This is a genomic window from Paractinoplanes pyxinae (assembly GCF_026626335.1).
In the GTDB taxonomy this organism is placed as follows: domain Bacteria; phylum Actinomycetota; class Actinomycetes; order Mycobacteriales; family Micromonosporaceae; genus Actinoplanes; species Actinoplanes pyxinae.
Map to the genome: position 1 here is coordinate 110,210 of NZ_JAPNTZ010000001.1, position 113,473 is coordinate 223,682.

Below are 113,473 nucleotides of genomic sequence, written 5' to 3' on the forward strand. Positions count from 1 at the left end.
TCGAGCACCGGGGTGCCGTCGTCGTCGGCGGTCAGGTGCAGGTAGTACCAGTTGCGCGAGTTGTAGTACGCGGTGACCCCGGCCAGCTGACGGGTGTTGCGGGGCTCGAACTCGCACGTCGCCTCGAAGGTGGCCCGGCGCGCGGTCACCCGGCGGGCCACGAGGCTCGGCCGGTGCCGGGCCATCGGCGACCGGCCGCCGTGGATCCGCAGATGGGAGGGGCGGGCCGACAGGTCGGCCCAGTCGGGGGTGGCCGGGCGGCGCAGCGTCGACCAGTTGGGGCCGAGCACCGGGGCGTCGAAGTCGTCGTCCTCCACCTGTTCGGAGGAGGGCGGCCGGTCCCTCACGGCGATGCCGGCCGGGGCCGGAACCAGCTCCGCCGGTACGCCGTCGTGGATGCGGGGCCAGGCGCCGGCCGCCCAGTCCACCTTCTGCAGGGCGGCCTCCCGGCCCAGCACACAGCGACCGGCCGGGGCGTGCGGCCGGGCGACCAGGTGGGCCAGGTACCACTCGCCGCCCGGAGTCTGCGCGAGGCTGCCGTGACCGGCCTTCTGCAGCGCCAGCTCCGGGCGGCCGGCCGAGGTCAGCAACGGGCCGCCGGGGTCGACCTCGTACGGGCCGAGCAGCCGCCGCGACCGGGCGACGGTGACCTGGTGGGTCCAGCTGGTGCCGCCCTCGGCGGTGATCAGGTAGTACCAGCCGTCCTTGCGGTAGACGTTGGGCGCCTCGGTGAGGCCGGCGCCGGTGCCGGTGAAGACGAGGCGGGCCGGGCCGGTGAGGCGGCGCTCGTCCGGGTCGTACCGCTGGATCTCGATGCCGGCGAACCGGTTGCGCCCGGGCCGCCAGTCGGCGCGCATCGACAGCATCCAGGTGGCGCCGTCGTCGTCGTGGAACAGCGACGCGTCGAACCCGCGGCCGTGCAGCACGACCGGGTCGGACCACGGGCCGGTGACGCTCGGGGCGGTGATCAGATAGTTCTGCGGGTCCCAGTAGCCGCCCGCGAACGTGGCGACGTCGGTGTAGAGCAAGTGGAACAACCCGTTGGCGTACGTCAGGTTCGGGGCCCAGACGCCGCACGAGTCGGCCGTGCCGGTCAGGTCGAGAAGCCGGCGCTCGGTCAGCGCGCCGCCCAGGGGTTCCCAGTGGACGAGGTCGGTCGAGTGGTGCAGCCGGACGCCGGGGTACCACTCGAAGGTCGAGGTGGCTATGTAGTAGTCGGCGCCGGCCCGCACGATCGACGGGTCCGGGTGGAATCCGGGCAGGATCGGGTTCCGGATCATCCGAGGGCCGGTGCCGTCGTCGCCGACGGGGGACAGGGCGGGCCGGGCGATCGTCATGAAGAGCCCTTTCGCGAGGGTGACGCCGGGGCTCTCGCCACGACGCCACGAGATTCAGCCGGTACGGCGCCGGGGCTGCCGGGGAAAGCAGCCGCCCGGGCACGACAGCCACGCGGGGACGGTGTGGCGGGACGACGGACATCGGGCTCCGTCACTGCGGATCGTGGCCCGCCGGCAGCAACGTTGTCAACAACTTCCGGAAACCTGGCGGAAATATCGAACGTCGAATTCGTTGCCTCGTCGCGGCATGCACAACGCTGGGGGCAGAGTGAGACGGGTAACGTCAGCCGAAAGTTCCGACTGTCCAAACTGTGGACACAGCGAGGCGGTGCGGAGGCAGGATCTGCCTCCGCACCGCTCGCCGGATCGCCGGTCAGCTCAGGCTGAACCGCTGGTTGGCCTGTCCGTTGCAGTCGTAGAGCTGCACCTGCTGGCCGTTGCCGGTGCCCCACACGTCCAGGCAGCGTCCGGACTGGACGCCGGTGATGGTGCCGTTGGAGTTGACGTTCCACTGCTGGTTCGTCTGCCCGTTGCAGCTGTAGATCTGCACCGCCGAGCCGTTGGCGGAGCCGGCCGCGTCCAGGCACCGTGAGCCGTACACGGTCAGCTGCTTGCTCGAGGTGAGCGTCCACGACTGGTTGGACTGTCCGTTGCAGTCGTAGAGCTGTACCCGGGTGCCGTTGTTCTGCGTGGCGCCGGGCACGTCGATGCAGCGGCCCGACTGGGCCCCCACGATCCGGGTCCCGTTGCCGGAGGGCGGCGGGGTGGTGGTCGGCGGGGGCGTCGTCGGGTTGCTCGGGCCGGCCGAGTTGAGCGCGTTGAGCACCGAGGTGTACGCGGCCTTCTTGTTGCCGTTGCCGTCGAACAGCAGCGGGCTCTCGCTGGAACGCCACGAGTCGCTGTCACGCACGCCCCACACCGTGATGCCGATGCAGCGGGGCACGTTGAGGCAGGCCTGGGTCAGCCCGGCGTACTGCGAGGTCGACGAGTTGGTGACGTCGACCTCGGTCAGCGCCACGTCCACCCCGAGGGCGGCGAAGCTCGACAGGGTGGTCTGGAAGTTGCCGGGCAGCGAGCTGCCCCCGGTGAAGTGGGTCTGCAGGCCCACACAGTCGATCGGCACGCCACGCGACTTGAAGTCCCGGATCATGTTGTAGACGCCCTGCGTCTTCGCGTACGACCAGTTCTCGATGTTGTAGTCGTTGTAGCAGAGCTTGACCGACGGGTCGGCGGTGCGCGCGGCGCGGAAAGCGGCCTCGATCCAGTCGTTGCCGGTGCGCTGCAGGTTGGAGTTGCGCCGGCTGCCGTTCTCCTCGAACGCCTCGTTGACCACGTCCCAGGCGGCGAGCTTGCCCTTGTAGTGCGCCATCACGCCGTTGATGTGGTCGATCATCGCCTGGCGCAGCGTGCTTCCGCTCAGGTTCTGCATCCAGCCCGGCTGCTGGGCGTGCCAGGCCAGGGTGTGGCCGCGCACCTTCAGGCCCCGCTGCGTGGCCCAGTTGTAGATTTGGTCGCCCGCGCTGAAGGTGAACTGGCCCCGGTTGGGTTCGGTCGCGTCCGGCTTCATCTCGTTCTCGGCCGTGATCATGTTGAACTCACGGGCGGCGATGGTGCTGTACGTCGAGTTGCTGAGCCGGCTCGCCGCAATGGCCGTGCCGAAGTACCGGCCCGACTGCGCGGCCGCCGCGCCCAGGGTGCTCTCGGCCGCGCTCGCAGCCGGCATCACCACGGCCACGCCCGCGGCCGTGACTGCCGCGACGGCACCGCTGATCAGCAGCCGGACCCGCAGCGATCTGCGTCGCGCGGCGCCGGGTGGGGAAAGAACTGCCACGAGGGGTATCCCTTCTTCTCATCCCCGTCCCGGGCATGCGTCATCACGCACGACACAATCCGATTCCCGTGGGGGCGGGACGGTCGGTGAATCGCGCGGCCGGAACGAAGAACGACGGGCTTCGATTTCGCGTCATGGTGGCACGGGTAACACTGCTGAAACAACTACTTCCGGAAGTTTTGCGGAAGTTGTGGAGAGCCGGCCTCGCCGGTTCTTGGATCCTCGGGGCTACTAGCAGGCATAACTGCCGTCATCCTCAGCTTCGGGACAGCCTGCACCCTTCTCTCCGGTTTGACGGGGAAGGGCTGAACGAAAGTTCCGGGCGATCTGATTGACGCGGAAATTAGTTACTGAAAATCTGTTATGAGCGACGACCTCTTCTTTCCCGAACCGAATCCATTTACATTCTTGAAACTCTGGGAGCGCTCCCGTAACGTCGCTGGCACTTTCTTCGTGCGTCCCCCGGAATCGAGGAATGCGATGTCGATCCGAAGATTCGCCGGCGCCGTCTCGGCGGTGCTGGTGGCCACGGCGGCGGCGCTCGCCGTGGTGACGGCGGCCCCGGCCGGCGCCGCGGTCACCGCCGGCTGCGGCAAGGCGCCGACGCTGACCAGCGGCACCCGGAGCATCTCGAGCGGCGGTCAGAACCGCACGTACATCCTGCGGGTCCCCGACAACTACGACCGCAACCAGCCGTACAAGCTGATCTTCGCCTTCCACTGGCTGAACGGAACCGCCGGCAACGTGTCCGGCGCCGGCTACTACGGGCTCCAGGGCCTGTCGAACAATTCGGCGATCCTGGTCGCGCCGCAGGGCATCGACAACGGCTGGGCCAACACCGGTAACCGCGACCTCACGCTCGTCGACAACCTGACCGCTCTCATCCAGGGCGACCTGTGCGTCGACACCACTCAGGTGTTCGCGCTGGGCTGGAGCTACGGCGGCTCGATGAGCTACGCCGTCGCGTGCGCCCGGCCGGCGGTCTTCCGTGCGGTCGCCGTCATCTCCGGGGCCAACCTCAGCGGCTGCAGTCCCGGTAACCAGCCGGTCGCGTACCTCGGGATCCACGGCACCCACGACAGCGTCCTGAACATCTCGCAGGGCCGGTCCATCCGGGACACCTTCGTGCGCAACAACGGCTGCACCGCGCAGAACCCGCCCGAGCCGGCCCGGGGCAGCCTGACCCACATCGTCACGACCTACGCGGGCTGCCGGGCCGGCTATCCGGTGGCCTGGGCCGCCTTCGACGGCGACCACACCCCCGAGCCGGTCGACGGATCCACCTCGACCAGCGGCGCCCGCACCTGGGTCGGCGGCGAGATCTGGAAGTTCTTCACCCAGCTGCCCGGCACCACGACCCCGCCGGTCACGACCCCACCGACCACCACGCCGCCGCAGCCCGGCGCCTGCGCCGCCACCTACCGGATCACCGGTCAGTGGCAGAGCGGCTTCCAGGCCGAGGTCACGGTGACCGCCGGCGCCGCCCCGCTCTCCGGATGGCGGGTCGCCTGGACCTTCGCCGACGGCCAGACCGTCAGCCAGGTCTGGGGTGGCCGGGCCACCTCGAGCGGCAGCGCGCAGACGGTCGCGAACGAGAGCTGGAACGGCAACCTGGGCGCGGCCGCCTCCACCACCTTCGGGTTCCTCGGCACGTGGAACGGCGCCAACAGCGTGCCCGCGGTCAGCTGCACGGCGGCCTGAGCTGCCCGAGGCCCGTCTCTCAGATTCACGTGGGAGCGAAGCGAGAGACGGGCCCCGGGCTCGGGGCCACGGCCGGCGAAGTCGCCAGGTCGGCTTACGGCGTTGGCCGGTTCTGCGGAACGCCGGTGCGGCCGGTGAGCCTCGCGGGGTTCGGGTGCGGCCCGGGGGAGAAAGAAGCGTCCCGTTGGTCGGTTCTGCGGGAGCGCCGGTGCGGCCGGTGAGCTTCGCGGGGTTTCGGGTGCGGCCCGCGGGAGAAAGAAGCGTCCCGTGGATCGAGGGGAACTGATCGCCGGGCGCTACCGGCTCCGGGAAGAGCTGGGGCGCGGGGGCATGTCGGTGGTCTGGCGGGCCGACGACGACGTGCTGGGCCGTGAGGTGGCGGTCAAGGTGCTGTCGGCCGTCCTGGCCGACGACCCCGATCAGCGGCGCCTCATCCGCGACGAGGCGCGGGCGGCCGCCCGGCTGCGGCACGCGAATGTCGTCGCCGTCTACGACTACGGCGACTTCGCCCACGGCGGCCGGACACTCTCGTACGTCGTGATGGAACTGGCCGACGGGCGGACCCTGGCCCAGATGCTGAGCGGCGGCCGGCTGCCGTGGAAGGTCGCGACGCTGGTCGGCGCGCAGGTGGCGGCGGCCCTGGCCGCGGCCCACGCCGACGGCATCGTGCACCGCGACGTCAAACCGGCCAACGTCATGGTGACCAGCGGGGGAGTGAAGCTGGTCGACTTCGGCATCTCGGCCGCGGTCGGGGCGTTCGACGGCGGCGACGGCCAGCTCGTGGGCACGCCGGCCTACCTGGCCCCGGAACGCATCAAGGGCGGCCCGGTGCGCCCGGCCACCGATGTGTACGCCCTCGGCGTGCTGATGTACCTGGCGCTGGCCGGGAAGATGCCGTGGGACGCGTCCACCGTGACCGGAATGGTCAAGGCGCACGTCTACGCCAAGCCGGCGCCGCTGCCGCTGATTCCCGGCCTTCCCCTCGTGGTGACCCGGCTGGTGTCGCGCTGCCTGGCCAAGCGGCCCGCCGACCGGCCCAGCGCCGTCGAGGTCGCCGACGTGCTCGGCGAAGTCGCGGGCCTGCCGTCCGCCGCCCTGCTGCGCAGCGTGTCCGCTCCCACCGTCACGTTGCCGCCGGTTCGCACCCGGCGTCCCGGCCGGGCGGTGCTGATCGCGGCCGGCGCGGTCACCGGACTTCTGGCCGCGGGCGGCTTCTGGTGGACCGATGACGGCCCGGCCCGCCCGGCCCAGGCCGACGCGGTCACCGTGCCGTCCACCTCGGCGACGACCCCGGCGCAGAAGCCGAGCACGTCGAGGGTCACTCCGCGGCGGACGGTCCGGTCGGTCGCCGTGTCGCAGCAGCGGGTGCGGGCGGTCGTCCAGCCCGCGCCGAAAGCCAAGCAGGCCGCGAAAGCCAACCAGGCCGCGAAAGCCAAGCAGGCCGCGAAACCCAAGCAGGCCGCGAAACACAAGCCGCCCAAGGCCCCCAAGCCGCCGAAGGCGGGCAAGCCGCCCAAGCACCCCAAGAAGGCGGGCCCGGAACACCGCCAGCCGTAGGGTCGCTCAGCCAGGGACTGATCGGTGCCGGGGCCGGGGCTTACGGCCTGCCGGCCTGGGAACGCCAGGTCGCGACCGGGGTGAGCGGCACCAGGCCGGGCCGTTCGGCCGTCGTGCTCAGGTCGACGCGGCGGCCCTCGTCGGCCGAGCGCAGCAGGGCGGTCATGGCGTCCAGGACGTGCAGGGCCAGAGCGCCGGTGGCCCGCGGCGACGGTGCGGCCAGCATGTCGAGCAGGCCGACGCCGCGGGCCGCGTCCACGTAGCCGGCCGACGGCGGCACGACGCGCCACTCGGTGCCGCCGAGCTCGAAGAGCCGCACCTCGCCGGCGAAGTAGTTGGGGTCGGGCACCGCGAGGCTGCCGGTCTCGCCGTGCACCTCGATCGGCGCGGCCGTGGTGCGCACCGCGTCGAAGCTGGTGGTGATGGTGGACAGGGCGCCGCTCGCGTGGTGCAGCACCCCGGTCACGTGTGTGTCCACTTCGACCGGGACGCGCTCGCCGGCCCGCGGCCCGGTGCCGATGACGCGGGTGAGCCGCGGCCGCGAGGCCGCACCGGTGACGGCGACGATCGGACCGAGCAGATGGACGAGCGCGGTCAGGTAGTACGGGCCCATGTCGAGCAGTGGGCCGCCGCCGGGCCGGTAGTAGAAGTCGGGGTTGTGGTGCCAGCGTTCGTGACCCGGAGTCGCCATCACCGCCACGGCGGACAGCGGCCGGCCGATCAGCCCGGCGTCGATGGTGGCCCGGGCCGTCTGCACGCCGGTGCCGAGCACGGTGTCGGGAGCGCAGCCCACCGTCACGCCGGCGTCGACGGCCCTTTCCAGCACGGTTCGAGCCGCCGGCATGTCAGCCGCCAGTGGTTTCTCGCCGTACACCTGCTTGCGGTGGGCGATGGCGTCCAGCGCCACCGACGCGTGCGCCGACGGAACCGTGAGGTTGAGAACCGTACCGAGGGAATTGTCGTCAAGGAGATCGCCGACCGGTAGCGGACGGCAGCCGGGGATGCCCTCCGCGACCGTCACGGCCCTCGCCTCGTCGAGGTCGGCCACGGCCGCCACGGCGACCGCCGGGTGGTCGCGCAGGGTCTTCAGGTAGGCGCCGGAGATCCAGCCGGCGCCTACGATGCCGATGCGGTGCGGCTCGCCCACAGCATTCCTCTCTCGATCACGGTCCGTACGCTCGGATGGCCCAGGACGTCGAGGCTGTGCCCCGGTGTGGTGACGACGATCCGGCCCGCACCCCATTGCCTGGTCCAGATGGCGGGTGAGGTGATCGGCCGCCGCCACGGATGCCACGGCTGGACCGGGTGGGTGGTGGTGGCCAGCACGTCGATCAGGTCGTCGTGCAGCACCCAGTACTGCTCGGTGGTCAGCTCGAAATCCTCGAGCCCGGCCGTGACCGGGTGCTCGCGGCCGAGCGGGGTGAGGTCGACCGTGTGGGGCAGAAAATTGTCGGTCTCGTCGCCGCAGCGGGCGCCCGGTTCCTTGCCGGGGTGGGTGGCGAACTGGCCGCCCACCAGCTGCAGATAGTCCGACGAGGCGCGGAACGAGTCGGCGATGCCGCCGTGCCAGCCGGTGAACCCGGTGCCGGCCGCCACCGCCGCCCGCAAGCCGTCCAGCGCCTCGCGCTCGATCTCGGACATGGTCACGCATTGCACGATCAGGTCGATCCCGGCCATGAGCCGCGCGTCGCCGTAGACCGTTGTCGATTCGCTGATCCGTACGTCGAATCCGTGGCCGGCCAGGAAGGGCAGGAACAGGTCGGTCGCCTCGACCGGCCGATGCCCTTCCCAGCCGCCACGCACCACCAGAGCGTTGGGCATACCCAACGCCTATCATCGACTCACACGAGCCGCCAGTTGTTGTCCGCGCTGCCGTTGTCGGCGTCCTGCACCACCTGGGCGCCCCACGTGCTCGAGCCGTTGAGTATGCCCAGCAGCTTGCCGCTGTTGACGTTGCGGATCTTGTAGGTGCCGTTGCCGTTGTCGACCAGGGTCCAGCGGTGGTCGGCGGTGCCGTTGTCCGACCACTGCAGCACCCGTGCGTTGTCGGCCGTCGACATGTTCTCGACGCCCAGGACCTTGCCGCTGTTGGCGTTGCGGAACCTCACGGCGCTGCCGTCGGCGACCCGCACCCACTGATGGTCGGCGGTGCCGGTGTCGCCCCAGACCACGGCCAGGCCGCCGTCGGCCGTGGACATGTCCTGCACGCCCAGCACCAGGCCCGTACCGGCGTTGACCAGCTTGACCGTCGTGCCGGTGCCGCCGCCGGTGTTCCAGTAGACGGCGTAGTTGAAGCCGTGCGCGTCGTGGAACGGGCCCAGGTTCACCGTCGAGCCGTTGGCCGTGGCCGTGAAGGTCAGGGCCGACGTGCTGGTACGGGTGATGGACGAGGCGGTCAGGGCCGGCGGCGCGGACAACGCCGTGCTGCCGTAGTTGCCGCACAGCACGGCCGGCCCGTACGTGACCGCCTGGATGCTGGGGTTGTCGTTGGCGGCCTGCAGGATCACGCGCATGGGCAGCTTGACCGTGAGGGTGTCGCCGGCCGCCCAGGTCCGCGTCACGGTCGCGTAGCTGCCCGGGGTGGCGGTGACGTTCTGCGGTACGCCGTTGACGCTGATCACCGGGTTCTGGGTCCAGCCGGGGATGCGTACGCGAATGCCCCAGGAACCACTCGGCGAGCCGGACAGCGTCAGGGTGGTGGTGTCGCCGGCCGGATAGGTCGTGGACTGGGTGACGGTGATGCCGCGCTGCGACCAGGTGAGCGTCGACGGCACGAACAAGTTCACGGTCAGCGTGGTGCCGGCGTAGAAGTAGATCGAGTCCATCAGCTTCGTGTTGGTCTCGAGGCCGGTGCCCTGGCAGCACCAGAACGAGTTGTAGTCGGTCGACCAGGTGCCGCCGCCCCAGGCCGGCCCGACCCCGCGGCGCCCGCCGGGCCGCAGCGGCGTGAAATACGTGACGCCGCCGTGGCTGTCGGCCGAATTCTGGGCCCCGACCAGATGGTTGAGCAACGCCCGCTCGTAGAAGTCGAAGTAGCCGGCGTTGTTGGGGTCGAGCGCCCACAGCTCGCGCGTCAGCTTGAGCATGTTGTGCGTGTTGCAGTGCTCGCAGGTGTCGTCGGTCAGGTAGCCGGCGATCGCGTTCGGGGCCCGGAAGTGCTCGGCCTGGCTGTTGCCGCCGATGGCGTACGTGTGGGCGCGGGTGGTGATGGTCCAGGCGTTGGTGGCGATGTCGCGGTAGCGGGTGGCGCCGGTCGCCTTGTACTCGCGGGCGGCGCCGATCCACTTGGGCACCTGAGTGTTGGCGTGCAGCCCGTTGAGCTGGTCGGCGTTGGCGGCCAGCGGGGTGAACACGGCGGCGTGGTCGAAGCGCTGCGCCGCGGTCAGCCAGCGCGCGTCGCCGGTCTGCTGGTAGATGTCGGTGAGCACCTCGTTCATGCCGCCGAACTCGGTGCCCAGCATCGCCTGCATCTGGGACGAGCTCAATCGCGCCGTACGCGTGTCGACCCACCCGGCCAGCGCCAGCAGCACAGTCCGCGCCTGCGTGTTGCCGGTCCAGCGCCACACGTCGAGCAGGCCGGCCAGTGTCTTGTGGACGCAGTAGTACGGCACGTTGCCGTTGGACAGGGTCCGCGCCTCGAGGGCGGTGAAGTCCGATTCCGGAAAGCCCGACAGGTAGCCCGTACCGAAGCCCGCGGCCGCATTGTTGGCCTGGCACTCGGCCAGTTCGGCGACCATCTGGTTCGCCTTGTCCCGGCACGTCGTGTCACCGAGCACGGCGTAGGCCTGGGCCCAGGCCGTCAGGAAATGGCCCTGCACATGGGACCGGAACGGGAAGCTGGGCGCGTCCCAGCCCCCGTTGGCCGTGGCGCCGTTGGTGGAAAGCCGGTGGTTGGCCCGGAACACGTAGAGCAGCCGGTCGACGTCGACGAACCGCAGGTAGCTCAGGGTCCGGTTCTGGTTCTCGAGGAACCGGCCCGAGGCCAGGCGCACCTGGCCCAGCTCGAACGGGAACGCCGCCGCGCCGATGTCGGTGCGGGCCGGGGGGACGACGGCGGCGGCCGCCGGTTGCGGGTCGAGCGCGGTGACCACGGCCGCCGCGCCTCCCGCTTGCAGAAGGCGGCGGCGGCTCATAGCGGGGAACGGCATGGCGGAACTCCTCAGGGGGCGGTCATGGTGAAGCGTTTGACGGTCACGGATCCACCCAGGGCCTGGGTGGCGTAGTTGAACATCGCGAACCGGTAGCCGGGGAAGAACTGCCAGGCGTTGTTGAGCGTGAAGGCCGGGCCGAGCCGGGTGAAGGTCACCCCGTCCGTGCTGTACGAGAAGGTGGCCTGCCGTCCCGACCCGGGCCGCACGTCGGCCTGCGCCCGCAACCAGATCCGCCCGCCGGAGACGGCCGCGCTCGCCTGTTCCGAGCCGGTGCCGGTGGTGCCCCAGCTGCTGTTCATGGTCAGCCCGGTGGTCATCACGACCCGGGTCTGGCCGTTGTCGCGCCGGACCCCGACCCAGGCCGACGAGTCACGCAGCATGGCCAGCCCGGAGCGGTCGCCGTCGCGCATCGTGCTGTGGTCCAGCTCGACGGTGGCGGTCGAGGCCGGACCCTGCACGCGATGGGTCAGCGTGTTGCGGGCGTTGTAGAGGTCGTTGGTGACGGTCGCCGTCTGCAGCTGCAACCCGTTGTTGAGCGACCATCGGGAGTTGTCCGGGTTGTGGTTCCACTCCCAGCGCGGCCCCAGCGTGGAACCGCCGAACGTCTCGTCGGACAGCATCGATTGCACGGTCCGCGAGGTGGTGATGTTCGGTTTCGGGTAGGTCGTGCCCCAAGCGCCGTTGACGGTCTGCAGCACCGGCCAGCCGTCCGAGCTCCAGCTGATCGGGGCCAGGGCCGGCACCCGTCCGCCGGGGAAGGCGTCGACGAACGACATGTAGTACCAGTCGCCGTTCTGGGTCTGCACCAGCCCGCCCTGGTGCGGCACGCCGCCGCCCGAGATGGGACCCGGCAGATTGAGCAACACCTGCTTCATCTCGTACGGGCCGAAGGGGCTGCTCGAACGCAATACGTACTGGCCGTTGGCCGGGCGGGTCAGCCAGATGTAGTAGTAGCCGTTGCGCTTGTAGAACCGGGCGCCCTCGAGCGTGCCCACGCCGGCCGGGGTCTGGAACACCTGCTGGGAGCGGACCTGGCTGAGCCCGTCGGCGGAGAGCTGGGCGACGCTGATGCTGGTGTTGCCGTACGCGACGTACATCGTGTCGTTGTCGTCGATCAGCAGCCCGGCGTCGTAGTAGCAGCCGTTGATCCGGGCCCGCTTCGTCCAGGTGCCGTCGACTGCTGAGGCGGTGTAGACGTAGGTGCGGTTGTACTCGATGCAGCCGATCCAGTAGTACGTGCTGTTGCTGCGGCGATACTGCATGGTCGAGGCGAAGACGCCCTTGACGTACGCCCGGGAGCCGTTCAGGTCGTAGGCCACGGAGTCGAAGTCGAGCCGGGGCACCGAGTGGCCCGCGTACTCCCAGTTGACCAGGTCGTACGAGCGCAGGATGGGCGCGCCGGGGGAGTAGTGCATGGTCGACGCCGACCAGTAGTACGCGTCCCCGACCCGGATGATGTCGCCGTCGGCGAAGTCCTGCCACACCACGGGGTTGGTGAAGGTGCCCGACGGCGGGTTGGTCGTGCCGCCACCGACCCGCACGAGCTGCCACTGCTGGTTGGCGCCGCCCCAGTCGTCGTACTGCACGATGTTCGCGCCGTCGGTGGTGGCGGCGTTCTGCACCTCGACCGCCTTGCTGCTGTGCCGCGCGATCAGGCGGACGTAGCCGCCGTCGGAGTCGGCCAGGCGGAACTGCTGGTTGGCCGAGTTGTTGTCGGTCCACTGGTTGACGGCGGCGCCGTTGGCGGTGTAGGCGCCGGCCACGTCGAGCACCTTGCCGGAGTGGCGCGACTTGAGGCGGTAGAAGCCGCTCCCGGAGTCGACGAACTGCCACTGCTGCTGTTTGCCGTCGTTGCGGGCCCACTGGGTGATCCGGGCGCCGTCGGTGGTAGCCAGGTTGTAGACGTCGAGGGCCTTGCCGCTGGTCCGGTTGACCAGCACGTACCAGGCCGAGGTGTCCACCGTCGCCGCTTCGGCGCCGGGCGCACTCAGCAGCACGGCGGCGCCGGTGAGCAGGACCGCGAAGAGGGCGGTCAGTCGTAGTCGCATGAGGACTCCCGCAACGATATGTGATCGTTCACAAACTGGGAAGCCTGATGTTGCCAGAATGTTGCGGCCGACTCAAGGCATCGAACTTCTCAGATATAACGACGCCTTGGAGCGTCAAGCCGTAACAGTTTTTCGCGCCCGTCTTTCGCAGTTGCCGCCAGCGAGTTCGTCGTGCCAGCTGCCTGTTAACGTTCACTGATTCGTCGCGTCGTCGGCCGGTCCAGGCGCGTCCCGGAACTCAGGACCCATATCGGCGATCAGCCAGCGGCTACGGCCATCTGCTCAACCTCGACCGGTGACAGTTCGCCGCCTGATCGTCTTATTTGTTCGGCCCGTTGGGATCGCTCCCAGCACGGGCGGATCGCCCTAGGGTGGTGGCCATGCGGCATCGAACTCAGGGTCCCGGTTAACCGGCATGCAGGATGCCAGCTGCGACGAGGGCGACGGATCGTTCTCGTCGTCCAGCCTCGCCGACATCGTGAACCGGTATGCTCGGTACCCGAGGATCAGGCTGACGACCCCCGGTCACTCCAGCCACCACCCGCCCGGTCTGGCGGTCGACTACCGGCGTCTCGGTCAGGTCGGCGTCGCTCGTTCCCGGGTGTCGGACGACATGACCGTCACCACCGACAGCGCCGACGTCTACGCGCTGGCGCTCGTCGGCTCCGGCGGGCTGCGGGTCGACGAGGGACGCCGCCAGTGGTCGCTCACCCCGGCGACCGCCGGGCTCTACCGGCCACCGGCGGCCGTCCGGCGCAACCGGATCGCCGCCGGCACCGAGCTGATGTACCTGCAGATCGAGCGCCGTGATCTGGAGCGGCATCTGGAGGCGCTGATCGGCCAGTACGTCGAGGGTCCGGTCGACTTTCGCCCCGAGCTCCCGACGCACGGGGAGCCGACGTGGTTGCGGCTGTTCCGGGTCTACGCGGGAGTCTTCGACGGCTCGGACACCGCGCTGCACCGGCCGATCGTCGGTGATCCTCTGCGCGAGGCGATGATCAACGCCGTTCTGTACGCCGCCGACCACCGCTATCGGGGCCTGCTGCACCGTCCGGCCGGCCCCGCCCGCCCCCGGCACATCCGGCAGGTCATCGAGGCCATCCACGCCGAACCGGAAAGGGCGTACACCGTCGCCCTGCTCGCCCGGATCGGCGGCACGAGCGTGCGCTCGTTGCAGCAGGGCTTCCGCGACCACGTCGGCCTGGCGCCGACCGCCTACCTGCGACGCGTACGGCTGGAACGAGCCCACAGCGACCTGCTGAGCGACGGCGGCGACACGGTCGCCCGGGTGGCGCACCGGTGGGGCTTCACCCACCTCGGCCGGTTCGCCGCCGCCTACGCCTCGGTGTACGGCGTCGCGCCGTCGGCCGCCCGGGAACGACGACCGGCGGCCGCGCGACCGTGAACCCCGGACGGCCGTCGCACCCACGAGCGCGACGGCCGTTGCGCACCACCGGGGATCAGGTGACGGTGCAGGCCGGGGTGGCGGTGGGGCCGGCGCCCGTGCCCTGGAAGCCGAACTCGGTGTGGCCACCGGCCGGGATCTGCCCGTTGTACGTCACGTTGCGGAAGCTCACCGTGCCCGGCGAGCCGGTCGCCGTCGCGTTCCAGGTGCTGGTGACGGCGCTGCCCGAGGGCAGGGCGACGGCGACGGTCCAGCCGTTGACCGGGGCGGACCCGGCGTTGACGCGCACGGTCGCGACGTAGCCGCCGTTCCACGAGTTGAGCGACACGGTTGCGGCGCAGGCGCCCCCGCCGCTCGGGGGCGGCGAGGTGGTCACCGGCGGGGAGCTGGGCGGTGTGGTCGTGCCGCCGGCGTTGAGGGCGTTCAGCACCGAGGTGTACGCGGCCTTCTTGTTGCCGCCCCCGTCGAACAGCAACGGGTTGTCGTCGCGCCACGAGTCGCTGTCCCGGATGCCCCAGACGGTGATGCCGGTGCAGCGGGCGACGGCCAGGCAGGCCCGGGTCACGGTGGCGTAGATGTTCGCCTGGTTGCCGCCCTGCTGGACGTCCAGTTCGGTGATCTGCACGTCGACCCCGAGGTCGGCGAAGCGCTGCAGGTTGGCCTGGTAGCTCGAGTCGATGCCGGTGCCCAGGTGCGACTGGAAGCCGACGCAGTCGATCGGGACGCCGCGGGCCTTGAAGTCGCGGACCATGGTGTAGATCCCGGTCGACTTCGCGTTGATGCCGTCGGTGTTGTAGTCGTTGTAGCAGAGCTTGGCGGCCGGGTCGGCGGCCCGCGCGGCGCGGAAGGCCGCCTCGATCCAGTCGTTGCCGGTGCGCTGCAGGTTGGAGTCGCGCCGGCCGCCGCTGCCGCCGTCGGCGAACGCCTCGTTGACCACGTCCCAGGCGTAGATCTTGCCCTTGTAGTGGCCGGCGACCTGGGTGACGTGGTTGATGGCGGCGTTGCGCAGCGCGCTGCCGGACAGTGACTGCGCCCAACCCGGCTGCTGAGCGTGCCAGAGCAGCGCGTGCCCGCGAACCTTGGACCCGTTGGACAGGCCCTGGTTGAGGATGCGGTCGCCGTTGGTGAAGGAGAACCGGCCCTGCTGCGGCTCGGTGGCGTCCCACTTCATCTCGTTCTCGGGCGTGACCGAGGTGAACTCGGTGGTGAGCAGTCGGGTGTAGGTGCTGTCGCCGAGCCGGCCGGCGGCGATGGCGGCTCCGAAGTAGCGGCCCTTCTCGGCGGCCGAGGCGCCGAGCGTGGTGGCCGCGTCGGCCGTGCTCGCGAACACGAGGCCGGTCGCCGCCGTCGCGGCGGCCGACACCATCGCCAGCAACGCTGTCCGGCGTGGGCGTTTCCGGATCTGCATGAGATCTCCAGGGGAACGGCGGAATGGGCTGCGGGAGCGCTCCCATAGACAATGGCAAATGGTGCCGGAGCATTTCAAGCCCACAATCACAAATGCGGTGGCTGCGCCGAGGGGCCGGGCGTAACAGAAACTGCCGGCGAAATTGAGGCGAGGCGCCACCTTTTTTACGAGAATGTTGCGGCTATCATCGGCCGTCATCGGCAAGTGGGCCGCACGGAGGTGTGAGTGGCGTTGCACAGCGGCGGGGCGGGCGGCCACGCCGGTATGGAAGGCGCCCGGCGCGGCGACGGCGTGACAGAGAACGACGAGACGAATCCGATCGGCCTGGTGACCGCCGCCCGCGACGGGGATCGCGACGCCGCCGACGCGCTCATCGCGGCCCACCTCCCGTTGCTCTACCGGGTCGTCGGGCGGGCGCTGGACGGACACGCCGACGTGGACGACGTGGTGCAGGAGACGGTGCTGCGGGCGTACCGGGACCTGCCGACGCTGCGCACTCCGGCCAGCTTCCGGTCCTGGCTCGTCGCCATCGCCAACCACCAGATCAGCACCCGGCTGCGGTCGTGGCGCCAGGACCAGGACCGGACGGTTCCGCTGGACGACGCCGGGCGCGTCCCCGACCCCGAAGCCGAGTTCGCCGACCTCACCCTGCTGCGGATGGGCCTGTCCGACCAGCGCCGGCAGGTCGTCGCGGCGACCGCCTGGCTCGACCCCGACGACCGCGAGCCGGCGGCGCTGTGGTGGCGCGAGGTGGCCGGTGAACTCACCCGGGCCGAGGTGGTGGCCGCGCTGGGCTTGCGCTCGGCGCACGCCCGGGTACGCCTGCGGCGCATGCGAAACCAGCTCGACCTGAGCCGGTTCGTGGTGGCTGCCCTGGAACAGAGCCCACGCTGCCCCCAGCTGGACGAACTGGCCCGGGACTGGGACGGCACGCCGGGTCCCCGCCGGCGCAAGCGCTTCGCCCGCCACGTGCGCGACTGCCGCGTCTGCGGGGCCGCCCGGTCCGGCTTCGTGCCGCTGGAGCGGCTGGTGCTCGGCGCCTCCCTGGTTCCTCTGCCGGCTGCGGCCGGGGGTCTCGCGGCGGGCGCGGTCAGCGGTGTCGCGGCCGGGGCGGGAGCAGCCGGTGGTGCTGGGGCCGGCGTCGCCGCCGGCTCCGGCTGGTTCGGGCCGGTCATCGGGGTGAAGGTGGCCGCGGCCGTGCTGGCCGGCGCCACCATCTCCGGCAGTGTCTATCTCGCGCTGCCCGATCCGTCCGGGACGCCGCAAGGCGTGACATCGGTGGCGCCGCCGGCCGTGGCGGAGCCGTCCGAAGAGGTGACCCCACCGCGGCGGACCCGCCCGCCGGCGACGACGTCACCGGTGACGCCGTCACGACCTGCCGCCACGCCGAGCGCGACCGGCCTGGTGCCGGCCGGGCCGGTCGTCCTCCATCCGGCCGCCGATCCCGGCGTCGTCATCGTCCTGGACGGCGAGCAGATGGTCGAAGGGACCGGAGCCGAGGGCATCGTGGTGACGGCGCAGCCCGGCATCGCCGACCAGAAGTGCCTGTCCCTGCGCTCGGCCGACGGCCGGTACGTCCGGCACGCGTCCTTCCGCATCGTGCTCAACACCGAGGAGGACCGCGACCTCTATCGCCGGGACGCCACGTTCTGTCCCGAGCGCGGCGCGGAGGCCGGCACCGTGCGTTTTCGCTCGTCCAACTACCCGGACCGGCTCGTGCGCATCCTCGACGGCCGCCTGCGCCTGGACCCGGAGGAAAAGACCGCCGCCTACGTCCAGCAGTCCACCTTCCGCCTCACCACAGCGTAATTGGCAGATGCGAGAAAAAGACGGTCCCGGATAAGCGTTACGAGGAAGGCAGTTCGGAAGTCGCCGGCGGTGTGCGTGTCATTTGCTTCGCTATCTGGAAAAGGGCCACTCGTAAATGTGATACGGCGGCACCGGGCGTGGCAGCGGCCGGAAAGCCGCACTTGGAACGCGTGGGAGCGCTCCCGTAATCTCCGGGCACCGTTGTCCCCTGAAGGAGAATCCCCATGCGAAAACCCCGGAGATCTGCGGCCGCGATGTGGTCGGCCGGCGGGCTCGTGCTGGCCTCGGCCGCCGTCGTCCTTGCCCAACCCGCTGGAGCGGCGGCGGCCGGCTGCTCGGTCCGGTACGCCGTCACGTCGCAGTGGCAGGGCGGGTTCGGCGCCGAGGTGGCGATCACCAACCTCGGTGACCCGTTGACCGCGTGGACGCTGGGCTGGTCGTTCGGAGCGGGACAGGCTGTCACGCAGGCCTGGAACGCCACGGTGACCCAGAGCGGGGCGGCTGTGTCTGCCCGGAACGTCAGCTACAACGGGTCGGTCGCCACCGGCGCCACCGTGTCGTTCGGCTTCAACGGGTCGTCGGGGGCCACCAACCCGGTGCCGACCGGCTTCACCGTCAACGGGATGGCCTGCAACGGCGGCACCACGCCGCCGACGACACCGCCCACCACGCCGCCGACGACACCCCCGACGACACCGCCCACCACGCCGCCAGTGGGGACGCCGGACATCAGCGTCAACAGCGCCACCCGGTACCAGACGATCGACGGGTTCGGGGCCGCCGTCTCGATCTGGGGTGGAGCCTGGTCGACCGCCGAGACGCAGACTCTGGTCGGGCTCGGCCCCGATCAGCTCGGCCTGTCGATCGTACGGACGGGAATCTCGCCTGTATCCGGCGAATGGCCGACCCAGGTGAACGCGTTGCGCACCGCCAAGTCGTACGGCTCGGGTGTGAAGATCCTCGCCTCGCCGTGGACGGCGCCGGCGGCGTGGAAGACCAACAACAGCCGGGTCAACGGCGGCAAACTGAAGACCGACTTCTACGACGACTACGCCAACCATCTCAACAGCTATGTGCAGTACATGCGTGCGCAGGGCGTCCCGGTCGACGTCACCTCGGTGCAGAACGAGCCGGACTGGCACTCCGACTACGACTCGATGGACTGGAGCGGCGCCGAACTGCGCAACTTCGTGCGGGACCAGGGCGCCAAGGTGCAGAACACCAAGCTGATGGTGGCCGAGGCGGTCAACCTGAACTACGGCTACACCGATCCCACCCTCAACGACGCGGCCGCGCGCAACAACATCGGCTACATCGGCGGCCACCTCTACGGCACCGAGGATTCGGGGCGGCTCAAGCCGTACGCACTGGCCGAGCAGAACAACAAGCCGGTGTGGATGACCGAATGGAACTTCCACGAGGCCGACGGCAACGGCTCGAACATCTGGGGCAACCCGGGCAATCAGGCGGTCTGGAACGAGACGCTCGACGACATCATGCGCACCGTGCACAAGTCGATGGAGTCGAACTGGAACGCCTACATCTGGTGGTACGGCAAGCGGTACTACTCGTTCATCGGTGACGGCGAGGCCGCCTACGGCACCACGGCGGGGGCTCCGCTCAAGCGTGGGTACGCCTTCTCGCAGTACGCGAAGTTCGTCCGCCCCGGCTATCAGCGAGTGGCCCTGACCAAGAGTGCCAAGGCGTCGCCGCTCGAGGTGACCGCCTATCAGGGCGGCGGGAAGATCACGCTGGTCGTGCTCAACCGCTCGAACAGCGCGGTCGGCAACGCGGTGGTGCAAGCGCCCCAGAACGTGGCCAGGGCCGAGTACTTCGTGACCTCGCAGAACGTCAACGCGGCCGCGCAGCCGGTTGCTGTGAACGGTGGCCAGGCCACGGTCACGGTGCCCGCCCGCAGCATCTCGACCGTCGTTTTCACCCTGTGACACCAACTGCTGCCCGTCTCAGTGGAGGGCGGGCAGCAGGTGGGTCGGTGGATCAGCGCTGGCGGGTCAGCAGGCCGGGACGGTAGGGCAGCAGGCCGTAGTCTCCGCCTGAGCTGGGGGAGCGGCCCTGGTAGAGCAGTTGCAGGTGGCAGGGGTCGATCGTGTTCGTCTGGTCCGCGCTCGTGCGCAGCAGCTCGCCGTGGCTGATGTCGTTGGTCCAGGTGGCTCCGCTGTTGGCCTTGCCCGCGAACGGGTTGTTGTAGGTCGTCGCGTTCGGGGTCCAGGCGCCGCCGAGGCTGGTTGCCGTGAACGAGCGGAAGTAGCGTTCCCAGGAGCTGGTCCTGGCCTCGATGATCATCAGGTACTGGTTCTGGCCCTGCACCTTGTAGACCTGCGGCGCCTCGAAGATGTTCTCCGAGGTGTCGCTCATGATGGTCGTGTAGCTGGAGCCGAAGCTGCCCGGGAAGTTCCCGATCGGCATGATCTGGCGGTAGATCTTGCCGTTGTCGCCGGCGAAGAACAGGTACATGTTCTGGTCGTCGCCGATGATCGTCTGGTCGATCACGCCGGTGCTGGAGCCGGTGATCGACGCGGTCGACAGTGGTTGCGGGGCCGACCAGCCGTTGGCGTTGGCCGGGTTGGTGGACGTGCGGTACGAGAACGCGGTCGGGCCCCACTGGTGGGCCAGGATCCAGATGTTCTTCGGCGCGAAATAGAACAGCGACGGTGCGACGGCGCCCTGGCTCATGGTGTTCTGACTGGCCGAGCCGAGCTGGTCGAGGTTGTCGACCAGGCCGAAGTTCATCGAGCCCCAGCCGCCGGTGGCGCTGCTGCTGTGGGTGGTGGCGTACACCAGTTGCCGGCCCTGGTAGGGGGCGATGGTGAAGTCCTTGAGGGACGCCCAGCCGGACTTCGGCTGCGCCAGGGGGCCCGTCGACGACCAGCGGTACGACGAGGGCAGGGCGCACGTGGCCGGCGGCGTGGTGGGCGGAGTCGTCGGCGTAGTGGTCGGTGGGGTGGCCGGCGGCGGTGTCGTGGTGCCACCCGTGCAGGCCACGCCATTGACGGCGAAACCGGTGGGCACGGGATTGGTGTTTCCGGACGAGCCGTTGAAACCGAACGACACCGTTCCATCGGTGCCGACCGAGCCGTTGTAACTCGCATTCCGTGCGCTTACCGCCGACCCGTTCTGGGTCACCGTGGCGTTCCAGGCCTGGGTCACGCTCTGGCCTGCTTCGAACGACCACGTCAACGTCCAGGCCGTCAGCGGATCGCCCAGGTTGGTGATCGACACGTTGGCGCCGAAACCGCCCTGCCACTGCGAGGACACGGCGTAGGTGACCGAGCAGCCCGCGGCCGCGGCGCCGGCCGGCCCCGCCACGGCGACCGCCGCCGAGGCCAGGGCCACGGCGCCGATCGCGACCAGGCCGACGCCGGTCGTCCGAGATCTGATCATGGTAACGCTCCCTAGAAATAGGCGTTCGTAAATGTTACGGGAGCGCTCCCACAGTCAGTCGGAAAGGTGCGACGAAAAAAGCCAGCTCAGGGGTGGGGCGAAAAGACGTAACAGTTTTCCGGCAGGCACTTGTCGCGGATGAAGGGAATCAAGGGCAGAGGGACTTCGGCTCCGTGCCCGGGAAGTAGCGGGCCCAGTCCACAGTGACCGGCCCGGCGCAGATCTCGCGGACGACCCGCGGCACGTCGCTGTCCAGCTGCCACAGCGCCCCGCGCGGACCCAGCACCGCGACCCGCCCGCCGTCGGCCCGGGGCGAACCCAGGTGCAGTCCCTGCGCGTCCAGGGAGAGCAGCGCCGTGGCCGACGCGGCGTCCCACAGCTGGACCCGGTCCGGGTCGGTCAGGGCCACGGCCGGTGCGCCCGGGTCGAACGCCGTGATCGTCGGGTGCTCGAGACCCTCGACGCGGGCCACCGTGCGGACGGCCCAGGAGTCGCGGGCGTCCAGCACCATCGCCTCCCCGGCCTCGGAGGCCACGGCGACCAGCCCACCGGGTCCGGCCGACGGATACATGCGGTACGGCTCGCGCGCGAGTGTCGCCGTCCGGGCGCCTTCGAGCGTCCACTGCTCCAGGGTGTACTCGCCGTCGCCGACGCGCCGGCACAGCAGGAGCCCGGAGCCGTCGGGCAGCAGGGCGGTGCTTTCGACGTCGGATGCGGGGAACCGGCGTACGGCATCGTCACCGACCCGCCACAGGACGGCGGTGCCGTTGCCGCCCATGGCGGAGATGAGGGTGCCCGTCGCGTCCATGCTGTCGGCCGGCGGCAGCTCGTCCGGAACGGGGATCCGGCGGGGCCGGTCGAGATCGGACAGGTCCCACAACGTCGAGGAGGATCCCTCCTGGTAGAGCGCCCGGTGCTCGTCCGCGCTCAGCAGACGCAGAAAGCTGTCGCCGGTCGGCAGGGCTCCCGCGGGGAGCCATGAGGCGCCGTCGGGCCGCCACAACTGCTCGCCGGTGGTCACGCCCGGCTCCATCGTGATCGCCACCTTGCGGCCCGGCGTGGTCACGAAGCCTCCGCCGAGCGAGGTGGCGGTGGCGGCGGCGTGGGCCAGCACCAGCATGTCGTGGGACTGCTCGCTCGGGGCGACGCGGTGGGCGGCCAGGGCCAGCACCTCGGCGTCGTGCGGGCGGGCGGCCAGCAGGCCGCGGGCGGCGTCCACGGCTCGCAGCGACATCGCGTCGTTGCGCTGGCGGGTGGCCGAGCGCTGCGCCGTGACCGCGACGGCCGCCGTGCCGGCCAGCAGGACGGCGAGAGCGGCCAGCACGGCGACGAGCCGGCGCAGCCGGCGGGTGGCGCGCTGCTCCGCCGCGATCCGGGCCTGTTCGGCGGCCGACGCGGCGTCGATGAAGGACCGCTCGCGCGGGTTGAGCCGGTCGCGCAGCCGGGCCGCCTGTTCGAGACGCACGCCCCGGTACAGCGTGTCGGGGTCGCGGCCGTGCGCCTCCCACACGGCCGTGGCCTCGCTGATCCTAAGGTGCGTGCGCAGGTCGTCGCGGTTGGCGGCGATCCAGCCGACCAGCCGCGGCCAGGCGTGCAGCAGCGCCTCGTGGGCCAGTTCCACGCTGTCCCGGTCGAGGCTGATCAGGCGGGCGGCGGCGAGCCGCTCGATCAGAGCGTCCGGCACGTCCAGGTCGGCCCGCCGGACGCGTCGTTTGGTGTCCTCGGTGCCGTCGCCCGGCACCACCAGCCGCAGGAACAGCCGCTGGGCGGCCGCCCGGTCCGGTTCGCCCAGCCCGTCGAAGGTCTGTTCGGCGGTACGGGCCAGCGCGTGCCGGATGCCCCCGGCGTCCTCGTAGCCGGTGAGCGTGAGGACCATGCCGCGCCGCCGGCGCCACGTCTCGGCCAGGGTGTGCGAGACGAGCGGCAGCGCGGCCGACTGGCCGGCGACGTCCGAGACGAGCCGGGCCACCAGCGCCGTCTCCAGCGACGCCCCGGCCCGCGTGGCCGGCTCGGTGATCGCCGACCGGAACTCCTCGGCCGACATAGGGCCGACCAGCACCTGCGCGCGGTGCAGGGCGGCCACCAGCTCGGGATGGCGCGCGCAGTGCCCGTAGAAATCGGCCCGTACGCCCACCACCACCCGGCTGTGCGGGCCGGCGGCCGAGGTCAGCGCCCGGACCAGCCAGTGCCGGGCGTCGTTGTCGCACAGCGTGAAGCACTCCTCGAACTGGTCGACCACCAGCAGCGAGTCGTCGGCGGCCTTGGTCAGCCAGCCCCGCAGCGCCTGCGGATCGGCCGCCAGGTCGTCGCGGACCCGGTCGACCGGCTCGTCGGCGAGACCGGCCACGGCCACCGCCAGCTCGGCGACAGGGTCGGCGCCCGGCGTGACGACCAGCGGGGTCCGCCGGGTGCGGGCGGCCAGCCCGGCCCGCAGCAGCGACGACTTGCCCGCGCCGGAGGCTCCGAAGACCCCGGTGAACGGCCGCTCGTCGACCAGGGTCAGCAGCGTGTCGGTCAGCGCCTCGCGGCCGAAGAAGCGGTCGGCGTCCTCGACCTGGTAGGCGGCCAGTCCGACGTACGGCGGCGGTGTCTCCTGAGGTGCGCCGGGTTGCCCGGCGGCCAGGTCCCGCCACCGGTCGGTCCACTCGTCGGCGTCCCCCGCGCAGGCCCGGACGAACGCGACGGTGACCGCGAGACTGGGCAGCCGGCGCCCGGCCACCGCCTCGGACAGCGCCGCGGCCGAATAGTTGGTCCGCCGGCCGAGCTCGCGGTACGTCGGCCCACCGGCGCGGCGGCGCAGCCGCCGCAGATCGCCGGCGAACCGCAGCAACGGCGAGTCCTCGGATTCCAGCGGTCTTTCCCGTCTAGGCACCGTTCCTCCCATCGTGGTTGACCAATGTGCTGTATATACGACGCGTTCCAGCCCGGTTACCCCGCGCGCCCGCGCGGGGTCATGTTCGGCGTCTGTTGTTCAGCCTCAGTCATCGATCCTGAACAATCCCCGAGCTCCTACGGTCCTGGTCATCCGGCCTGTGCCGTGGACTCAAGGAGCGAACATGAACACGAACCTCTCCCGCCGGGCCTTCCTCGGCCTGGGCGCCGCCGTCGGCGGCGGAATGCTGCTGTCGGCCTGCGGCGGCGGATCGGCGTCCGGCGGCGGTGACGGCGGCCGCCTGAAGTTCTGGGACATGCCGTGGGGGCAGGCGAACTACACCGCGGCGGCCAAGAAGCTGACCGAGGCGTACCAGCCGGCGGGCAGCCTGCCCAAGGCGACCTACCAGGGCCTGCAGTGGGCCAACTTCAGCCAGACCTTCTCGTCGGCCATCGCCTCCAAGACCGGCCCGGCCGTCAGCACCGGCGGCGGCTTCCAGGCGTTCCAGTTCGCCGACCAGGGCGCGATCGCGTACGCCGACAACGTGGTCAGCCAGTTCCGGAAGGACGGCACGTACGACGACTTCCTGCCCGGCCAGCTGGACGCGATGAAGACCGCCAAGGGCTACGCGGCGGTGCCGTGGCAGCTCGACTTCCGGGTCTGGTGGTACCGCAAGTCCCTGCTCGACGCGGCCGGCGTCCAAGTGCCCACCACGTGGGACGAGCTGCTGACCGCGTGCCGCACGCTGGCCGGGCGGAAGCTGTTCGGCTTCGGCACCGGTGCGGGCGCCGGCAACAACCTGGGCAGCCAGGGCCTGCACCTGATGATGCTGAACAACGGCGGCGGCCTGTTCAACGCCGACGGCAAGGTCGACGTGGTCACCGAGGCCAACCTCGAGGCGATGCGCTTCGTCCAGGAAATGGTGAAGGCCAAGGCGGTCGACCCGGCATCGGTCAGCTACACCACTGACAACCTCATCACGCAGTGGCGGAACAAGAAGGTCGCGATGGGCATCCACACCGCGGGGCTGGACACCGACACCGGTGAGACCGACGGCGACCTGCAGGTGATGAGCCCGCTGACCGGTCCCGGCGGCGCCAAGGCCGGCCTCGTCTTCCAGAACAACATCATGATGTACGCCGACACCCCGTCACAAGAGGGCTCGGAGGCCTTCCTGTCGTACTACATCCGCAGCATGAAGACGCTGTGGCAGCAGAACGTGGTCGCGGGCCTGCCGGTGCTCAAGTCGATCGTCGCCCTGCCCGAGTTCCAGGCGCAGAAGGCCAAGGCGAAGATCATCGCCGAGTGGGCGCCCGTGGCCAAGACGTTCGCGGCCAACTCGCCGACCCTGTTCGGCGGGCTCGCCTCGGTCGACTCCAGCCAGCCGATCACCCAGTTCGCGCAGACCGTGCTGGCCGGCCAGGACCCGAAGCCGGCGCTGGAGACGCTGCAGAAGGCGCTGGAGGGAATCGTCAAGTGACGATCACCGCCGCCTATCCGAAGACCGAGGCCACCCGTGCGCGAAAACCGCGGCGGGCCCGGCGGATGCTGCTCTGGCTGGTGGCGCCCTCGCTGGTCCTGCTGCTGCTGATCAATGCGTACCCGCTGGTCTATGCCGCGCTGCAGTCGGTGCGGGACGGCTCGCTGATCAATGCGGGCGACTACGTCGGGCTCGAGAACTACCGGGCCACGCTGACCAGCCCCGCCTTCTGGCGTTCGGTGCAGTTCACGCTGATCTTCACCGTGGTCGGGGTGTTCGGCAGCTGGCTGGGCGGCCTGGGGCTGGCGCTCCTGCTCCGCACCCGCATCCCCGGCCGTACGGTGTTCAAGACGTTGCTTCTGCTGCCGTGGGTGGTTCCGGTCGTGGTCTCGTCGACGGCGTGGAACTGGCTGGTCGCCACCCCGCAGAGCCCGCTGCCGAGCCTTGCGGAAGCCCTCGGGCTGGGCTCACCGCTCTTCCTGGCCGACCCCGTGCTCGCCAAGATCACGGTCTGCGTGTTCAAGGTGTGGATCAGCGTGCCGTTCATGATGATGCTGGTCGGCGCCGCCCTGGCCGGGGTCGACGGCGCTGTCTACGAGGCCGCCGAGGTGGACGGCGCGACCCGCTGGCAGCAGTTCCGGCACATCACGCTGCCGATGATCAGCCGGTCCACGTACATCTCGTGGATCCTCATGACGATCTTCTGCGTCAACGACTTCCCGACCATTTTCCTGCTCACCGGGGGCGGGCCGGTCGACGCCACCACCTCGCTGGTGGTGCTCTCGTACCGCACCGTCTTCCAGAACTTCCAGGTCGGGCCGGGTGTGGCCATCGCCTTCCTGATGACCGCGAGCCTGGTCGTCGTGTCCGTGGCCCTGTACCGGCAGATCAGAAAGGCGCACGTATGACGACCGACCGCGGCCGGTGGTGGCGCTTCACGGCGATCCTGCTCATCACCGCAGTCGTGCTGGTGCCGGTGGCGGCCGTGCTGATCCTGTCGCTGCGCCCCGGCGTGGCCTCGGGCAGCACCGCCGCGTTCGGCCTGGCCAACTTCACCCACATCTTCGCCGACATCCCGACGCTGACCTGGTTGGGCAACAGCCTGGGCGTGACCCTGGCGACGGTGGCCGTCTCGGTCGCGGTGGCCGCGCCCGCCGGGTACGTGCTCTCCCGCGGTCGCAGCCGGTCGGTCTCGGCGTACTCGTTGTTGTTGTTCGTCGTTCAGTCGCTGCCGGTGATCACCGCGGTGATCCCGCTGTTCATCCTGTTCGCCCGGGCCGGGCTGGTCGACAACCTGGTCGGCCTGGGCATCGTCTATGTCGGCGCGTCGATGTCGGTGGCGATCTGGATGATGGCCGCCTACATCGACTCGATCCCGGTGTCGCTGGAGGAGGCGGCCTGGATCGACGGGGCGTCGCTGTTCACCGGCTTCACCCGGATCGTGCTGCGCAACTCGCTGCCCGGCCTGCTGTCCACCGCGATCTTCACGTTCCTCGTCTCGTGGAACGACTACCTGGTCGCCATCGTGTTCCTGCGCTCGCAGGAGCGGTTCACCCTGCCGATCGGCGTCCAGACGTTCTTCCAGCAGAACGGCACCGACTGGGGGTCGGTGATGGCTTTGGCGGTGGTGATGATGCTGCCCCCGGTCATCGTCTTCGCGACGCTCAACCGGTACTTCAGTGTCGGCGGTATCGGCGGTTCGCTGGCCGGCACCTGAGGCGCACCGGCGTCAGGGCCCGGGGTCCTGACGCCGGGACGCCCTCAGTCGCCGTCGTTGATGGTCTTGCGCAGGGTGGCCAGGCTCTGGGCGATCAGCCGGGAGACGTGCATCTGCGAGATGCCGAGCTTGGCAGCGATCTGCGTCTGGGTGAGGTTGCCGTAGAAGCGCAGGCTCAGGATCTGCTGCTCACGCCGGGGCAGGGCGGCCATCGCCGGTTCCAGGGCCAGCCGCATCTCGGTCAGCTCGTAGCCGTCGTCCTCGCCGCCCAGCGTCTCGCCCAGCTCGGGCGAGCCCTCGTCGCCGGTGGGCGCGGAGAGGCTGTCGGTCTGGTAGGCGCGTGCGCCCTCCAGGCCCTCGATGACCTCTTCCTCGCTGACGCCCAGGTGGACCGCGACCTCGGCGACGGTCGGCGCCCGGTTCAGGGTCTGGGTCAGGTCGTTGTTGGCGCTGGTGATCCGCATCCGCAGTTCCTGCAGGCGGCGGGGCACCCGGACCGACCAGGTGCGGTCCCGGAAGTGCCGCTTGAGCTCGCCCAGGATGGTGGGGATGGCGAAACCCGCGAACTCGACCCCGCGGGACGGCTCGAACCGGTCGACGGACTTGATCAGGCCGACCACGGCCACCTGCAGCAGGTCGTCGAACGGCTCGCCGCGGCCGTGGTAGCGCCGGGCCAGGTGCTGGGCGAGCGGCAGCCAGGCCTCGATGGCCTGGTCGCGGACGCGCCGGCGGCGCGGGTCGTCCGCCGGCAGGGTGGCGAACTCGGCGATCAGGGTGCTCGCCGCCTCGTCCTGGCGTGCGTAGGCAGTCGATGACATGGACCACTCCGATCGTTGCGGTGCTTCGCTGAAGAAGCTAGCGCAAAGTTGCGTCGTTTGCTGCGTCGTTTCCATCGTCGCCGCACCGACGCAAGATCGCAAGGCGACACGTCAAGGCGGGCTCGGCCGCGCAGGGGCCGGATCGCGCGGCGCTCGGTTCCGGGCAGGCGCCTGAATCCAGGCTGAAAGACGCGGGGTGGCGTCGGCGACGCACGCGTGCAAGGGTGCGGCAAAGCTTGGCGGCGCGATCGAGAGAGTCGGATGAACCTGGAGCGCGGGGGAGTGGCGCGGAAAGCCGGCGCGGCGACGGCCGTGCTGGCGGCGGTGGCCGCGATGGTGGTGGCCAGTCTGGCCAACCTGAACGGCGACGTGCGTTACGCCCTGGGCACGCTCGAGACGGCCACCCGGGGCGGCGTGAACTTCTGGGACATCTTCGTCTCGCGGCCGCTCGGCTACAAGATCTTCATGGCCGCGCTCGACGAGGGGCGCGTCCTGGTCGTCGGCGAGACCGCCTCGGACACGACGAATTACGTGATCCGCGCCGAGACATACCTTCTGGTGCTGGCTGTCGTCGCTGTGCTGTTCGTCGGGATCCGGCGGGTGTCCGGGCTGCCCGGCGCGGCCGGAATAGCCGGGGCCACCGGGCTGGCGCTGATCGTCGCCCCGCCCTGGCACTTCCTCGAGCCGGACTGGGTGGCCGCGCTGGCCGGCGCCCTGGCGGTCGGCGCCGCCTGCGCGCCCCGGCGGTGGTGGGTCGGCGCGCTGCTGGCCGGCCCGGTCGCGATGCTGGTGGTGGCGGTCAAGGCGTCCACCTTCCCGATCGCGCTGATCGCCCTGCTCATCATCGCCGTGTACGACCGGCGCCGGGCCGCCTGGACGCTGCTGTCCACCGCGGTCCTGACCGGAATCTGGTTCTACCTGGTCCGGCACTTCGAGCCGTGGGAGTGGATCTGGCTCGGCGACCTGGCCAACCTCGTGCACAGCGCGCCGCAGCGGATCTACAAGGACGAGCTGATCAAGCTGCGCGACGCGATCGGGGACGCCGCCGTGCTCACGCCCGTCCTGGTGCTGGGGCCGGCCGCCGCGGTGGCGCTCATCCGGCGCGAAACGGGCGGCCGGCGGTGGTTCGGCGCGGTGATCGCGGTGCTCGCGGCCGGGTTCTCGCTGGCTCCCGCGTACGGGCAGGGCGAGTTCTTCAACTACCACTTCGCGTCCAGCGTCGTGCTGGCCGCGGGAGCGTGCGGCGCCGCCTTCGCGCTGTGCCCCGGGTTTCGCATGCCGCTGGTCGTGGCCGCGCTGATCGCCACCGGAGCCAGCCTCGTGCTGCTGCGCCAGCCCGCCCCCTGGCGGCTGGAGCACGCCACGACGGTGGTCTGGGCGTACGAGGGGGCCGCGGTCGTGCTGGCCGTCGCCGCCTGGTTCTTCGCCGGCCGTACGGGGCTGGCCCTGCCGTGGTTCGCCGGGGTGGTCGTGCTCAGTGCCGCCTTGCTTCCGCCCGTGCTGCCCGGGCACCCGTACTCGTTCAGCAATTACAACTACACCGTGCCGGTCGGCCGCTCGTCCGACGCGCCGCTGACCGAGTTCGGCCGGCAGCTCGGCCCGGACACCCCGGTGCTGTATCTGACGTACGGCACCATCAACCACGCCATGGGCAACCCGACGAGTTGCCGCTACCCGTCACCCCTGTGGCTGCAGCGCGGGGCCGTCCTGCCGCGGATGCGTGAGCGGCAGAGTTACGCCGACAACCTGCGCTGCCTCACCGAGGACAGCGACGCCCGATACCTGATCATCCAGAACGGCTGGTTCAATCTGCCGCGGTCGGCGCCCGACGTGCGAGCGCTGATCGACCAGCGCTTCGACTGTTCCGCGGCGGCCCGGATTCCCGCCCCGCCGCCGCTGGTGGTCTGCCCGGCCCGGCCGTGAATGCATTTGCCGGACCAGCCGATCGGACCATTCCTGACCCCCGGAGCGCGCGTTACGTTCGCGAATGGAGAGTCGCGATTGTCAATTGATCACAATGATTCGGGGGAATCATGCGCATCCACCTTCGAAAGGGGGCGGCCGGCGCTGTTGCCGCGGTGACAGCCCTGGCCCTGATCGTCGCCCAGCCGGCGCCGGCCAACGCCACCTCACCCGACGAATTGTTCGCCAAAATCCTGGTCAAGCAGGTGACCGGCGCCCACGCCAAGCAGCACCTCGACGCCCTGCAAGCCATCGCCGACGCCAACGGCGGCAACCGTGCGGCCGGGACGCCCGGCTACCGCGCCTCCCGCGACTACGTCGCCGGCAAGCTGCGCCGGGCCGGTTACAAGGTCACCCTCGACCCGATCAACTTCGTGCAGAGCTGGACCGAGAACAGCCCGCCCATGCTGAACCGGACGGCCCCCACCGCCAAGGCCTACGTCCCGAACGAGGATTTCTACACGTTCCAGCCCTCGCCCGCGGGCGACGTGACGGCCCAGGTGCAGGGCGTCGACCTCACGCTGCCGCCGAGCCCGGCGCCCGCGTCGACCAGCGGCTGCGAGGCCGCCGATTTCAACGGTTTCGTCGCGGGCCGGATAGCGCTGATTCAGCGGGGCACGTGCGCATTCGCGACGAAGGTGCGGAACGCGGGATTCGCCGGCGCCTCCGGAATCATCATTTTCAACGAGGGGCAACCCGGGCGTACCGACGCTTTCCCGATCGACATCGGGGAATGGCGGGCGAATATCCCGATGGTCTTCGCCGATTTCGCCGTCGGGAACGAGCTGGCCGCCATTCCAGGCGCCACCGTCCGGCTCAAGGTCGATGCCACCCTGACGCTGGGCACCGACCACAACGTCATCGCCGAGACGCGGCTGGGCAACCCGAAGAACGTCGTGATGGTCGGCGCCCACCTCGACAGCGTGCCGGCCGGTCCGGGCATCAACGACAACGGCTCGGGCACCGCCGCGATCCTGGAGACCGCTTTGCAGATGCGGTATTTCCCCGTACGCAACAAGGTCCGCTTCGCCTTCTGGGCCGCCGAAGAGATCGGGTTGCTCGGCTCCGACCAGTACGTCGAGGGCCTGACCGCCGCCCAGCGGGACAGGATCCGGCTCTACCTCAACTTCGACATGGTGGCCTCGCCCAACTACGCCTACAAGATCTACGACGGTGACGACTCCGACGCGGTGGGCTCGCCGGCCGGACCGCCCGGTTCGGCGCAGATCGAGCGGCAGCTCGCGGCCTTCTTCGACCGCCGCGGCCTCGGCCACGTCGGCACCGACTTCGACGGCCGCTCCGACTACGGCCTGTTCATCGCGACCGGCATCCCCGCCGGCGGCATCTTCACCGGCGCCGAGGGCATCAAGACACCGGAAGAGGCGGCCCTGTTCGGCGGCACCGCCGGCGTCGCCTACGACATCTGTTACCACCAGGCCTGCGACACCGTGGCCAACCCGAACATGACCGCGCTGGACGTCAACGCCGACGCCATCGCCGACTCGACGGCCCGGTTCGCCTTCAACACGAGCGCTATCCCGTGACCGCGGTGGCCGTCCGGCTCAGCAGCCGGGCGGCCTCCCGGCCCCAAGCCGGCAGGCCCTTGACGTCGACCAGGGCCAGCGCCGCCGCGGCCTCGGCCCGGCCCTCGGCCCGCTCGCCCCGCGCGAGCAGCAGTTCCGCGAGCGCGGTGCGAGCCGGGATCAGCGGCCACGCCGCACCGACCCGATCGGCCTCGGCGATCACCTCGCGCAGGCCCTGCTCGGCGACCTCGACGTCGCCCTGCCGGTACCGCAGGCGGGCGAGGTACAGCCGGGCGTCCGCCATGGCCAGCGGCAGCCGGTACGGCCGGGCCAGGAAGCGCAGCAGCCGCTGTTCCAGCCCGGCCCGCCGGTCGACCGCCAGGTCCAGCCCGAAGCTGGTCAGCTCGACCACGGGCCGCAGCCGTTCGTAGTCGGCGTCGTCGACCAGCCGGCTCCCGGTCGCCAGCATCGTGGCGGCCAGCGTGGTGTCGCCGACGTGCAGCGCGCCCTGGGCCCAGTTCAGGCAGGCGCGGGCCCGCTCGCGGGGGTGGCCGGCGAGGCCGGCGGCGGCCGCGGTGACGGCGTGGCCGGCCGTGGGGTCGCCGCTCTCCAGCAACAGGGACAGCCGGGCGATCTCGACCGCGAGGACGGCCGACGGGTCGCCCGACCGGGCCGCGGCGGCGGCCGCCTCGGTCCAGCGGGCCTGATGCTCGGCCAGGTGCCGGTCGGCCACGGTGTCCGGGGCGGACAGCACGGCCAGCGCCCGGGCCCGCGTCCCGTGGTGCCGCAGGTACGGCACCGCCCGTTCGATCTCCTCGTAGCCGGCCCGGGCCTCGCCCTGCTGGCGCAGCATCCGGCCGAGGGCCAGCCCCAGCTCGCCGCGGGCGCCCGGGGGCAGGCGGCGGTCGGCGATCAGCTCGCGCAGCACCGGGATGGCGGAGGCCTGCGCGACGCTCTCGATGGCCGAGCGGCCCAGCTTGACGGCGAGGCGGGCGCGGACCCGGCGCGGCACGTCCGGGCTCTCGACGGCGCCGAGCAGGAAGCGGGCGGCCGTGCCGTCGTCGCCGCGGGCGGTGGCCAGCCCGGCGGCGGCCTCGGCGTTGCGGACGTGGTCGGCCTGGCTGCCGGCCTCGCGGTAGTGGTGGGCGAGCCGGGCGTACGGGCGGGGTTGCTGGTCCTCGAGCAGGCGGGCCGTGCGCAGATGCAGCAGGCGGCGGGTGACCGGGGGCAGCAGTTCGTGCACGACCTGGCGGGCGAGGGTGTGCCGGAACCACAGGCGTCCCTCGCGCTGGTGCAGAAGCCCGGCCGCACGGGCCTGCTGCAGGGCGGCGGTGATCGTGTCCTCTTCGGCCTGGACGATCGCCGCCAACGGCCACGGATCGGCGGCCTGACCCAGCACGGCGGCCGCGCCGAGAATCTCGCGGGCGGCCTCGTCGAGGCCCTGCAGGCGGGCGACCAGGACGTCGCGCAGCAGGGCCGGGACGGCGAGGTCGGCCAGGCGGTCGGGGTGCGGGCGGTCGGCGCCGGCGCCGCCGTCGGTCAGCAGCGACCGCACGACCTCCTCGACGAGGAACGGGATGCCGGCGGTGCGCTCGTACAGGTGGCCGGCGAGCGCGCCCGCGTCGGACCCTTCCAGCAGAGCGGAGCCGAGCCGGCGGACCTCGGGGCGGGTCAGCGGCGGCACCCGCAACCGCCGCAGCGCCGGACCCGGGTGCCAGCCGGGCGGAAGCTCACCCTCGCGCACGGTGATCAGGATCGTCAGCCCGGGCACGGCAAAGGCGCCGAGATGGTCGAGCAGTTGCAGGGTGGCCGGATCGGCCATCTGCAGGTCCTCCAGCGCGAGGACCATCGGCGCCAGCGCCGCCAGCAGGGCGGCTGCCGCTCGCAGCAGCCGGGCGCGTTCGGCGTCGAGATCGAGCAGTGGCGCCGGGGCGGGCGGAAGCCGGTCGGCCAGGGACGGCAGCAGCCGGGCCAGGACACCCGCCTCCGCGTCCGGCGTCCGCATCGGCGGCAGGGTGCCGGTGGTGTGCGCGACCCGCAGTCCATCCAGGAGCGGCCCGAGCGGCTGCGGCTCGCGCAGGTCGTCGCAGTGGGCCACCACCACGGGCCGCCCGCTGTCCTCGAGCGACTCGGCCACCAGCCGGCTCTTGCCGACGCCGGGCTCGCCACTCAGCAGCACGAGGGCCGAGGGCCGGGCCAGTTCGGCGCGCAGAGCGGCGAGCAGGCGGCGCCGCCCGACGAAGGGGCCCGGCGTGGGCAGCGCGAAGAACGAGGTCAGCTGAGACACCGGAAGGGACGATAGTCCGGCCTGTTTCGGGCAGCTACTCATTCGGTTTCCATCTTGTTAACGACCAAGATCGACACCGGATGGATCGATCGCGGTGCTTATAGCGTCACCGGCACTTCAGGCCTCTGATCGAGTCGAGGTGTTCCGTTGTCGCCCATCCCATTCGGCCGGTCCGTGCCGCTCATCGTCGCGGCCGTGACCGCGCTGGCCGTGACCCCGCCGGCGCCCGCCCAGGCCCACGCTCCCGCCCCTGGTGCTCCCGCCGCGAAGAGCTCCGGTTCTCCCGCCGCCAAGAGCTCCAGCACGACGATCACCCTGATCACCGGCGATCAGGTCACCGTCCGCCCCGGCGCCGTCGTGGTGCGCGGCCCGGACGGCGAACCCGTCGGCGCCCACATCACCACCGTCGGCCCCGACACGTACGTCTACCCGGACAGCGCCCTGCCCTACGTCGGCGCCGGCCGGCTCGACAAGCGGCTGTTCAACGTCACCTACCTGCTGCGCGAGGGGTACGGCGACAGCGCGACCGGTCAGTTGCCGGTCATCCTCGGCTACCAGGACGCCGCCACCGGCCGCCGCGCCGACAGCGTTCCCGAGGCCGGCACCGAGCTCCGGGCTCTGCCCAGCATCCGGGGCCGCGTCGTGGGCGCGGACCGCGACCGGGCCGACGAGTTCTGGGCGTCGCTGACCGGCACGTCGATGCGCGGCACCTCCATGCGCGGCACGTCGATGCGGTCCACCTTCGCCCACGGCATCAGCCGGGTGTGGCTGGACGGCAAGGTGCACGCCGATCTCGCCGACAGCGTGACCCAGATCGGCGCCCCGTCGGTGTGGGCCGGCGGCAACGTCGGCGACGGCGTCGATGTCGCCGTGCTGGACACCGGCGTCGACGCCGGGCACCCCGACCTGGCCGGCCAGATCGAGGCCGGCGCCAGCTTCGTGCCGGGCGAGGACGTCACCGACGGGCACGGGCACGGCACCCACGTGGCCTCGACCATCGCCGGCACCGGGGCCGGATCCGGCGGCCGCGAGCGCGGGGTCGCCCCCGGCGCCGACCTTGAGATCGGCAAGGTGCTGGACAACGGCGGCTCCGGCCAGGACTCCTGGATCATCGCCGGCATGGAGTGGGCGGCCCGGGAGCGCAAGGCCAAGGTCGTCAGCCTGAGCCTCGGCGGCGACCCGACCGACGGCACCGACCCGATGAGCCTGGCCGTCAACCAGCTCAGCGCCGAGACCGGCGCCCTGTTCGTCATCGCGGCCGGCAACAGCGGCCCCACCGAGACCACCGTGGGGTCGCCCGGCGCGGCCGACGCCGCCCTCACCGTGGGCGCGGTCGACGGCGACGACCACCTGGCCGAGTTCTCCAGCCGCGGTCCGCGCTTCGTCGACGGCGCGCTCAAGCCGGAGATCACCGCACCCGGGGTGGACATCGTCGCCGCCCGCGCGGCCGGCACCACGATGGGCCAGCCCGTCGACGAGCTCTACACCACGGCCTCCGGCACCTCGATGGCCACGCCGCACGTGGCCGGCGCGGCCGCCCTGCTCGCCGCGCAGCACCCGGACTGGACCGGCGGGCAGCTCAAGGACGCCCTGGTGAGCACGGCCAAGCAGACGCCCGACTACGACGCGTACGAGGCCGGCAGCGGCCGCCTCGACATCGCGGCCACCACCAAGGCCACCGTCTTCGCCTCGGCCACCGCCTACCTCGGCATCCACCCGCTCGAGGACGAGCCGACCGGCACCGTCGAGCGGACGATCACGTACACCAACACGGGCACCGCCGCTGTCGACCTGCAGCTGACGGTCGAGGGCATCGACTTCCTGAAGCTCTCGGCATCGCACGTGACCGTGCCCGCCGCCGGCAACGCCACCGTCACCGCCACGGTGGACTTGAGCCGTACGGGGGAGAAGGGCCGGCACACCGGAAGCGTCGTCGCCACCGCCACCGGCGGCGTGCGCGTGGCCGACACGGTCGTCGGGATCAGCACCGAGGACCAGCCCCGGCACCTGACCATCACCCCGACCGGCCGCAACGGCGAGCCCATGCCCGGCGAGATCCTGATGCTGCGCGAGGGCGACCCGGCCGGCGCCTACTACAACTTCCTCACCCTCGACGGCCGTCCGATCGACGTGCTCGTGCCGGACGGCCGGTACGCGGTGTGGATGTGGGGCGACGTCGAGGGCAGCCACGGACCCAACTCCCGCGGCATGGCCCTGGTCACCGCGCCCACCGTGGTCGTCGAGAAGAACACCGCGGTCGCGCTGAAGGCCTCGGCCACCCGAGAAGTGCAGGCCATCACGCCCAAGGCCTCGGCCACTTCCGAGGTCCGGCTCGACTACCACCGCGAGCTGGGCGACACGGCCGAGGCCACCGACGCGTACATCATTCCCCGCTACTACGACAGCATCTGGGTCACGCCCGGTCAGAAGGTTCGCGACGGCAAGATGTCGATCACGGCTCGCTGGCGCAAGACCGAGCCGTTGCTGACGATCGGCGACTCGTTCGACGATCTGACGCTCATGTCCGGCTCGACCGTGCCGGCCGAGGGCGATCGGAAGCTGCCGGCCGTGTTCGCCGGCCAGGGCGCCACCGCCGACTTCGCCCGGGTCGACGTCAAAGACAAAATTGCGGTAGTACGCCGGGACGACCTCGACGGTCAGGTCGAGGCGGCCGAGAAGGCGGGGGCGGCGGTGCTCGCGGTCGTCAACAACGAGCCCGGCCGCTACTTCGACGCCACCCGCAAGACGAAGCTGGCCGTGGTCTCGCTGACCCAGGACAACGGCGAGCGCCTGATCGCCCAGCTCGGCCGGGGCCCGCTCAGCCTGCGCGTCACCTCCGACCCGACCACCGACTACCTGTACGACCTGGTCCGCTACTGGCCGGCCGGGACGCCCAAGTCGCTCACCTACCGCCCGTCCGAGCGCGAGCTGGCCCGGGTCGACGTCGACTTCCGGAGCACCTCCGACCGGGAGATCTCCGAGAAGCGGTTCGACAAGAACCCGGACATGCCGGTGAAGGTCGGCTCGACCACGATCATGCGGTCCGACCGGTTCCGCACCGACTGGGTCACCGCCCAGAACGACGTCCGCTGGTCGACCGACATGGACGACTGGTACTCGTTCCAGCTCGGCGGCGACACCACCTACCAGGCGGGCAGCCGGACGAGCGAGACGTGGCTGGGCGCGATCCAGCGTCCGCGCATCAACGAGGCGGTCACCCTGCCCCGCCGGGACGGCGACCGGATCGTGGCCGAGATCCCCGGCTGGGGCGACTCCGGCGCCAACCATGCCGGAGTCGCCTTCCCGGACGGCGGCGAGATGACGGCGACCCTGTCGCAGGGCCGGAAGGTGATCGAGCAGAACACGTACAACTGGATCGACACCAATTCCGGCCTGAGCCCTCAGCGTCTTCCGTACGGCCTGGTCGTCACGACCAAGCGGGACTCCACGAAGTACCCGTACTCGGCCACGACACGGACGGCCTGGAACTTCTCCTCGGACGCCAGGACGGCCCGCCTGCCGCTGATCCAGCTCGACTACCGGGTCGCCACGGACATCGCGCACCGGGCCGCCCGCTCGACCGCGATCACGGTCGTCCCGTCCCACCTGACCGGCGCCCCCAGCACCAAGGCCATCACGTCGGTCACGCTCGAGGTCTCGTACGACGGTGGCGCCACCTGGATCCGCCAGCGCTCACAGAGGTCGAAGGACGGCTGGACGACGGATCTGCGGGCCCCGAAGCCGGCCCAGCACGTCTCGCTGCGGACCACGGCCCGCGACGCGTACGGCAACAGCGTCGAACAGACCATCACCAAGGCCTTCGGCCTGAAGTGACCGACCGGCCGGGCCGTGACATCCCCCCGTCGCGGCCCGGCCCTCTGTCAGCGCTTCGCGAGAACCGCGTCCAGGGTGCGTCCGGCCGTGTCGGCCTGGTTCGGGCCGACCTCCGTACGCAGAACCTCTACCAGCTCGCGCAGGTCGGCCTCGGTCAGGCCGGTGTTCAGACCGATGTTGAGATGGGACGCCAGCTGCGACCCGGTGCCGGTCAGGGTGGCCAGCGCCGAGATGGTGGCGATCTCACGGCTCTTCCAGTCCAGGTTGTCGCGGGCGAAGATGTCGCCGAACAGGTGGGCCTTGAGGAACTGGTCGACGGCCGGGGCGAAGTCGAACAGCGGGCCGGCGACCGGCGCTCCGGACAGCTGTGTCTGGTTGCGGGTGCCCAGTTCGAGCAGGTCGGTGCCCTCGGGCAGCGGGGTGGGCTCGGGCCCGGTCTCGTCGGTGACACCGCGCTTCCGGCGCTTCCCGAGCACGGCCATGAACGTGCCGAGCGCGTTCAAGGCCCGGGGAAAGCCGGCGTACGCGTACATCTGGACCAGCACTTCTTTGATCTGGTTGATCGTGAGGCCGGCGTCGAGGCCCCGGTTCAGCGCCTCGTCCAGGCGCTCGAGGTCGCCGGCGGCGGTGAAGGCGCCGATGGCGACGATCGCTTTGTTGTCCACGAGCCCACGCTACGGCCGCCGCGAGCCCCGAAGGGTGCTCTGTCGGTACCCGTTTCACCAGCCCCTCGCACCGGCCCGGCATCTGGTGTTGTCTGGAGGCCATGGAACTCAGGACCGTCAAGCCGACCGTCAAGCAGCCCGGCGCCAACTTCACCGGCGACGTCTACATGACGCCGATCCAGGTCGGGGCCGCCCCGTCGCGGATGACCGTGGCGCTGGTGCGATTCACCCCCGGGGCGCGGACGAACTGGCACCGGCACGACGTCGGGCAGACCCTGCACGTCACCGAGGGGGTCGCCCTGGTCGGCACCCGCAACGGCGATGTCGTCCGGGCCCGGGCCGGCGACACGGTCGTCTGCCCGCCCGGCGAGGAGCACTGGCACGGCGCGACCGCCGACACGTTCATGAGCCACCTGGCCATGCTCGAGGTCAACACCGACGGCAGCGACCCCACCACCTGGCTCGAGCCCGTGCCCGGCGACGCGTACGAGGTCGCGAACAAGCAGTGAGGGGCAGCCGTGGCACGCGTCTTCATCACCGGGTCGGCTGACGGGCTCGGCCGCCTGACCGCCACCACGCTGCTCGCCGAGGGGCACGAGGTGGTTCTGCACGCCCGCAGTGCCGAGCGCTTGACTGCCGTACGGGACCTGCTCGACCGCGGCGCCGCCGGCGTCACCGGCGATCTGGCCGACCTCGGCGAGACGCGCGGGGTGGCCGAGCAGGTCAACCGGCTGGGCCCGGTCGACGCGGTGATCCACAACGCCGGCGTCTACGGCGGCCCGCAGGTCATGCGGGTCAACGTCGTGGCGCCGTACGTGCTCACCGCGCTCATCGAGCGGCCGCGCCGGCTGGTGTACCTGACCAGTGGCATGCACAGCGGCGGCCACGCCGACGTGTCCCGCCTGACCCGCCGCGGCTCCTACTCCGACAGCAAGCTGTTCGTCACGACGCTGGCTCTCGCTGTGGCGCGACTGTGGCCCGGGGTGCCCAGCAACGCGGTGGACCCGGGTTGGGTGCCGACCCGGATGGGCGGCCCGGGCGCCCCCGACGACCTGAGGCTGGGCCACCTCACCCAGGAGTGGCTGGTCACGAGCGACGACCCGCGAGCCGTCAGCACCGGCGGTTGCTGGTTCCACCAGCGGCGACGGGAGCCGCCGCCGGCCGCTGCCGACGAGCAGTTCCAGCAGCGGTTGCTGGCCGGGCTGGCCGAGCTCACCGGTTTCCGGGTGTGACGAAGGGTAGAACGTTCGGTATTGCCAATCCTGGCGGCGCGGTCTAGCGTTCGGGTGAACAGAACGATCGTTTCACTCGAGGAGCAGAGCCATGCCCACCAAGATCACGCTGGTCATCGACAACCCGGAGAACCCGGACGAGTTCGAGAAGGTCTACGCCGAGGTGCGGTCGGCCGCGGCGACCTTCCCGGACGTGCGGCGGGTCGAGTCGGCCAAGGTGTGGCCGAAGGAGGACGGCACCGCCACGCCGGCGTACCGGACGCTCGACCTTTACTTCGACAGCTACGAGGACGCCTCGGCCGCGGTGGCCACGCCGGTCGCGGGCGCCGTGTTCGGTGGGCTCATCGGGACGGCGGTGCCGTTCAAGGGCTTGTTCTCGGACATCGAGGAGTAATCGGTGGAGCGGGACAGCTCCGCCCAGGCGGTGAGGTCCCGGTCGACGGCGTCACGGCCGGCCCGGATGATCCGCAGCGCGTCCGAGCCGAGAACGAGGTGGCTCGGCGGCTGCGGGACATCGAGGATGTGCAGGACGGCGGAGGCCGCGCGGGCCGGGTCGCCGAGCTGCCGGCCGCTGGCCTCTTGGCGGGCCCGGCGGATGGGGCCGAACAGGTCGTCGTAGTCGGCGATCGTGCGCGGGGCCCGGGTCATCGAGCGGCCGGCCCAGTCGGTGCGGAACGACCCGGGCTCGACCGCGGTGACGTGGATGCCGAAGCCGGCGACTTCCCTGCCCAGCGATTCGAGGATGCCTTCGAGCGCGTACTTGCTGCCGCAGTAGCCCGAGACGCCGGGGAAGCCGGCCAGGCCGCCCATCGAGGTGACGCCGACAATGTGGCCGCGGCGGCGTTCACGCATGGACGGCAGGACGGCCTGGATGGTGGCGGCCGCGCCGAAGACGTTGACGTCGAACTGCGCCCGCAGCGCCGCCAGGGGCGTCTCCTCGAAGGTGCCCTCCAGCCCGTACCCGGCGTTGGCGATCAGCACGTCGATCGGGCCGACGGTCCGCTCGACCTCGGCCACCGTGGCGAACACGGCGCGCTCGTCGGTGACGTCGAGAACCCGGGCGTGGGCGCGCCCGCCCCGGAAGGCGGCCGCGTCGGCATCCTTGCGGACGGTGCCGACGACGGTGTGCCCTGCCTCCAGTGCGGCGAGCGCGAACGCCCGGCCGAGTCCGCTGCTGACGCCGGTGATCAGGAAAGTCTTGGTGGTCATGCCGCAATCGTCGGTGCCGGCGCCGCCCGCAACCAGGACAAGCCGCACCCAGGCACGAACACGGCCGTCGGCCTAGCGTGGAACGGTGACCAGCAATCTGGGCGAGTTCCTCCGCGCGCGCCGAGCCCGTCTGCAGCCGGAGGACGTCGGGCTTCCCTCGTACGGGCCACGGCGGGTCGTGGGGCTGCGGCGTGAAGAGGTGGCCGTGCTGGCCGGCATGAACACCGACTACTACGCCCGTCTCGAGCAGGGCCGCGAGCGCAGCCCGTCGCCGCAGGTCCTCGAGGCGATCGGCAACGCCCTGCGCCTGGACGACCCGGCCCGCGAGCACCTGTTCCGGCTGGCCGGGGCAGCACCCGGCACGCGCCGATCGCCCCGCGAGACGGTCGGTGCGCCGCTGCGCCACCTGCTCGACGGCTACGCGAGCGTCCCGGCTTTCGTGCTGAACCCGGCCAAGGACTTCCTGGCCGCGAACGCCCTGGCCGAGGCGCTGTTCTCGCCGTTCCGCGCCCTGGACAACCTCGCCTTCATGGCTTTTCTCGACCCGGCGGCGCGCACCTTCTTCGCCGACTGGGACCGCTTCGCCGAGTCGGTCGTGGCCGGCCTGCGCCACGCCGATGGCCTCGATCCCCGCTATCCCCGCCTGCGAGAAGTAGTGGGCTTGCTGACCGCGAAGAGCCGGGAGTTCGCCGATCTGTGGTCGTCGCAAGCCGTCTACGGCAAGAGCCAGGACCCGACTGAGCTCGTCCACCCGGACGTCGGGCCGCTCGCGCTGGTGTCCCAGTCCTTCGACGTACGCGGGGCCGCCGGCCAGCTGCTCGTCGTCTATCAGCCCGAGCCCGGCAGCCCCAGCGCTCAGGGCCTCACCTTGCTCGGCGCCCTGCACGCCACCCGCCGCGCCTGAGCGGGCAGCCGGGACCGCGCTTCCGACGGCCGTTCTCGCTGACCTTCTTGTGACGAACCTAGCGAATAGAACGTTCGGTCTTGACATCTTCCTCGGCGCGCAGTCATCGTGGTAGGCGACAGAACGTTCGTTCTCCCTTGACCGGGAAACTGAGAGGGCTCGACCATGACCACTGTTGCCGCCACCGGCATCTCGACCACCGCGGCCGCCCTGCGGCGGCTGTACTTCGCGCGGGCCGCCTTCGCCGTCGTCTGGGCCGGCGTGACGTTCGCGGTCGCCGACGAGCTGACCGCGCTCACCACCACGCTGCTCGTCATCTACCCGCTGGTCGACGTGGCCGCCGCCGTCATCGACGCCCGCGCGTCACGCGCCTCCGGGTCGCCGGTCCTGCTCTACGTGAACGTCGTGGTCAGCCTGCTCGCCGCGGCCGGTCTGGCCGTCGCCGGCTCGTCCGGCATCCCGGCCGTGCTGCGGGTGTGGGGCGCCTGGGCCGTCGTGGCCGGTCTGGTCCAGCTCTTCGTCGGCGTGACCCGCCGGAGGATGGGCGGCCAGTGGCCCATGATCATCAGCGGCGGCCTCTCCGTGCTCGCCGGTGGATCGTTCATCGCCGGCGCCTCGGCGGCCGACCCCGCGGTCACCAACGCGGTCGGCTACGCCATCCCCGGCGCCATCTTCTTCCTCATCGCCGCCATCCGGCTCGGCCGCACCGCGAAAGGCAACTGACCATGAGCGAGACCACGTACGACGTCATCGTGATCGGCGCCGGCCCGGTCGGGGAGAACATCGCCGACCGCCTGGTGCAAGGCGGCCTCACCGCGGCCATCGTCGAGCGGGAACTGGTCGGGGGCGAATGCTCCTACTGGGCCTGCATGCCGACGAAGGCGCTGCTGCGCAGCGGAAGCGCGTTGCGGGCGGCCCGGCAGGTGGCCGGCGCGCGCGAGGCGGCCACCGGCAACCTGGATGCGGCGGCGGTGCTCGCCCGCCGTGACGGCTTCGCCTCCAACTGGAAGGACGACGGTCAGGTGTCCTGGCTCGAATCGGCCGGGATCAAGCTGTACCGGGGTCAGGGCCGGATCGTTGCGGAGCGCGTCGTCGAGGTGGCCGGGACCTCCCTCACCGCCCGGCACGCGGTGGTCGTGGCGACCGGTTCCGGCGCGCTGGTACCTGACATCGAGGGTCTGCGCGAGGCGAAGCCGTGGACCAGTCGGGAGGCGGCCGCGGCGAGCGCGGTTCCCGGCCGGCTGGCCATCATCGGGGGTGGCGTGGTGGCCTCCGAGATGGCGACCGCGTACAACAGCCTCGGCGCGAAGGTCACGATGCTCGCCCGCGACGGCGTGCTGCACCAGGCCGAGCCGTTCGCGGGGGAGCGGGTCACCCAGGCGCTGCGCGAGTCCGGAGTGGACGTCCGGGTCGGGGCCGAGGCGGTGTCGGTGTCGCGCGACGAGGCCGGGACCGTGCACCTCACGCTGGCCGACGGCGCGCGGGTCGAGGCCGACGAACTGCTGGTCGCGATCGGGCGTACGCCCAACACGCAGGACATCGGTCTCGAGACCATCGGATTGAAGCCGGGCTCGTGGCTGACGGTCGACGAGGCGCTGCGCGTCGACGGGGCCGGCGACTGGCTCTACGCCGCGGGGGACGTGAACCGGCGGGTGCTGCTGACCCACCAGGGCAAGTACCAGGCACGGGCGCTGGGCGACGCAATCGTGGCCCGGGCCAAGGGCGAGAAGGCTGATACCGGTCCGTGGGGCCGGCACGCGGTGACGGCCGACGAGCGGGCGGTGCCGCAGGTCGTGTTCACCGACCCCGAGGTGGCGTCGGTCGGGCTGACCGCCGCCGCGGCCGAGGAAGCCGGGCTGCGTACGCGGGTCATCGACTACGACCTGGGCGCGGTCTCCGGCTCGGTGCTGCACGCCGAGGGCTACCAGGGCCACGCGCGCATGGTCGTCGACGAGGACCGCCGGGTGATCGTCGGCTTCACGCTGGTCGGCCCGGACGTGGCCGAGCTGGTCCACGCGGCCACGATCGCCATCGTCGGCGAGGTGCCGATCGACCGGCTGTGGCACGCCGTCCCCTCGTTCCCCACGGTCAGCGAGGTCTGGCTGCGCCTGCTCGAAACGTACGGCCGATGACTTTCGCGATCGGACGTGCCTTGAGCCCCACGTCCTGAGCGCGAAGGAGACGGCGGTCCGCTCGGTTCCCCCCGGAGCGGGCCGCCGTCGTCGTCATGCGCGGCGCGCGTCCTCGCTCGGCGGGACGCCGAAGAGCCGGCGGTACTCGCGGCTGAACTGCGACAGGCTCTCGTAGCCGACCGCGTGCCCGACCCCGGCCACGTCGCCGGGTGCGGCCGACAACCGGATCCGGGCCTCCTGCAGGCGCAGCTGCTTCTGGTACTGCACCGGGCTCATCATGGTGGCCGCCCGGAAGTGCCGGTTCAGGGTGGCGACGCTGACACCGACGTGCCGGGCGAGGTCGTCGGCCCGTACGGCGTGGTCGAAATGGTCCTCGAGCCACCGGGCGGCACGACGGGCGATCGTGAACCGCTCGTCGGCCCGCCCGACCTGACGGACCAGCCCGCCCAGCGGTCCGGTGAGCAGCAGCCAGTGGATCTCGCGCTCGACGCCGGGGGAGAGGATGGCGAAGTCCCGCGGCCGTTCGACCAGACGCAGCAGCCGCAAGATCGCGCCCAGCAACTCGTCGTCGGCCGGGGCGACCCCGGCGCCGGGCCCGGCAGCCTCGCGCGCGGCCAGATCGGGCGCTTCGAGCAGCAGCTCGGCGATCAGCTCGGGTCGCAGACGCACCCCGGCCGCCAGGAACGGGTCGGCCCGCGTGATCCGGGCCGTGACCGCCAGCTCGAGCGAGAAGATCAGGTATTCGCCGGCGCCGTAGCGGAACTCGTGCCCGGCCAGCGCCATCCGCTTCTCGCCGGCCACCACGACGGCGACCATCGGCTCGACATGCGAGCAGTACGGCTCGGAGCTGGTGGTCGCCACCGACACCAGCGAACCGGGCAACCAACTGCCCCGGGCGACCGTGCCGTGCAGCCGGGGGATCAGCTCGCGCAGCTCAGCCAGGACATCCACGCCGGGAGTATGGCAGCCGCGGCTGTGAGCGGATCAGGCATCGGCCTGCGCGCAACGGTCTAGGGTTCAGCCGCGGCCGAGCCGACGATTGATCCATGACGCAGACAGTCCTTATCACCGGAACCTCCAGCGGCCTGGGCCGGGCCACCGCCGAACTCTTCCAGGCCAAGGGCTGGAACGTCGTGGCCACGATGCGCCGCCCTGAGGCGGAGACCGAGCTGACCCGGCTCGACAACACTCTGGTGACCCGGCTCGACGTCGAGGACCCGGCCTCGATCACCGCGGCCGTGCAAGCCGGCCTCGACCGCTTCGGGCGCCTCGACGCGCTAGTCAACAACGCGGGGTACGGCGCGTACGGCCCGCTGGAGTCGACGCCGATGGCCAAGATCCGCCGCCAGTTCGAGGTCAACGTGTTCGGGCTGCTGGCGACGACCCAGGCCGTGCTGCCTCACTTCCGTTCACAGCGCGCCGGCGTGATCGTCAACATCTCGTCGATCGGCGGCCGCATGGCGTTCCCGCTCGGCACGCTCTATCACGGCGCGAAGTTCGCGGTCGAGGGCCTGTCCGAGTCGCTGGCCTACGAGCTGGCCCCATTCGGCGTACGCGTGAAAATCGTCGAACCCGGCGGCATCCGCACCGACTTCGGCGGCCGCTCGCTCGACTTCAGCAACGACCCGCCGATCGCCGACTACCAGCCGACCGTCGGCAAGGTGCTCGACGTGCTGGGCCCGCTGACCGCCGAGGGCTCCGAGCCGTCGGCCATCGCCGAGACGGTGTTCGCCGCGGTCACCGACGAGTCCGGCCGCCTGCGCCACGAGGCGGGCGCCGACGCCGTCCAGATGCTCGATTCCCGGCGCACGACCGACGACGCGACCTTCCTGGCCGGCATCAGGGACCAGTTCGGCCTTCGCTAGCCGGCGGTGGCGGGCCGGCGCTCGCCGTGGATGCGGACCAGGCCCTCGACGCCGCGGAGGAACGTGTCGACGACCAGGGCGGGGTCGAAGAGGCAGCCGGCGGCCATGGCGCCGTCGCGCAGCATCACGAAGTGGCGGGCGGCGGCGTCGGACGAATCTTGGGCGACCTGGGCCATCAGCGTGGTCAGCGTGTCCAGGAACCACTGGCGGTGGGCGATGATCTGCTGGTGCACGGGGTGGGCCGGGTCGGGGAACTCCGCGGCGGCGTTGAGGAACGCGCAACCGCGGAAACCGGGACGGCGGATCATGCCGGCGATGGTGTCGGCCACCGCCAGCAGCGAGTCGGCCGCCGTCGAGTGGGCGGCGATGGCGGCGGTGATGGCGCCCCGTTCCATCTGGTGCACCTCTTGCAGATAGGTGACCACCAGGTCGTCCTTGCTGGGGAAGTGCCGGTAGAAGGTGGCCCGGGTCACCTTGGCCTCGGCGATGATGCGGTCGACGCCGACCGAGTGGATGCCGTCGGCGTAGAAGACTGCCGTGGCCGTACTGAGAAGCCTCTGCCGAGCCTCGGAGGGTGCGCCGCGCATCATGACCCCATCTTAGCGAATAGAACGTTCGGTCTGCAGTTCAGCGAACCCGGCGGACGCGGGTCACACCGAGCGCGCCGAGGATGCCGAACAAGGCCCCGCCGAGGAACAACCCGGGATAGCCGAAGGCGGCGATGACCCCGGGCGCCGCGATGGGGATGAGCGACTGCGGCAGCGACTGGGCGAGGTTGGCCACGCCGAGATCCTTGCCCGCGTCCTGTTCGCTGGGCAGCACGTCGGCGATGAGCGCGAGCTCGACGGCGAAGAAGGCGCCCACGCCCGCTCCGAGGATGAACTGGCCCAGCAGCATGACCGGGATCGTCGACGAGATTGCGATGACGGTGAGGCCGACGGTGGCGATCAGCGAGGAGAGGATGACGAACGGCTTGCGCCGGCCGAGCTTGTCCGAGAGCCAGCCCAGCACGGGAGTGACCAGCAGCAGGCCGACCGCGTTGACCAGCACGGCCTGGAACACCATGGTCGGCGCCTCGTCGTCGCTGACACCGAACTCCGCGATCAGGAAGTACGTCAGGTAGCTGGTCGCGGTGAACTGGGTGGTGTTGAGGAAGAACCGGGTCAGCCAGGCCCAGCCCAGGTCGGGGTAGCGGCGGGGGTTGAACACGAACGACCCGAACAGCGTCTTCACGTCGAGCCGGTCGACGGGCTGCTCGGTGCGGACCTTGTCCCTGATCGGCGCGACCACCGCGAGCATCAACACGACGCCGAACAGGCTGGGCACGAGGCTCTGCAGGGGGCCGATGGGGAACAGCTGCACGAGGAAGGTGGCGCCGACGCCGCCGACGTTCTGGGCCAGGCTGATGAACGAGGCGACGCGTCCGCGCCGGCCGGGTTCCACCTGGTCGGGCAGCAGGGCGATCAGGGCGGCGAGCGAGAAGTTGAGCCCGATCTGGGCCACGCTCCAGCCGAGCAGGACGACAGGCACGTTCGGCGCGTACGCGATGACGGCGATCCCGGCGTAGCCGATGACCGCGCCGCTGAAGATCCACGGCTTGCGCATGCCGAACCGGCTCATGGTGCGGTCGGACAGCCGCCCCGCGAGGGGGTTGGTGACGAACGAGAAGAAGGCGCCCACGCCGAGCACGAGGCCGAGGTTGGCCGCCGCGCCGTCCACGTCGAGTTCGCGCAGGCGCAGGGCGATCGTGACGGCCAGCGGCGGCACCAGGGCGATCGACCAGCCGAGCAGGGCAAGGGGGATGGCGGCGACGGCGTACCGGGATCGTGCGGGTGCTTCGGCGCGCGCCAGAACAGACTGTTCGTCCACGTCAGAGTCCTCTGAGCTGAGGGAATGCGGCGATGACGGCCGCGTGAGCGAACCGTAACACCGAATTGTTCCGAGTGGAACTTTTTGTTTACGAGGCCGGCGCGAGCAGGCTTTCGAGCAGGGCCATGCCGGCCCGCATGTCCGCCTCGGGGTCGAGCAGCCACTGCGTGGACAGGCCGTCCAGCGCGGCGATCAGCAGGGCGGCCGCCGTCTCGAGCGGGATGTCGGCGCGCACCGTGCCCTGCTCCCGCGCGAACTCCAGCAGGGTCAGCGCCTGCTTGCGCAGCGACCGGTAGCGCTCGCGGAAGAACTCGCGCGAGTGCTCGTTGCCCGGCTCGAGGGCACGGGCGACCATGCTGTGCCGCAGCGCCATGAGCCCGGGCGCCTGCTGCGCGTAGTGGACGGCCATGGCCGCGAAGCCGGGCGCCCGATCGTGGCCGGCCTCGTGCGCCTCTTCCAGGGCTTGGCGGTCCTTCTCGCGCAGCACTTCGAGGAAAAGCTCCTCTCGGGTCTCGAAGTAGCGCCGGAGCGCGGCGTGGCTGACCCCGATGGCCTCCCCGATCGCCCGCAGCGAGGTGCCCTCGAAGCCGAGGTCGGCGTAGACCTCGACGGCGCGGTCGAGGATCTGCTGACGGCGCTGGATCCCCTTGGGGTAGCGCCCCCGCGAACCCGTGCCCGACACCGGCGAAGTCATGGTCACAGCCTAGTGAAACGCAAAAGTTCCATGTGGAACTTTTCGTGTTACCGTTCCGGCCATGCATGACAACGACGGCCAGGCGCTGCTGCGCATCGGCAATGTTCTGAGCAACCAGCTGGGGCCGCGCCTGTACCGGCGGATCTCGCCGCTGACGGTGACGGCGTGGGAGGCGCCCGGCGAGCCGGTCCCGTTCGCCGAGGCGGTGGCCCAGTCCTTCGAGCCGTTCGCGGCCGGGCAGGGGTGGAGCAAACCCTGGGGTACGACGTGGTTCCACATCACCGGCGAGGTGCCCCCGGGTTGGGGCAGCCCCGGCACGGCCGTCCAGCTGCTGGTCGATCTGGGGTTCAGCGGGCTGCTGCCGGCCTTCCAGGCGGAGGGGCTGGCGTACCGGCCCGACGGTTCGATCGTCAAGGGCATCGAGCCGTTCAACCACGTGGTCGACCTCGACCCGGCCGGCGACGCGGAGGTCGACTTCTACGTCGAGGCGGCGTCGAACCCGAACATGCTCGAGCACTTCTTCGCGACGACCCTGGCCCCGGCGGCCGGCGGCGCGCCGCTGCCGTCCGGCTTCGCCTCGCCCCGTCGTGCGGACGTGACCCACCTGGGCGACAAGGCGACCGCGGGCACCGAACCTATCTACACGCTGCGCCGGATCGCCTTGGTCGAGCGCGATCTCGCGGTGGACGGGCTGTTGCGCGACGCCGCAGCCCTGATGGGACTGATGCGCGAGCTCGACGCCGCCTCGCCCCGGCGGGCCGCGATCCGGCACGCGCTCGAGCGGATGTGTGACGTCCTCGATCCCGACGACATCGGGAACACGGTCGCGGCTGCCGCCGGTGAGCTGCGTACGGTGCTGGCCTCGCCCGCCCATCCCAGTGCGCACTCGATCGTCGCCGTCGGGCACGCACACCTCGACTCGGCCTGGCTGTGGCCGACCCGCGAGACGGTCCGCAAGGCCGCGCGGACGTTCTCGAACGTTCTGACCCTGATGGACGCCGACCCCGGCTTTGTCTTCGCGGCCTCCAGCGCTCAGCAGTTCGACTGGGTCAAGCAGTTCTATCCGGCGCTGTTCGAGCGGATCCGGGCCCGGGTCCAGGAAGGACGGTTCATCCCGGTCGGCGGCATGTGGGTCGAGAGCGACACCAACATGCCCGGCGGGGAAGCTCTCGTCCGGCAGTTCCTGCTCGGGCAGAACTTCTTCTACCGCGAGTTCGGCGTCGTCTCGCGCGAGGCCTGGCTGCCCGACTCGTTCGGCTTCACCGCGGCGCTGCCGCAGATCGCCCGGGGCGCCGGCGCGAACAGCTTCCTGACCCAGAAGCTCTCGTGGAACGACACCAACCGGATGCCGCACCACACCTTCCTGTGGGAAGGGCTCGACGGCAGCCGCATCTTCACGCACTTCCCGCCCAACGACACGTACGGCTCCGACCTCGGCCCCGGCGATCTGGCCAAGGCCGAGCGGCAGTACGCCGAGCGCGGCGCCTCGAACGTGTCGCTGACCCTGTTCGGGTGGTCGGACGGCGGCGGCGGCCCCACCCCGGAGATGCTGGCGGCGGCCCACCGCAACCGCGACCTGGAGGGTGCTCCCCGCGTCACGCTGGGCTCCCCGGCGCAATTCTTCGACGAGGCCAAGCGGACCCTGCCCGAGCCGGCCGTCTGGTACGGCGAGATGTATCTCGAGGGCCACCGCGGCACGTACACCAGCCAGGCCCGCACCAAACAGGGCAACCGGCGCAGCGAGCATCTGCTGCGCGAGGCCGAGCTGTGGAACGCGACCGCGGCCGTGCGGGGGCTGATCGATTATCCGTACGAGGAACTGGAATCGATCTGGCAGACGGTCCTCCTGCTGCAGTTCCACGACATCCTGCCCGGCTCGGCCATCGCCTGGGTGCACGACGAGGCCGAGGAGGACTACCGGCGGATCGCGACCCGGCTCGAGGAGCTCATCGGGGCCGCGCAACGGGCTCTGGCCGGGCACGGCAGCAAGCGGATCGTGTTCAACGCGGCTCCGGTGCCGGCCGGCTCGGTTGCGGCGCTGGGTGCAGGTTCGGCGGTGGTGAGCCCGGCGGTGGCGCCCGTCCGGTCCGGCGACGGGTACGAGCTGAGCAACGAGCACGTTGTCGCGGGCTTTGATGCGTACGGCGCAATTAGCTCTTTTGTCGATCGGCGGACCGGGCGGCAGCTGATCGCACCGGGTGCGGCGGCCTCGGTGCTGCAGATCTTCCGTGACACGCCGGCCATGTTCGAGGCCTGGGACATCGACCGTTCCTACCGGCGGTCGATGACCGAACTGCGCACCCCGGAGGCGGTCGAGATCGCCGGCGACTCGCTGGTGGTGAACCACACTTACGGCAAGTCGTCGATCGTCCAGCGGTACTGGCTGGCCGGCGACGACAGCGAGCTGCAGATCGAGACGACCGTCGACTGGCACGAGCAGGAGAAGCTCCTCAAGCTGGCCTTCCCCCTCGACCTGCGGGCCGACCAGGCCGCCTCGGAGATCCAGTTCGGGCACGTCCGGCGCCCGACCTACGTCAACACCTCGTGGGACCACGCCCGCTTCGAGACTGTGGCCCACCGCTGGGTGCACGTGGGGGAGGGGGACTTCGGCGCGGTGGTGGCCAACGGGTCCACCTACGGCCACGACATCACCCGGGCCGTCCGGGCCGACGGCGGAACCACCACGCTGGTCCGCGAGTCGCTGCTGCGCGGCCCGAAGTATCCCGACCCGCAGGCCGACCAGGGCCTGCACGTGCTGCGGACCGCCCTCGGCGTCGCGCCCGGCGTCCTCGATGCGGTCGCGGCCGGCTACCGGATCAACCTGCCGGCCCGCACGCTCGACGACGCCGGGCACAGCGTGGAACCCGTGGTCGCCGTCTCGGCTGAATCGGTGCTGGTGGAGGCGGTCAAGCTGGCCGAGGACCGCTCGGGCGACCTGATCGTCCGGCTGTACGAGGCGGCCGGCGCCCGCACCCGGACGACCGTCGAGCCGGGCTTCGGCTTCACCACCGCGCGGGCGACCGACCTGCTCGAGCGTGATCTCGGCGGGCGTACCTGGCAGTCCCGGGACAGCATCGAGCTCGACCTGCGTCCCTTCGAGATCGTCACGCTGCGGATCAGCCCGTTCTGATCAGGTGTCGCCGGCGGGCGCGGCGGGAACATGAGGTGGGACACACACGACGAGCTGCGAGGTGTCCCGATGACCGAAGCCGTCCGCCACTCGATCGGCCGGATCCCCGTGGTCGGGGTCGGGCCGGTTGTCGAGCACCGGGAACGGCCGGCCAAGTCGGTCACCGGCGAGGAGTTCGACGTCACGGCCACCGTGTTCCGCGAGGGGCACGACGCAGTCAACGCGACGGTTGTGCTCACCGACCCCGACGGGAACGAGCACCCCGTGGCGATGACCCGGGTCAATGCCGGGCTGGACGCCTGGGTCGCCACGGTCAGCGCCGACCGGCCCGGCGCCTGGTCGTACCGGGTGGAGGGGTGGTCCGACCCGTACGGCACCTGGTTCCACGACGCCGTCATCAAGGTCGGCGCGGGCGTCGACGTCGACCTGATGCTCGAGGAGGGGGCCCGGCTCTTCGAACGGGCGGTGGCCGAGGCGCCGCGGGGCAAGGAACAGACCGAGGTGCTGACCGGCGCCATCGACGGGCTGCGGAACACCGGTCTGCCGCCGGAGGCCCGGCTGAGCGCCGGCGTGAGCGCCGAGGTGCGGGCCGAGATGGGCGCCCGGCCGCTGCGCGACTTCGTCAGCGCGTCGCCTGAACATCCCTGGCTGGTCGAGCGGGAAAGGGCGCTCTACGGGGCGTGGTACGAGATCTTCCCGCGCTCCGAGGGTGCCTGGTACGACGAGAACGCCGGCCGCTGGCACAGCGGCACCCTGGCCACCGCGGCCGAACGGCTGGACGCTGTCGCCGCGATGGGCTTCGACGTCGTCTATCTGACCCCGATCCACCCGATCGGCCGGGTCAACCGCAAGGGCCGCAACAACTCGCTGGTCGCCGAGCCGGCCGACCCCGGTTCCCCGTACGCGATCGGGTCGGCCGACGGGGGCCACGACGCCATCCATCCCGACCTCGGCACGTTCGACGACTTCGACGCCTTCGTGGGCCACGCCCGCGGGCTCGGGCTGGAGGTGGCGCTCGACCTGGCCCTCAACTGCGCGCCCGACCACCCGTGGGTGGCCGCCCACCCGGAATGGTTCATCACCCGGGCCGACGGTTCCATCGCGTACGCCGAGAACCCGCCCAAGAAGTACCAGGACATCTATCCGCTGAACTTCGACATCGACCCCGAGGGCCTGTACGCCGAGATTCTGCGGATCGTGCGGGTCTGGCTGGACCACGGTGTGACCATCTTCCGCGTCGACAACCCGCACACCAAGCCGCTGTGGCTGTGGGAACGCCTGATCGCCGACGTGGCCGCCGACCACCCGGACGTCGTGTGGCTCGCCGAGGCGTTCACCCGGCCGCCGATGATGCACACGCTGGCCAAGGTGGGCTTCCAGCAGTCGTACACGTACTACGCCTGGCGTCACACCAAGCACGAGCTCACCGAGTACTGCGCGGAGCTGGCCGGCCCGGCCGCCGCGTACATGCGGCCCAATTTCTGGCCGACCACGCACGACATCCTCACGCCGTTCATGCAGCGCGGCGGGCCCGAGGCGTGGAAGATGCGGGCGGCCCTGTCGGCGACGCTGACCCCCAGCTACGGCATCTACGCCGGGTACGAGCTGATGGAACACGTGGCCCGGCCCGGCGCCGAGGAGCAGATCGACAACGAGAAGTACGAGTACAAGAACCGGCGCTGGGCCGAGCTGGACGAAGGCGCCACGCTGACGCCGTACCTCCGAAAGCTCAACGAGATCCGGCGCGCCCACCCCGCCCTGCACTGGCTGCGCAACCTGCGCTTCCACCACGCCGACGACGACAACGTGCTGGTCTTCTCGAAACTGCGCCGCGTGTACGACCGTGACGACGTCATCGTCGTGGTGGCCAACCTCGAACCCGACCACACGCGGGACACGTGGATCCACCTGAACCTGCCGGACCTGGGCCTGGGCTGGGACAGCGGTTTCGTGGCCCACGACCTGGTCACCGGCGAGCACTGGAACTGGGGGCAGCACAACTTCGTACGGCTGGGACCGGCCACCGAGCCGGTCCACATCATCCACGTGGTGTCGGACGCGCCGGTCAGTCCTTGATCGAGTCCCGGCCGCGCTGAACGATCAGCGGATCGGCCGGGTAGACCACCGACGTGTCCTTGTCGTCGTAGTCGAACTGGTTCAGGAAGAACCGCATCGCGTTGATGCGGGCCCGCTTCTTGTCGTTGCTCTTGATCGACGTCCACTGGGCGTAGTCGGTGTCGGTGTGCTCGATCATGGCCTCTTTGGCCGTGGTGTAGTCGTCCCAGCGGTCCAGCGATTCCAGGTCCATGGGCGACAGCTTCCATCGGCGCACCGGGTCGATCTGCCGGATCGCGAACCGGGTCCGCTGCTCCGACTGGGCGACCGAGAACCACAGCTTGGTCACCGAGAAACCGCTCTCGATCAGCATCTTCTCGAACACCGGGGTCTGCCGCAGGAAGACGTCGTAGTCGTGGTCGTCGACGAAGCCCATGACCCGCTCGACGCCGGCCCGGTTGTACCAGGACCGGTCGAACAGCACGATCTCGCCCGCGGTGGGCAGCCGTTCGACGTACCGGTGGAAATACCACTGGCCCAGCTCGGTGTGGGTCGGCTTGGTCAGGGCGACCACCCGGGCCGCCCGCGGGTTGAGATGTTCCATGAACCGCTTGATCGTGCCGCCCTTGCCCGCGGCGTCCCGGCCCTCGAACAGGATGACGTGCTTGGAGCCCGTCTCTTGCGCGCAGTTCTGGAACTTCAGCAGCTCGATCTGCAGCTGATACTTCTCTTCCTCATAGACGTCGCGGTCGAGGCGTTCGTCGTACGGGTAGTCCTCGCGCCACGTCTCGACCGGGTTGCCACCCGGATCGATCAGGTCAGGGTCGGACAGGTGAGCGTCGTGCCGCACGCTGTAGCCGTCCCGCAGCAACTGGTCCAGATACTCCCGGAAATTCTCACGCACCACGCCCCCAGTATGCGGCTGGAGGGTGGGGTCGGCTCCTCAGGCGGCCGGGTTGAGGGCGACCTTGATCCAGCCGGGCTCGCGCCGGTCGAACTCGCGGTAGGCGGCCATCACGTCGGTCATCGGCTCGTGCTCGGTCAGCAGCAGGGCCGGGTCGACGCCGCCCTCGGCGACCAGGCGCAGCAGGTCGGGCATGTAGTGGCGGTGGTTGCAGTTGCCGGCCTTGACGGTGAGGTTCTTGTTCATCACCACGCCGATCGGATAGGTGCTGATCGTCTGCGGATAGACGCCGATGATCCCGATCGTGCCCGCCTTGGCGACGGCCGCGGCGGCCCACTGCGACACCTGGCTCGGCGCGTCGCCGGGCACCCACTGGCTTCCGGCGGGGTTGCCCTCGGGCGCGGCCTCGCGCTGCTCGGTGTCGAACTCGCGGGCCTGCTCGGCCGGGACGCCGGTGGCCGGGCGCTCGGCGTCCACCCCGACCGCGTCGATCACCCGGTCCACGCCGATGCCGCCGGTCAGCTCCTGGATCGCGGCCACCGGCTCCTCGGTGTCGAAGTTGACGATCTCGGCGTGCTGGGCCTGGGCCAGGGCGAGCCGGTCGGCGTTGTGGTCGACGGCGATCACCCGGCCCGCGCCCTGCAGGTAGGCCGACAGGACGGCCAGCTGCCCGACCGGCCCGGCCCCGAAGACGGCGACGCTGTCACCGGTGCCGACCTCGGCCAGCTTGGCGCCGAACCAGGCCGTGGGAAAGATGTCGGAGACCATGATGGCCTGGGCGTCGCTGACGCCGGGCGGGATCGGCACGAGGCTGGTGCTCGAGTACGGGATCCGGGCGTACTCGGCCTGCAGCCCGTCGAAGCCGCCGGCCGCCTCGGGCCCGCCGAAGAACGCGGTGCCGGCCAGCTTGCCGCCCGGGTTGGCGTTGTCGCACTGCGCCTGGTAGCCGGCCCGGCAGTAGGAGCAGTACCCGCACGAGATGGTCGACGGGACGACGACCCGGTCGCCGGGGGCGAAGTTACGCACGCCCGAGCCGGCCTCGACGACCACGCCCACCGCCTCGTGGCCGATGATCGTGCCCTCCTTCATGCCGGGCATCGTGCCGCGGATGAGGTGCAGGTTTTCTCAAGAAGCGGGCCGCCCCGCCCTTGGGGGCGAGGCGGCCGCGGTGGTTACTTGCGGGTGGCGGCCAGGGCCGGAGCCGGGGCCGGGGTGCCGACCGGCAGGACGGTCCAGTCCGGGTGGCCGGGCATGGCTGGGGTCTTGACCCCGTACAGCCAATCGTTGAGGAAGCCGCGCAGGTCGCGGCCCGAGACGCGGGAGGCCAGGGCGACGAAGTCGGCCGTCGAGGCGGACTTGCCCTCGTACTTGGCCACCCACGCGCGCTCGATCTGCTGGAACTTCGCGGCGCCGACCTTCTGCCGCAGGGCGAACAGCACCAGCGCGCCACCGTCGTAGACGTTCGGGTTGAAGACGTCCCAGATGGAGTCCGACCGCAGCGGGCGGGCCACCGGGCCGTACCGGGAGCGGTACTGGTCGCCGCGGGCGTACACGTTCTTGAAGTACGCGTCCAGGTCGGCCACGCCGGCGTACTGCTGCAGCTGACCGGTCTCGTACGCGTAGACGACCTCGTACCAGGTGGCGTGGCCCTCGTTCTGCCAGACGTCGCTCCACTCGTACGGGGCCACGCTGTCGCCGAACCACTGGTGGGCCAGCTCGTGGTTCATGATCGGATCGAGGACGTACGACGGCAGGCTGAACAGGCCGGTGTCGTACAGGGAAAGGGTCTGGGTCTCGAGGGCGAAGCCGAGGTCGGCGTCGATGATCAGGGAGCCGTAGTTCTCGAGCGGGTACTTCCCGACCTTGCGCTCCATCCAGGCCAGCTGGGCCCGCTCCACCTCGGCCTTGGGCAGCAGCGTGGCGGCGAGCCGGCGGGGCACGACGTCGCGGATCGGCACGCCGTTGACCGGCGCGCGGCGGTGCACGAGGAAGTCACCCACCGCGACCTGCACGAGCTCGCTGGCCATGGGCTCCGACTCGCGGTAGGTCGACGACACGTACCCGCCGCGGACCTTGTCCCGCAGGTGGCGCCCGTTGGCGACGGCGGTCCAGCCGACCGGCGCGGTCAGCGTGATCGTATAGGTGGCCTTGTCGCGCGGGTGGTCGTTGCTCGGGAAGAGCAGGTGCGACGTGTCGGGCTGCCCGGCCAGCACGGTGCCGTCGGGCGTGCTCACGAAGCCGACCGGCGAGTCGGCGTTGGCCGCGACCGGGGTGGCGGTGAAGCCGCTGACCGTGACGCGGAACTTCTTGTTCTTGGCCAGCGCGCGCTTGGGCGTGATGACGAGCTCTTCCCCCGTACGGGTGAAAGCCGCCCGATGACCGTCGACGCTCACGGCGGCCACCGCTCCGCCGCCGAAGTCCAGGTCGAACCGGGACAGCGCCTGCGTGGCCCGGGCCGTGATCGTGACGTCGCCGGTGATGGTCTGCTTCGGATCCTTGGCCGGATACTTGAGGCTCAGGTCGTAGTTCTGGACGTCGTAGCCGCCGTTGCCCAGCAACGGGTACAGACGGTCGCCGATCCCGGCCGCGCCGGGAGAGGGTGCGCCGCCGCCGCTCGCGTAGGCGGGGGTCATGGTCCCCGCGACCATGACCAGCGCCGTGCCGGCGGCCGCGACCCATTGACGCTTACCTGTCAAAGCTGTCATGGGGCGGACGCTACGCCCGCGGCGCGAAGATCGATATCGGTTAAAGCGCGGCGACCCCGAAGACGGGCCAACCTATTTCCGTACGCCATCGGGCCGGGTCGGGTGTGTCGCGGGGCCCGACCAGGTAGTGCTCGCGGACCGGCCCGACCACCGCCAGCGCGTTGGCCACCACCCAGGCGCCGAGCTCGCCGTAGGTGACCTCGATGTCGTCGTGCTCTCCGGCGTGCGTGGTGGTGGCCAGTTCCACCGCGGGCAGGGTCACCGGACGAACCCGGCCGCCGCGCGGTGGCTCCGGGGCCGGCCGGTAGACGAGCACGTGCCCGCGGCCCTGCTCGAACAGCGCGTTGTCGTACAGCCCGCCCGGGGCGCCGGGCGCCTCGCCGACCAGGGCGTCCAGCTCGGCCATGGCCCCGGCGTACCAGGCGATCACGTGGTCGACGTCGACGTCGTCCTCGATCGCGGCCACCGTGGTGGCCGGCACCGCCCGCAGCTCGACGGCGAGCGGGGCCGGTTCCGGCTGCAGCAGCCGGCGCAGCGACGCCACGGCGGCCCGGGTGCGGTCCAGCTCCGCCTCGAGCCGGCGCAGGTGGTTGGCCACGAGCGCGCCCCTCGCGCCGGGATCGGGCGAACCCAGGATGCGCTTGACCTCGGGCAGCGGCACGTCGAGCTCGCGCAGCCGGTGGATGATCTGGGCGGCCGGTATCTGCTCGGCGCTGTAGTAGCGGTAGCCGGTCGCGGGGTCGACGGTCGCCGGTTCGAGCAGCCCGGCCTCGTGGTAGCGGCGCAGCGTACGCACGCTCAGGTGGGTCATCCGGGAGAACTCGCCGATCGCCAGCATGCCTGAAGTGTGCACCCTCCCCCCGGGGGAGAGTCCCGTGGTTGACCTGGTCGTCGAGGGAGCCCGCACGCTCCAGGCATGACATCGATTCCGATCGCGCAGCTGCCCACCGTCATCCGCGACTACCTCACCGCGCACACGGCCGGCGACACCGAGGCCGCCCTGCGGGCGTTCGCCCCGGACGCCGTGGTCGTCGACGAGGGCTACACCTTCCGCGGCGCCGACGAGATCCACGGCTTCCTGGGCAAAGCCGGTACGCAATACACATACACGACCGAACTGACCGGCGCCCAGCGCGTCGACGACAGCCACTGGGTGGCCACCAACCACCTGGAGGGCAACTTCCCGGGCGGTGTCGTCGACCTGAACTACCGCTTCACCCTCGCCGGCGACCTCATCACCGAGCTGGTCATCGCCCCCTGACCCGGCGCGCACGTCGCCCAGCCTCGAGGGCGGGACCGGAGGCTGGATCAGCGCCCCGCTGATCCAGCCACCGCAGGATCGCCTCGGTCGTTTCCTCCGGTTTCTCCTGTTGGATCCAGTGACCGCAGTCCAGATCGACCACCTCCGCGTTCGGCACGAAGGCCGTCAGCCTTTCCGCCCTCGCGACCGTGTCGCGGTCGCCGTAGATCATGAGGGTGGGCTGCCGGATGATCGGGTCCACGTCCGCCAGCAGGTGCCAGTTGCGGTCCAGGTTCCGGTACCAGTTGATGCCGCCTGTGAACCCTGACGATGCGAAGGCGGCGACGAAGACGGCCAGCTCGCTGTCGCTCATGACGGGGTCACCGGGCGGGGTTTCCGCCCGGGCGAGGTTGATCAACGCATTGCCCGGCTGAGGCACGTTCCTCCGGTACAGGTTCCGAAGGAACCGGAAGGTGTTCTCCTCGAACACGGCGTCCGCGACGCCGGGCTGCCGGTTGAAGTGGACGAAGTAGAAGTCGCGGCCGAGCACGGCCTCCATGAACTCGATCCAGGGCATCTCTCCGCGCTCCTGGTAGGGCACGCTCAGCGCCACCACGCCGTTGACCCGGTCCGGGTGCAGCAGGGTCAGGCCCCAGACGACGAACGCGCCCCAGTCATGGCCGACGAAGGTGGCATCGTCGTATCCGAAGTGGTCGAGCAGCGCGACGAGGTCCCCCGACAGGTGGGCGATGTCGTAGTCGGTTACTGCGGCCGGGCGGGACGAGCCGCCGTAGCCCCGCTGGTTCGGCACGATGACGTGGTAGCCCGCGGCCGCGAGGGCCGGCATCTGGTGACGCCACGAGAAGGCGTGCTCCGGCCAGCCGTGACAGAGCACGACGGGGTTCCCCGCGTTCTGCCGGCCGGCTTCGAAGACTTCGAGTTCCACCCCGTTGACCGGAATGCGGGTGGGCTCGGGAAAATCGATCGTCATGCCGGCATCGTGCCGACCGGAACCGGTCACCTCCTGACCTGTTTCCGGAGAAGAGTGGCCGGAGTGCGAGCTGACCGGTTGATGGCCGTCCTCCTGCTGCTGCAACGTCGCGAGCAGGTGACCGCGGCGGAGGTCGCCCGGGAGCTGGAGATCTCCGAGCGCACCGCGCGCCGCGACCTCGATGCCCTGGGCATGGCCGGGGTGCCGGTGTACTCCCGGCAGGGCCGGGGCGGCGGCTGGCGCCTCATGGGCGGCGCCCGCACCGACCTGTCCGGGTTGACCGCGGGGGAGGTGCGCGCCCTGTTCCTGGTGGCCGGTCCGGCCTCGGCCGCGACGCCGGCCGTGAGAACGGCGCTGCGCAAGCTCGTCCACGCCCTGCCGGAACCCTTCCGGGCGCAGGCCGAGGCGGCGGCGGCATCGCTCGTCACGGACCCGCAACGATGGGGGTCGAGCCGGGTCGAGCCCCGGCCTCCCCGCTTCCTCGACGAACTCCAGGACGCGGTGATCCGCGGCGTCCAGGTCCGGCTCGGCTACGTCGACCGCGACCGCCACGAGACCGAGCGGACCGTCCACCCGCTCGGCATCGTCGCCAAGGGCCCGTCGTGGTACCTCGTCTCCCACACCGAGGCCGGTCGGCGCACCTTCCGGATCGACCGCGTGTCGTCAGCCGACCCGACCGGCGACCCCGTGCACCGCCCCGGGGACTTCGACCTCGCCGAGAGCTGGCGCGCCATCGCGGACGAGGTCGAACGAAGGCGGACACCCGTCGAGGCCCGGGCGGTGTGCGCGCCCCAGGGGATAGGCGTGCTCCGGATGGGTTTCGGCGATCGGCTCGTGGTCGGAGGGTCCACCACCGACGGCCGCATCGAGGTCGTGATCCGCGGCAACGACGAAGCCATCCTCGCCGGCGAGCTGGCCGGCCTGGTCGAGTGGATCGACGTGACGGGCCCGCCGGCCGTACGGGACCACCTGACCTCGATCGGCAAAATGCTCGTCGAGCGGTACGCCACCTGAACCACGACCGCCGAAGTCGTCACCCCGCGAGGGCGGTGAGTTCGTCCACCCCGATCCAAGTCAAAGTCAGCTCGGCGGCGGCGGTGTTCCCCCGCAGATGCGCCAACGAGCTGGAGCTCGGGATGAGGAGGATGGCCGGGTAAAGGCCCGGCAGCCTGCGGGAAGTAGGGAGCGCACCGAACCTAAAGCTGGCGTTCAAGCGGGTCGCGCAACATGCGGCGGCGCTACGCCGAATCCTTCCGCGGCTCCTGACCGACGACTCTGTGGTGCTTGTCTGTCGCTGCCACGGTCGACAGCTTCCTCGGCAGATCAAATTCGACCGAGCTGCACGCCGCGCACCATCAGCGGCATGAGAGCGCACGTCCAGAACGCTCCCGGGCAGCGGCGCTGGCCGGCATGTAATCTGGCGCGGCGCGCTGGGCAAAGGCGGGTGGGAAATTCCGTGCCAGCACTTCTGTGCTGCCGACCGCGAGGTATGAGCCGGTTCGAGTCCGGTAGCCCGGCGCGCGCCTTGTATGCGGCAGATCAGGATGTGCAGGAACTTCATCCGGCAATCTCACCGCGGCAGATTCTTTGCCCAATCGAGGACTTCATCGACATTCGCCCGTGTCCATCCCGTCGCCGGGTCAATCGGCACCAGTAGCGTCGGCGCAGTGCGGTCGGCCGACCAGCGCCGACCCGCCTCCGTGTGATTGTCATCTCCACGGTTCCACACTGCGAACCACGCCCGACCTGAGCGAGGGAAATACCCAGCGGCGACTTCCGCTCTGAGAGGTTACGAGATCTCGGCAGATCCGTGCCCCTGGGCCGGCTGCGGCAGGGGCCGGCTTCAGCTGCTGGCGATGCGTTCCAGCGCCGGGTCGGCCGCCAGCCACCGCCCGTTCACGATCTCCGGTGCTGACACAGGTGAACGACCTGACCACCGACCCGGTGTCGGTGACCGTCCGCTATCTGGTCGCGGCGCAGCACGAGCGCGTTGTCCCAGGAGGGGACCTCGCGGGCGGCCGGCGCCTAGCTGATCGGGGCAGCGGGAGTTCCCGCACGCCGGTAACCTCCGGTGCTCGAAGTCGATCTAAGGAGCCGTTCCACCGTGACAACCGTTCGCCGCCTTCTTGGCCTGGCCTCGGCTGCCGCCATCGGCGCCGCGTTCGTGCCGGCGCCCGCCTCCGCCGCCGAGCCCGACAATCCCAGCGCTTTCCTGGTGGCCGGGCCGCCTCAGCAGATCTTCCAGGGCGTGCCGGACGAGCGGATCCACGAGACGATGGAGGTCCGCAACGACAGCGACAAGCCGCTGCGTGTGGTCCTCTACGTCAAGACGGAGGGTCTCTGGTTCGCCGGGGCCTATCACACCTGCCGGTACACCGATAACATTCCCCCCGACCGGCCTCCGGCCAGCGGCGAGCAGGCCATTTGCGAGCCGCCGAACGAGATTGAACCGGGCGGTACGTACAAGTTCGGCGGCGAGATGATCCGGGTGCACCCGAAGGCCCAGCCCGGCGCCACGTACTCGTACACCTTCACCTGGTTCACCAAGGAGTACTTCGACGCGCAGGGCCCGACGTTCCTCGATCGCGACAAGATGACCCCGGGCTTCAAAGGCCTGCCCCTGATGGTCAAAGTGAATCCGGAGAGACCGCACAACGGCCCGAGCTCCAGCTCGGGCCGGGTCGTCATGCCCGCCGCGTCCACCCCGCCCACGACGCCGCCGGTCACCCCGACCATGACGCCGCCGGTCACCCCGCCCGCGACGCCGCCGGCCACCCCGACCATTCCGCCCGGCGGGGGCGAGGAGGAGCCCACGGGCCCCGCCCCGACGAGCAACTCCCCGGCCACCCCGACGGTTGCCCCGACCACCGAGGCCCCGGGCGGCGCAGGCGGCGGTGACAACGATGGTGGCCTTCCCATGACCGGCACGAACGTGGCCGTCGTGGGCGGCCTCGGCGCGGTGCTGCTGCTCGGCGGAGCCGGGGTGTTCCTGCTGGCCCGCCGCCGCACGTCGTTCACAGCCTGACGTCGCTGAGATCGCCGGTCATGCGTCCTGAGCAGATCATGGCCGGCGTGGCGGCCGTTCCCGGGTTGGCGGCGGTGGCACTGCCTGCGGGGGCGGAGACCGCCGCCGACCCGTAAGTCTTCACGAGGGCCGACGTCGGGCTTTCCGGGACATCCGGGTGCTGCTGATTCTCGGGTACGCGCCGCCGTGGGCCAACGGCGGGCACGCCGACGACAACTGGTTCCCGGTCGTCGACTCGACGTGGCGGGCGATCGTCGACGCCACGAACAAGGGCAACTACGGCGACGGAAGCACCGCGACCCGGCGGCTGCGGTACTGGCAGCTGGCGAAGATCGCGCACGAGATGGTGGATTTATCGTGCGGTGATCGTTCTGGTACTGGTCAAACGGTCCGCCAGGCTCTGCCGACGATTTCGCTGGCTCAAGTCCAGAGGCGCCAAGGATGGTGGTTTCCGGACTCATCTCGGCAGATCCGGGCACTCGCGCTCCCCGGGTCTCTTGGCGCTTGCACGTAGCGTGTGCGAATTGCCGGGCCCCGGCGCCGTCGCCCCGCTCGATGTGGATGTGAACGGATCCCTCAAGAGTTGACGGCGGTTGAGCTGCAGGACCTTGCCGGACGGTGGACCTGGAGGCGAGCGAGCGGGGAGAGTTTCGGTCGAAAGCCGAGAGAGCGCCGCTCAGCGGCGTCTCGCTTCGCGGCGCCAGACGGCGGGGGAGTAGCGGGCCGGGGTCAGGGCCTGCTCGGTTGGGGCGAAGCCCTCCGGGAGGCCCGGGCGGCGCCACGTTTCTGGCGGGTGGTTCTTCGGCAGCCACTCGCGGCGCCAGATGCCCAGGGCGGTGTCGAGGTCGGCCAGGGCCGGTTCGAGCTGGTCGGTCACGGGGGTGCGCAGGTGCTCGGCCCACAGCTTGACGCGCAGGTCGCGTACGAGGGAACCGGTTGTGACGAACGTCGAGGTGATCTCGCTGTCGGTGCCGACCATCGAGCGGCTGAAGAAGTTGGCTGAGCCGATGCTGGCGAAGACGTCGTCGACCAGCATCAGCTTGGTGTGGACGGTCAGGTTGTCGATGCGGTACATGACCACGTTGCGGCGGGCGGCGACCGGGAGCCGGGCCAGGACCCGCCACCGCAGGTCGTGCGTGATCACCGGGTGGACGGTGCTGTCGCCGCCGTCGGCCGGGTCGCGGCGGCCGGAGCCGACCAGGATTATCTTGACGCCCCGGCGGGCGGCTGCGCGCAGTTGGCCGTACAGCTGGAACCTGGGGTCGCCGCCCGGCGACTCGTGGAAATACTGGTCCTCGAGGTAGATGTAGCGTTCGGCGGCGCCGATCGCGGTGGTCATCGAGTGGTAGATCTCCTGAATTCCCGCCCGTACGACGTTGGCCCGGCGCATCCGGCGCAGGGCCCGGTGGCGATAGAGCGACCACGGCCGGTAGGAGCGCACGACCTGCACCGCGGTTCCCTCGGCCGGGTGCTCGGGCTGCTCGGGCGCCGGCGGCACCTCCCGCGGTGGATCCTGCGGGTTGAGCCAGGTGAACCCGCCGCTGGGCAGGTGGAAGTACTCCGGCGGCAGGTTGCGCGCGATGGGCCGCGGTGGCAGGGCGGCCGTGTTCTGCCAGCGGAACTGGAACGTCTCACGCACCCGGACGGCGGCCGGGCCGTGCAGGCGGGCCGCCGCGTCGTGCCAGCCCCACCGGTGTTCGCCCAGCTTGAGCCGGTGGTGCGGCGAGTGGTCGAACCGGCTCGGCGAAAGGTCAAGACCGCCGACGTACGCGGTGAGGACCCCGCCGTGGCTGAACACCACGAGTTTCTGGTGGTTGGAGCCCAGCAGCGGGCCCGACCAGTCGAGCAGCACCCGGTCTTCCAGCGGCGGCGTGGCCACGTCGACGGTCGACGGCTTCCAGGCCCGGATCACCCGCGCGGCCAGGGTGTTGGCCCGGAACGGCCCGACCGGCAGCCACGGCACCCCGCCCGAGAACTCGGCCGCGCTGAGCACGATCCGCACGTCGGTGCCGGCCGCGGCCTTCTCGGCGAGCACGTCGGTGAACGGGCGGTAGCCGGCCTCCCCGGCGACCCGACCGGTCAGGTCGAGCTGGGGGTCGGCCTGATAGCTGGCGATGTAGACGGCGTCGTCCGGGCCGAGGGCGGCCATGTGATCGGCCAGCTCGGTGAAGTAGGTGACGCCGTCGATGATCGGCTCGTACCGCGAGTTCTCGGCGAAGATCGGGCAGGCGTCGGTGGCCGGTGGCAGGTACCGGCTGATCAGCTCGGTCAGCGGCGAGGCGGGCGGCATGCCGTGATTGAACCGGAAACCGCCCGCGACGGCAACGACCACTGAACCGTTTCAGGCGGCCTCGGAGCGCGGGCTGTCCGGGCCGCCGACGTGTCGTCCGGGATGCCCGTCGAACAGCGTGCACTCCCGTTCCTCGACGGGCGGCGTGCTCTTCGCCGGGCACCAGGTGTAGGGGTTGATCTCGGACGCGCTCAGCGTCCACTGGATCCACCACATCGTGGCCTCCACTTGCTGGCCCAGCGCGGCGTGCGAGCCTTCGTGGCCGAGTTCGAGTTCGCACCCCAGCTCGGTCTGCACGCTGGGCGCCTCCGCGGGCAGCCCGTCGAAGAAGGCGAGCTGGGCGGCGTCGAGCGTGATCCGGGCCGGGCACGGGCGCAGGTCCTCTTGAGCGATCGACATGAATGTATGAGTGCCCACGACGGGTCAGTTCTTAACCGGTTAACAATGTTTTGATGACCGGCATGAATGCTCTGGTGCTCGGCGGCGGTGGCGTCACGGGAGTCGCGTGGGAGATCGGGCTGCTGCACGGCCTGGCCGAACACGGCGTGGACCTGACCGATGCCGGCCTGCTCGTGGGGACCTCGGCCGGGTCCTCGGTGGCCGCTCAGGTGCTCTCCGGGAAGCCGCTGTCCCATCTTTACGAGGCACAGGTCGCCGGCGCGAGCAGCGAACTGGCCGCCCGGCTGGGTCCGGGCGTCCTGCTCAGCTTCGTGGTCGCCGGTCTCTGGCCGGGCGATCCGGCCCGGGGCCGGGCCTGGCTGGGCCGCCGGGCGTTGCGCGCCCGCACCGTGCCGGAAGAGGAGCGCCGCGCGGTGATCGCCCGCCGCATCGGCGACGGCGACTGGCCGGCGACCCGCCTGCTCATTCCGGCCGTGGAGGCCGAGACGGGCCGCGTGCGAGTTTTCGACTCGGCCAGTGGCGTGCCGCTGGCCGACGCGGTCGCCGCCAGCTGCGCGGTGCCGCTGGTCTGGCCGCCGGTGACGATCGACGGGGTGCGGTACGTCGACGGCGGCGTCCGCTCGGTCGCCAACGCCGACCTGGCCGAGGGCAGCGAGCGGGTGGTCGTGCTCGCCCCGACGACCCAATCGGCGCGACGGGCCGGTCGGCCGGCCGCGCAGATCGCGGCACTCGGCCCCGAGGTGCGGGGTGCCGTGGTGTCCCCGGACGCCGCCGCGCGGGCCGCGATCGGCGGCAACATGCTCGACCCGGCCCGCCGCCGCCCGGCCGCCGAGGCCGGCCGGGCTCAGGCCGCGGCCGAGGCCGACCGGATCCGCGCCGTCTGGGCAGTCTGAGGTCGCGTACTCAGAAGGGTTGAGTAGCCGCGGGGAAGTGACGGGCGGCGGGAACTCATAGCGTCTTATCCGTGATCTCGACCTTGCGGCAAGGGACGCTCCGGCTCGTCAGTTACGCGCTGAGCGGCATCTACGACCTCTATCGGCGGCACCCGGCGGTGTGGCGTTTCATGGCCCGGCACTACCGGCCGCGAATGGGTGGTTTCGCCCGGCTGCACGCGTGGATGACGTGTCAGTTCGCGGCTCTGGACGTGCCCGCGTACGCCGATTTCCTGCGCCGCCACGGGTGGGAGTTCCGCTGGTTCGACCTCGAGAGCTACCCGCCCACCGGAAAGGCCTCGTACGTGCGGGCCTATCCGGAGCACGAGCGCTGCCGCAACGGGCGGTTCGAAATCGCGGGCAGTGTGGTCGACGAGTCGTCGGGGTCGTCGGGGCAGCCGTTCAACTGGGTCCGCAGCCGGGCCGAACTGCAGTCGGTGCACCGCAATCTGGCCGCGTACGCGACGATGATTTTCCCGGCCAAGCGACGGTTCGTCATCAACGCCTATTCGATGGGCGCGTGGGCGACCGGCACCAACACCGGCATCGCCATGTCGCGGATCGCCATGGTGAAGAACACCGGGCCCGACATCCGCAAGATCGTCGACACCCTGCGGCACTTCGGGCCCGATTTCGAGTACGTGGTGACCGCGTACCCGCCCTTTCTGAAACGCCTGCTCGACGAGCTCGACGCCGAGCGGTTCCCGTGGGCCGACTATCGCATCTCCGGTCTCGTCGGGGGCGAGGGCATGACCGAGGCTTTGCGCGACTACCTCGAGAAGCGCTTCCTCAAGGTGCGCTCGGGCTACGGCGCGAGCGACCTCACCATCGGCATGGCCGGCGAGACCGACCTGACCGTCTGGGTGCGCCGCCGGCTACGCATCGATCCCGACCTGCGGGCCAAGCTCCTCGGGCCGGGCGAGGAGCGGCTGCCCATGGTCTTCCAGTACAACCCGCTCGAGACGTACCTGGAAACCAACGCCGATTCGGAGATCCTCTGCACGATCAATTCGACCTCGGTGGTGAACCCGAAGGTGCGCTACAACATCGGCGACGAGGGCCGGTTGGCCACGCTGCCCGAGGTGCTGGCGGCCATTGCCGACCCTCAGGTGCGGGCCGAGGCCGAGGCGGCGATGCGGGTCGACGGAATGCGCCTGCCGTTGCTGTTCCTGTTCGGCCGCAAGGACAGCACCATCTCGTACATGGGGGCGAACATCTATCCCCAGGACATCGAATACGGCCTGTACGACGGAAATCCGTACGCCAATGCGCTTGAGGGTTTCTGCCTGGAACTGGTGCAGGGCGCCGATCTGGAGAGCCGCCCGACCGTCCACATTCAACTGCGATCCGGCGTACGTCTCGAGCCCGCGAAACAGGAATTGCTGGCCGACGCCTGCCGGGCCGGCGTCCTGGCCCATCTGACCCGGTCGAGCCGCGACTTCGCCGAATCGGTGGCCGAGGATCCGTCCGCCGCCGATCTGCGCATCACCGTCCACGAGCACGGCGCCGGCCCGTTCGCCGGCGCTTCCGGCAAGCTCAAGAACGTCTACCTCATCAAGGGGACAGCCGCATGAGGACCACCGATTTCACCGCCGCCCCGCCGCAGGGCCAGGCGACCGCCATGTTCATCGGGGCCACTCGCTATTCGGGTCCGCTGGCCATGCTGCACACCATCCGAACCTGGTTCCCGATGGTTCGGCAGATGAAGCGGATGGCCGGTTATCGCTGGCACACCGTGTACTACCAATTCCCGTACACGATCGGCACCATCGCCTTTTTCAGCGACCAGGACGCCATGCTCAAGTTCGCGCGCAGCCGCCACCACCGCGAATTGATGTGCTGGCTGACCGACGAGGGCGCGAACAATGCGACCGCCGGCTTCATCCGCCTGTTCACCGCCGAGCCGCATGGTTACAGCAATGGCTCGTGGCGCGCCGAGGACGGCAGCATGGCGCACATGCCGACCTGGACGCCGCTGTCCACCGAAGCGGCCGGCCCGACGGTGCATCGGCGATGAAAGCCTTTCCCGTACGCACGAAAGCCGACCTGCGCGAGTTCTGTGAACTGCCGTTGCGGCTGCACCCGCGCGACAAATACGTGCCCCTGCCGGCCCCGGTGATCCGGAGGCACGCGCGCACCGCGAAGCTGTACGTGGTGCGCGACCGCCAGGGACGGGTGGCCGGGCGCACGAGCACCCACCGCGACGCCGCGTTCGGCCCGGGCCAGCTGTTCGGGCATACAGAGTTCACCGACGACGACGCGGTTTTCGGTGCGCTGATGGACGTCGTGACCCGCGACGCCGAGGGCCGCGCGCTGTTCGGGCCGGTGGCGTTGCTGCCCAACCAGACCGGCGGCGTGATCACGAGCGGCTTCGAGGAACGCGGGTTCGTCGACTCGGCCTGGAACCCTTCGTACTACCCCGGAATGTACGAGCGGCACGGTTTCACCCGCCGGTTCGAGGCCGACACCTGGGCGGTCGACGTGGCCGGATCGGCCGCCGCCTACCAGTTCGACGACAGCCGCCTGGCCACTGAGCGCCTGGTCATCCGGCACGGTTCCCGCCGCGGCCTGCGCCACCAACTGCCGATCCTGCGCGAGATGCTGAACGCGAGCTTCGCCCGGCTCGGCTACTACACCGAGATCTCGGCCGGGCAACTGGCCGAGCAGACCGACGGCCTGGCCTTCCTGCTCGACGAGGGCCTGCTGGTGTGGCTCGAGAAGGCGGGCCGCCCGGTGGCGTTCGTGGTGGCCGTCCCCGACATCTCCGAGTTCCTGATGCGAACCGGCGGCCGCCTCGGCCCGCTCGAACAGCTGCGGCTGCTGGCCACGCGGTCGCGCTACCGCCGGGACGCCGTCCTGGTCGTCAAGGGTGTCGTGCCCGGCGAGCAGGGCCGGGGCTACATGACGCTGCTCAGCCGCGAGGTGCACCGCCACCTGGAGGCGGGCGGCTACCGGACGCTGCGCAGCACCTTCGTGGAACGCGACAACGCCGCGTCGGCCGCCTCCTACCTGCGGGCCGGCGGCAAACCCCGGCACGGATACACCTTCTACGAGCGAGGTGCGGCATGACCTGGGTACAGGCGCTGCGGGAGCGCGAGGCGCTGTTCCGCCGGGCGCCGAGCGCGCACAACACCCAGCCCTGGACCATCGACTACCGCGCCGACGAGATCGTCATCGGCGTGGACCCGGCCCGGTCGCTCCCCGACTCCGACCCGACCGGCCGCGACCTGGCGCTCGGCCTGGGCGCGTTCGCCGAGACGTGCCTGATCGTGGCGGCCGACGCGGGTCTGTCGGTCGGGTGCGACCTCAGCGACCCGCGGGTGATCCGGCTCGTTCCGGCGGCGGACCGCTACGACACGATCTTCCACCGGGTTGATGTCGAGGCGCGGCGGGTCGCTCGGGGACCGTACGCGGAAGGCCTTTTGGATCTGGTGATTCTGGCCGCGCTCGAGGGCGGGATCGTGCATGTGCGCAGCCGTGCCCTGGCCGAGGACCTGGCCGTGGCCGACCGCTGGATGTACGGCACCCCGCCGGTGGCCCGCGAACTGCGCGCCTGGCTGCGGCTGAACCCGCGCGACCCCCGCTACGACCGCGACGGGCTGACCGACCGCGCCCTCGGCCTGAGCCGTATCGAGGCGCGCGTGCTGTCGGCCGCGCTGCGGGGCTACGGACTGACCCGGCGGCTCGGGCTTCCAGCGCTGCTGGCGGCCAGTGGCAAGAGCTTATTGCGGTACGACGGAAGCGTCCTGGTGCTGACCGGGCAGCACGCCGACCCCCGCGAGGACGGCCGCCGCCTGCTGCGCATCTGGCTGCTGCTGGCCCGGTTCGGCTTGGCCGTCCACCCGCTCAGCCAGCTGCTGGACTGCCCGGAAACGGCGGCCCGTCTGGCCGACCGGGTGCACGCGACGCCGCTGGCGGTCTTCCGGGTCGGCTACCGGTTGGCCGAGCCGGCGCGCTCGGCCCGCCTGCCGGTCACCACCGCGGTCGCGGCCAGGGTCAGGTCCTCGGGGTAGAGGCGGCCGAGCAGGGCGAGCACCACCAGGTCATCCAGTCCGGTGCTGTCCACTACGGTCGCGCCCTCAGGACTCCACACCAGACCGGGCGCGCGCAGAATCGACCAGGGATCGGCGGTCACCTCGCGGCCGTCGGACAGGTCGCCGCGCAGGGCGAAACGGTGACCGCGCAGGGCCTGGCCCAGATCGACGCGGGCGGCGACCCCGTCGTGGGTCACCTCGATCGCGGAGTCGCCTTTCACCACGCGGGCAGTAAGCGAGCCGGTCCGGGCCGCGGTGGGCGGCAGATCGCCGACCGGTGTCCGCGGCGCAGCGTAGTAGTCCGACAGCTCGTATTCGTAGGTGGCCACGGTGTGAACGGCCGGGTCGGGACGCCAGGTGAGCAGATACCGCGGAGCCGTGTGGAGCGGCTGGTCCAGCACCGCGGGCAGGGCAGTGCCGCCGGGCGCGTCGAAGCCGTACCCGGCCGGGCCGCCGGCGCCGGTGACCACCTGCCGGGCGTAGCCGACGATGCTGGAGTGCCGGATCCGGCGGACCAGCAGCTCGGTGAGGAACGCGTCGCGGGCCGGTTCGAGGTGCCGCAGGCCGGTGCCGGTCACGAACACCGGCACGTCCGGCCAGTCGGTGAACGGCAGCAGCGCGTCCCGCAGCAGGACCACCTGGTGCAGCCACTCGTTGTAGAGCTGCATCGTCACCGGGCCGCCCCGGCGGCGGAGCAGCAGGTCGGCCGCGCCCGGGGTGAGCAGGTGGCCGTAGCAGTGGCTGCGCACGACCAGCGGCCCGGCCGGCAGCTCGATCCGGTCGGTGAGCAGGCGGCGCACGGCCTCGGTGGCCAGGCCGGCGATCTGCTCGCCGATCACGGTGGCCCGCTCGGCCAGTTCGCGGGCCGCCCGGGAGCTGTCCGGCCCGGCGGTCAGCGGCAGGGCCGACTCCCTGGCGCCCAGGGCCAGCGTGGCCCGGATCTGCTCCTCCAGCACCGGGAGGTCGGCGGCGGTGAGAGCGTTGTCGTCGATGACGCCCTGCAGCAGCGGCTCGGCGGCGGTCAGGAACTCGCGCGCGGTCATGGTGGCGCCGTCGGCCGGAAAGGTGTGCCAGCGGCTTCCGCCGAGCGTGACGGTTGATTCTGCGGTGTGCATGGGGGCCTCCGGATCGGAAGTCAGTCGAGCGCGGTCAGCGCGATGTCGACGAGCGGTTCCAGGGCGCGGACGTCGGGGGAGATCTTGGCCGAGACCAGCAGGCCGTTGAGGAAGGTGACCAGGAAGCCGGCGAGGGCGTCCGGGTCGTGCCGCGGCGCGAGCTCGCCCCGCTCCTGAGCCGCGCGCAGCACGTCGGCCAGGGCTTGGCGGCTGGCGTTCTGCATGTCCTGCACGACCGTGCGGGTCGCCGCGTCGTGCGGCAGGCGCTCGCAGGCCGCGTTGACGGCCAGGCAGCCCCGGCCGTCCGCCCCGGCCGCGATCCGGATCCGCTCGATCAGCATCGACCGGATCGCCGAGCGGGCGTCGCCCTCGCGCTGCAGGTCGCGCAGGGCGTCGGCGGCCAGGGTGGTGCGGTAGTGATCGAGGGCGGCCCGATAGAGACCGTCCTTGTCGCCGAAGGCCGCGTACAGCGAGCCCTGACCGATGCCCAGGCGCTGGGTCAGGTCGCGGACCGACGTCGCCTCGTAGCCGCGCGACCAGAAAAGCGTCATTGCCTCGGCCACGGCGGCCTGGGTGTCGAACTCGCGCGTCCTCGCCATGAGGACGACGCTAGCTTATCTGGATCGCGCGTTCAAGAATCAGATCGCCTCGGCGGCAATGGCTGCGTACTTGCGGTCGGGGCGTTCGGGGAACTGCTGGCGGCGGCGGTCGCGTTCGGTGAAGCCGGCCTTGGTCAGGTGGGCCGCGAATTCGTCGACCGGCCAGCGGTAGGCGGTGATGACCTTGTGGTCGAAGGGGGCCACCTCGTCGTCGCTGTCGAAGAAGCCGATCACCAGGCGGCCGGACGGGCGGAGCAGGCGGCGGAACTCGGCGAGCACCCGGTCCAGCTCCGGCGGGGGCAGGTGGATCGTCGAGTACCACGAGAGGATGCCGGCCACCGAGTGCTCCGGGACGTCCACTTCGGTCATCGAGCCGAGCCGGAACGCCGGCCCGGGGAAGTGCTCGCGGGCGTACGCGATGAACTCGGGGACCATGTCGATGCCGGTCACGTCGGCGCCGTGGGCGTGCAGGTCGGCCGTCCAGTGGCCGGGGCCGCAGCCGAGGTCGAGCACCGGGCCGTCCAGGCCGTTCAGGTGACCGCGAACGAGGGAGATGTCGTCCTCGGGGGGCTGCCACTCGCCGTCGAAGAGGCCGATGTACTGCTCGGACTTGGACGAGTAAGCATCACGCACCGGCTGCCAGGTCACCGCGACACTGTAGACCCGGCGGCCCAGCTGGCGATCAGGCTGAGGGCCTGCTGGTCGGGGGAGCCGGGTTCGGCGCTGTAGGCGTTGAGGCGCAGATTCTGGTCGGCGGTGAGCTCCATCGACTCGTACGCGAGGGAAAGGTTGCCGACCAGCGGGTGGTGCAGGCGCTTGACGCCGCTGCGGTGCAGGCGCACGTTGTGGGCGGCCCACCAGGTGCGGAAGCGCTCGCTCCGGGTGGCGAGCTCGCCGATGAGGTCGGTCAGGTCCCGGTCGTACGGGCTGCGACCCGCCTCCCCGCGCAGGAGCGCGACCACGTCCTCGGCCAGTTGCTCCCAGTCGCGGTAGAACTCCTGGGCGGCCGGGTTCAGGAAGACGAACCGGGCCAGGTTGGGCGGCCCCTCGAACACGGGCGCAAACACGGCCCGGCCCAGGGAGTTCGCGGCCAGGATGTCGAGCCGGCCGTTGCGGACGTAGGCCGGCGCATCCGTCATGGCGTCCAGCAGATGCTGCACGACCGGACGGACGGCCGGGGTGGTGCGGCGCCGGGCCGGGCGGGCGCTCTTGTTGGCCTGGCGGGCCAGGTCGTACAGGTGCTCGCGTTCGGCGTCGTCGAGGCGCAGGCCGCGGGCCAGGGACTCGAGCACGCTCTCGGAGACGCCGGACAGGTTGCCGCGTTCGAGGCGGGTGTAGTAGTCGACGCTGACCCCGGCGAGCATCGCGGCCTCCTCGCGGCGCAGGCCCGGCACACGGCGGGTGGTGCCGTAGGCGGGCAGCCCGGCCTGCTCGGGCGTGATGCGGGCCCGGCGGGTGGTGAGGAAGTCGCGGATCTCGCTGCGGTGGTCCATGGTCGCCTCTCAGCGGTTGGTCAGGCGTTCCAGGTGCTCGGGGTAGCGGGCGCCGCGCACGTCGATCTGGGCGGCGGCCGTCTCGATCTCGGCCAGGTCGCCGGCGGTGAGCTCGACGTCGGCGGCGCCCATGTTCTCCTCCAGCCGCTCCAGCCGGCGGGTGCCTGGGATCGGCACGATCCACGGCCGCTGGGCCAGCAGCCAGGCCAGCGCGATCTGGGCGACGGTGGCGTTCTTGCGGGCGGCCACCGTGGCCAGCAGGTCGACCAGCGCCTGGTTGGCCTGGCGGGCCTCGGCGTCGAAGCGGGGGATCGTGCCGCGGATGTCGCCCTCGCCGAACTGGGTTTCCGTGCTGATCTTGCCGGTGAGGAAACCCTTGCCGAGCGGGCTGTACGGGACCAGGCCGATGCCGAGCTCGTCGCACATGGGCAGGATCTCGTCCTCGGGCCGGCGCCACCACAGCGAGTACTCGTTCTGCAGGGCGGTCACCGGCTGCACGGCGTGGGCCCGGCGCACGGTCGCGGCGGCCGCCTCGGACATGCCGAAGTGCTTGACCTTGCCCGCCTCGATGAGCTCCTTGACCGCGCCCGCCACGTCCTCGATCGGCACCTCGGGGTTGACCCGGTGCTGGTAGAACAGGTCGATCCGGTCGGTGCGCAGCCGCTGGAGCGAGGCGTCGGCGACCTGCTTGATGTGCTCGGGCCGGCTCGACAGTCCGGTCTGCCGGCCGTCGGCGTCGAACGCGAACCCGAACTTGGTGGCGATGACGACCTGGTCGCGCACGGGCTGCAGGGCCTCGCCGACCAGCTCCTCGTTGACGAACGGCCCGTACACCTCGGCCGTGTCGAAGAAAGTGACGCCGCGCTCGACGGCCGCGCGCAGCAGCGCGATGTTCTCGTCGCGGCCGGGACCGGGCCCGTAGCTCTGACTCATCCCCATCGCGCCGAAGCCGATGGCGGAAACTTCCAGATCGCGACCGAGAGTGCGGGTGACAGCCATGCCTGAACGGTATAGCCGCCCCCGCCCATGTGGGAGGTAACACCAGACCCTCCCTGCGCCCCCGGGCGCGTGCCTACTGTCGGGAGGTGCTGGTTTCGGCGTCGGCCCTGTTCTGGGGACTGCAGTTCGCGTTCCTCAGCCCGGCGCTGGCATTGTTGCTGGTCACGGTGTTCGGCGCGAGCGCGGGCGAGGTCGGCTGGGCGCTCGCGATCTACAACGCCGGCGGGTTCGTGGCTTCGCTTCTGGTTCCCGCGTACGCCGATCGAGCGCGCAATTACGCCGGGCCCATGATGGCCTGTGGGGGACTGACGCTCGCGCTGGCCGGCGCCCTCGCCGCGACGACCTCGTTGCCGCTCGCGGTGGTGGCCCTGGTGGTGCTCGGCGGCCCGGCCGGGGTCGGCAGTTCGCTGCTGTTCGCCCACCTCAAGCACACCGGCGCAGCTCCGGGAGACGTGGTGCGTACGCGGGCGTTGGTGTCTTTCGCCTGGGTGGCCGGCCCGCCGCTGGCGACGTTCCTGATCGGCGGGTTCGGCCCGCGCTCGATCCTGGCCGCCATCGCGGTGGTAGCGGTGCTCAACATCGCCACCACCGCGGCCCTTCGCGCCCCGGCTGTCCAGGCGAGCGACTCACCAGCGGAAGAGGGACGGGTGCCACGCGGGCGGGTCGCGGTCGTGGTCGTGGTGTTCATCGCGCTGCAGGCCACCAACAGCGCCACCGTCTCGGTGATGAGCCTGTTCGTGACCGACCGACTCGGCCTCGACGTGGCCTGGGCCGGCATCGCCCTCGGGGTGGCGGCCGGGCTGGAGATTCCGGCCCTGCTGCTGGTCGGCAAGCTCACCGGTCGCGTCTCCGGCCGGTTGCTGCTGCTCACGGGGTGTGTGGCCGGGATCGCCTACTACGCCGCCATGGCGTTCGCCCGCGGCCCGGTGCTGCTGCTGGGCCTGCAGGTGCTCAACGCCTGGTTCTTCGCCACGGTGGCCGGCGTCGGGCTGACGCTGTTCCAAGAGATCATCCCGCGTCCCGGGCTGGCCGCCGGCCTGTACGCCAACACCCGCCGCCTGGGCGCCGTGGTGGCCGGCCCGCTGATCGCCCTCGGCTCCGTGACCAGGCTCGGCTACGGCACGGTGTTCGCGGCCTGTGCCGCCATCACCGTCGTCGCCCTGGCCGGTCTGCGTGGGGGTGTCTCGCAGTACCGGGAAGAGCCGTCACTGCCCGCCGGCCGGATTTCGCGGTGATCTGAACAGGTGAACACCGCCCGACGACAGCACCCGACGATGATCCTCGCGATCATCTGCCTCAGCTACTTCATGGTCATCCTCGACAACTCGATCATCTTCACCGGCCTGCCCCGGATCGAGGCGGCCATGGACTTCAGTCCCACCGGCCTGGTCTGGGTGCAGGACGCCTACACGCTGGTGTTCGGCGGCCTGCTGCTGCTCGGCGCCCGCTCGGGCGACATCGTGGGCCGGCGGCGCATGTTCATCGCCGGGCTGGTGCTGTTCAGTTCGGCGTCGCTGCTGGTCGGGCTGGCGACCGACCAGTGGTGGCTGATCGCCGCCCGCGCCTTCCAGGGCATCGGCGCGGCAATCCTGGCGCCGTCGTCGCTGTCGCTGCTGACCGCGAGCTTCGCCGAGGGCCGCGAGCGGGCCAAGGCGGTGGCCGCGTACAGCGCGGTGGCCGGCATCGGGGCCAGCGCGGGCCTGGTCGTCGGGGGTGTGCTGGCCGATCTGGTGTCGTGGCGGGCCGGGTTCTTCCTCAACGTGCCCCTCGGCCTCGCCATGATCGTCGCGGCCCGCCGGTTCATCGGCGAGACCGAGCGCCGCCGGGGCCGCTTCGACCTGGCCGGGGCGCTGCTGGCCACGCTGGGGATGACCGCGCTGGTCCTCGGGATCATCGAGTCGTCGCTCGTGGCGGTGGCGCTCGGGGTGGTGCTGCTGATCGGGCTGGTGGCGACCGAGGCCCGGGCCGGGCAGCCGATCATGCCGCTGCGGTTGTTCGCCGACCGGCGGCGGACCGGCGCCTATCTCGTACGGATGCTCTACCTCGGCGCGATGATCGGGTTCTTCTTCTTCACGTCGCAGTACCTGCAGGGGGTCCTCGGCTTCAGCCCGCTGGCCGCCGGGCTCGCCTTCCTGCCCATGTCGGCCGTCAACTTCGGGGTGGCGGTGCTGGTCAACCGGGTCATCGGGCGCTTCGGCGCGGTCCCGGTGCTGATCGCCGGCGTCGCCGTCACGCTGGCCGGCATGGTCTGGCTCAGCCGGGCCGGGGCCGGCAGCGAGTACGTCACCGCGGTCGCCTTGCCGATGGTGCTCATCGGGGCCGGGCAGGGGCTCGCCTTCGCGCCGATGACTTCGGCCGGGCTGGCCGGGGCCGACCCGGCCGACGCGGGCGCCGCCTCCGGGCTCGTCAACACGTTCCACCAGCTCGGCAGCGCTCTGGGCCTGGCCGTGCTGGCCGCCGTCGCCGGGGGAGGGGCGCTGGCCGATCGGGTCGGCGCGGCCCTGACCGGCAGCAGCGTCCTGCTGGCCGTCGCCCTGGCGCTGGTCGTCACATTGATCGCCCTGCGGCCCCGGCGGCGTCCCGCCGTGGTTGCGCCGACAACTGAGGGGTACTTGGTGAAGCCGTGACAACCTGGACCGAAGACGAGCTGAGGCGCGTCGGTCAGGCCGAGGAGCTGCAGATCAGCTCGACCCGGGCCGACGGGAGCCGGCGACCGTACGTGACCATCTGGGTCGTCCGCGACGGTGACGACATCTACGTGCGCAGCGCGTACGGCGCCAACAACGGCTGGTTCCGGCGGGCCAAGGCGTCCGGGACCGGGCGCATCCGGGCCGGTGGGGTCGAGCGTGATGTCGAGTTCGCCGACGCCGCCCCCGATGCGTACGCGGGAATTGATCAGGCCTATCACAGCAAGTACGACCGGTACGGACCGAAGATCGTCGGCTCCGTCGTCGGCGCGCAGGTCGCGCCGCTCACCATCCGCTTATTGCCCCGCGACTGAAGGACAATCATGAGCACTGTCCCGAGCTTGAAGCTCAACAACGGCGTCGAGATGCCAGCGCTGGGCTTCGGCGTCTTCCAGACCCCGCCCGACGAGACGACCGCCGCGGTCGAGGCGGCCCTGTCCACCGGCTACCGGCACGTCGACACCGCCGCCGCGTACGGCAACGAACGCGAGGTCGGCCAGGCCGTGGCCAAGTCCGGTCAGCCGGTCTTCCTCGAGACCAAGATCTGGATCAGCGACTACGGGTACGACGAGACCCTGCACGGCTTCGAGAAGAGCGCCGCCAAGCTGGGCGTCGACCGCATCGACCTGCTGATCCTGCACCAGGCGCTGCCGTCCGAGTTCGGCCGTACGCTCGACGCGTACCGGGCCCTGGAGAAGTTGCTGGCCGACGGCAAGGTCCGGGCCATCGGCGTCAGCAACTTCATGGTCGAGCACCTGACCGAGCTGCTCGAGAAGACCACTGTGGTGCCCGCGGTCAACCAGATCGAGGTGCACCCGTACTTCCAGCAGCGCGAGGTGCAGCAGTTCGGCGCCGAGCACGGCATCCTGACCCAGGCCTGGGCGCCGATCGGCGGCATCACGTTCTACCGCGACAGCGGCCACCGCAGCACCCTTGAAGACCCGGTCATCGGCGAGATTGCTTCGGCCTACGGCAAGAGCCCGGCCCAGGTGATGCTGCGCTGGCACCTGCAGCAGGGCCGTCAGGTGATCCCCAAGTCGACCAACGCGAAGCGCATCGCCGAGAACTTCGACGTGTTCGACTTCGAGCTCACCGCGGACCAGCTGACCGCCATCGACAACCTGGAGACCGGCAAGCGCGGCGGCCCCGAACCGTCCGACGTCACGATGGAGACCTTCGGCCGGCCCATCCCCGAGGCCTGATCGATCCCGCCTGACGTCTTGACATCGGTCGATGGCGAGCCTGGAATGTTACCGGGAGGTAACGCCATGCTCCGGGGTCGTGCCGCAGTCGTCCTTGCTCTGCTCGTCTCGTTCGCCGCAGCGCCGGCGCCCGCGATGGCCGCCGCGCCGGCCTGTGCGGCGCCGGCGCCGAGCACGACCCAGCCGGGTTACCTCGTCGCCGATCCGGCGTGCAATGTGGACGGCACGCCGTTCGTGGCGCTGCCGGGCGCCCGGGTGCACGTCGGGATCGAGGCCGGGGCGGCCTATCGCATCGAGGTGCCGGACGCGTGGAACGGGCGGCTCGTCGTCTGGGCCCACGGCTACCGGGGGACAGGCACGACCGTCTACGTCGACAATCCCGGGCTGCGCGAGCACTACGTGAAGCGCGGCTACGCGTGGGCCGCCTCGAGTTACGCGACCAACGGGTACGACGTCGGGCAGGGGGTCCGCGACTCGGTCGCCCTGATCGACGTGTTCCGGCGGGTCGCCGACGTCCGGGCCCGGTCGGTGATCATGTCGGGGGCGTCGATGGGCGGGCACGTCACCGCCGTCGCCATCGAGGAACACCCGCGGGCGTTCGCCGGCGCCATGCCGTACTGCGGTGTGCTCGGTGACACGGCGCTCTACGACTACTTCCTGGACGCGAACGTCACGGCGGCCGCGCTGGCCGGGGTGGACATCGAGTTCCCGCTGAAGCCGGACGCCGGCTATCAGCAGCGCTGGCGCGAGCAGGTGGGGCGGATCGTCCCGGCGCTCGGCCTGCCGGCCGCGTCCACGCCGGCCGGGCGCACCTGGTCGGCGGTGGTGGAGCGGCGCAGCGGCGGGGACCGGCCCGGGTTCGACAGCGCCTTCGCGTACTGGAACGCGGCGCCCTCATTGCCGCCGCTGGCCGACCTGCCGTTCCTGTTCGGGCTGTATCCCGGCCTGCAGGGTGGCACGGCGGGCATCGCGCCCGGCAACGTCGCCGACAACCGCCGCACGATCTATCGCAGCACCGACCGCCTGTGGCCGACCACAGCCGAGTGGCGTCTGAATCAAAAAGTGCTTCGGGTACGCCGTACGGCCGCGGCCGACCCGGGCCTGGCCGGCATTCCCCGCGTCGACGGCAACCCCCGGATCCCGGTCCTCAGCCTGCACGACATCGGCGACCTGTTCGTGCCGTTCTCGATGGAGCAGGCGTACGCGACCCGGGCCGCCCGCCACGGCAAGTCCCGCCTGTTCGTGTCCCGGGCCATCCGCGGGGTCGGCCACTGCGACTTCACCCAGCCCGAACTGACCGAGGCCTTCGACGACCTGACCAGCTGGATCGCCACCGGCCACCGCCCCGCCGGCGACGCCGTCCTCAACCGCCGGGCGGTCGCCGACCCGGCCTTCGGCTGCCGCTTCACCCGAGGCGCCCACCGCACCTTCGTCGCGCCGGCCTGCCCCGCTGCTCCGTAGCCCGTGCAACCATTCGGGCCCTTCGCTCGTCTTGGTGCGCATGAAACGGAGAGAGGCCACACATGGCCCGCGGTGACGACGAGTTCATCGCGTTCGCCCAGGCCAGTTCGTCGCGGCTGCAACGGGCGGCGTACCTGCTCACGGGCGACCAGCACGCCGCCGAGGAAGCGGCCCAGGCGACGTTGGTCAGGGTGTACGCGGCCTGGGGGCGGGTCAGCCGCAAGGACCCCTACGCGTACGCCCGCACGGTGCTCACCAACCTGGTCACCGACCAGTGGCGGCGACCCATGCGCGAGTACGCGACCGAGACCATGCCGGAACCGCCGGCCGCCCAGGACGTCGCCGACGTCGTGTCGAAGCGGCGCTGGCTGATCACCGCTCTGCGGGCGTTGTCACCGCGGGAACGGGCGGTGATCGTGCTGCGGCACTTCTTCGACGCCAGCGAGGCCGAGGTGGCCCGCGAACTAGACCTGTCCGCGGGCACGGTGAAAAGCCTCAACTCCCGGGCCCTGGCGAAACTGCGCATCACGGCCGGCCTGGTGCCGCCGCTACGAACCGAGACCGAGGCAGGGGTAGGACAGTGACGCAGCTCGAAGAACTGAAGGACGCCATGCACTCACCACCCGACTTCCGCCCCGCGCCGATGGATCTGCAGCAGGTGATGGCGTCCGGAGGCCGCATGCGCCGCCGCCGTCGACTCTTGGTCGGCGGTGCGTCCGCGCTGACGGTGGCCGCCCTGCTGATCGGCGGCAACCAACTGGCCGGCGGCTCAACCTTCCCGACCCCGGCCGCCGGCCCGTCGGCGCCGCTGCCGTCAGCCGTCAACTCGTCGGCGCCCGGCGTGCTCGGCGCGGTCATCGAGACGGGCAGGCAGGCCGAAGGCCGCCGATGGATCCTCTACGTCGAGACGGTCGACCCCGACAACCTCGACGAAACGCTGACCCTGATTCTCGGGCGCACCAAGACCGGCACGATTGACGACTTCCGCCCAGAGATCGAAAGCAACGACCCCGGAGCCGGACGCATGGCCCCGGGCTTCCACGCGGTCAAGGCCGGCCGGCTTCTCAACGGCCGCACCACCCCGACCTTCGGCTACTACGTCGGCGACGCCACCAGAATCACCGCCCGCGACGCCACCACCGGCAAGACGGTCGAAGCGAAACGGGCGGCGTGGAGCGGGTTCGCCCCAACGGAAAAGGCCCAGATCTTCTGGTTCGACTTCACGGAGGGCCGGCCGCCGGCCACCTTGACCGACCTCACCGCGTACGACGCCAACGGATCCGAACTGCACGTCGCCGGCTGAGACGCGCTTTCTCACTCCGCGCAGAGGTTGGTGCGGCACGGGGTGTCGTTTGTTTAGTAGCTGCCGGCCGGCCGGCTCGGTTGGGATGCCGAGCCGGCCGGCCAGTGGTCAGCGGCAGGCGCCGTAGCGGGCGCTGCGGAAGCGCTTGATGACGTCGGCCGGGACGCCGGGGCAGATGTCGGCGGTGCCGCTGCTGAGGACGGTCCAGGCGCCGGCGGCGTGCTTGAAGACGACGTAGGACTCGTCGGAGTTGGAGCGCTCGGGGACCGTGGTGGCCGCGTAGCTCTTGTAGCAGACGATTTTCGTGAACGTGGAGTCCGGGAAGACGCCGTCGTCGGGGTTCGCCTTCAAAGCCTTCTGCAGTTGAGCGTTGGTCACGGGGCAGGCCGCCGTGGGCGCCTTGGTCGGAGACGTCGAGGTGCGGGTCGGGCGGGCGCCCGTGGTGGCCGCGCCGGTCGTGGGGGCGGCCTCCGTGGTCGGTGCAGGCGGCGGCGTCGTCGTCGTGGCCGAGGAAGTCGGCGCGGCGGCCGGCGCCGCAGCGCCGTCGACCCGCTCGACGCCGCCCGCGCACCCGGACAGCAGAAGGGCGGCGGCGGTGGTGGTGGTGACAACGGCCAGGAGGGACTTGCGCATCTCGGTAACCCCGTTCGTTCATCGCATGACTCTGTTGTCTGGTGCGATGCGGTCCCGGACCACTTAGTTCTCATGATCAGGTAACGGGATCATAACGGCTGCGTCGTCGCCGATCAGCGGGCCGGACTGAGCTTCCGATCAGGCAACGGAAGCACGGCGGCCACGCAGTCGCGATCAGCCGCCACCCGCACGGGGCCTTGAGGCGGTGACGCGGCGGCGGGTCGAGCGCAGGACGCCCGTATCGACAGGGCTCGCCGTCAACATGTTGATGCCGTACATATTGACGTCAATGTTGATTCAGTCAATATGAACCCCGTCCACATCCGTGTGATCGGGCGGCAGTCAACCGAGCCGGTTCCTCACCCGCGCGTCTGTTGGCGGTCGGTCGGCAGCGGGCGTGGCCACTTGCTCGCCCTGCGCGGTCGGCCGGCGAACTACTTAGTCGCTCTCGTCCGCGTGGTCGGCTGGCAGCCAACGCTGGCCGCTTGCTCGACTGCGCGGTCGTCCGGCGGCCGTCCCAGGGGCTTTCTCGTCCGCGCGGTCGGTCGGCAGTCTCGGTTGTTGGCGTGGCCGATTCCTTGCCTGCGCGGTCGGTGGGCCGCCAACGTAGCCGCTCGCTCCGTGCGATCGGCCGGCGGTCAACCTGGCCGCATTTCGCCGGCGCGGTCGGTCAGCAGTCGGCCAGCGGGGAATGTGGCCGCTTCGTCACCCGCGCGGTCGGCTGGCACCCAACGTGGCGCTTCCTTGACCGCGGTCGGCTGGCGTCCACCATGGCGCTTCTTGCCCGCGCGATTGGCCGGTAGTTAACCCGGCCGCTTCCTTGCTCGCACGTGGGGTAGGCGTCGGCTGGCTGCCAACCGGCTGGATGCTCGTCCCGCGCGTTCGGCCGGCGGTCAACCTGACCGCTTTCCTCCGCGCGGTCGGGCGGTGGCCGAGCTGGCTGCTTGCTCGTCCGCGCCGGAGGCCTCGCATCGAGCGCGAGGCGGTGCGCGTCGGGCTTTGGCTGCGCTTTGTGGGCGGCCTTCGCGTGGGGCGACATCGTCGGCGGGTGGGGGAATCGCTGTTGATCTGGTCGGGGACCGGTGGCCGGGGTGGTGCGTTCGGGGCGGTGTGGGCGGCATTAAGGGCAACCGGCGGGGCGGGAGGACGCAGATAAGAGAAAATCTCACATCTACATCTATGAATGGGGTGTGACATTTTTTACACTCGCCCCCACTGATCAAGGAGGGGGTTTCCGGTGACGAGACTGCGCAAACTGGCTGCGGGCTTACTGGTGTTCGGGCTCGTCGGGGGGCTGCCCGCGCCCGCCGTCGCGGCTGCGGCCTGGGCGCCCGCGTACACCCTGGAGGGCGCCTGCATGACGCTTCAGGTGTTCGACGGGGCCACCTCCAAGGGGTTCGTCCGCCGGGATTCCGTGGGGTACGGCTTCACGGGCACGGCGGCGGGCGCTGAGCCGTTCCGGTTCGAGGCGACCCAGCTGGGCCGGTATCTGCTGCGTGACTCGACCGGCAAGCCGCCCTATCAGAGCGTGCTGAACTGGGTGTGGGCCGGTGACTCGTACGGGGAAAGGGCCGACTGGACGGTGAGCGCCGCCGACGGCCGCTACCGGTTCGTGTCGACCGCTACCGGGCAGCAGATGGGCGTCTACCTCGGCGGGCTGGGCGCGGGCAACGCGAACTCGACCGTTGCGCTGGCGCCGGCCAGTGGGTGCGCGGCCGCGCCGGACATCGCCACCGGGGTCAGCGGCACCCCGGCGCCCGGTGTCGACGCCAACGGCAAGCTGGTCGGGTGGATCGACGCGCACGCGCACATCACGGCGTCCGAGGCGTTCGGTGGCTCGCTGCACTGCGGTGACCCGTACGCGCCGGGTGGCGTGACGGTTGCGCTCAAGGGGTGCCCGTCGCACGCGACTCTCGGCTGGGGTGCGCTGCTCGAGGCGATCATCGCCGGCACCGACCCGATCGACTCGGCCGAGGACGGCTGGCCCACGTTCGGCGACTGGCCGCAGTACGACACGATGCTGCACGAGGCCTCGTACTTCCGCAGCCTGGAACGCGCCTGGCAGTCGGGGCAGCGGGTGCTCAACGTGCTGCTGGTGGCCAACCGGGTCATCTGCGGGCTGACGCTGCAGCACACGTCGTGCGACGAGATGGACCAGATCCGCGCGCAGTCGGACTTCCTGCGCAAGATGCAGGACTATGTGGACGCCCGCAGCGGCGGCCCCGGTAAGGGCTGGTTCCGGCTGGCCACCACCCCGGCCCAGGTGCGTCAGATCGCCGCCCAGGGCAAGCTGGCCGTCACCATCGGCGTCGAGAACTCCGAGATCTTCGGGTGCCGCGAGGTCAACGACGTGCCGCAGTGCACCAAGGCCCAGATCGACGCCGGCCTCGACGAGCTGGCCGGCATGGGCGTCAGCGGCATCTACCCGGTGCACAAGTTCGACAACGCGTTCGGCGGCACCCGCTTCGACGAGGGGGTCACCGGCGCCGCGGTCAACGTGGGCAACCTGATCTCGACCGGGCACTGGTGGCAGGCGACCTCGTGCACCGGGCCCTCCGACAACGAGCAGCCGCTGGTCAGCGACGACTTCGCCCGGTTGCTGCAGCTCGGTGTGGGGCTGCCCGCCGGGGCGATCCTGCCGGTCTACCCGAGTGGCAAGATCTGCAACGTACGGGGTCTGACCGAGCTCGGCCGTTATCTGGTTGAGCGGATGATGGACCGCGGCATGATCATCCACATCGACCACATGAGCGTGAAGGCCGCCTCGGCTGTGCTCGACCTGGCCGAGCAGGCCAAGTACCCGGGCGTCGCCTCGGTGCACAGCTGGTCCGACCCGTCGATGGTCAACCGGATGCTCGGGGTCGGCGGTTTCGTGGCCGGCTACGCGTTCTCGGCCACCCCGGACGGTCAGGACACGCCCACCTTCCTCGAGGAGTGGCGGCGGAACACGTCGCTGGCCAACGGCTCGAAGATCACCGGGTACGGGGTCGGGACCGACGTGAACGGCCTGGGCACGCAGGCGGCCCCGCGCCAGGACGCCGCCGCCCGCCCGCTGACCTATCCGTTCACCGCGACCAACGGCACCCGGGTGGACAGGCAGGTCTACGGCACCCGCACGTTCGACCTCAACACCGACGGCGTGGCCCAGTACGGCCTGTACGCGGACTGGCTGACCGACCTGCTCAACCAGGCCGGCCCGGACGCCCCGGCGCTGCGCCGGCAGTTGCTCAGCGGCGCCGAGGCGTACGTCTCGATGTGGGAGAAGGCCCGCTGAGTCAGCTGATGAGCTTCCCCGCCAGGGCACGGAACGCCTCGGCGGGGAAGCTGGTGGCGTCGCCGCCGTTGAGAACCTGGATCGCGACCTCGTCGGCGCCGGCCTGGAAGTGCTTCTCGAGGCCGGCGGCGACCTGTTCGGCCGTGCCCCACGGGATGACGGCGTCGACGAGGCGGTCGCTGCCGCCGCCGGCCAGGTCGTCGTCGGTGAAGCCGAAGCGGCGCAGGTTGTTGGTGTAGTTGGGCAGCGTGAGGTAGCCGGCGGTGTACTGCCGGGCGACGGCGCGAGCCTTCTGCGGGTCGGGCTCGAGGACCACGGCGACCTCGGGGGCGAGCAGCCGGTCGGGGCCGATGGTGGAGCGGGCCTCGGCGGTGTGCTCGGCGGTGGTGAAGTACGGGTGGGCGCCGGCCGAACGGTCACGGGAGAGTTCGAGCATGCGCGGGCCGAGGGCGGCCAGCACGCGCCGCTCGGGGGCCAGCCCGGCAGCGTCGAGAGCATCCAGGTATTCGACCGTCTTCGAGTACGGCTTGCGGTAGTCGGTGCCGTCGTTCTCGACCAGGACGGCGTGACTGGCTCCGAGGCCGAGCAGGAACCGCCCGGGGTGGTCCCGCTCCGCGTCCTCGGTGAAGGCGGCCACCTCGGCCGGCGAGGTGTGCCAGACGGTCGCGATGCCCGAGGCGACGCCGATGCGCTCGGTGCCGTCCAGCAGCTCACGGAAGCGGGGCGGCAGTTTCTCGTCGAAGCCGGCCGAGAACCAGATCCGGTGATAACCGAGCTGTTCCAGCTCGGCCGCGGCGTCGATGGCGGCCGGCGTGCTCTCGCTGGCGAGGAAGAACGGCTGCCACACGCTGACGAGTCGTTGTGTCATGCCTGAACACTACGACTCGCCGCGCGGGCGCCCCGCGACGTCAGAGGTCGCCGGGTGCGATCGTTGTCGTGGCCGCGCCCTTGGGGCGACGCCGCGGCGGGGTCCTCGGCGCGTCGGTGACCACAACGGTCTCCTGGACGTCGGTCACTACGAGGGCGGCGCTCGCCGCCGGTTCGTCCGCGCCGGCGGCGGGTGCCGTTCCGGGCTCGTCCTGGGCCGGCGTCGAGGCGGATCGCCGCGCCTTGCGGGCGGTGGCGACGATCTGGTCGTACTTCTCGCGTCCGGCCCGGCTGCCGAGCACGTAGCCGATGGCCAGCCCGGTGGCCAGCTTGATGACCCTCATGATGGTCCTCTCTTGTCTGTTGCCTGGATGACGCTGTCAGCGCCTGGAGCGCGCTGCGATGACGATGGCGACGATCACGGCGGTTGCCGCGGCGCCGATGACGGCCAACGGCAACGGCTGCCGCAGCCGGGCGGGCAGGTCCGAGTCGGCCAGTTGGTGTCTCGCTGTCGACGTTCGCCGGGCCACTACGCCGGCGGCCTGCGCGGCTTGGTCCTTCACGCCGGCCAGCTTCTGCCGTACCTGGTTGCCGGCATCACCGGCGGCCTGCTTGGCGCGAGCCTTCACGTCGGCCTTGGCCGCGAGCTCCTGCACTGTCTGCCCGAGGTCGGCGCGGGTCTGCTCGATCTCCGCCCGGAGCTGGTCGGCGTCAGCGGGGGTGTCCGGGTTGCTCATGAGCGTCCCTCTCGTACGGCGTCCTTCACGGTTCGTACATCGGCTTGCGTGCCGGCTATCGCGTCCTGAGGCAACGGGGGCGCGGCCGACTGCAGCTTCTTGCGGCCCAGCAACGCCGCGATGCCGGCGGCGGCGAGCACGACGACCAGCACGACCAGGATCGCCACCCACAACGGCCAGATCAGGTCGAGCAGGACCACGGCCAGGGCCAGCAGGAGGCCCAGCCCGTACAGTCCGAGCACTGCGGCGCCGCCGAAGAGCCCGCCGCCGACACCGGCCCGCTTGCCCTTCTCGGCCAGCTCGAGCTTGGCCAGCGCGAGTTCGTCCCGGACCAGCGTGGAGATCTGCGCGGCGGCCTGACCGACCAGATCCGAGGTGGATGCCGCCGAGGGCGACGAGTTGCCCGCCATATTTTCCGACATGATGACCACTCCTCACCGTCCCGGCGGCAGGTTGCGACCGGAACGCGTCCGCCCACTTTCCCTCGAACCACATTTTTCAACCTCGTCACGCCGGAATTCGGCGATGGATTCCGGCGCGGTGTTTATGTACTAAACCAATTAACCGAATGGGTTTCACGTCCACGCCCGGGGTGCGGCGGGCGAACCCCTGACCGCCGTGCTGTGCCCTGTGGGAGGCTTGTGCGGTACGTGACGGCCCGCAGCCGGCCCTGGAGGCGTGATGGTGGACCCCGACACTCCCGGCGAAGCCCCGGCGGCCGTCCCGGCAGGCGCGCCCCAACCCGGCCGGAGCGGTCTGGACCGGCAGCGCATCATCGAGGCCGCGGTCCGTTTCATCGACGAGAACGGCCTGCGCATGCTGACCATGCAGCGGCTGGGCGCCTATCTCGGGGTCGAGGGCATGGCCCTGTACCGGTACGTCCCGGGCCGGGAGGCGCTGCTGGACGGTGTCGTCGAGTCCGTCGTGGACGAGTTGTTCGGGGATCCGCACGTGCACCTCGAGGCCCACGCCGGCTGGGTGGACTATCTGCAGCGCCTGGCGCACGGCCTGCGCCGCATCGCCCTGGCCCACCCGGAGGCGTTTCCGCTGGTGGCGACCCGTCCGCCGGCGGCGCCGTGGGTTCGTCCCCCGCTGCGCAGCCTGCGCTGGATCGAGTCGCTGCTCGAGGTGATGACCGAGGCCGGGTTCTCCGACGAGAACGCCGCCGCCGTGTACCGGGCCTTCAGCAGCTTCCTGCTCGGCTACCTGCTGCTCGAGGTGTCGGCCCGCGGCGTGGAGACCGGCCCGGTCGAGGAGCCCGACGTGTCGCCGATCGAGGATCTCAGCGGCTATCCGCTGTTGCAGCGACTCGAGCCGCATCTGTCCGTCGACGTGGCCGCCGAGGACTTCGAGGAGGCCCTCGAGGCTCTGCTCGACCGGGTCGCGCTGCTTCTTCCGCGGCGCCGCCGGCCGCCTCGCCTGACCGCCGACAAGTGAGGATGATCATCGACGCGGGTCGCCTGTTTATGTCGTAAACGGGAGGGCAATCCCAGGGCGTCAAGCGATCGGAGGAACGCGCGGAAGTCGATCGGATTTCCGCGCCGCTGTTCCCTGATCGCCATTTCCCCCGGAAGGATCAGCCATGATCACGCAGAATGACATCAGCCGCCTCGACGACGCCGACGTGTACGACACCGACGGTGAGAAGATCGGCTCGGTCGGTCAGGTCTACCTGGACGCCGAGAGCGGCGACCCCGAGTGGGTGACGGTCAGGACAGGCCTGTTCGGCGCCAAAGAGACCTTCATCCCGTTGCGCGGAGCCGACGTCACCGGGGACAGGGTGGTCGTCGCGTACGCCAAGGAGCGGGTCAAGGACGCTCCCCGGGTCGACGCCGACGGGCCGTTGTCGCAGGCCGAGGAGGGCGAGCTCTACTCGTTCTACAACCTGACCTCGTCCGGCGACGACTACCGGTCCGACTCGTACGCGGAGGCGGACGGCGCGCAGGGCCGCCACGCCACGACCTCCGGCGACGACGCCATGACGCGCTCCGAGGAACACCTGGTCGCCGGCACCCGTACCGAGCAGGCCGGCAAGGCGCGGCTGCGCAAGTACGTGGTCACCGAGGAGCAGCAGGTCCGCGTGCCGGTGACCCGCGAAGAGGTGCGCCTGGAGCGGGAGCCGATCACCGACGCCAACGTGGGCGGCGCCTACGACGGCCCGGCGATGACCGAGTCCGAGCACGAGGTGACCCTGCACGCCGAGCGGCCGGTCGTGGAGACCGAGACCGTGCCGGTCGAGCGGGTGCGCCTGGGCAAGGAGACGGTCCGCGACGAGGAGACGATCAGCGGCGAGGTCCGCAAGGAGCAGATCGAGTTCGAGGGCCCCGAGGGCCGCGACCGTCGATGACTCCGTCCTGTGGCAATGTTCAGCGTCGCCGGTTGAGCCGCGGCGCTGAACACGCCGCGGCCGAGCCGGCATCCGCAGCGGAGAGGTGGACGTGGAGATGACAGCGAGACCAGGCCCGGAGCCGGCCGCTGCCGGTCCGGCGGTCGCCGAGCAGCCGGCCGAGGACGATCTGCGGGCGCTGTTCGGCCGGTCCGCGGCCGTATTCGCTCTGCTGTCGGGGCCGGCCCACGTGGTGGAGTCGGCTAATGCGGCGTTCTTCGCCACGATCGGCGAGGACCGGGCCCGCACCGGTGTCGCCCTCGAGGAACTGATGCCCGAACTGGCCGGCCAAGGTTTCACCGCTCTGCTGGATCAGGTCTACCGGACCGGTGAGCCTTATGCCGGCCGTGACGTCGAGGTCCGGCTGGGCACCGGCCGGTCCGCGCGGCAGGCGTTCTTCGACTTCACGTACGAGCCGAGGCGAGCCGCCGGCGGCGCCGTGACCGGCGTCCGGGTCATCGGCGTGGAGACGACCCAGGCCAAGCAGGCCCAGCGGTTGATGGCCGAGCACCGTGCCCTGCTGGAGCAGATCATCCGGCAGGCGCCGCTGGCCGAGGTGCTCGACGGCATGGCCCGCTGCATCGAGCACCTGGTGCCGCAGGAGGTGCTCGTCTCGGTGCTGCTGGCCGACGCCGACGGCCGGCATCTGCGGCACGGGGCCGCGCCGAGTCTGCCGGAGTTCTACAACGAGGCGATCGACGGGATAGCCACCGGTGAAGGTGTCGGCTCCTGCGGCACGGCCGCCCACCGCCGGGAGCCGGTCATCGTCACCGACATCGCCACCGACCCGTTCTGGGCCGACTTCCGCGACCTCGCCGGGCGGGCCGGCGTGGCGGCGTGCTGGTCCACGCCGATCCTGGCCCGCGACGGCAGCCTGCTGGGCACGTTCGCCGTGTACCACCGCACTCCCAGCGTCCCGCAGGACGCCGACCTCGCCCTGACCCGGGTCTTCGCCGGCGTGGCGGCGCTGGCCATCGAACGTCACCACATCGAGCAGGCGCGGGCCGCCGCCGAAGCCCGGGCCCAGGAAGCCAACGACGCCCTGGCCGCGGCGGTCCGGGCCGAGCGCAAGCTACGCGCCGAAGCCGAGCAACGGGCTGCCGCCTCGGCCGAGCTGACCGCCCGGGTGCGCGCCGCCGCGGCCGCCCAGGCCGCCGCTCCGCGCCCGTACCTCTGCCAGCTCGGCGGACAGGCCGGATGTGCCGAACCGGCCGAACTCAAGATCGCCGATTCGTGGGGCGACGCCGCCTGGGGCTGCCCGGCCCACGTCGAGGAAGCCATCATCACCGTGCGGTCGGTGTTCATCGCCAGCGAGGAGCTTGGCGGTCTGGCCGCCTACGTCAACCGCTGACGCCGGCCCAGCCGATCGAGCAAGCCGGTGAAGTGGGCCTGCCACTGCGACTGACCTCGGATGGGCGGGACGAGCAGGATTCCGGTCAACGTGGCCGGTGGTCGTCGCCGCCATTGTGCTCGCCGTCCTGTTCCAGCTCGATCCGTTCCTTGCGGACCTCGCCGCTGACGGTCTCCGTTCCCGCGACGGTCTCTTTCCGCAGGCGCACCCGCTCCACGGGCACAGCCTCGGTGGTGACGACAGGTTGTTCCGCCCACAACGTCGTCTCGGCCTCGGGGGCGTCACCGCGGACGGCCGTGCCCTCCTCGGCGCGGTGGGCGGGCACGGCGGCGCCGGTGGCGGGCTCCTGCTCCAGCCGCACCTCTTCGCGGGTGACCGGCACGCTCACCTGTCGTTCCTCGGTGACGGTGTACTTGCGGAGTCGCGCCTTGCCCGTCTGCTCGGTGCGGGTGCCGGGAACGAGTCGTTCCTCCGACCGGGTCATGGCGTCGTCGCCTTCGCCGCCGGGCGTGTCCCGGCCCGCGGCTTCGTCGCTGTCCTGGCGTTCGGCGTGGTCCGGCCCGGAATCGTAGTAGCGGTACAGCTCGTCCTCGTCGTCCGGGCTGAGCTCACGGTCGTGGTCGACGCGGGGGGCGTGCTTGACCTTGTCCTTGCTGAAGGGCACCTCGAGGCGGTCGCCGTCGAGTGTGGCGTCCTGGATCGGCACGAAGGACTCCTTCTTGCCGAACAGGCCGGTGCGCACCGCCACCCAGGCGGCTTCGCCGGTGTCGTTGTCGAGGTACACCTGGCCGGCCGAGCCGATTTTGTCGCCGTCGGTGCTGTAGACGTCGGTGCCGTACACGTCGCGCACAGAGTCGCGATTGATCATGAAATCCTCCTCGGGCGGGTGCGGCGGTCAGCGTCCGAGACCGGCCTCGTCGACCTTGCGGTGGTACCGCATGCCGGCCAGGCCGCCGAGAACGGCACCGATCAGGGCGGCGACCAGGGCGATGACGACGGCGACGATGCTGCCGGTGGTGACGTTGTCACCGCCGATCGGCAGGCGCGGGAAGCCACCCACCCGGTCGAGAAGGTCGTACTTGTCGCCCAGGGCGGCGCCCGCGGCGGCGACGGCCGCGACGATCACGATCGCCCAGATCCACACGGCGATGCCCTGCTTGACGCCGCTGAACCGGGCCATGCGGCCGGCGACGTAGCCGCCGCAGAAGTAGGCCACCAGGATCACGGCCAGCAGGGTGAGGCCGCCGGCGAGTCCGATCGTCGCCGCGTTGTCCCGCGCGTCGCCGGCGTCGGCGTCGGTGGCGATGCCCACTGTGGCGCCGGCCGCGACTAGCAGGGCGGTGAGGATGACGGCGGTGCCGGTCGCGGTCAGCCAGCCGAAGAACGCCGAGCCCCATTTGATGCCGCCGTAGCGGTCCTTCTGGCGGGCCACGACCTCACGCCGATCGGTCGGGGCGACGGTCGCGCCGCTCCGCTGCGACGGGGCGGAGGTGCCGGCCGCGTGCGCGCCGGCCGGCCGGGCGCCGGAACCGTCCGAGGTGGAGGTCGGCGAAATTGCGTCTTTTCGATCAGGCGATGAACTCATGGCAATCTCCGACTCGGTCGCTGCATCGACTTCGGTCAGCCGCGTAGCCCGGGGATGCCCGCCCGTTTAACCGATAAACGCCGGTTGCCCATCCATATCGACGGCCGCGCCGAAAGCGCGGGCCGGGGCGGGCAGCGGATGTGCCGTCCGGGGGAGTTCCCGTTTCAACGACCTGTCGACGGGCACTGCACGGCCGGTAGGAGCGACTGTTGCCGTCGACGCGGACGTCCGCGAATACGGCAGTTCCCGCGAGCGCTTTCCGGGCACTCGGATCCGATTCCGTGCCTTTGATCAGCCCTTCGTCATCCGGCCGAACAGCCGGACGATCTCCCCTGCGGAAGGAATTCCATGATCACCCAGAATGAGATTCAGCGAGTCGTCGGCGCCGACGTCTATTCGAGCGACGGCGACAAGATCGGCTCGGCCGGACAGGTGTATCTCGACAACGAGAGCGGGGCTCCCGAGTGGGTCTCCGTCAAGACCGGCCTGTTCGGGTTGAAGGAGTCCCTCGTGCCGCTGGAAGGGGCTGCCGTCAGTGGTGACCGCGTCGAGGTGCAGTACGGCAAGGACCAGATCAAGGACGCTCCGCGGATCGACAGCGACGGCGAGCTGAGCCCGTCTGAGGAGCAGGAGCTCTATCACTACTACGGTGTGTCCCCCTCCGGCGGCGGGGTCGCCGGCCGGGACAGCGGCCGCGAGGGTGTGCGCGGCACGTCGTCCGACGACCGGGGCGACACCTCGGGCCCGGACACGGACGAGGCGATGACACGCTCCGAGGAGCGTCTGGTCGCCGGCACCCGTACCGAGCGGGCGGGTCAGGCTCGGCTGCGCAAGTACGTCGTCACGGAGCAGCAGCAGGTCGACGTGCCCGTCGCCCGGGAGGAGGCGACCCTGCACCGCGAGCCGATCACCGACGCCACCATCGGCCGGGCGATGGACGGTCCCACCATCTCCGAGGAGGAGCACGAGGTCACGCTGCACGCCGAGCGTCCCGTGGTGGAGACCGAAGCCGTCCCGGTCGAGCGGGTGCGGCTCGACAAGCACACCGTGACCGACCAGCAGACCGTCAGCGGTGAGGTGCGCAAGGAGGAGATCGAGTTCGAGGGCACGGACGGCACCGACCGCCGGGCCCGCTGACCGGCGCACGACGTTCCGGCGCCCCGGCGGGGGGCGCCGGCCGTTCGACGGCGCAGCTGGAAGAGGATCCGGGTCGCCGTCGTCCGACGGCCGGTGAGCGGTGTCCGCTCACGTGATGTGGGGGACGTCCAGGTGGCGGTGAGTCACTGCGTAGGGGAAGTACATGCGCACGGCGGTACGGCCGCCGCCCGTGCCGGTGAGCAGCACGTCGGCGAGCTGGCGGGCCACCCACAGGCCGGTGGGGCCGGCGGGCGTGGCCGGTGGGCGGTACCCGGCTTCGGGCGGGATCGGCCGGCCGCCGTGGTCGTCGACGTGCAGGACCAGCGTGGTGTCGTGGTTCCAGGCGCGGATCCGGACCGGCGGCCGGCCGTGCCGCACGCCGTTGGTGATCACTTCGCCGGCGGCCGCGACGATCTGCCCGACGGCGGTCGGGACGAAGTGGTGCCCGGCCGCCCACCGGGCGACGGCGGCGCGGCCGGCGGCGATCTCGTGGACGTGCCGCACGGTGATGTCGATGTCGGTGACCGGGGGAGCGGCCGTCATGGGGCGCTGGGCCGACCGTTCGAGGAATTCGTCCGGCCGGACGAACCCGGGATTGCCGGCGGCGCCGGCCGCGGTCCATTCCCGTGGGTGAACCTCGCGGATCTGGTCGGTGACCGGGGCCCTCAGCCGGCCGCTGTGCCAGATGCAGGTGATCGGGCAGCCGTAGCCGGCGAAGACACGGTTGGCCATTGCTTCGTAGCTCAGGTAGGCGGCGGCCCGGTCGACCGGTGTCCCGGGGGCCTGCACCAGGTCGGGTTCGGTGACGAGATGGACTCGTCGCAGCCCTGAGTGCTGGTCCCGCAAGTACCTCAGGAATCGGGCGTAGGTGAAGCCGAGCCGCTGGTAGAAGCGGTCGGTCGGGGCCCAGAGCAGTCCGTCGGCGGCATGGCCCAGGCCGGCGCGGACGACCGCGGCGGTCTGCTCGCCGACGACCATCAGGATGGTCTCGCGGGCGGCGATCGTCCGCCGCAGCTGCGGTACGAGGACGCGCTCGATGGTGTGTTCGTCGTCGACGACGAGGGCGTAGTGCTCGGGCGGACTGCCGGCCGGCGGCCGCACCACCTCACCGCAGTTCATGACCCGACCGCCGATCCACGCCGATCCAGCCAGGATCGGCGTGTGTGTCCCCGTCCGCAACTTCCTGCCCCGAAAGAGGGACGGCGACGGGTCTCTTGACCGGGGAAGGCGGGGCGGCTAGCTTGTCTTTCAACCACATAGTTGAAAGGCTGGCGATGACCGCCGACACTTTGTCGCGCACGTTCGCGGCGCTCGCCGATCCGACCCGGCGCGACATCGTGGCCCGGCTGTCGGTGGGGGACGCGACGGTCAACCAGCTGGCCGAGCCGTACGCGATGAGCCTGCAGGCCGTCTACAAACATCTGCGGGTGCTGGAGGAGGCGGGTGTCGTGAGCCGTCCGCCCGGGCCGCAACCGCGTTCGGTGCGGCTCGAGACCGGCCCGCTGAACGTGATGGACGAGTGGATCGAGCAGTACCGGCGCCGGGCCGAACAGCGGTACCAGCGCCTCGACCGGGTGCTGGCCGAGTTGGACGACGAGGAGCCCGAGGCATGACGCACGTCGAGGCGGATCCGGACCTGCCGATCATCCGGATCACGCGCGAGTTCCGGGCCAGCCCGGCCAAGCTGCTGCGGGCGCACACCGATCCGGAGCTGTTCGCCCGGTGGATCGGCCCGGACAGCCTGCAGACGAAGATCGAGCACTGGGACGCCCGTACCGGGGGAAGTTTCCGCTATCTCTCGGTCCGGGGCGACGAGGTGTACGCCTTCTACGGCTCGTTCCACTCGATCCGGCCCGATCGGCTGGTCCAGACCTTCACGTACGAGGGTGACCCCGACCAGGTGGGGCTGAGCACCCTGTGGTTCGACGACCTCGGCGACGGGCGCACCCGGCTGCGGACGCAGTCATTGGTGGACAGCTTCGAGACCCGCGACGGCTGGCTGAAGAGCGGCATGGAAGTGGGTCTGCGGGACGGGTACAACAAGCTGGAGAGGATGCTGAGCAATGACGCTGGCTGAACTGAGCGCCGCCGACCGGCACCGCGCCATCGCGGGCACGTTCACCGACCGGGTCCGCGCGGCCAAGGCGTGGGACGCCCCGGCCCCGGTGGACGGCTGGACGGCCCGGGACGTGGTGCGCCACCTCGTGGAGTGGTTCCCCGGGTTCCTGGCCGGCGGCTCGGGCATCGACCTGCCGCGCGGGCCGGGCGTGGACGACGACCCGGTCGCCGCCTGGCAGGCCCAGGCCGACGGCGTGCAGGCCGTGCTGGACGACCCGGCCACCGCCGGGCGGACGTTCTCGAACCCGCACACCGGCGACCTGCCGCTGGACCGGGCGATCGACCAGTTCTACACGACCGACGTCTTCATGCACACGTGGGACCTGGCCCGCGCCACCGGCCAGGACGACCGGCTCGACGCCGACTACTCGGCGCTGCTCATCACCGGCATGGAACCCATGGAGGAGCTGATTCGCAATTCCGGCCAGTACGGTCCCCGGGTGCCCGTGCCGGCCGGCGCCGACGCCCAGACCCGCCTGCTGGGCTTCATCGGCCGCGACCCGTTCTGGACCGCCTGAAACCCGCGACCCGTTCCGGACCGCCTGAAACTAGGGAATCCGCTCGATCGACCAGTTCGAGACCAGATGGCGGATGCCGTGCTCGCGCGCGGTCCGGTTGCCCAGCTGGTCGGCGTCGAAGCGGGTGCCGCCCTTCCACGCCCCGATCCGCGGCCGGACGCCGGTGATCGCCTCGATCCGGGCGATCGGCTCGACCACCTCGCGCTCCACGGTCAGCGGCGTGACCTCGGCGACCGTGGCGTGCGTGGCGGTGTGGAAGCCGATCTCGTGCACGGCCGCGATCTGGCGCCACTCGTCGTCGGTCACGTTGGCCAGGTGCGGGTCGTAGTGCTGGAACAGCGGGAAGAAGTACGCCTTGATCCCGAGCCGCTCGCACTCCTCGGCCCCGAAGAAGGCGGCGTCGCGCATCCCGTCGTAGAAGGCCACGAACACCCGTGGCCCGTCGGCGGGCGCCGGCTCGTCGGGATCGAACCGCGGGCCCATCCCGGCCACGTGGCGCAGGCTGCGGCGCACCGAGTCGCGGTGCTCGGCCGCGATCTCGTGGAAGTTCAAAGCCACGATCGGCGAGCGCATGAGGGCGGCGCTGTGCCCGGGCGTCCACTTGTTCACGGGGCCAGCCCCTCGCCCAGCGCCGACTGCAGCCGGTAGGCGTCGTACGAGAACAACTCCAGCGCGTCCGGGTCGACGCCCAGACCGGCGGCGGCGCTCGCGACAACCTCCGGCTGGTCGGCGCTCGCGTCGCCCTGAGCCAGGGTGTCGTCGCTGAACAGCACCATCGGGATGGCCGTGCCCTCGACCGACTGGCTGAGGATCATGCGTTTGAGATGGCTCTGCTCGCTCGGCACGTCGCGTTCTCCTTCCGTAGGGTGGGGTTCGTGTCTCTCGCCGGTGTGATCAGCCATTACCGTACGGTCCTGTCGCGCTTCGGCGAGGTCGTGGACTTCGACATCTCCGCCCTCGACCGGCTCGGCATCCCGGTCACGAGCGTGTCGCTGGCCGTGGACGGGCGGTTCCGGCACCACGGCAACGGCTACGGCGCGACAGCCGAGGCGGCTGAGGTCAGCGGGCTGGGTGAGCTGGCCGAGAACGTCATGAGCGCGCTCGATCTGGCCGACCGGCAGGAATCTGCTCGCTTTGGTTCGTACGCGGAAATGGTGGCCGCCGAAGGCCGGGACCGGGTGGCCGACCCGCGCACGCTCGGGTTGCCGGCCGGCTCGCCCTACGACGCGTCGATGCCGCTGGTGTGGCTGCCGATGACCCGCCGCGCGACCGGCGAGACCGTGCTGGTGCCCGAGGATTTCGTGGGCAGCGGCCTCGGCGAGGTGCGCGGGCCGCAGCGGCTGATCACGCCCATCTCCAACGGGCGCGGGGCCGGGCTCGACGACGACCAGGCCTTCAACCACGGGCTGCTGGAGCTGCTGCAGCGGCACACGAACGGGCTGCGTTTCCGGACCCTCGACCGCCGCTCGCCGGTCATCGACCTCGAGACCGTGCCGCCCTCGGTGCGGGCGCTGGCCGATCGGCTGGCCGCGCAGGGGATCCGGCCGGTGCTCAAGCACGCGGCGACCGACCTCGGCGTGGTCTCGACCTATGCCATGGGGGTCGATCCGGCGCCGGGCGCGGCGATCCAGGTGACGGCGGGCGGCGAGGCGGCGCACCCGTCGGCCGAGCAGAGCCTGACCAAGGCGCTGCTCGAATACGCCAACTCGCGGGTGCGCAAGACGTTCTTCTTCGGCGACCGGGACGCCGTCCGGGCGGTCGCTCCCGAGGCGTACTGGGAAAGGCTGGGCCCGATCGGTCACGGCGAGACCCGGGCGTACGAGGAAATGGTGGCCTGGGGAAGCCTGCCGCAAGAGAAACTGCGGGATCTCACCGCGCCGGACGAATCGCGCACCGTTGCCTACACGGACATCGCGGTCGAGACGCCGGCGCTCGAGGGCCACGACGTGCTGGTGGCCCGCAAAGAGGTCGACGGGCTGGTCGCGGTCAAGGTGGTCGTGGCCGGCCTCGAGGTGGAGACCCTGTCGTACGGGCGGATCGGCGAGCTCGGCGTGCGCGAGGCCCTCGCCGGCGACCTCGGCCTGGTGCGCGTGCAGGACAAGCCCTCGGGCACGCACACCGCCCGCGTGCTGCTGACGCCCGAGGCGGAGGAGCGGCTGGGCGGGCCGGTCTGGTACTCCTTCGCGCGGGCCGACGAAATCGTCGGCCCGCTCTACCCGCTCTATCGTGAGCCGCCCCGTCATTCCGTGTCGCTCTAACGGATTCCGGTGCGGGCGATGCCCTCGACGAAATAGCGCTGGAAGACGCCGAAGACGACCAGCATGGGCAGGATCGACAGGAACGACATGGCCAGCAGCGGGCCGAAGTTGTTGCCGAACTGCTGGATCAGGAACTGCAGACCCACCGGCAGCGTGTACGAGTCGCTGTCGGTGAGCACGATCAGCGGCCACACGAACTCGTTCCACCGCCACATGAACGTGAAGATGACGAGCACCGCGATCAGAGGCCCCGACAAAGGCAGAACGACCGACCGGAACGTACGCAGATGGCCGGCGCCGTCGCAGCGGGCCGCCTCGAGCAGTTCATCCGGGATCGACAGGAAGAACTGCCGGGCCATGAAGAGCCCGAACGCCTCGGCCAGCCGGGGCAGGATCACCCCGCCCAGGCTGTTCAGCAGGTTGAGGTCGATGACCAGCTGGAACTGCGGCACCATGATGACCTGGATGGGCACCATGAGGGTGCTGATGATGAGCAGGAACAGCAGATTGCGGCCGGGGAAGCGCAGTTTCGCGAAGGCGTAACCGGCGCACAGATTGATGCCGACGGTGGCGATAACGGAAACGACGGCGATGACGACGGAGTTGCCGAGCCAGCGCAGGAAGGGGTACTGCCGCCACGGCTCGACGAAGTTCTCGAGGTGCCAGGCTTGCGGCCACAGCGACACCGGCAGCGTCGTCAGCTCGTCGGTGCTGGCCACCGAGACGCGCAGCATCCAGTAGATCGGGAACATCAGGATCAGGACGCCGACGACGGCCAGGGCCAGCCGATAACGGCGCGCGCGGGACGGCGTACGGGAAACGGTTTCCGGTTCTTCGGTGACCCGCCCGGGCGGGGCGGCGACGGTGGTCATACGGCCTCGTCCCTTCGTCGTTGCAGCCGCCACTGGACGACCGTGAGAGCCAGGACGATGACGTACAGAATCATGCCGATGGCCGCCGCGTAGCCCTGCCGCCGCTGGTTGAAGCCCTGGTCGTACGCGTACTGCACGAGGAACGTGGTCGAGGTGCCCGGCCCGCCCCGGGTGAGCACGTAGACCACGTCGAACACCTGGAAGCTCGTGATGATCGAGTACACGAGCAGGAAGAACGTCGTGGGCGCGAGCAGCGGCCAGGTGATCCGCCGGAACCGGCGCCAGCCCGCCGCCCCGTCCACCGCCGCCGCTTCGTAGATCTCGCGCGGGATGCCCTGCAGGCCGGCCAGATAGACGACCATGCCGAACCCGATGCCCTGCCAGGTGGTCACCGCGATGACCGACAGCATGGCCGCCGCCCCGCTGCCCTGCCAGTTGACCTCCGGCAGCCCGATCTGGGTCAGCAGCTGGTTGACGATGCCGGTGACCGGGTCGAACAGCCGCAGGAAGATGACGCCGGCCGCCACCCCGGAGATGACCACCGGCACGTAGACCAGCGCCCGGAACAGGCCCCGGGCGGGCAGCCAGCGGTTGAGCAGCAGGGCCGCGCCGAGACCGAGGGCCACGCTGAGCGGCACCGACACCACCGTGAAGAGGACGGTGTTGCGCAGCGCGGTCCAGAACGTGGGGTCACCGGCGATCGTGCGGTAGTTCTCCAGGCCCAGCCAGCGCATCCGGCCGAACCCGCTGTAGCGGTGCAGGCTGTACCAGAACGTCAGCGCGATCGGCACGAACATGAAGACGGTGAACACGAGCAGCGCCGGGCTGGTGAGCACGACGCCGGCCCACGCCTCGGCCCGCCGCCCCGCGGCACGGGCCGTGCTCAACCCTTCAGAGCCTTCTGGACGCCGGCGGTCAGCGCCCGGACGGTGTCGTCGGTGTTCGCCGACGGGTTGGACAGGTACTGGTCCATGGTGTCGACCAGCGCCTGGTTGATGCCCGCGAACGCCGGCGAGGTGGCCGCCTTGACCAGCCCCTCGGGCATGGTGGTGGCCTGCTGCTGGAACACCGGCATGAGGTCGGGCCGGGCCGCGTACGCCAGTTTCGCGCTGGCCAGGTCCTGCCGGACCGGCAGCACGGTGGTCTTCTCGCAGAAGGTCTGCATGTTCTCTTTCGTCACCAGGAACTTGGCGAACTCGGCCGCCACGTCCGGGTTCTTGGCGCCGTCGGTGACCACGACCGCGTTGCCGCCGAGGTCGGTCGCCGCGCCGGCGTCACGCATCAGATAGGTGACGCCCCACTCGAACTTGTCCTTGACGGCCGCGTCGATCGAGGGGATGAGGAAGTCACCGGCCTGGATCATCGAGATCTTCTGGGTCGGGAAGATCTCGTCCGGGTACGTCGGGCGCTTGACCAGGACGCTCGGCGCGTGCAGGCCCTCGGTGTAGAGGCTGCGGGTGAACTCGAGCGCCTTGCGGGTCTGCGGCGAGTCGAGGGCCGGGTTCTCCAGCGACTCGTCGAGCAGGGCGCCGCCGGCCTGATACAGGGTGTTGAACCAGCGGTACGCGCCGTACAGCTGGTAGTTGAAGGCGAACGGCGAGACGCCCGGGTTGGCCGCCTTGAGCTTGCGCAGCACGTCGGTGAACTGCTCCCACGTCCACGCCTGGTCGAGCGCGGCCGGCACGGACGTGATGCCCGCCTTGGCGAAGTGCGCCTTGTTGTAGACCAGGGCCGAGGTGTCGGTGTGGTGCGGCACCCCGAACGGCTTGCCGTCGGACTGCACGGCCGACCACAGGGCCGGCAGGAAGGCGTCGCCGAACGAGTCGCCGAGGTAGTCGCTGAGGTCGGCCAGGGCGCCGTTCTCGGCGTAGCTGCCGACGTCGGTGTACGAGACGCGGAACAGGTCGGGCGCCTGGTTGGCCTGCAGGCGCCGGTCGACCACCGTGCGGATCTGGTCGTACGGCAGGACCTCGATCTTGATGTCGGCGCCGCGGGCCGCCTTGAAGTCGGCCGCGAGCTTCTTGAAGGCCGCCTCCTCCTGGGCGTTGGCCCACGTGGTGAAGGTGGCGGTGCCGCTCAGCGGGCCGCTGGTGGCCGCGCCGCCCGTCGCGTCGTCGTCACCGGACGAGCAGGCGGCCAGCCACCCGGCCGCGCCGGCCGCGCCCACCGCCTTGAGAAACGTTCGTCGTCCGACCCCTGACATGCCCGTCACCTCTCCGTTGGTCAAGCCCTCCTGCACCGTAAAGCGACGCAGTAACCGACGCAACCGCAGGTACGGGAGGTCTAATTCACTCGTAGCATGCGCGCCGATACGTTTCGTTGCCATCGGAGAGCTTGTGCAACCGCCACAGCCCGAACGCGGCGGCGAGGGCGCCGACGGTCAGGTCGTACCGCCCGCCCAGCCCGACCACCGCGTCGAGGATGAGGAAGAAGCCGAGGATCCCGGTGACGACCCACAGGCCGCCGCCCGCCCCCAGCCGCCGGATCAGCAGGGCCGCGACGGCGATCGGGGCCAGCGCGGCGGCCGTGCCGAGCGGCCAGGCCAGTCCGGTCGCGGCGACCGTGTAGACGAGGATGAAGTGGGTGGCGGTGGCCGCGAAAGCGAGCAAGCCGGCGAGGCGGGGCCGCGACTTCTGCGGGCGGGCGGCCGATCGACTCGTCAGCAGCGCGGCCATGACAAGCAGGGCGCACAGCCCGGCGGCGGCCGCGAACTGGCCGGCCGGAACACGGACGAAGTCGGCGTAAGTCACCGGCAGGACGGCGACCAGGGCGAGACCGGCGATGGTCAGGCCGGTGCGGCCGTACAGCGCGACCACCAAGGGAAACCGCCACGGCAGGATCAGATCGAGCGGCGGCGTCGCGGTCGACAAGGTCTCGCCGAGGAACGGCGCGATCAGCAGCACGATCAGGGCGGGCCTGCGCAACGCCGTCTTCATGCCAGCCAGAACATCACCGCCAACCGGCGCCGCGTCACCGCCTTTGGTCTACGGCGCCCGACGGAAGTTCAGTCCTGCAGCGCGTCAAAAAATGCAGACTTGCGCCGCTCGTACTCGTCCGGGTCGTCGCGGTGGCGGAGCTTGATTTCGTTGTACGCGGTGACGAGCGCCGGGTCGGCGGCCATCAGTTGCCAGGTGCGGGTGAAGCGCACGTCGTGCTCGGAACCGGCCGGGGTGACCGCGATCCCGGTCGGCAGCGCGGCGCCCTCGACGGTGAATGTCGCGAGGGTCGCCTGCCAGATCTCGGGATGCACGACCGCGTAGACCTGCCGCAGGGTGTCGGTGGTGGCGGGGAAGGCATCGCCCGGCACTCGCAAGTGGAGGTCGACGTCGCCCTTGGTGAGGGCGCCGGGCAGGGAGCTGCCCCCGACGAGGACGAGCTCGTGGGGGCAGCCGAGCAGAGCGGCCAGGCGGCGGCGCTCGTCTCGCAGGATCTTGTGGGCCGTGCCGAGGAAGTCAGCCCCCGGGCGGAGGTCGGGCATCGCCGGAGGTTACACGCTGACCGGCAGCGGGACGGGCGCCAGCAGGGACTGCTTGCGCTGCTCGGTTTCGGCGACCATGGCGCGGTAGCGCTGCTCGGTCAGGGGGTAGCGGATGAAGACCAGCATGGCCAGCACGGCGGCGACGGCCGGGACCAGGCCGAGGGAGGCCTTGATGGCGATGATCGCGCTGTCCGGCTGGACGGCGCCGGGAGCCAGGGTGCCGACGTAGCCGCCGACGGCCAGCGCGAAGGCTCCCAGCGCGCCGCCGATGGACTGGGTGATCTTGCGGGTGAACGAGAAGATGGCGTACGTGGCGCCTTCCGTGCGCTGCCCGGTCTTCCACTCGCCGTACTCGACGGTGTCGGCCTCGAGGGCGAACATCAGGGTGTTGATCAGCTGAACGCCGAAGCCCTTGACGGCCACGAAAACCAGGGCCAGGACGGGCAGGCTACCCGGGGTGAAGAACAGGGCCACGCCGCCGGCCACAGTGAACAGACCGCAGTACTGGTAGAGGTTCTTCTTGCCGAAGCGGGCGACCAGCCGGGGGATGAACGGCGCGGTCGCGAACTGCACGGCCACGGTCACCAGCGTCATCCAGATGATGTAGCGGGCGTCGCCGAGCACGTAGATCGCGTAGTAGGCGGTGGCCCCGCCCACGGCGAACAGGCCGATCAGATAGAAGAAGCTGGAACCGCAGAGGATGCCGAGCGGCTTGTTGGTGCGCAGGGTCGCGAACGTCTCGCGGACGGTGACCCGGGGCTGGACCCGCACGACCGTCTCGCGGCACCACTTGTAGGTCAGGAAGTACAGGCCACCTCCGATGACGACGAACAGCACCGTCGTCCGGAGGAACACCGACTGCAGCTGGTCCGTGCTCTCGGCCGCCTGGATCTGCGGAGCGATGATGAAGGTGAGCAGCAGCCCGGCCGCGGCGGCGCCCAGCCCGCGGGCGGTGGCCAGCTTGGCCCGCTCCCCGGCGACCTGGGTCATGGCGCTGGCCAGTGACCCGTACGGAACGTTGACCAGCGAATAGACCAGACCGAGGACGGCGTAGGTCAGATACGCGTACAGAAGTTGGGCCCCGCCGGACCACCCTGACGGGACGGCGAAGGTGAGCACGCTCATGACCAGCAGCGGCACCGCGCCGAACAGGATGAACGGCCGGAACTTGCCGCGCCGGGTCATCGTGCGGTCGACCACGCGGCCCGCGAACAGGTCGGCGAAGGCGTCCCAGAGCCGGACGACCAGGAACATCGTGCCGATCGCGGCGGCCGGCAGGCCGACCACGTCGGTGTAGTAGAGCAGCAGGAACGTGGTGCCGAGGGTGAAGGCGAGATTGTTGGCGGCGTCGCCCGCGCCGTAGCCGAGGATGGACCTGACGGAGAGTTTCATGATGCCGGCCGCCTTGTCGGGGAGCGTCGGTGGATGTGCAATGAGAGTCGCGGCCGTCATCGGATGGAAACAATCCATTGCCATGACTTGCCCCGGGAGGTGATGGCGTGGACGACCGGCGGGTCACCATCGACGACGTCGCCAAGGCGGCCGGGGTCGCGGCGTCCACCGTTTCCCGCGCGTTCTCGCGGCCGGGTCGAGTGAGTTTTGAGACCGGGGAACGCATCCGCCGGGTCGCGGCCGAGCTGGGCTATCGGGCCGGATCGCTGGCTCGCGCGCTGCCGTCCGGAGCCACGTCGATGATCGCGCTGGCCGTCTCGGACATCACGAACCCGTTCTACGCCGAGCTCATCAAGGGGGCGCAGGCCGCCGCGACCGCGGCCGGCTACACGATCCTGCTGGCCGATACCCAGGAATCGAGTGTGTACGAGCGTCAGGCCCTGGACCGGGCGGCGCCCACGGTGGACGGCTTCGTGCTGACCACCACCCGGATGTCGGACTCGGCGATCCGGATGCTGGCCAAGCAGCGTCCGGTGATCGTGCTCAACCGGATCGTCAGCGACGTGCCCAGCGTGATCACCGACAACCCGCGCGGGATGCGGCGGGCCATGGAGCACCTGGCCGAGCTGGGGCACCGGCGCGTCACGTACCTGTCCGGCCCCGAGGCGTCCTGGGCCGACGGCATGCGCTGGCGGTCGCTGCGCGAGGCGGCGCTGGAGCTGGAGCTGACCGTCCGCCGCACCGGCCACGCCCCGCCCACGGTCGGCGGCGGCGTGAGCGGGGTGGCCGAGTTCGCGGCCCACCCCACCTCGGCCGTGATCGCGTACAACGACCGGGTCGCCATCGGCGCGATCCGGGCGCTGACGGCCCGGGGCGTGCGCGTCCCCGAGGACGTCAGCGTGATCGGCATCGACAACATCTACCCGGCCGACCTGGTGACGCCGGCCCTGACGACGGTCGCGGCGCCGCTGGCGGCGATGGGCCGCACGGCCGTGGGCAACCTGCTGGCCATCGTGCGGGGAGCGCGGCCGCGCGAGCACGAGCCGGTGGTGCTGCCCTGCCGGCTCGTCGTCCGGGACTCGACCGGACCGGCCTAGATCTTCTTGCGCCACCGGCGGCGCAACGCGTGGGCCGCGGCCTTGGGCTGCCGGTCGCGGGTGAAGACGCCCTTCTTGTTGCCGCCGACCCGCATCACGCCCGAGGTGGTGGCGAAGTCGGCGAAGTTCCACACCTGCTCGCCGACGACCGCGTCGATCCGGTCGAACACGCGGTGGTTCATGTCCAGATACTCGACCTGGTACTCCTCGGTCCACGGCTGGTTGCCGATCGCGTGCAGGCCGGGCTGGGTGTCGGCGCCGTACTCGGTGATGATGATCGGCTTGTTCTCGCCTGCCCAGCCGCGCAGCTCCTGCTCCCAGGCGAGCTCGGCCGCGGCCAGGTCGCCGGTGTGGGTGTACCAGCCGTAGTAGCGGTTCAGCATGAGCACGTCGGCGAACTGCGAGACCCGGCATTTCCCGTACGGCGCGAGCATCACGTTCACGAAGCCGGCCGGCCGCGTCGGGTCGAGCCCGCGGACCAGATCGAACAGCGGCCGGAAATAGTTCTCCGCCCCTTCGGTGTCGCTCTCGGGCTCGTTGGCGATCGACCACAGCACGACGCTCGGGTGGTTCTTGTCCCGGGCCACCAGCTCGCGGATGGCCTGGGCGTGGACCTCGCGGGTGCGCTCGTTGATGGTGTCGTCGCTGAACGTCGTGTAGCCCTGCGCCCCGAAAATGCCGCCGCCCAGGCCCATGTTCAGACCCACGGCCGCGGTCTCGTCGATCAGCACGATGCCGCGGCGGTCGGCGTAATCAAGGACCTCTTCGGCGTACGGGTAATGGGAAGTCCGGAAGGAATTGGCGCCTATCCAGTCGAGCAGCTCGAAGTCGTGCACCATGAAGGCGTCGTTGTGCCCCTTGCCGATCACGGCCAGGTCCTCGTGCTTGCCGAAGCCGGTGAAGTGGAAGGGCTCGCCGTTGATCAGGAACCGGTTGCCGCTCACCTTGACCGTGCGCACGCCGACGCTCTGGTGGTAGCTGTCCACGACCCGTCCGGCGTCGTCGACCAGCTGCGCCTCGAGGTCGTACAGGTAGCCGTCGCCGGGCGCCCAGCGGTGCACGTTCTCGACCCGCAGTTCGCCCCGCGGGCCGCTGCCCTCGGCGACCACCCGGCCCGACGCGTCGCGCAGAACCACCCTCGTACGGGCCGAACCCTCAGCCTCGATCGTGTAACCGACCGTGCCGTCGGCGCCGTCGAGGCCGGTCACCACGGTGATGTCGGTGATGTGCTCGGCGGCGGTCTGGTGGAGCCAGACGGAGCGGTGGATGCCGGCGTAGTTGAAGAAGTCGTGCCAGTAGCGCTGCCGCGGCCCGGCCGGGCCGTCCTCGATGACGCCGGGCGGGATCGACTGGAAGCTCAGCGTGTTGTTGACCAGCACGGTCACCCGCACCGGCTCGCCCGCCCGCACCTGGTCGGTGATGTCGGCCGCGAAGGGCGTGTAGCCGCCCTCGTGCGAGGCCACCTCGATGTCCCCGGCCCACACCGTGGCCCGGTGGGTGACCGACTCGAAGTGCAGCACCACGCGCCGGCCGGCCCAGCCGCGTGGCACCCGCACGGTCGTCTGGTACCAGACGTCGCCGGCGTAGTCGCGGGCCGCCGGGTCGGCCGGGATGTCGTTGAAGCTGGCCGGCACCGGCATCTCGCGGGCGTCGGCGAGCGGGCCGGCGAACCAGCGGGCGCCGCTCCCCTCACCCGCCGGGTCGAAGGCGAACTGCCAGAGCCCGTCGAGACGCTTGCGTTCGCGGGTGGCGGTGTCCTGGGGTCTGAGCACGGCTGGGCCTCCGTCGGGTCGGTCGGGTCGCGGGGTCGTCCTGGCCATTGGGCGCTCCGGGAGCGGAAACGGTCAACGGATTGCCGCCCTTTGCCGCGCGGCCGCTCAGTTGAGCCCGCGGACGGCCGATAGGCAGGGGTATGCCGGCTGTCGCGCTCACCGTGGCCGTCGCCCTGTCCGGCTGGTTCGTGCTGACCACGGCGGGCGCGCGGTGGCAGGTGGTGGTCTGCTGGGCCGTGGTGGCCGTGTTCGCGTCGATGATGTCGTACTTCGGCTTCCGGACCAGCCGCCAGCTGGACCGGGCCGACCCGCGCCGCCGGTTCTGGACCGCACTGGGCGCCGGGGCTGCGATCTTCGCTGCGGGTGAGTGGGCACAACTCGTGGGCGCCGTGCGGAGCCCCTTCTCGCTGGCCGCCCTCACCGGCACCGGAGTGGTGCGCACGGTGGCGCTCGGGTTGGGCTGCGTGCTCATCACCGTGGTCGTGCTGACCTACCCGATCCCGCACCGGTCGGCCCACGAGCGGCTGTGCTACCTGCTCGATCTGGCCACCGTGGTGACCGCGGCCGGCGTCTACGGCCTGTACTGGACCGTCTCGGCGACCGGGATGGCCCACAACCTGGTCGCGGTGGCGGCCGGCCCGGTCGTCGCCATGCTGACCGCGTTCGCCGTGTGCCGGCTCTATCTGAGCGGGGTCGCGCCGTTCCGCTGGCACATCGGCGTGCTCGGGCCCTTCGCGGCCGGCGTGGAGGCCCTGGCCCGCGCGCTGGGCCCGGAACTGGTGCGGGACGGGCACCCCGGGGTGATCTTCGCGCTGACCGTCTGCTCGCACGCGCTGCTGATGATCGCCGTGCGGGCCCAGTTCCGTTCGGCCGGCGCCGGTGGCGGCCGGGCCCGGAAGCGGCCGTTCAGCCTGCTGCCGTACGTCGCGTTGTGGAGCACGTTCACCCTGCTGGTCGTCACGCTCGCGGTGCGGGGATTCGACCTGCGGGCCTGGGTCGCCGTGGCCGGGCTGGCCGCCATCACCGCCATCGTGGTCGCCCGGCAGCTGGTCGCCTTCGTCGACAACGCCGAACTGCTGCGCGAACGCGACAGCCTGACCGCGCGGCTGCACACCATGGCCTTCACCGACAGCCTGACCGGGCTGGGCAACCGCGCGCAGTTCCTCGACCGCCTCGAACAGGTGGCGGCCGAGGGGGCCGAGGTGGGCGTGATGCTGATCGACCTCGACGACTTCAAGCCGGTCAACGACTCGTACGGGCACGCCGCGGGCGACGCCGTGCTGGTCGAGACCGCGGCCCGGCTGCGCGCCGCCGCCGGCCCGGACGACGTGGTGGCCCGGCTCGGCGGCGACGAGTTCGCCGTACTGACCCGCCACCCGCAAGACGTCACCGCCGTGGCGGAGAAAATCGTGCGGGCGGTCGCCGAACCGTGCCGCCTGACCGGCGGCGAGCAGGTGCAGGTGCAGGCCAGCATCGGCGTGGCCACCGGGGCGGACGCCGCGGTTCTGCTCCGCCGGGCCGACGAGGCGATGTACGAGGCCAAGTTCGCCGGCAAGGGATCGGTCCGGTCGGCCGCGGTCGATCAGATCTGAGCGGGCCCGGCCGCCGGCAGATCGAGGCGGAAAGTCGCGCCAGGGCCGGTGTCCAGATAGGTCAGGTCGCCGCCGTGGGCTTGGGCGAGGCCGCGCGCGATCGGCAGGCCCAGGCCGGCGCCGCCGGTGTGCCGGGACCGGGAGGCGTCGCCGCGGCCGAACCGCTCGAAGATCAGGGCTCGTTCGGCCGCGGGGACGCCCGGGCCGGTGTCGCTGACCTCCAGCCGCACCCGTGGCCCGTCGCGGTGGACGCGCACCGAGACCCTGCCGCCGGCCGGGGTGGCGTGGCGCGCGTTGTCCAGCAGGTTGGTGATGACCTGGCCCAGCCGCATCGGGTCGCCTTCCACGTACGTGTCCCCGTCGCCGCCGATCTTGAAGCTCAGCCCGGGTGACAGCGAGCGGGCCCGTTCCACCTCGGCCGCGGCCAGGGCGAGCAGATCGGCCCGCTCGGTCACCAGCGGCATGCCCTGCCCCAGCCGGGCCATGGTGAGCAGGTCGTCGACCAGCCGGGCGGCCCGCCGCGACTCCCGCACCATCGCCACCGCGAGGCGTTCGCGCTGCTCACGACCGGGGTTCTCGCGCAGCAGGAGTTCGGCGCTGGCCTGCAGACCGGCCAGCGGGGTGCGCAGCTCGTGCGACGCGTCGCTGAGGAACGCGCGCATCCGGCCCTCACCGGCCTCGAGTTCGTCGAGCATGGCGTCGAACGCCACCGCCGTACGGCCCAGTTCGGTGTCGGACCGGGGCACGTCCAGCCGCTGCCCGCGGTCGCCGGCCGCGATCTGGCGGGCCACCGCGGTCATGTCCTCCAGCGGGCGCAGCGCCGCCCGCGAGATCCGGGCCGACGCGAAACCGGCCAGCAGCAGGGCCAGCAGCCCGCCCGCCACCTCGAGCACGATCAGCCGGTTGACCGCCTCGCTGATCTGGGTGGTGTCCAGGCTCAGCGTCAGCACCTGGTTGCCCGGCAGCGTCGAGCGGACGAAGAGCACGCTGCCGGCCGTCTCCACCGGAATCGTGGCCGTCGGCGTGATGTCCGGCCGCTTCGGACGCTCGCCGCGGGGGCGGCCGGCGCCGGGCGGCGGCGGATCGGAGGCGGCGGTGGCGCAGGACGAGCCGTCGGCCACGCACAGCCGGACCACCACGCCGTCACCCCGCAGGCGGTCGGCCAGCCGCTGCCCGCTCACCGTGCCTTGCAACTGCTGGGCCAGGGCCACCCGGTCGGTGAGCCGGGTGCGGGCGTCGGCGTGCAGCCGCGCCGACAGGGCCACGTCGACCGCGGTGAACAGGCCGGCCAGGATCACCGAGAGCAGGGCGAGCACGCCGAGGGTGACCCGGCCCCGCAGCGAAGCCGGTCTTCTCACGGCCGCAACACGTACCCGAGGCCGCGGGCGGTGTGGATCAGGCGCGGCCCGTGCTGTTCGAGTTTGCGGCGCAGGGCGCTGACGTGCACCTCGACCAGATTGGGGTCGTACTCGTCGTACCCCCAGACCTGGGTCAGCAGCTGGGTCTTGGACAGGATCCGGCCGCGGTGCCCGGCCAGATAGGCCAGCAGCTTGAACTCGGTGCCGGTCAGGGTCAGCGCGTGGCCGGCCCGGGACGCGATCCGCGCCCCCTCGTCGACGATCAGATCGGCCACCTGCACGGTCGACGGCACCCGGCCCAGCCGCCGCAGCACGGCCGTGACCCGGGCCAGCACCTCGACCGTGACGAACGGCTTGACCACGTAGTCGTCGGCGCCCGCGTCGAACCCGGTGAGCCGGTCGGCCACCGAGTCGCGGGCGGTCACCAGCAGCACGGCGCAGTCGCTGCGGCCACCCAGCGCGCGGGCCAGCTCGAACCCGTCCCGGCCGCCGGGCAGATGCACGTCGAGCAGGGCCAGGTCGGGCCGGAACGAGTCGACGACGTCCTCGAACCCCACGCCGTCGGCGCACGCGCGGACCTCGTGGCCCGCCGCCCGCAGCGCCGCCGTCAGCGGGTCACGGATCGCGTCCTCGTCCTCCACCACCAGCACCCGGGCGACCATCGGCCCAGTCTGGCCGGGCCGCCTATGGCTGGGCCCTCACGAAGCTGAAGAGAGGCTGAAGAAGCCGGCCGCTTCAGGTCGTCTTCAGGTCGCGAGGTCAGCGTGGGACCAGGCGCCGCGACCGACGTGGTGCCAAGAACAAGGAGATGCTGACGGTGAAGCTGTCCCTGCCTGACTCCACCACCAACACCGGCCGGCTGAGCCGGGTCGCGATCGCCGTCGTGGCCGGCGGGGGGATCGCCCTCGGCGTCGCCGGGCTGGCCCACGCCGACCCGTCACCCGCGCCGTCCACCTCCGCCTCGGACGGCGGCGCCGCTCCTTCGGGCGCCGCCCCTGCTCCTTCCGGCGGCGGGCCCGCTTCTTCAGGCGGCGGGCCTGCTCCTTCAGAGGGTGCGCCCGCTCCGCGGGAGCACAAGCCGCACCTGAGCGGGACGGTCAAGTCGATCGACGGCGGCCACATCATGATCACCGACCGCGACGGCTTCACCCGCCAGATCAACATCGCGACCGTCCCCGCGGACGTCAAGGTGGGCGTCCGGGTGCACGCGGAGGGCACGGTGAACGCCGACGGCGTCTCGCTCGACGCCACCACGGTCACCCTGGCCCCGGACCGCCCCGAAGGCCGGCGCGGCCCCGGCCGCCCCGGCGGGCCCGACGGTTCGGGCGAGGGCCCGGGCAAGCACGGCCGGCCCGGTCACGACAGCGCCCCGGCGCCGTCCGATGCACCCGCGCCTTCGGATGCGCCCGCGCCTTCGGGTGCGCCCGCGCCTTCGGGTGCGCCCGCGCCGACCACCACGTCCTGACGCTTGTGCCTCCGGCCTCCGGCCGCCGGCGCCGGGGCCGGGCTGCTCACAGGATGGCGGGGTCGGCCACGCGGCGGAGCACGGCGAGGAAGGCCGCGGCGAGCGGGTCGGCGGCCGGGTGGGTCACGGCGAGGACGTGGCGGGTGTGCGGGCCGTCGTCGTCGACCGGGAGAGCGGTGATGCCGCGCGACATGAGCGACATGACCGAGCCGGGCACCAGCGCCACGCCGAGGCCGGCCGCCACCATGCCCAGCCGGGCGTGCCAGTCCTTCACCGCGTACGCGATCCGGGGTCGTTCGATGCCGGGCCAGGCGCCCAGGTGGCCGTCGCCGGGCCCGGCCGCGCCGACGATCCACGGCTCGTCGCGCAGGTCGTCGGGGGTCACCGAGCCCCGCCCGGCGAGCCGGTGACCGTCCGCGACCGCCACCCGCAGCCGCGCGCCCAGCAGGCGTTCGTGCCGCAGTCCGGTGAGGTCGGGGTCGTCGCCGGGCGCGCACACGATGATCGCGACCTCGACCTGCTGCGCCCGCAGCATCCGCAGCAGCGACCGCGACCCGTGGCTGCGCAACGTCACCTCGACGCCGGGATGCTCGTCGCGCATCAGGGCCAGCGCCCGCGGCACCAGCACCAGGTGGCCGGTCGGGTAGGCGCCGACGATGAGCCGCCCGGCCAGCCGCTCGCGGGCGGTGGCGAGGTCTCGTTCGGCCGCCTCGGCCGCGTCCAGCAGCGCGCCGGCGTGCCTCAGCAGCACCTCGCCGACCGCCGTGGGCCGGACCCCGCGGGCGTGCCGTTCGAACAGCGGCGCGCCCGCCACCTGTTCCATCGCCGCGACCTGACGCGAAACGGCCGATTGCGTATAGCCGAGCGCCTCGGCGGCGGCCGTGAACGACCCGAGCGTGGCCACCTGCCGCACCGCGCGCAGCCCGCTGAGCGAGATCTCGGCCATCCCTCCATGCTCAGCCATGCGTGACCGGCATGCGAGCATTCGTGATTGTCGCGACTCGCCCGCAGCCTTCCGGGGCACCACCACAGCCATGACAACGTGGTTCATCACCGGCACCGCGAGCGGCTTCGGCCGCAGCGTGACCCGGCAGCTCCTGGAACGCGGCGACACGGTGGCGGCGACCCTGCGCCGGCCGGAGCGGCTCGACGACCTCAAGGCGGCCCACGGCGATCGGCTGTGGGTCCGCGACCTCGACGTGACCGACACCCCGCGGCTGCGGTCGGTCGTGGACGAGGCCTTCGCGGAGCTGGGCCGGATCGACGTGGTGCTGTCCAACGCGGGTTACGGCATCTTCGGCACGGCCGAGGAGCTGACCGACGACCACATCGACGAAGTGCTGGCGGTCAATCTGATCGCGGGGATCCAGTTGACCCGCGCCGCCGTTCCGCATCTGCGGGCCCAGGGCGGCGGCCGTCTGCTGCAGGTCACCAGCCAGGGCGGGCAGCTCGCCTACCCGGGCTTCTCGATCTATCACGCCGCCAAGTGGGGACTCGAGGGCTTCTACGAAGCGGTGGCCGCGGAGGTCGAGCCGTTCGGCATCGAGGTCACCATGATGGAGCCCGGGATGTCCGACATCGCCGGCACTCCCGCCGCCCCGGCCGCCGAGCAGCACCCCGCCTGCCGCGACAACCCGGCCGTCCTGCGCCCGGCCGACGTCCCGCCCGAGGACGATCAGCGACCCGGAGAAGGTCGCGGCGGCCATCATCGCGCTCGCCGAGCACCCGAAGCCTCCGCTGCGCCAGGCCCTGGGTTCCGACGCGTACGCCAACATCCGCACCGCCCTGGCCGGCCGCTTGGCCACTTTGGACGACGGCCGCGAGGTCGCGTTCAGCACCGACAAACAGGCTCACGGATCCGATGCGCCGAGCGGTTTGACCGTGTAGCCGGAACACAGTTTCTACTGGGCCGCGCCGGAACAGCTCGAGACCACCCTGGGGAGTGGACGTGAAGCGAAAACAAGGCGCGGTGATTCTGGGTACGGTGCTGGCCGCGGTAGTCGGCCTGGCCGGTTCGGTGGCAGCGGCGCCGGTCGGACGGAGTGCCGCCGCCGCACCGGTCTGGGGCGCCTGCCCCGAGCCGATCGCCAAGGCGGCGCCGGGTCTGCAGTGCGCGACCGTGAAGGTGCCGCTGGATTACCGGAAGCCGACGGGCAAGACCATCGACCTCAAGGTGTCGCGGGTGGCCAGCCCGAACCCGCAGAAGCGGCGGGGCGTGCTCTTCCTCAACCCGGGCGGGCCGGGCATCAGCGCCCTGACGATGCCGTTCGACCTGACCCAGATCGGACTGCCGTACAGCGTCCAGGAGAAGTACGACCTGATCGGCATGGACACCCGCGGGGTGGGCTACTCGTCCCCGGTCGACTGCAAGTTCACCGCCGCGCAGGGGTACGCCGGCAACATTCCGCTCTGGGCCGAGAACGCGGCCCGGGTCGCCGAGGACGCCAAGGCGGCCAAGGCCGTCGCCGACCAGTGCGCGGCCAACGACAAGTACGGGCTGCTGCCGCACATCACGACGGCCAACACGGCGCGGGACCTGGACCGGATCCGGGCGGCGCTGGGCGAGAAGAAGGCCAGCTTCTTCGGCGCGTCCTACGGGTCGGCCCTGGGCGCCGCGTACGCCTCGATGTTCCCCGGCACCACCGACCGGGTCATCATCGACAGCAACACCGGCGACACCGCCCTGACCCGGACGGTCATGCGCCGGTTCGGGCTGGGCGCCGAGCAGGCCTTCCCCGGCTTCGCCCGGTGGGTCGCGGCCCGCCACGGCGCGTACGGGCTCGGTCGTACGCCGGCCGAGGTCAGGAAGACGTACTTCGCGATCGCCGGGCGGCTCGACAAGAAGCCGGTGGCCGGATTCGACGGGCGTCTCTTCCGGCTGCTCACCTTCGGCAGCCTGTACGGCGAGACCTCGTACGGGAAACTGGCGTCGTTGTGGCAGTCGATGCGCAACCCCGCCGCACCGGCCGGCCCGACCGACGTACGGGCGACGCCGGAGCCGACCGTGCCGGAGTCCAACTTCTTCTCGGCCTTCCTGGCGGTGACCTGCGGCGACAGCAAGTGGCCGAGCGACGTACGGACCTATCAGCGCAGCGTCGCCGAGGACCGCCAGAAGTATCCGATCTTCGGCGCCGCCTCGGCCAACATCACCCCGTGCGCCTTCTGGACCGCCCGGGCGGCCGAGCCCCAGGTCGCGATCAACGACAACGGGCCGGCCAACATCGTCATCATGCAGAACCGCCGGGACGTGGCCACGCCGCTGGTGGGCGGTCAGATTTTCCGTACGAAGTTCGCCCACCGCTCCCGC

Annotated in this window: 98 protein-coding genes and 2 pseudogenes (2 of these 100 cut by a window edge); 51 read left to right on the plus strand and 49 right to left on the minus strand. The window is 71.0% G+C overall.

Annotated features, from left to right (window positions below; translation table 11 throughout):
- On the minus strand, positions 1-1,337 hold the 5' portion of the coding sequence (locus OWR29_RS00570; protein WP_267560199.1) for a glycoside hydrolase family 43 protein. The gene continues 331 nt to the left of window position 1, outside the view; only the first 1,337 of its 1,668 coding nucleotides appear in the window; the start codon lies at positions 1,335-1,337; the stop codon falls past the left edge of the window.
- Between the two features lie 373 nt (positions 1,338-1,710).
- The gene (locus tag OWR29_RS00575; protein ID WP_267560200.1) at positions 1,711-3,168 is read right to left on the minus strand and encodes an endo-1,4-beta-xylanase; all 1,458 of its coding nucleotides are present in this window, start codon (positions 3,166-3,168) and stop codon (positions 1,711-1,713) included.
- A gap of 480 nt (positions 3,169-3,648) precedes the next feature.
- Here OWR29_RS00575 and OWR29_RS00580 point away from each other — a divergent pair, with 480 nt between their 5' ends.
- The gene (locus tag OWR29_RS00580) at positions 3,649-4,869 is read left to right on the plus strand and encodes a CE1 family esterase (protein WP_267560201.1); all 1,221 of its coding nucleotides are present in this window, start codon (positions 3,649-3,651) and stop codon (positions 4,867-4,869) included.
- Positions 4,870-5,136: 267 nt separating this feature from the next.
- Positions 5,137-6,426 carry a serine/threonine-protein kinase gene (locus tag OWR29_RS00585; protein WP_267560202.1) on the plus strand — a complete coding sequence of 430 codons (1,290 nt, stop codon included), beginning with the start codon at positions 5,137-5,139 and terminating at the stop codon, positions 6,424-6,426.
- Positions 6,427-6,466: 40 nt separating this feature from the next.
- Here OWR29_RS00585 and OWR29_RS00590 read toward each other — a convergent pair whose 3' ends face one another.
- The 4 genes from OWR29_RS00590 to OWR29_RS00605 are packed head-to-tail and all read right to left on the minus strand — an operon-like array spanning position 6,467 to position 12,625.
- Positions 6,467-7,573 (minus strand): Gfo/Idh/MocA family protein, encoded by a 1,107-nt coding sequence (locus OWR29_RS00590; RefSeq protein ID WP_267560203.1) that lies wholly within the window; start codon positions 7,571-7,573, stop codon positions 6,467-6,469.
- Entirely contained in the window at positions 7,543-8,247 is a 705-nt protein-coding gene (locus OWR29_RS00595; RefSeq protein ID WP_267560205.1) for a ThuA domain-containing protein, read from the minus strand. The genes OWR29_RS00590 and OWR29_RS00595 overlap by 31 nt, the downstream gene beginning before the upstream one ends.
- A 20-nt stretch (positions 8,248-8,267) precedes the next feature.
- Positions 8,268-10,574, minus strand: coding sequence for a beta-L-arabinofuranosidase domain-containing protein (locus OWR29_RS00600; protein ID WP_267560207.1), 2,307 nt, complete (start codon positions 10,572-10,574; stop codon positions 8,268-8,270).
- Between the two features lie 11 nt (positions 10,575-10,585).
- On the minus strand, positions 10,586-12,625 hold the full coding sequence (locus tag OWR29_RS00605; RefSeq protein WP_267560209.1) for a family 43 glycosylhydrolase: 2,040 nt from the start codon (positions 12,623-12,625) through the stop codon (positions 10,586-10,588).
- 415 nt (positions 12,626-13,040) lie between these two features.
- Here OWR29_RS00605 and OWR29_RS00610 point away from each other — a divergent pair, with 415 nt between their 5' ends.
- Positions 13,041-14,030, plus strand: coding sequence for an AraC family transcriptional regulator (locus tag OWR29_RS00610; protein ID WP_267560211.1), 990 nt, complete (start codon positions 13,041-13,043; stop codon positions 14,028-14,030).
- Between the two features lie 55 nt (positions 14,031-14,085).
- Here OWR29_RS00610 and OWR29_RS00615 read toward each other — a convergent pair whose 3' ends face one another.
- On the minus strand, positions 14,086-15,438 hold the full coding sequence (locus OWR29_RS00615) for a glycoside hydrolase family 10 protein (RefSeq protein ID WP_267560213.1): 1,353 nt from the start codon (positions 15,436-15,438) through the stop codon (positions 14,086-14,088).
- A 225-nt stretch (positions 15,439-15,663) separates the two neighbouring features.
- Here OWR29_RS00615 and OWR29_RS00620 point away from each other — a divergent pair, with 225 nt between their 5' ends.
- On the plus strand, positions 15,664-17,247 hold the full coding sequence (locus OWR29_RS00620; protein ID WP_267560215.1) for a sigma-70 family RNA polymerase sigma factor: 1,584 nt from the start codon (positions 15,664-15,666) through the stop codon (positions 17,245-17,247).
- Between the two features lie 224 nt (positions 17,248-17,471).
- Complete coding sequence (locus OWR29_RS00625) at positions 17,472-19,193, plus strand: cellulose binding domain-containing protein (RefSeq protein WP_267560217.1); 1,722 nt, start codon at positions 17,472-17,474, stop codon at positions 19,191-19,193.
- Between the two features lie 52 nt (positions 19,194-19,245).
- Here the strand turns inward: OWR29_RS00625 and OWR29_RS00630 are convergent, their stop codons facing one another.
- Both OWR29_RS00630 and OWR29_RS00635 read right to left on the minus strand, forming a co-directional pair.
- Positions 19,246-20,649 carry a non-reducing end alpha-L-arabinofuranosidase family hydrolase gene (locus tag OWR29_RS00630; protein ID WP_267560220.1) on the minus strand — a complete coding sequence of 468 codons (1,404 nt, stop codon included), beginning with the start codon at positions 20,647-20,649 and terminating at the stop codon, positions 19,246-19,248.
- A gap of 148 nt (positions 20,650-20,797) precedes the next feature.
- Positions 20,798-23,521 carry an nSTAND1 domain-containing NTPase gene (locus OWR29_RS00635; RefSeq protein ID WP_267560222.1) on the minus strand — a complete coding sequence of 908 codons (2,724 nt, stop codon included), beginning with the start codon at positions 23,519-23,521 and terminating at the stop codon, positions 20,798-20,800.
- Between the two features lie 184 nt (positions 23,522-23,705).
- Here OWR29_RS00635 and OWR29_RS00640 point away from each other — a divergent pair, with 184 nt between their 5' ends.
- From OWR29_RS00640 to OWR29_RS00650, 3 genes are read left to right on the plus strand one after another with little or no spacing between them, the layout of a single operon-like run.
- A complete protein-coding gene (locus tag OWR29_RS00640; protein ID WP_267560224.1) occupies positions 23,706-25,001 on the plus strand; it encodes an extracellular solute-binding protein in 1,296 nt (431 codons plus the stop codon).
- The gene (locus tag OWR29_RS00645; RefSeq protein ID WP_267560227.1) at positions 24,998-25,909 is read left to right on the plus strand and encodes a carbohydrate ABC transporter permease; all 912 of its coding nucleotides are present in this window, start codon (positions 24,998-25,000) and stop codon (positions 25,907-25,909) included. Before OWR29_RS00640 ends, OWR29_RS00645 begins: the two co-directional genes overlap by 4 nt.
- Positions 25,906-26,718 (plus strand): carbohydrate ABC transporter permease, encoded by an 813-nt coding sequence (locus OWR29_RS00650; RefSeq protein ID WP_267560229.1) that lies wholly within the window; start codon positions 25,906-25,908, stop codon positions 26,716-26,718. The genes OWR29_RS00645 and OWR29_RS00650 overlap by 4 nt, the downstream gene beginning before the upstream one ends.
- A 44-nt stretch (positions 26,719-26,762) precedes the next feature.
- Here OWR29_RS00650 and OWR29_RS00655 read toward each other — a convergent pair whose 3' ends face one another.
- Positions 26,763-27,536, minus strand: coding sequence for an RNA polymerase sigma factor SigF (locus OWR29_RS00655; protein ID WP_267560231.1), 774 nt, complete (start codon positions 27,534-27,536; stop codon positions 26,763-26,765).
- A 261-nt stretch (positions 27,537-27,797) separates the two neighbouring features.
- Here OWR29_RS00655 and OWR29_RS00660 point away from each other — a divergent pair, with 261 nt between their 5' ends.
- The 3 genes and pseudogenes from OWR29_RS00660 to OWR29_RS00670 form a co-directional block, all read left to right on the plus strand.
- Positions 27,798-29,459, plus strand: a complete 1,662-nt coding sequence (locus OWR29_RS00660) for a hypothetical protein (protein ID WP_267560233.1) — start codon at positions 27,798-27,800, stop codon at positions 29,457-29,459.
- 443 nt (positions 29,460-29,902) lie between these two features.
- Positions 29,903-30,274, plus strand: a pseudogene (locus tag OWR29_RS00665) (PA domain-containing protein); the annotation flags it as partial.
- A gap of 69 nt (positions 30,275-30,343) precedes the next feature.
- A pseudogene (locus OWR29_RS00670) lies at positions 30,344-30,997 on the plus strand (M28 family metallopeptidase); the annotation flags it as partial.
- Positions 30,998-31,031: 34 nt separating this feature from the next.
- On the opposite strand, the gene OWR29_RS00675 reads toward OWR29_RS00670, so the two are convergent.
- Positions 31,032-33,308, minus strand: coding sequence for an ATP-binding protein (locus OWR29_RS00675; RefSeq protein WP_267560235.1), 2,277 nt, complete (start codon positions 33,306-33,308; stop codon positions 31,032-31,034).
- Positions 33,309-33,455: 147 nt separating this feature from the next.
- On the opposite strand from OWR29_RS00675, the gene OWR29_RS00680 reads away from it, so the two are divergent.
- Entirely contained in the window at positions 33,456-37,142 is a 3,687-nt protein-coding gene (locus tag OWR29_RS00680) for a S8 family serine peptidase (RefSeq protein ID WP_267560236.1), read from the plus strand.
- Positions 37,143-37,189: 47 nt separating this feature from the next.
- Here the strand turns inward: OWR29_RS00680 and OWR29_RS00685 are convergent, their stop codons facing one another.
- Complete coding sequence (locus OWR29_RS00685; protein ID WP_267560238.1) at positions 37,190-37,807, minus strand: carboxymuconolactone decarboxylase family protein; 618 nt, start codon at positions 37,805-37,807, stop codon at positions 37,190-37,192.
- 101 nt (positions 37,808-37,908) lie between these two features.
- On the opposite strand from OWR29_RS00685, the gene OWR29_RS00690 reads away from it, so the two are divergent.
- From OWR29_RS00690 to OWR29_RS00700, 3 genes are all read left to right on the plus strand, one after another.
- Positions 37,909-38,316, plus strand: a complete 408-nt coding sequence (locus OWR29_RS00690) for a (R)-mandelonitrile lyase (RefSeq protein WP_267560240.1) — start codon at positions 37,909-37,911, stop codon at positions 38,314-38,316.
- A gap of 9 nt (positions 38,317-38,325) precedes the next feature.
- On the plus strand, positions 38,326-39,039 hold the full coding sequence (locus tag OWR29_RS00695) for an SDR family NAD(P)-dependent oxidoreductase (RefSeq protein ID WP_267560242.1): 714 nt from the start codon (positions 38,326-38,328) through the stop codon (positions 39,037-39,039).
- Between the two features lie 91 nt (positions 39,040-39,130).
- Entirely contained in the window at positions 39,131-39,433 is a 303-nt protein-coding gene (locus OWR29_RS00700; protein ID WP_267560243.1) for an EthD domain-containing protein, read from the plus strand.
- Here OWR29_RS00700 and OWR29_RS00705 read toward each other — a convergent pair.
- Entirely contained in the window at positions 39,322-40,248 is a 927-nt protein-coding gene (locus OWR29_RS00705) for an oxidoreductase (protein ID WP_267560244.1), read from the minus strand. The genes OWR29_RS00700 and OWR29_RS00705 overlap by 112 nt on opposite strands.
- Before the next feature lie 85 nt (positions 40,249-40,333).
- On the opposite strand from OWR29_RS00705, the gene OWR29_RS00710 reads away from it, so the two are divergent.
- The 3 genes from OWR29_RS00710 to OWR29_RS00720 all read left to right on the plus strand — a co-directional run bounded on the left by OWR29_RS00710 (position 40,334) and on the right by OWR29_RS00720 (position 43,284).
- Positions 40,334-41,152, plus strand: a complete 819-nt coding sequence (locus tag OWR29_RS00710; protein WP_267560245.1) for a helix-turn-helix transcriptional regulator — start codon at positions 40,334-40,336, stop codon at positions 41,150-41,152.
- A 165-nt stretch (positions 41,153-41,317) separates the two neighbouring features.
- Positions 41,318-41,875 (plus strand): hypothetical protein, encoded by a 558-nt coding sequence (locus tag OWR29_RS00715; RefSeq protein ID WP_267560246.1) that lies wholly within the window; start codon positions 41,318-41,320, stop codon positions 41,873-41,875.
- Between the two features lie 2 nt (positions 41,876-41,877).
- Entirely contained in the window at positions 41,878-43,284 is a 1,407-nt protein-coding gene (locus OWR29_RS00720) for a dihydrolipoyl dehydrogenase family protein (RefSeq protein ID WP_267560247.1), read from the plus strand.
- A 93-nt stretch (positions 43,285-43,377) separates the two neighbouring features.
- Here OWR29_RS00720 and OWR29_RS00725 read toward each other — a convergent pair whose 3' ends face one another.
- Complete coding sequence (locus OWR29_RS00725; RefSeq protein WP_267560248.1) at positions 43,378-44,235, minus strand: AraC family transcriptional regulator; 858 nt, start codon at positions 44,233-44,235, stop codon at positions 43,378-43,380.
- Positions 44,236-44,330: 95 nt separating this feature from the next.
- On the opposite strand from OWR29_RS00725, the gene OWR29_RS00730 reads away from it, so the two are divergent.
- A complete protein-coding gene (locus OWR29_RS00730; RefSeq protein ID WP_267560249.1) occupies positions 44,331-45,149 on the plus strand; it encodes an SDR family oxidoreductase in 819 nt (272 codons plus the stop codon).
- Here OWR29_RS00730 and OWR29_RS00735 read toward each other — a convergent pair.
- The 3 genes from OWR29_RS00735 to OWR29_RS00745 form a co-directional block, all read right to left on the minus strand.
- Positions 45,146-45,739 (minus strand): TetR/AcrR family transcriptional regulator, encoded by a 594-nt coding sequence (locus OWR29_RS00735; protein WP_267560250.1) that lies wholly within the window; start codon positions 45,737-45,739, stop codon positions 45,146-45,148. The genes OWR29_RS00730 and OWR29_RS00735 overlap by 4 nt on opposite strands.
- Before the next feature lie 37 nt (positions 45,740-45,776).
- Positions 45,777-47,018, minus strand: a complete 1,242-nt coding sequence (locus OWR29_RS00740; RefSeq protein ID WP_267560251.1) for an MFS transporter — start codon at positions 47,016-47,018, stop codon at positions 45,777-45,779.
- 88 nt (positions 47,019-47,106) lie between these two features.
- Complete coding sequence (locus OWR29_RS00745) at positions 47,107-47,712, minus strand: TetR/AcrR family transcriptional regulator (protein WP_267560252.1); 606 nt, start codon at positions 47,710-47,712, stop codon at positions 47,107-47,109.
- A gap of 61 nt (positions 47,713-47,773) precedes the next feature.
- Between OWR29_RS00745 and OWR29_RS00750 the strand changes: the two genes are divergently transcribed.
- Positions 47,774-50,842 (plus strand): alpha-mannosidase, encoded by a 3,069-nt coding sequence (locus OWR29_RS00750; protein WP_267560253.1) that lies wholly within the window; start codon positions 47,774-47,776, stop codon positions 50,840-50,842.
- Positions 50,843-50,911: 69 nt separating this feature from the next.
- Positions 50,912-52,918 carry an alpha-1,4-glucan--maltose-1-phosphate maltosyltransferase gene (locus tag OWR29_RS00755; RefSeq protein ID WP_267560254.1) on the plus strand — a complete coding sequence of 669 codons (2,007 nt, stop codon included), beginning with the start codon at positions 50,912-50,914 and terminating at the stop codon, positions 52,916-52,918.
- Here the strand turns inward: OWR29_RS00755 and ppk2 are convergent.
- From ppk2 to OWR29_RS00775, 4 genes are read right to left on the minus strand one after another with little or no spacing between them, the layout of a single operon-like run.
- Complete coding sequence (ppk2, locus tag OWR29_RS00760; protein ID WP_267560255.1) at positions 52,908-53,804, minus strand: polyphosphate kinase 2; 897 nt, start codon at positions 53,802-53,804, stop codon at positions 52,908-52,910. The genes OWR29_RS00755 and ppk2 overlap by 11 nt on opposite strands.
- A 36-nt stretch (positions 53,805-53,840) precedes the next feature.
- Positions 53,841-54,920: an alcohol dehydrogenase catalytic domain-containing protein gene (locus tag OWR29_RS00765; RefSeq protein WP_324291216.1), complete on the minus strand. Its 1,080-nt coding sequence runs from the start codon at positions 54,918-54,920 to the stop codon at positions 53,841-53,843.
- A 53-nt stretch (positions 54,921-54,973) separates the two neighbouring features.
- Complete coding sequence (locus OWR29_RS00770) at positions 54,974-56,506, minus strand: M1 family metallopeptidase (protein WP_267560256.1); 1,533 nt, start codon at positions 56,504-56,506, stop codon at positions 54,974-54,976.
- 40 nt (positions 56,507-56,546) lie between these two features.
- A complete protein-coding gene (locus OWR29_RS00775; RefSeq protein WP_267560257.1) occupies positions 56,547-57,344 on the minus strand; it encodes a MerR family transcriptional regulator in 798 nt (265 codons plus the stop codon).
- 78 nt (positions 57,345-57,422) lie between these two features.
- On the opposite strand from OWR29_RS00775, the gene OWR29_RS00780 reads away from it, so the two are divergent.
- Positions 57,423-57,767: a nuclear transport factor 2 family protein gene (locus tag OWR29_RS00780; RefSeq protein ID WP_267560258.1), complete on the plus strand. Its 345-nt coding sequence runs from the start codon at positions 57,423-57,425 to the stop codon at positions 57,765-57,767.
- Here OWR29_RS00780 and OWR29_RS00785 read toward each other — a convergent pair.
- On the minus strand, positions 57,754-58,737 hold the full coding sequence (locus OWR29_RS00785) for an alpha/beta fold hydrolase (RefSeq protein ID WP_267560259.1): 984 nt from the start codon (positions 58,735-58,737) through the stop codon (positions 57,754-57,756). The two genes, OWR29_RS00780 and OWR29_RS00785, sit on opposite strands and share 14 nt — an antisense overlap.
- An 81-nt stretch (positions 58,738-58,818) precedes the next feature.
- On the opposite strand from OWR29_RS00785, the gene OWR29_RS00790 reads away from it, so the two are divergent.
- The 3 genes from OWR29_RS00790 to OWR29_RS00800 all read left to right on the plus strand — a co-directional run bounded on the left by OWR29_RS00790 (position 58,819) and on the right by OWR29_RS00800 (position 62,276).
- Entirely contained in the window at positions 58,819-59,751 is a 933-nt protein-coding gene (locus tag OWR29_RS00790) for a helix-turn-helix transcriptional regulator (protein ID WP_267560260.1), read from the plus strand.
- Between the two features lie 1,090 nt (positions 59,752-60,841).
- Positions 60,842-61,762: an LPXTG cell wall anchor domain-containing protein gene (locus OWR29_RS00795; protein WP_267560262.1), complete on the plus strand. Its 921-nt coding sequence runs from the start codon at positions 60,842-60,844 to the stop codon at positions 61,760-61,762.
- Positions 61,763-61,919: 157 nt separating this feature from the next.
- Positions 61,920-62,276: a hypothetical protein gene (locus tag OWR29_RS00800; protein WP_267560263.1), complete on the plus strand. Its 357-nt coding sequence runs from the start codon at positions 61,920-61,922 to the stop codon at positions 62,274-62,276.
- Positions 62,277-62,438: 162 nt separating this feature from the next.
- On the opposite strand, the gene OWR29_RS00805 is transcribed toward OWR29_RS00800, so the two are convergent.
- Both OWR29_RS00805 and OWR29_RS00810 read right to left on the minus strand, forming a co-directional pair.
- Complete coding sequence (locus OWR29_RS00805; RefSeq protein WP_267560264.1) at positions 62,439-64,052, minus strand: phospholipase D-like domain-containing protein; 1,614 nt, start codon at positions 64,050-64,052, stop codon at positions 62,439-62,441.
- A 51-nt stretch (positions 64,053-64,103) separates the two neighbouring features.
- Positions 64,104-64,451 carry a hypothetical protein gene (locus tag OWR29_RS00810; protein ID WP_267560265.1) on the minus strand — a complete coding sequence of 116 codons (348 nt, stop codon included), beginning with the start codon at positions 64,449-64,451 and terminating at the stop codon, positions 64,104-64,106.
- A 53-nt stretch (positions 64,452-64,504) separates the two neighbouring features.
- Between OWR29_RS00810 and OWR29_RS00815 the strand changes: the two genes are divergently transcribed.
- From OWR29_RS00815 to OWR29_RS00835, 5 genes are all read left to right on the plus strand, one after another.
- Complete coding sequence (locus OWR29_RS00815; protein ID WP_267560266.1) at positions 64,505-65,344, plus strand: patatin-like phospholipase family protein; 840 nt, start codon at positions 64,505-64,507, stop codon at positions 65,342-65,344.
- Between the two features lie 71 nt (positions 65,345-65,415).
- Positions 65,416-66,957 (plus strand): phenylacetate--CoA ligase family protein, encoded by a 1,542-nt coding sequence (locus tag OWR29_RS00820; RefSeq protein WP_267560267.1) that lies wholly within the window; start codon positions 65,416-65,418, stop codon positions 66,955-66,957.
- Positions 66,954-67,400 (plus strand): DUF4188 domain-containing protein, encoded by a 447-nt coding sequence (locus OWR29_RS00825; protein ID WP_267560268.1) that lies wholly within the window; start codon positions 66,954-66,956, stop codon positions 67,398-67,400. The genes OWR29_RS00820 and OWR29_RS00825 overlap by 4 nt, the downstream gene beginning before the upstream one ends.
- Positions 67,397-68,452, plus strand: a complete 1,056-nt coding sequence (locus OWR29_RS00830) for a hypothetical protein (protein WP_267560269.1) — start codon at positions 67,397-67,399, stop codon at positions 68,450-68,452. Before OWR29_RS00825 ends, OWR29_RS00830 begins: the two co-directional genes overlap by 4 nt.
- The gene (locus tag OWR29_RS00835; RefSeq protein WP_267560270.1) at positions 68,449-69,396 is read left to right on the plus strand and encodes a nitroreductase family protein; all 948 of its coding nucleotides are present in this window, start codon (positions 68,449-68,451) and stop codon (positions 69,394-69,396) included. The genes OWR29_RS00830 and OWR29_RS00835 overlap by 4 nt, the downstream gene beginning before the upstream one ends.
- Here OWR29_RS00835 and OWR29_RS00840 read toward each other — a convergent pair.
- From OWR29_RS00840 to OWR29_RS00860, 5 genes are read right to left on the minus strand one after another with little or no spacing between them, the layout of a single operon-like run.
- Positions 69,315-70,532 carry a hypothetical protein gene (locus tag OWR29_RS00840; RefSeq protein ID WP_267560271.1) on the minus strand — a complete coding sequence of 406 codons (1,218 nt, stop codon included), beginning with the start codon at positions 70,530-70,532 and terminating at the stop codon, positions 69,315-69,317. The genes OWR29_RS00835 and OWR29_RS00840 overlap by 82 nt on opposite strands.
- A gap of 20 nt (positions 70,533-70,552) precedes the next feature.
- The gene (locus tag OWR29_RS00845; protein ID WP_267560272.1) at positions 70,553-71,131 is read right to left on the minus strand and encodes a TetR/AcrR family transcriptional regulator; all 579 of its coding nucleotides are present in this window, start codon (positions 71,129-71,131) and stop codon (positions 70,553-70,555) included.
- Positions 71,132-71,170: 39 nt separating this feature from the next.
- Positions 71,171-71,779 carry a class I SAM-dependent methyltransferase gene (locus OWR29_RS00850; protein ID WP_267560273.1) on the minus strand — a complete coding sequence of 203 codons (609 nt, stop codon included), beginning with the start codon at positions 71,777-71,779 and terminating at the stop codon, positions 71,171-71,173.
- Positions 71,776-72,624, minus strand: a complete 849-nt coding sequence (locus tag OWR29_RS00855; protein ID WP_267560274.1) for a helix-turn-helix transcriptional regulator — start codon at positions 72,622-72,624, stop codon at positions 71,776-71,778. Before OWR29_RS00855 ends, OWR29_RS00850 begins: the two co-directional genes overlap by 4 nt.
- A gap of 9 nt (positions 72,625-72,633) precedes the next feature.
- Entirely contained in the window at positions 72,634-73,623 is a 990-nt protein-coding gene (locus tag OWR29_RS00860; protein ID WP_267560276.1) for an aldo/keto reductase, read from the minus strand.
- 86 nt (positions 73,624-73,709) lie between these two features.
- Here OWR29_RS00860 and OWR29_RS00865 point away from each other — a divergent pair, with 86 nt between their 5' ends.
- The 7 genes from OWR29_RS00865 (at position 73,710) to OWR29_RS00895 (ending at position 80,276) form a co-directional block, all read left to right on the plus strand.
- Positions 73,710-74,858 carry an MFS transporter gene (locus OWR29_RS00865; RefSeq protein ID WP_267560277.1) on the plus strand — a complete coding sequence of 383 codons (1,149 nt, stop codon included), beginning with the start codon at positions 73,710-73,712 and terminating at the stop codon, positions 74,856-74,858.
- A gap of 39 nt (positions 74,859-74,897) precedes the next feature.
- The gene (locus OWR29_RS00870) at positions 74,898-76,250 is read left to right on the plus strand and encodes an MFS transporter (protein WP_267560279.1); all 1,353 of its coding nucleotides are present in this window, start codon (positions 74,898-74,900) and stop codon (positions 76,248-76,250) included.
- Complete coding sequence (locus OWR29_RS00875; protein WP_267560280.1) at positions 76,247-76,624, plus strand: DUF2255 family protein; 378 nt, start codon at positions 76,247-76,249, stop codon at positions 76,622-76,624. The genes OWR29_RS00870 and OWR29_RS00875 overlap by 4 nt, the downstream gene beginning before the upstream one ends.
- A 9-nt stretch (positions 76,625-76,633) precedes the next feature.
- Positions 76,634-77,512, plus strand: a complete 879-nt coding sequence (locus OWR29_RS00880) for an aldo/keto reductase (protein ID WP_267560281.1) — start codon at positions 76,634-76,636, stop codon at positions 77,510-77,512.
- A 66-nt stretch (positions 77,513-77,578) separates the two neighbouring features.
- Positions 77,579-78,973 (plus strand): alpha/beta hydrolase family protein, encoded by a 1,395-nt coding sequence (locus tag OWR29_RS00885; RefSeq protein WP_267560282.1) that lies wholly within the window; start codon positions 77,579-77,581, stop codon positions 78,971-78,973.
- A gap of 62 nt (positions 78,974-79,035) precedes the next feature.
- Positions 79,036-79,557 (plus strand): SigE family RNA polymerase sigma factor, encoded by a 522-nt coding sequence (locus tag OWR29_RS00890; protein ID WP_267560284.1) that lies wholly within the window; start codon positions 79,036-79,038, stop codon positions 79,555-79,557.
- Complete coding sequence (locus OWR29_RS00895; protein WP_267560285.1) at positions 79,554-80,276, plus strand: hypothetical protein; 723 nt, start codon at positions 79,554-79,556, stop codon at positions 80,274-80,276. Before OWR29_RS00890 ends, OWR29_RS00895 begins: the two co-directional genes overlap by 4 nt.
- 108 nt (positions 80,277-80,384) lie before the next feature.
- Here the strand turns inward: OWR29_RS00895 and OWR29_RS00900 are convergent, their stop codons facing one another.
- Complete coding sequence (locus OWR29_RS00900) at positions 80,385-80,909, minus strand: hypothetical protein (protein WP_267560286.1); 525 nt, start codon at positions 80,907-80,909, stop codon at positions 80,385-80,387.
- 1,237 nt (positions 80,910-82,146) lie between these two features.
- Between OWR29_RS00900 and OWR29_RS00905 the strand changes: the two genes are divergently transcribed.
- The gene (locus tag OWR29_RS00905) at positions 82,147-84,183 is read left to right on the plus strand and encodes an amidohydrolase family protein (protein WP_267560287.1); all 2,037 of its coding nucleotides are present in this window, start codon (positions 82,147-82,149) and stop codon (positions 84,181-84,183) included.
- 1 nt (position 84,184) lies between these two features.
- Here the strand turns inward: OWR29_RS00905 and OWR29_RS00910 are convergent, their stop codons facing one another.
- Genes OWR29_RS00910 through OWR29_RS00925 form a run of 4 tightly spaced genes read right to left on the minus strand, consistent with a single transcriptional unit; the run spans position 84,185 to position 86,209 of the window.
- Positions 84,185-85,051, minus strand: coding sequence for an LLM class F420-dependent oxidoreductase (locus OWR29_RS00910; protein WP_267560288.1), 867 nt, complete (start codon positions 85,049-85,051; stop codon positions 84,185-84,187).
- Positions 85,052-85,091: 40 nt separating this feature from the next.
- Complete coding sequence (locus OWR29_RS00915; RefSeq protein WP_267560289.1) at positions 85,092-85,394, minus strand: hypothetical protein; 303 nt, start codon at positions 85,392-85,394, stop codon at positions 85,092-85,094.
- 36 nt (positions 85,395-85,430) lie between these two features.
- Positions 85,431-85,787 carry a DUF3618 domain-containing protein gene (locus tag OWR29_RS00920; protein ID WP_267560290.1) on the minus strand — a complete coding sequence of 119 codons (357 nt, stop codon included), beginning with the start codon at positions 85,785-85,787 and terminating at the stop codon, positions 85,431-85,433.
- Positions 85,784-86,209 (minus strand): phage holin family protein, encoded by a 426-nt coding sequence (locus tag OWR29_RS00925; RefSeq protein ID WP_267560291.1) that lies wholly within the window; start codon positions 86,207-86,209, stop codon positions 85,784-85,786. Before OWR29_RS00925 ends, OWR29_RS00920 begins: the two co-directional genes overlap by 4 nt.
- A 259-nt stretch (positions 86,210-86,468) precedes the next feature.
- Here OWR29_RS00925 and OWR29_RS00930 point away from each other — a divergent pair, with 259 nt between their 5' ends.
- The 3 genes from OWR29_RS00930 to OWR29_RS00940 all read left to right on the plus strand — a co-directional run bounded on the left by OWR29_RS00930 (position 86,469) and on the right by OWR29_RS00940 (position 89,524).
- A complete protein-coding gene (locus OWR29_RS00930; RefSeq protein ID WP_267560292.1) occupies positions 86,469-87,224 on the plus strand; it encodes a TetR/AcrR family transcriptional regulator C-terminal domain-containing protein in 756 nt (251 codons plus the stop codon).
- A gap of 145 nt (positions 87,225-87,369) precedes the next feature.
- Entirely contained in the window at positions 87,370-88,134 is a 765-nt protein-coding gene (locus OWR29_RS00935; protein WP_267560293.1) for a DUF2382 domain-containing protein, read from the plus strand.
- Between the two features lie 97 nt (positions 88,135-88,231).
- Positions 88,232-89,524, plus strand: a complete 1,293-nt coding sequence (locus OWR29_RS00940) for a GAF domain-containing protein (protein ID WP_267560294.1) — start codon at positions 88,232-88,234, stop codon at positions 89,522-89,524.
- Positions 89,525-89,609: 85 nt separating this feature from the next.
- Here the strand turns inward: OWR29_RS00940 and OWR29_RS00945 are convergent, their stop codons facing one another.
- Positions 89,610-90,392, minus strand: a complete 783-nt coding sequence (locus OWR29_RS00945; RefSeq protein WP_267560295.1) for a DUF2382 domain-containing protein — start codon at positions 90,390-90,392, stop codon at positions 89,610-89,612.
- A 27-nt stretch (positions 90,393-90,419) separates the two neighbouring features.
- Entirely contained in the window at positions 90,420-91,109 is a 690-nt protein-coding gene (locus OWR29_RS00950) for a hypothetical protein (RefSeq protein ID WP_267560296.1), read from the minus strand.
- Positions 91,110-91,457: 348 nt separating this feature from the next.
- Here OWR29_RS00950 and OWR29_RS00955 point away from each other — a divergent pair, with 348 nt between their 5' ends.
- Positions 91,458-92,246 carry a DUF2382 domain-containing protein gene (locus tag OWR29_RS00955; RefSeq protein ID WP_267560297.1) on the plus strand — a complete coding sequence of 263 codons (789 nt, stop codon included), beginning with the start codon at positions 91,458-91,460 and terminating at the stop codon, positions 92,244-92,246.
- A gap of 108 nt (positions 92,247-92,354) precedes the next feature.
- Here OWR29_RS00955 and OWR29_RS00960 read toward each other — a convergent pair whose 3' ends face one another.
- Entirely contained in the window at positions 92,355-93,365 is a 1,011-nt protein-coding gene (locus OWR29_RS00960; RefSeq protein WP_267560298.1) for an ATP-binding protein, read from the minus strand.
- Positions 93,366-93,520: 155 nt separating this feature from the next.
- Here OWR29_RS00960 and OWR29_RS00965 point away from each other — a divergent pair, with 155 nt between their 5' ends.
- The 3 genes from OWR29_RS00965 to OWR29_RS00975 are packed head-to-tail and all read left to right on the plus strand — an operon-like array spanning position 93,521 to position 94,882.
- A complete protein-coding gene (locus OWR29_RS00965) occupies positions 93,521-93,859 on the plus strand; it encodes an ArsR/SmtB family transcription factor (RefSeq protein WP_267560300.1) in 339 nt (112 codons plus the stop codon).
- The gene (locus OWR29_RS00970; RefSeq protein ID WP_267560302.1) at positions 93,856-94,323 is read left to right on the plus strand and encodes an SRPBCC family protein; all 468 of its coding nucleotides are present in this window, start codon (positions 93,856-93,858) and stop codon (positions 94,321-94,323) included. Before OWR29_RS00965 ends, OWR29_RS00970 begins: the two co-directional genes overlap by 4 nt.
- Positions 94,310-94,882 carry a TIGR03086 family metal-binding protein gene (locus OWR29_RS00975; protein ID WP_267560303.1) on the plus strand — a complete coding sequence of 191 codons (573 nt, stop codon included), beginning with the start codon at positions 94,310-94,312 and terminating at the stop codon, positions 94,880-94,882. Before OWR29_RS00970 ends, OWR29_RS00975 begins: the two co-directional genes overlap by 14 nt.
- A 30-nt stretch (positions 94,883-94,912) precedes the next feature.
- On the opposite strand, the gene OWR29_RS00980 is transcribed toward OWR29_RS00975, so the two are convergent.
- Both OWR29_RS00980 and OWR29_RS00985 read right to left on the minus strand, forming a co-directional pair.
- Positions 94,913-95,491, minus strand: a complete 579-nt coding sequence (locus OWR29_RS00980) for a polysaccharide deacetylase family protein (protein WP_267560304.1) — start codon at positions 95,489-95,491, stop codon at positions 94,913-94,915.
- Positions 95,488-95,727, minus strand: a complete 240-nt coding sequence (locus OWR29_RS00985; RefSeq protein WP_267560305.1) for a hypothetical protein — start codon at positions 95,725-95,727, stop codon at positions 95,488-95,490. Before OWR29_RS00985 ends, OWR29_RS00980 begins: the two co-directional genes overlap by 4 nt.
- A gap of 30 nt (positions 95,728-95,757) precedes the next feature.
- Here OWR29_RS00985 and OWR29_RS00990 point away from each other — a divergent pair, with 30 nt between their 5' ends.
- Positions 95,758-97,140, plus strand: a complete 1,383-nt coding sequence (locus tag OWR29_RS00990; protein WP_267560307.1) for a YcaO-like family protein — start codon at positions 95,758-95,760, stop codon at positions 97,138-97,140.
- Here the strand turns inward: OWR29_RS00990 and OWR29_RS00995 are convergent.
- From OWR29_RS00995 to OWR29_RS01020, 6 genes are all read right to left on the minus strand, one after another.
- Positions 97,137-98,012: a carbohydrate ABC transporter permease gene (locus tag OWR29_RS00995; protein WP_267560309.1), complete on the minus strand. Its 876-nt coding sequence runs from the start codon at positions 98,010-98,012 to the stop codon at positions 97,137-97,139. The genes OWR29_RS00990 and OWR29_RS00995 overlap by 4 nt on opposite strands.
- Positions 98,009-98,899: a carbohydrate ABC transporter permease gene (locus OWR29_RS01000; protein ID WP_267560310.1), complete on the minus strand. Its 891-nt coding sequence runs from the start codon at positions 98,897-98,899 to the stop codon at positions 98,009-98,011. Before OWR29_RS01000 ends, OWR29_RS00995 begins: the two co-directional genes overlap by 4 nt.
- Positions 98,896-100,215 (minus strand): ABC transporter substrate-binding protein, encoded by a 1,320-nt coding sequence (locus tag OWR29_RS01005; RefSeq protein ID WP_267560311.1) that lies wholly within the window; start codon positions 100,213-100,215, stop codon positions 98,896-98,898. The genes OWR29_RS01000 and OWR29_RS01005 overlap by 4 nt, the downstream gene beginning before the upstream one ends.
- An 85-nt stretch (positions 100,216-100,300) precedes the next feature.
- The gene (locus OWR29_RS01010; RefSeq protein WP_267560312.1) at positions 100,301-100,948 is read right to left on the minus strand and encodes a hypothetical protein; all 648 of its coding nucleotides are present in this window, start codon (positions 100,946-100,948) and stop codon (positions 100,301-100,303) included.
- A gap of 68 nt (positions 100,949-101,016) precedes the next feature.
- Positions 101,017-101,490, minus strand: coding sequence for a GrpB family protein (locus OWR29_RS01015; protein WP_267560313.1), 474 nt, complete (start codon positions 101,488-101,490; stop codon positions 101,017-101,019).
- Positions 101,491-101,499: 9 nt separating this feature from the next.
- Positions 101,500-102,882: a glycoside-pentoside-hexuronide (GPH):cation symporter gene (locus tag OWR29_RS01020; RefSeq protein WP_267560314.1), complete on the minus strand. Its 1,383-nt coding sequence runs from the start codon at positions 102,880-102,882 to the stop codon at positions 101,500-101,502.
- Positions 102,883-102,989: 107 nt separating this feature from the next.
- Here OWR29_RS01020 and OWR29_RS01025 point away from each other — a divergent pair, with 107 nt between their 5' ends.
- Positions 102,990-103,979, plus strand: a complete 990-nt coding sequence (locus tag OWR29_RS01025) for a LacI family DNA-binding transcriptional regulator (RefSeq protein ID WP_267560315.1) — start codon at positions 102,990-102,992, stop codon at positions 103,977-103,979.
- Here the strand turns inward: OWR29_RS01025 and uidA are convergent.
- Complete coding sequence (uidA, locus tag OWR29_RS01030; protein WP_267560316.1) at positions 103,976-105,751, minus strand: beta-glucuronidase; 1,776 nt, start codon at positions 105,749-105,751, stop codon at positions 103,976-103,978. The two genes, OWR29_RS01025 and uidA, sit on opposite strands and share 4 nt — an antisense overlap.
- Before the next feature lie 140 nt (positions 105,752-105,891).
- On the opposite strand from uidA, the gene OWR29_RS01035 reads away from it, so the two are divergent.
- On the plus strand, positions 105,892-107,343 hold the full coding sequence (locus OWR29_RS01035) for a GGDEF domain-containing protein (protein WP_267560318.1): 1,452 nt from the start codon (positions 105,892-105,894) through the stop codon (positions 107,341-107,343).
- Here the strand turns inward: OWR29_RS01035 and OWR29_RS01040 are convergent.
- Together OWR29_RS01040 and OWR29_RS01045 are read right to left on the minus strand one after the other, a co-directional pair.
- A complete protein-coding gene (locus tag OWR29_RS01040) occupies positions 107,334-108,701 on the minus strand; it encodes a sensor histidine kinase (protein ID WP_267560319.1) in 1,368 nt (455 codons plus the stop codon). The two genes, OWR29_RS01035 and OWR29_RS01040, sit on opposite strands and share 10 nt — an antisense overlap.
- Positions 108,698-109,363 carry a response regulator transcription factor gene (locus tag OWR29_RS01045; protein ID WP_267560321.1) on the minus strand — a complete coding sequence of 222 codons (666 nt, stop codon included), beginning with the start codon at positions 109,361-109,363 and terminating at the stop codon, positions 108,698-108,700. Before OWR29_RS01045 ends, OWR29_RS01040 begins: the two co-directional genes overlap by 4 nt.
- Before the next feature lie 146 nt (positions 109,364-109,509).
- Here OWR29_RS01045 and OWR29_RS01050 point away from each other — a divergent pair, with 146 nt between their 5' ends.
- Positions 109,510-110,166: a hypothetical protein gene (locus OWR29_RS01050; RefSeq protein WP_267560322.1), complete on the plus strand. Its 657-nt coding sequence runs from the start codon at positions 109,510-109,512 to the stop codon at positions 110,164-110,166.
- A gap of 46 nt (positions 110,167-110,212) precedes the next feature.
- Here OWR29_RS01050 and OWR29_RS01055 read toward each other — a convergent pair whose 3' ends face one another.
- Complete coding sequence (locus tag OWR29_RS01055; protein WP_267560323.1) at positions 110,213-111,112, minus strand: LysR family transcriptional regulator; 900 nt, start codon at positions 111,110-111,112, stop codon at positions 110,213-110,215.
- Between the two features lie 88 nt (positions 111,113-111,200).
- Between OWR29_RS01055 and OWR29_RS01060 the strand changes: the two genes are divergently transcribed.
- Entirely contained in the window at positions 111,201-112,118 is a 918-nt protein-coding gene (locus tag OWR29_RS01060) for an SDR family oxidoreductase (protein WP_267560324.1), read from the plus strand.
- Positions 112,115-113,473, plus strand: partial view of an alpha/beta fold hydrolase gene (locus tag OWR29_RS01065; protein WP_267560325.1) — the 5' portion only. Its footprint extends 174 nt past the window's final position; only the first 1,359 of its 1,533 coding nucleotides appear in the window; its start codon is at positions 112,115-112,117; its stop codon lies beyond the right edge, outside the window. Before OWR29_RS01060 ends, OWR29_RS01065 begins: the two co-directional genes overlap by 4 nt.

Excerpts from the sequence above, each read along its gene's own strand:
- OWR29_RS00580 (WP_267560201.1), top strand. The coding sequence starts at position 3,649 with ATGTCGATCCGAAGATTCGCCGGCGCCGTCTCGGCGGTGCTGGTGGCC.
- OWR29_RS00595 (WP_267560205.1), bottom strand. The coding sequence starts at position 8,247 with ATGCCCAACGCTCTGGTGGTGCGTGGCGGCTGGGAAGGGCATCGGCCG.
- OWR29_RS00600 (WP_267560207.1), bottom strand. The coding sequence starts at position 10,574 with ATGCCGTTCCCCGCTATGAGCCGCCGCCGCCTTCTGCAAGCGGGAGGC.
- OWR29_RS00605 (WP_267560209.1), bottom strand. The coding sequence starts at position 12,625 with ATGCGACTACGACTGACCGCCCTCTTCGCGGTCCTGCTCACCGGCGCC.
- OWR29_RS00610 (WP_267560211.1), top strand. The coding sequence starts at position 13,041 with ATGCAGGATGCCAGCTGCGACGAGGGCGACGGATCGTTCTCGTCGTCC.
- OWR29_RS00615 (WP_267560213.1), bottom strand. The coding sequence starts at position 15,438 with ATGCAGATCCGGAAACGCCCACGCCGGACAGCGTTGCTGGCGATGGTG.
- OWR29_RS00625 (WP_267560217.1), top strand. The coding sequence starts at position 17,472 with ATGCGAAAACCCCGGAGATCTGCGGCCGCGATGTGGTCGGCCGGCGGG.
- OWR29_RS00630 (WP_267560220.1), bottom strand. The coding sequence starts at position 20,649 with ATGATCAGATCTCGGACGACCGGCGTCGGCCTGGTCGCGATCGGCGCC.
- OWR29_RS00640 (WP_267560224.1), top strand. The coding sequence starts at position 23,706 with ATGAACACGAACCTCTCCCGCCGGGCCTTCCTCGGCCTGGGCGCCGCC.
- OWR29_RS00650 (WP_267560229.1), top strand. The coding sequence starts at position 25,906 with ATGACGACCGACCGCGGCCGGTGGTGGCGCTTCACGGCGATCCTGCTC.
- OWR29_RS00655 (WP_267560231.1), bottom strand. The coding sequence starts at position 27,536 with ATGTCATCGACTGCCTACGCACGCCAGGACGAGGCGGCGAGCACCCTG.
- OWR29_RS00660 (WP_267560233.1), top strand. The coding sequence starts at position 27,798 with ATGAACCTGGAGCGCGGGGGAGTGGCGCGGAAAGCCGGCGCGGCGACG.
- OWR29_RS00690 (WP_267560240.1), top strand. The coding sequence starts at position 37,909 with ATGGAACTCAGGACCGTCAAGCCGACCGTCAAGCAGCCCGGCGCCAAC.
- OWR29_RS00700 (WP_267560243.1), top strand. The coding sequence starts at position 39,131 with ATGCCCACCAAGATCACGCTGGTCATCGACAACCCGGAGAACCCGGAC.
- OWR29_RS00705 (WP_267560244.1), bottom strand. The coding sequence starts at position 40,248 with ATGACCACCAAGACTTTCCTGATCACCGGCGTCAGCAGCGGACTCGGC.
- OWR29_RS00715 (WP_267560246.1), top strand. The coding sequence starts at position 41,318 with ATGACCACTGTTGCCGCCACCGGCATCTCGACCACCGCGGCCGCCCTG.
- OWR29_RS00720 (WP_267560247.1), top strand. The coding sequence starts at position 41,878 with ATGAGCGAGACCACGTACGACGTCATCGTGATCGGCGCCGGCCCGGTC.
- OWR29_RS00730 (WP_267560249.1), top strand. The coding sequence starts at position 44,331 with ATGACGCAGACAGTCCTTATCACCGGAACCTCCAGCGGCCTGGGCCGG.
- OWR29_RS00735 (WP_267560250.1), bottom strand. The coding sequence starts at position 45,739 with ATGATGCGCGGCGCACCCTCCGAGGCTCGGCAGAGGCTTCTCAGTACG.
- OWR29_RS00745 (WP_267560252.1), bottom strand. The coding sequence starts at position 47,712 with ATGACTTCGCCGGTGTCGGGCACGGGTTCGCGGGGGCGCTACCCCAAG.
- OWR29_RS00750 (WP_267560253.1), top strand. The coding sequence starts at position 47,774 with ATGCATGACAACGACGGCCAGGCGCTGCTGCGCATCGGCAATGTTCTG.
- OWR29_RS00755 (WP_267560254.1), top strand. The coding sequence starts at position 50,912 with ATGACCGAAGCCGTCCGCCACTCGATCGGCCGGATCCCCGTGGTCGGG.
- OWR29_RS00770 (WP_267560256.1), bottom strand. The coding sequence starts at position 56,506 with ATGACAGCTTTGACAGGTAAGCGTCAATGGGTCGCGGCCGCCGGCACG.
- OWR29_RS00775 (WP_267560257.1), bottom strand. The coding sequence starts at position 57,344 with ATGCTGGCGATCGGCGAGTTCTCCCGGATGACCCACCTGAGCGTGCGT.
- OWR29_RS00780 (WP_267560258.1), top strand. The coding sequence starts at position 57,423 with ATGACATCGATTCCGATCGCGCAGCTGCCCACCGTCATCCGCGACTAC.
- OWR29_RS00785 (WP_267560259.1), bottom strand. The coding sequence starts at position 58,737 with ATGACGATCGATTTTCCCGAGCCCACCCGCATTCCGGTCAACGGGGTG.
- OWR29_RS00790 (WP_267560260.1), top strand. The coding sequence starts at position 58,819 with ATGGCCGTCCTCCTGCTGCTGCAACGTCGCGAGCAGGTGACCGCGGCG.
- OWR29_RS00805 (WP_267560264.1), bottom strand. The coding sequence starts at position 64,052 with ATGCCGCCCGCCTCGCCGCTGACCGAGCTGATCAGCCGGTACCTGCCA.
- OWR29_RS00810 (WP_267560265.1), bottom strand. The coding sequence starts at position 64,451 with ATGTCGATCGCTCAAGAGGACCTGCGCCCGTGCCCGGCCCGGATCACG.
- OWR29_RS00815 (WP_267560266.1), top strand. The coding sequence starts at position 64,505 with ATGACCGGCATGAATGCTCTGGTGCTCGGCGGCGGTGGCGTCACGGGA.
- OWR29_RS00825 (WP_267560268.1), top strand. The coding sequence starts at position 66,954 with ATGAGGACCACCGATTTCACCGCCGCCCCGCCGCAGGGCCAGGCGACC.
- OWR29_RS00830 (WP_267560269.1), top strand. The coding sequence starts at position 67,397 with ATGAAAGCCTTTCCCGTACGCACGAAAGCCGACCTGCGCGAGTTCTGT.
- OWR29_RS00835 (WP_267560270.1), top strand. The coding sequence starts at position 68,449 with ATGACCTGGGTACAGGCGCTGCGGGAGCGCGAGGCGCTGTTCCGCCGG.
- OWR29_RS00840 (WP_267560271.1), bottom strand. The coding sequence starts at position 70,532 with ATGCACACCGCAGAATCAACCGTCACGCTCGGCGGAAGCCGCTGGCAC.
- OWR29_RS00845 (WP_267560272.1), bottom strand. The coding sequence starts at position 71,131 with ATGGCGAGGACGCGCGAGTTCGACACCCAGGCCGCCGTGGCCGAGGCA.
- OWR29_RS00855 (WP_267560274.1), bottom strand. The coding sequence starts at position 72,624 with ATGGACCACCGCAGCGAGATCCGCGACTTCCTCACCACCCGCCGGGCC.
- OWR29_RS00860 (WP_267560276.1), bottom strand. The coding sequence starts at position 73,623 with ATGGCTGTCACCCGCACTCTCGGTCGCGATCTGGAAGTTTCCGCCATC.
- OWR29_RS00870 (WP_267560279.1), top strand. The coding sequence starts at position 74,898 with ATGATCCTCGCGATCATCTGCCTCAGCTACTTCATGGTCATCCTCGAC.
- OWR29_RS00880 (WP_267560281.1), top strand. The coding sequence starts at position 76,634 with ATGAGCACTGTCCCGAGCTTGAAGCTCAACAACGGCGTCGAGATGCCA.
- OWR29_RS00885 (WP_267560282.1), top strand. The coding sequence starts at position 77,579 with ATGCTCCGGGGTCGTGCCGCAGTCGTCCTTGCTCTGCTCGTCTCGTTC.
- OWR29_RS00890 (WP_267560284.1), top strand. The coding sequence starts at position 79,036 with ATGGCCCGCGGTGACGACGAGTTCATCGCGTTCGCCCAGGCCAGTTCG.
- OWR29_RS00900 (WP_267560286.1), bottom strand. The coding sequence starts at position 80,909 with ATGCGCAAGTCCCTCCTGGCCGTTGTCACCACCACCACCGCCGCCGCC.
- OWR29_RS00910 (WP_267560288.1), bottom strand. The coding sequence starts at position 85,051 with ATGACACAACGACTCGTCAGCGTGTGGCAGCCGTTCTTCCTCGCCAGC.
- OWR29_RS00915 (WP_267560289.1), bottom strand. The coding sequence starts at position 85,394 with ATGAGGGTCATCAAGCTGGCCACCGGGCTGGCCATCGGCTACGTGCTC.
- OWR29_RS00920 (WP_267560290.1), bottom strand. The coding sequence starts at position 85,787 with ATGAGCAACCCGGACACCCCCGCTGACGCCGACCAGCTCCGGGCGGAG.
- OWR29_RS00925 (WP_267560291.1), bottom strand. The coding sequence starts at position 86,209 with ATGTCGGAAAATATGGCGGGCAACTCGTCGCCCTCGGCGGCATCCACC.
- OWR29_RS00930 (WP_267560292.1), top strand. The coding sequence starts at position 86,469 with ATGGTGGACCCCGACACTCCCGGCGAAGCCCCGGCGGCCGTCCCGGCA.
- OWR29_RS00935 (WP_267560293.1), top strand. The coding sequence starts at position 87,370 with ATGATCACGCAGAATGACATCAGCCGCCTCGACGACGCCGACGTGTAC.
- OWR29_RS00940 (WP_267560294.1), top strand. The coding sequence starts at position 88,232 with ATGACAGCGAGACCAGGCCCGGAGCCGGCCGCTGCCGGTCCGGCGGTC.
- OWR29_RS00945 (WP_267560295.1), bottom strand. The coding sequence starts at position 90,392 with ATGATCAATCGCGACTCTGTGCGCGACGTGTACGGCACCGACGTCTAC.
- OWR29_RS00950 (WP_267560296.1), bottom strand. The coding sequence starts at position 91,109 with ATGAGTTCATCGCCTGATCGAAAAGACGCAATTTCGCCGACCTCCACC.
- OWR29_RS00955 (WP_267560297.1), top strand. The coding sequence starts at position 91,458 with ATGATCACCCAGAATGAGATTCAGCGAGTCGTCGGCGCCGACGTCTAT.
- OWR29_RS00960 (WP_267560298.1), bottom strand. The coding sequence starts at position 93,365 with ATGAACTGCGGTGAGGTGGTGCGGCCGCCGGCCGGCAGTCCGCCCGAG.
- OWR29_RS00965 (WP_267560300.1), top strand. The coding sequence starts at position 93,521 with ATGACCGCCGACACTTTGTCGCGCACGTTCGCGGCGCTCGCCGATCCG.
- OWR29_RS00970 (WP_267560302.1), top strand. The coding sequence starts at position 93,856 with ATGACGCACGTCGAGGCGGATCCGGACCTGCCGATCATCCGGATCACG.
- OWR29_RS00975 (WP_267560303.1), top strand. The coding sequence starts at position 94,310 with ATGACGCTGGCTGAACTGAGCGCCGCCGACCGGCACCGCGCCATCGCG.
- OWR29_RS00995 (WP_267560309.1), bottom strand. The coding sequence starts at position 98,012 with ATGACCACCGTCGCCGCCCCGCCCGGGCGGGTCACCGAAGAACCGGAA.
- OWR29_RS01005 (WP_267560311.1), bottom strand. The coding sequence starts at position 100,215 with ATGTCAGGGGTCGGACGACGAACGTTTCTCAAGGCGGTGGGCGCGGCC.
- OWR29_RS01010 (WP_267560312.1), bottom strand. The coding sequence starts at position 100,948 with ATGAAGACGGCGTTGCGCAGGCCCGCCCTGATCGTGCTGCTGATCGCG.
- OWR29_RS01015 (WP_267560313.1), bottom strand. The coding sequence starts at position 101,490 with ATGCCCGACCTCCGCCCGGGGGCTGACTTCCTCGGCACGGCCCACAAG.
- OWR29_RS01020 (WP_267560314.1), bottom strand. The coding sequence starts at position 102,882 with ATGAAACTCTCCGTCAGGTCCATCCTCGGCTACGGCGCGGGCGACGCC.
- OWR29_RS01035 (WP_267560318.1), top strand. The coding sequence starts at position 105,892 with ATGCCGGCTGTCGCGCTCACCGTGGCCGTCGCCCTGTCCGGCTGGTTC.
- OWR29_RS01045 (WP_267560321.1), bottom strand. The coding sequence starts at position 109,363 with ATGGTCGCCCGGGTGCTGGTGGTGGAGGACGAGGACGCGATCCGTGAC.
- OWR29_RS01050 (WP_267560322.1), top strand. The coding sequence starts at position 109,510 with ATGCTGACGGTGAAGCTGTCCCTGCCTGACTCCACCACCAACACCGGC.
- OWR29_RS01055 (WP_267560323.1), bottom strand. The coding sequence starts at position 111,112 with ATGGCCGAGATCTCGCTCAGCGGGCTGCGCGCGGTGCGGCAGGTGGCC.
- OWR29_RS01060 (WP_267560324.1), top strand. The coding sequence starts at position 111,201 with ATGACAACGTGGTTCATCACCGGCACCGCGAGCGGCTTCGGCCGCAGC.